Source organism: Tsukamurella sp. TY48, assembly GCF_019656655.1.
Lineage (GTDB): Bacteria > Actinomycetota > Actinomycetes > Mycobacteriales > Mycobacteriaceae > Tsukamurella > Tsukamurella strandjordii.
This window is the reverse complement of the sequence record NZ_BPMV01000001.1, coordinates 2,438,963-2,551,922: the sequence shown is the minus strand read 5'-3', so window position 1 is coordinate 2,551,922 and position 112,960 is coordinate 2,438,963. Positions and strand designations below refer to the sequence as shown.

The following is a 112,960-nucleotide window of genomic DNA, read 5'->3' as shown; positions in this document are numbered from 1 at the left end:
CGGTACCAGCGCACGCCTACTCGTGTACCACTTCGGCTCCAAGGAGCAGTTGATCACCGACGCACTCGACGGCGTGCGCGCACGCCAGGAGGCCTTGGTCGGTGAGTGGTTGGACACAACCGACGACCAATCGTTCGAGCACGTGATGGAGCGATTCTGGAGCGCCAGCTCGAGTCCGGAGGCGCAGGCGTACGGCCGACTCTTCTTCGAGGCCTACGGCATGTCGCTGATCGACGACGCACGACTCCCCGGATTCCTCGACGGCTCGGTGCGGCGTTGGGTCGACCTGATCGCCGAAGCCCTCGTCACCGAAGGCGTGCCCACCGACCAGGCGGAGACGCTCGCCACGTCCGCACTGGCAGTACACCGCGGCCTTCTCCTCGACCTACTCGCCACCGGAGATCGGGAACGCGTCGACACCGCACACCACCACCTGACCCAGTCACTCGCAGCAGCGGCTGCAACGGCGACCGCCCCCAGGGGACCGCGATGACATCGACGGATAGCTACGACGCGATCGTCGTGGGTGCGGGTCTATCCGGCCTCACGGCGGCGGATGATCTGCGCCGCACAGGCGCCGACGTCTGCGTCGTCGAAGCGCGCGACCGTATCGGCGGCAGGATTCTGACCCGCCGCAGCAGGTCCGGCGCACCGGTCGAGATGGGAGCTGCGTTCGTCGGCCCCCGCCAATACGAGATCCAGGTGCTAGCGAGACGCCACGGCCTCGCCTTGAAGCCGACGTGGGACGACGGTGTACACCTGGGCCAGTTCGGTGGTGCGGTACGCACGTGGCGGGGCGGCCTGCCCTTCATCGGACCGCTGAACTCTGCATCAGCTCTGGCCGGCATCGCCTTGATGAACCGCCTGTCGCGGCAGATCACCCCAGAGCGACCGTGGTCGTCGAAGCGGGCCGGAAGTCTCGACGCACTCTCGGTTGAAGAATGGCTCGCCGGACTACCTCTCCCCCATGAATCCCGCGCACTGCTGACGACGAGCCTCCGTTCGATCTTCGCTGCGGATCTCGCCGAGATCTCCCTGCTACACGCCCTGACGTGCATCCGCTCCGCGGACGGATTCCGGAACTACATGCGGGCCAGCGGGAAGCAGCAACTCCGGTTTGCGGACGGCGCCTCCTCGCTGTGCGATGCACTCGCCGAACCGCTGCGATCCTCGATTCGACTGTCGGAACCCGTGCGCGCCATCACATCCGGATCCTCCGTGACAGTGTGGACCGACCGCGGCGAGATCGTCGCGCCTCGCGTGATCGTCGCCATTCCGCCACGGCACGTCGGGCAGATCGATTACACACCAGTTCTTTCCGATACTCGTCAGCGAGTACTCCACGACTTCACCGACGGTCAGGTTCTCAAATACCACCTGCTGTACCGAGAGCCGTTCTGGCGAACGCGAAACCTGAGCGGCAAGTCGATGTCACACGATGGCCTGGTCACCATGACGTTCGACCACTCGACCGAGGATGAAGGCACTCTCGTCGCATTCGTGGTGGGAGCACACGCACGACGGCTCTTACACTTGCCTCAACAGGAACGAGTCAGCGCCGTGACGCACGCTCTGGTCGACCGGTTCGGGGATGAAGTCCGAAGCCCCGTCGAGTCGCTTGTCCACGAGTGGAACGAGGACCCCTGGTCGTCGGGGTGCTTCGCGGGATTCCTACCCCCGGGATCGTGGACCTCGCACCCCACCGAGCCCGCCGCTCCTCACGGCCGGATTCACTTCGCCGGCACCGAGACAGCAACGCGGTATTTCGGCGCCATGGAGGGTGCAGTCACTGCGGGCCAGCGGGCAGCCCGCGAGGTGCTCGCAGCTCAGAGGATGGGGGCGGGGGCGTAGCTCGCGGCGTCGGGGTGCTTGGCCGCGAGGGCTTCGACGTCGGAGACGACCTGGGCCACCTGGGCCTCCGCGGCACCGGTGAAGGCGGCGCGGTCGGCCAGCGCCTCATCGAGCTGTGCGCGGGACAGGCCGAGCCGGGAGTCGCCGGCGAGACGGTCGAGTAGATCGGGCTCGCGGCCCTCCTCGCGCATAGCCAGGGCCACGGCGACGGCGTGCTCCTTGATCGCCTCGTGCGCCACCTCGCGACCGACGCCGGCCCGGACCGCGGCCATCAGTACGCGGGTGGTGGCGAGGAAGGGCAGGTAGCGGTTCAGTTCGTTCTCGATCACGGCCGGGTAGGCGCCGAACTCGGCGAGCACCGTCAGGAAGGTCTCGAAGAGGCCGTCGAGCGCGAAGAAGGCGTCGGGCAGGGCCACGCGGCGGATCACGGAGCAGAAGACATCGCCCTCGTTCCACTGCGCGCCGGCCATCTCGGCGGCCATGGAGCCGTAGCCCCGCAGGATCACCGTGAGCCCGTTCACGCGCTCGCACGATCGGGTGTTCATCTTGTGCGGCATCGCCGAGCTGCCCACCTGGCCGGGCTGGAAGCCCTCGGTGACCAGCTCGTGCCCGGCCATGAGCCGGATGGTGGTGGCCATGGACGACGGTCCCGCCGCCAGCTGCACCAGCGCACTCACCACGTCGTGGTCGAGCGAGCGCGGGTACACCTGGCCCACGGACACGAGCGACTGCGAGAAGCCGAGGTGCGCGGCGACCCGCGCCTCCAGCTCGTCCAGCTTCGCCGCATCGCCGCCGAGCAGGTCGAGCATGTCCTGCGAGGTGCCCATCGGGCCCTTGATGCCGCGCAACGGGTAGCGGGAGATCAGATCATCGACGCGGGCGATCGCGACGAGCAGCTCGTTCGCGGCCGAGGCGAACCGCTTGCCCAGCGTGGTGGCCTGCGCCGCGACGTTGTGCGAGCGTCCGGCCATCACCACCGAGGAGTACTGCGCGGCGCGCTCGGCGAGCCGGACGGCCACCGTCACCGCGTGATCGCGGACGTACTCGAGCGAGCGCAGGATCTGCAGCTGCTCCACGTTCTCGGTGAGGTCGCGGCTGGTCATGCCCTTGTGGATCTGCTCGAACCCGGCGAGCTCGCTGAACTCCTCGATCCGCGCCTTCACATCGTGGCGGGTGATCCGCTCGCGCGCGGCGATGGAATCCAGATCGACCTGATCGACCACGGCCTCGTAGGCCTCGACGGCACCGTCGGGCACGTCGATCCCGAGGTCGCGCTGTGCCTTGAGCACCGCGATCCACAGCTGCCGCTCCAGCACGATCTTGTACTCGGGCGACCACAGCTCACGCATGCGCGGGCTGGCGTACCGGTTGGCGAGGACGTTCGGGATGCGGGGAGTGCTCACCCCGCGATTCTCTCATGCACTGCGGGGACGCCCGTCAGGGAAGCATCGGTGCCAGATCGTCGATCACCGCGGCAACGGCATCGCGGACGGCGCGAGCCACATCGGTGCCGTGATCGGTGAACGCGGCCAGGGCCGCACCGTCCTCGATCGCCATCAACCGGTCGATGCAGGCGCGGTCGGCCCGCCGCCCGGAGCGTTCCAGGACCTCCACGTGCAGCTCGGCGAGGGCGCCGCGGACCTGCGCCTGCATCTGCGCCAGTTGCGGGTCACGCGTGCACACCACGAGCCGCTCGTACCGCGACACCAGGGCGCTGCGCTGCGCCTCGGTCTCGCAGGCGAAGAAGACGCTCGCGATCAGCCTGGCCAACGCGCCCTCGCCGCGGCGCCGCCGGCTCACCTCGCCGACCCGGGCACGGACCGCCGCGATGTCGTGATCGCCCGCGTAGGCGACCGCGTTCGAGAGCAGATCGCCCAGCGACTCGAAGTAGTACGTGGTGGCTGCCAACGGGATGTGCGCCCGGTGCGCCACTGCGCGATGCCGCACGGATTCGAACCCGCCCTCCACGAGGAGCTCTCCGGCGGCGGCCACCAGAGCCGCGCGCCGGCGCTCGCCCTTGGGAGTGGTCGCGGCTGTCACCTTGGACATGGTGCCAGGGCACCCGGCTCGCAAAGCCGGTTTCGCGCAAATAGCCCAGCGGGTTTCGTCCCACTCGGAGAATTGCAGTCGTTACAGCGCCTGGTGGCCGATGTCCGTGCGGAAATGACTGCCCGGCAGCTTGATCCGGTCGAGCTTGGCGTAGGCGTCCGCGCGGGCCGCGCCGAGGTCGTCTCCGACACCGACCACGTTGAGCACACGGCCACCGTTGGACACGAGCCGTCCGTCCGCGTCGCGCGCGGTACCGGCGTGATAGACCCCGGCACCGTCGGCGCCGGTGATCACATCGCCCTTGCGGGGCGTTCCCGGGTAGTTCTCGGCGGCCAGCACCACGGTGATGGCGGCACCGTCGCGCCACTGGAGCGGCGGCAGCTCGGCGAGCGTACCGGTGGCGGTGGCGTTCAGCGCCTGTCCCAGTGGAGATTCCAGGAGGCTCAGCACGGCCTGCGTCTCCGGGTCACCGAAGCGGCAGTTGAACTCCACCACCGCGGGCCCCTCGGCTCCCATCGCGAGGCCGGCGTAGAGGAGCCCCGAGAAGGGCACGCCCCGGCGCACCATCTCGCGGGCGACAGGGCGCACCACGGTCTCCACGATCTCCTCGGTGGCACCGTCGGCGAGCCAGGGCAGGGGCGAGTACGCGCCCATGCCGCCGGTGTTGGGACCGGTGTCGCCGTCGCCGACGCGCTTGTGGTCCTGCGCGGGCAGCAGGGGCACCACGGTCTCGCCGTCGACGAGGCAGAAGAGCGAGACCTCGGGGCCGTCGAGGAAGGATTCGAAGAGGGCGGGGCGGCCGGACTCGAGGAGGTCGGCGGCGTGCGCGCGGGCCTCGGCGCGGTCGGCCGTGACCACCACGCCCTTGCCTGCGGCGAGACCGTCGTCCTTGATCACCCAGGTGGGGCCGAACCGATCCAGCGCGGCGTCGATGAGCGCGGGGCTGTCGACCACCTCACTGCGGGCGGTGCGGACGCCGGCGGCCTCCATGACGTCCTTGGCGAAGGCCTTCGAGCCCTCGATCTTCGCCGCCTCCGCGGAGGGGCCGAACGCGGCGATGCCGCGGGCCCGGACGGCGTCGGCGACGCCGAGCACCAGGGGCACTTCGGGGCCGATCACCACGAGGTCGGCGCCGAGCCGCTCGGCCAGCGCCGCGACCTCGTCGCCGGACGAGGCGTCGACGTCGTGGTTCGTGGCGAGCGCCGCGGTGCCGGGATTACCCGGGGCCGCATGCAACTCGGTGACCTGGGGGTCGCGCGACAGCGCGTCGAGGAGGGCGTGTTCGCGGCCGCCGGTGCCGATGACGAGTACTCGCACGTCGCCGACCTTACCGGCGCAGGGGCTGTACACCCGACACCAGCATGGGTATCGTTATTCCGGAATTCCGATCTATCGTTCTTGGAGGGTTCATGCGCCGCACACTGATCACCGCCGTCGTCGCGGCGATACTGGTCGCCGTCCCCGCCCCGGCGGCACTCGCCGCCCCCTGTACCCCGCCGGCCGCGACGGACACGAGCACGGCAGCGGGCTGGACCGGCTACCTCGCGCAGCACCGCGACGACGTCGCGCTCGTGGTGGACGACGGGCGGGGCGGCACCGTCCGGCACCGTGCCGACGCGGCCATGCCCACCGCCTCGATGGTCAAGCTCATCCATCTCGCCGCCCTCACCGGCCGGGCGGGGGTCGGACGGATCGATCTCGCCGAGCGGATCCCGATCGCCGACTGGCAGCGGTGGTACGTGGACTACCGGGGCACGCCGCTCGACGGCGGAGCCCACGTCGAGGCGCTGAAATACCTGGGGATCCCCGCGACGAAGGGCGTGCCCGACGACGCCTCCGGCACCGTCTCCCTGCATCAGCTCGCCGATGTGATGATCCGGTTCTCCGACAGCGCGGCCCCCGACGCCATCCGCGCGCACATAGGCGACGCCGCGCTGCAGGAAGTCATGACGCGGTACGGCATGCCGGGCCCCGTCCCCTCACTCAAAGGCCTGTACGACGGGCTCATCGCGAGCGTCGAAGCGGGCGAGAGCATCGCATCCGCGATGGACCGCACCTACTCGGCGCCGGCCTCATCGTTCGCCCGGCTGATCGGCGACCTCGCCTCCGGCCGGTTCGGTCCGGGCTCCGAGACCGCGCGCCGATTCCTCGAGTTCCAGGGCGCGCGACCGAGCGGCCTGCTCGCCCTCGGGTTCAAGGGCGGTTCCCTCCCCGGCATCCGGACGGAGGCCTTCGAGGGCCGCCGGCCCGACGGTTCCGTCACCGTCGGCGTGCTGATGGTGCGCCGCGCGTCGGCGGCGGATCTGCGCAAGGACGACGAGGCGGGGATGCCGCACCAACGGATGCTGCTCGCCGCCATGACCGACGGTGCGGCCCGCGAGCGCGTGGCCTGCGCACTCCGCACGTAATCTAGGCCCATGACCGAGGACGATCGTCTCGCCGACCTGGAAGCGCGGGTCGCCGCGCTCGAGGCGGCACTGGGGACGGCGGCCGCGCAATCACCCGCCGCCGGTGCGGGAGCGGTGGGCTACGGCGGCGAGGTCTCCCTGCACGGCGAGGTCACGTGGCGCGTCGACTACTCGGCGGGCGCCGCCGCCGCCCTGCCGGCCGAGCGGATCGCCGCGGTGCTCGGAGCGCTCGGACACCCGGCCCGGATCGAGATCGTGCAGGAACTGCTGCGCGGGCCGCGCACCGCCGCCGAACTGCTCGACCTGGTGGACGCGGGATCGAAGGGCCAGCTGTACCACCACCTCGGTGCGCTGGCCGCGGCGAACGTCATCGAGAAGCAGGCCCGCGGCAATTACGGTGTGGCGGCGCAGAAGGTGGTGCCCGCGCTCATCGCGATGCTCACCGCGGCGGACATCGGCGGGCTGCTCCGATAGCCTGGCGGTATGGCTACTGATGCGAATGGCGCCTCCGGCACCGTCTTCTCGAAGATCATCGCCGGCGAGCTCCCGGGCCGGTTCGTGTACCAGGACGATTCGGTGGTGGCGTTCCTGACCATCGCGCCGCTCACGCAGGGCCACGTGCTCGTGGTCCCGCGCGCCGAGGTCGACCACTGGGAGTCGGTCGACGAGGAGCTGTGGAACCACCTCTCCGACGTGAGCCGCCGAATCGGCCGCGCCGTCAAGGTGGCCTTCGATGCGCCCCGCGCCGGCATGGTGATCGCGGGGCTCGAGGTGCCGCACCTGCACATCCACGTCTTCCCGGCGTACACGCTGAGCGACTTCGACTTCGGCCAGGCCGATCCCAATCCGTCGGCCGAGTCGCTCGACGAGGCGCAGACCAAGATCGTCGAGGCGCTCGCCGCCGTCTGATCCGCTAGCGCGGCAACCGCACCGTGAAGGTCGCGCCCGCACCGGGCGCAGTGTTCACGGTGACGCTGCCGCCGTGCCGGTCGACGATGCCGTGCACGATCGAAAGACCCAGTCCCGCACCGCCACTGCCGCGGCTGCGGGAAGAGTCGGTGCGGTAGAACCGCTCGAAGACGCGTGCGGCCTCACCGGTCTCCATCCCCGGTCCGGTATCGGCGACCTCGACGACGGCCGCGTCCGGCAGTCCCTCGATGCGCACCCGGACCTCGGCGTCCTCGGGGGTGTGCCGCAGCGCGTTCGAGACCAGGTTGGTGATCACCTGGTGCAGCCGGTCACGGTCGCCGGACACCATCACGGCACCGTCGGCATCGGCTCCGGCCACGTCGATCTCGATGTCGCGCTTCGGTTCCCGCGCCTGCGCCGCGCGCACCACATCCTCCCCCACCGCGGCGAGGTCGACCGGCTCTGCGGCCAGGGGGCGGCGCGCATCGAGCCGCGCGAGCAGCAGTAGGTCCTCCACCAGCAGGCCCATCCGCTGCGCCTCGGCCTCGATGTGCGCCATGACGTAGTCGGTGTCATCGGTCGCGCCCTGCCGGTACAGCTCCGCGAAGCCCCGGATCGAGGTGAGCGGGGTGCGCAGCTCGTGCGAGGCGTCGCCCACGAATCGGCGCATCCGCTCCTCGTCGGCCCTGGCCCGTTCCTCGGACGCGGCGACCTGGCCGAACGAGTCCTGCACCTGGTGCAGCATCGTGTTGAGCGACGAGGACAGCCGGCCCACCTCGGTGTTCGGCGGGGCATCGGGAACGCGGCGGGTGAGATCCCCGGCCGCGATGGCCTCCGCCGTGGCCTCGACCTGTTCCAGGGGCCGCAGCGAGCGGCGCACCACGAGGTAGCCCACGCCGCCCGCGATCACCAGCACCGCGCCGCCGATCAGCAGCTCCAGTTCGACCAGCGTGCGGATGGTGGAGTCCACCTCCGTGAGCGTGACCGCCACGAAGGTCACGCCGTACTGCGAGTGCGACTGCACCACCCGCCACTGCGGACCGTCGCCGCCGACGGAGTCCACCGTGGCCGCGTCGCTGCCGAGCGGGTCGAGGCCGCTGAGATCGGGACGGTCGGTGAAGTCCGGGTTGCTGATCTGCAGCTGGCTGCCGTCGGGCAGGAAGGTGGCCTGGTAGAAGCGGGTGGGTGGTCCGCCGCGCGGCGGTGCCGGGAAGTTCGGCGGCTTCGGCCGGGCCCACGTATCGGCGGCCTGCCGCAGCGTCTGGTCCTCCCGGGCGATCAGCTGGTCCTTCATCGCCGCGGTGAGCGCGGTCCCCGAGACGAGCAGGCCGAGGAAGACCACGCCCACCACCACGGCGACGAGCGAGAACCGCAGGGGCACCCGCGCCGCGAGCCCGGTCCGGTTCGTCATCGCCGCTACCGCGGCTCGCGCAGGACGTAGCCCACGCCGCGCAGCGTGTGGATCAGGCGGGTCTCCCCCGTATCCACCTTGCGCCGCAGGTACGAGACGTAGGACTCGACCACGTTCACATCGCCGCCGAAATCGTAGTGCCACACGTGATCGAGGATCCGCGGCTTGGACAGCACCACACCCGCGTTGACCATGAAGTACCGCAGCAGGGTGAACTCGGTGGGCGAGAGTGCCACCAGCTCACCGGCCTTCCACACCTCGTGCGTCTCGTCGTCCAGCTCGAGATCGGCGAACTTCAGGCGGGTGATCTCCTCGTGTTCGCCGAATCCGCTGCGCCGCAACAGCACGTTGATCCGCGCCACCACCTCTTCGAGACTGAAGGGTTTGGTCACGTAATCGTCGCCGCCGAGGGTGAGCCCGGCCACCTTGTCCTCCACCGAATCCCGCGCGGTGAGGAACAGCGCGGGCGCCTCGACACCGTCCTGCCGCAGTCGCTTGAGCAGCCCCAGGCCGTCCATCCCGGGCATCATGATGTCGAGCACCATCACATCGGGGCGGAAGGTGCGCACGCGGTCGAGTGCCGCGGGCCCGTCCTGGGCCACCGTCACGTCGAAGCCCTGGAACTTCAGGCTCACCTGCAGGAGTTCCCGGATGCTCTGCTCATCGTCGACGACGAGCACCTTGGGCTGGATCGTCTCTTGCGCACTGGACACAACGCCATCGTGCCCCGCCGCCCGGCGAGCGGTCTGACAGATCGCTGGCAGTTTCCTGTGAACCGGAGCGCCCCGCGACCTGTCCGAGACCGCCCGCGAGCGTCACCCGCGGCTGCTGAGGAACTGCAGGATCTCCGGGGTCACGGGATCGACGAGGTCGGCCACCTCGTCGTGCTTGCTCACGTACTTGGCAACCAACGGGCACACCGGCACGACCCGCTTGCCCGCCGCGCGGGTGTCGACCAGGGCGTCGTGCACCAGGACCGAGCTGAGCCCACGGCCGGAGAACTTCTCATCGAGCTCGGTGTGCGGGAAGATCCGCTGCTCGCCGCGGTCGATGAACACGGTGAAGCCGGCGAGCTCACCGTTCACGGCGATCTCGTAGCGCCCCGCCTCGTCGTTGCGGGTGACGACGTTCTGATCCTGCTGTTCGGTCACTGGGAGCTCCTCTTGCGTGGCTTGAGTCGGGTGGTGGGCAGCGGCGGGGCGGGCAGGTACTGATCGTCACGCCAACCGTCCACACTGCCGAAACGCACGTCCCGCGCCTGCCATTCCTCGCGGTAGCGGGCGATGTCCTCGTGGCTGCGGCCGACGAAGTTCCACCACATCACGATGTCCTCGTCGAACGGGACTCCGCCGAGCAGAACGGCGCGCGCCGGGACGTCGGTGGGATTGTGCAGGCGGATCCCGCCGAGCCCCGTGCCCACGTAGCCGAGGTCGCCGCGGGCGAGCGCGACACCGTCGAACAGCAGGCGCTCGGTGTCCAGCAGGACCCCGTGCTCGAAATCGGGATTCACCGCGAGCGCGACGCGGGCACCCGGGGCGAGCACGAGCTCGGCGCCGAGCAGCGGCGTCGCGGTGGACACCTCGGCGGCACTGCCCGCCAGCTCACCGATGAACACCTTCACGGTGCCGCCGGGCCCGTCGGCACGGACGTCGGGCAGGTCGACGGTGGGCGGGGCGTAGTGCTGGAAGCCGTTGTCGGCATTGCGCACCCGATCGGGCAGCGCGAGCCACAGTTGCACGCCGTGCAGCCGCTCCGTCTGCGGGGTCGACACCTCCGAGTGGCTGATACCGAAGCCGGCGGACATGAGGTTCAGCTCGCCCGGCAGCACCGGAGCGTGCACGCCGGCGCTGTCGGTGTGCTCGATCTCGCCCTCGAACAGCCAGCTCACCGTTTGCAATCCGGTATGCGGGTGCGGCGGCACGTTCATCCCGCCCGTGCTCGTCACGTCGTCGGGGCCGTAGTGGTCGGCGAAACACCAGGCGCCGATCATCGACCGGTCGTGCGTGGGCAGCGTGCGGCGCACCGTCATCGCCCGGGGCCCGCCGAGCGGCACCTCCCGCGCGGCGATGACCTCGACGGTGCCGGAGCCGCCCCCGGCCGTGCATTCGATCTCCTGCGGATCCGGATCGACATTGCTCATGGAACTAGCCTAGGTGCCATGGCAGCCGAACGCGTTCGCATCGACAAGGCGTCACCCGAGACGTACAAGAAACTGGTGGGGGTCTCGACCGAGGTCGGCACCGTGGCCGCCGCGGCGGGACTGAGCCGGGCCGTGGTGGAGCTGGTGAACCTGCGGTGCTCGCAGATCAACGGCTGCGCGTACTGCCTGTCGCTGCATCACGACCTCGGCATCGCGGCCGGCCTCACCGAACAGCAGATCGCCGTGCTCCCCGCCTGGCGCGATGCGCCCGCCCTGTTCGACGATCAGCAGCGCGCCGCGCTGGAGATCGCCGAGCTGGTGACGAACCTGCCGCCGCACCACGCCGCCGACATCGCCTACGACCGCGCCACCGATGTGCTCGACACCGATCAGACCGCCGCGCTGATCTGGGCCGCCATCGCGATCAACGCCTTCAACCGGCTGTCCATCGTGAGCGGCTACGAGGTGCGCAAGAAGGCCTGAGTCACGACGACGATCCGCCCCAGGTCGGATGCCGAACCGAAGACGGGATGGTTGAGTGGTGAGCATGACTGAGCGGATCAGCGGCTTCCAGCGCGCGGGGCTGACCTTCCCGGTGGTGGACACCGGACCGATCGACGGCGAGATCGTGGTGCTGCTGCACGGATTCCCGCAGACCCCCACCTCGTGGGAGGCGACCGCCGCGGCGTTGCACGAGCGCGGCTACCGCACCGTGATCCCCTGGCAGCGCGGCTACTCCGCGACGGCGAAGCCGCAGCGCCGCTACGACTACCGCAGCGCGGAGCTGGTCGCCGATATCGCCGAGCTGCTCCGCATCACGGGCCCCGCGCACCTCGTCGGGCACGACTGGGGCGCCGCGGTGGCCTGGCAGACTGCGGCAGAGCATCCCGCGTCGGTGCGCACCCTGACCACGGTGTCGGTGCCGCACCCGCTCGCCTTCCTGCGGTCGATGGCCAGCTCGAATCAGGCCCTGCTCTCGTACTACATGCTGCTCTTCCAGATCCCCGTGCTGCCCGAGCTGCTCGCCGCCCGCCGTCCCGACCTGTTCTCGAAGTTCCTGGCCCGCGCAGGTATGCCCGAGGAGGCGCAGGCGGTAGTCCTCGACGAGATCGTCACGCCCGGCCTGCTGGGCGGCGGGCTGAACTGGTACCGCGGCATGCCCTTCGTGGGGACCCGCCCGCCGAGCGCGAAGGTCACCAGCCCCACGACGCACATCTGGAGTTCGGGCGATGTCGCGCTCGCCCGCCGCGGCGCGGAACTGACCGAGGACTACGTGCAGGCGCCGTTCCGGCTGATCGTGCTGGACGGGGTGAGCCACTGGATCCCGGACGAGCGTCCCGACGAGCTGGCCGAGATCATCGTCGAGAACGCGACGGCGCATCCGGCCGACGGTTGATCAGAGGATGCGCTGCATGAGCACGAGATCGAGCCAGCGGCCGAACTTCATACCCACCTGAGGCATCTGGCCGGTCACCCGGAAGCCGAGCTTGCGGTGCAGCGCGACGGAGGCGTGGTTCGACTCCTCGATCGCCGCCACCACCACGTGCACATCCGACTGCTTCGCCCGATCGATCAGCGCATTCATCAGCGCCTCGGCGATACCGCGCCGGTAGAACCCGTCGGCCACGTACACCGAGTTCTCCACCGTGTATCGGTAGCCGGTCTTCGCGCGGAACGGGCCGTAGCTGGCGTAACCGCCGAGCTCGCCGTCGACGATCGCCACCAGCACCGGGAAGCCCCCGGCGCGCCGCTCCTCCAGCCATGCCGTGCGCTCGGCGAGGTCGGAGGTCTCCTCCGACCAGATGGCCGTGGAGTTCTCCACCGCGTCGTTGTGGATGACGAGGATCGCCGGCAGGTCGGAGGGCTGGGCGTCACGGATCTCCATGCCGTGCATCGTATGCCCTCCCGACGGTGCGCGGAGGTCAGGCCTCCAGGCAGTCCACCGGAAGATCGAACCAGCGCAGATGATCGAAATCGGCGGAGAGCTCCGCCGGTGCGGCCTCGACCGGGGAGGCCACGGCGAACACCGCCTGAGCCTCGGCGAGGTAGCCCGCCAGGGCGCTCTCGGGCGCGCGGTCGTCGTGCTGCGGGTACGACATACGGCCCTGCTCGTCGTAACTGACATCGGTGAGCCGGACGAGCGGCTCCACCGCGCCCCGGCGATGCCGCCACAGCCCCGTCTCCGGTTCGAACCGATAGTCGGGCAGCAGCTTCCACCCCTCGCGGGCCACCATCAGCACCGCCTCCACGAGGTAGTCGAAGACGGCCTCCGAGATGAAGTAGTTGAGGTTCACCCGCACCCAGCCGGGCTTGATCCCCTCACAGCCCCGGGTGATCTCGCGCTCGAACTCGCGGGAGTGATCGAGATCGATGCCCAGCAGCCGATGCCCGTACGGGCCGGCGCACGAGCAGCCGCCGCGGGACTGGATGCCGAAGACGTCGTTGAGCAGGGCCACGACGAAGTTGTGGTGCAGGAACTTCCCGGTGGGCGAGCGCACCACGAAGGACAGGATCGAGAGCCGGTCCGCGTCCAGGTTGCCGAGGATCTCGATCGCCGGCTCCGCCTGCCAGCGGGCCACAGCGCGGCGCAGCAGATCCTCCTCGTGCGCCTTGATCACCTCGACCCCCACCTCGCGCTTGAGGTCGAAAACCAGCCCCGCGCGGATGGATTCGACGATCGCCGGGGTCCCGGCCTCCTCACGCTGCGCGGGATCGTCGACGTACTGGTGATCGTCGGGGTTCACGTAGGTCACGGTGCCGCCGCCGGGGACGACGGGCACCCGGTTGCGCAGCAGCTCCCGGCGGATCACCAGCACCCCCGGGGTGCCCGGTCCGCCGACGAACTTGTGCGGACTGAGGAAGATCGCGTCCTTGTAGGCGCCGGTGCCCAGCGCGCGCGCCGGATCGCCCTGGTACATCTCGATGTCCACGTACGGTCCGGCGGCGGCGAAGTCCCAGAACGACAGCGCGCCGTGGGCGTGCAGGAGAGCGCTGATCCGCCCGGTGTCGCTGAGGATGCCGGTCACGTTGCTGGCGGCCGAGAAGGAGCCGATCTTGAGCGGCCGGTCCCGGTACCGGTCGAGCGCGGCGTCCAGCGCGGTCACGTCGATGTGCCCGTCGGCGTCCTGGTCGATCACCACCACGTCGGCGATCGATTCGCGCCACGGCAGCTCGTTGGAGTGGTGCTCGTACGGGCCGATGAAGACCACCGGCCGCTCCTCCGGCGGGATCGCATCGCTCAGGTGATAGCGCCGGTCCAGATCGTCGGGGATCCGCAGGCCCAGCACGCCGACCAGCTTGTCGATCGCGCCGGTGCAGCCCGAGCCGGTGAAGATGACCACCGTCTCGTCGTCGCCGCCGACGGTCTCGCGGATGATCCGGCGCGCGTCCTCCCGCAGTCGAGTGGTCTGCAGGCCGGTCCCGCTCGACTCGGTGTGGGTGTTCGCGTACCGCGGGAGCACCTCGTCGCGGATGAAGTCCTCGATGAAGCTCAGCGAACGTCCCGAGGCGGTGTAATCGGCGTAGGTCACTCGGCGCGGACCGAAGGGACCCGGGAACACCTGATCGTCGCCGATGAGCGATTCGCGGATGCGGCTCAGGATCGGCGGCTCGGGCAGACCTCCGGGGTTCGACATGATGCGCGGCCTCCGATCGGGTGTCAGCATCCCCCCATGGGGATACCGTCAACGATAGATCGGGAAGCGGGCTCCCGAGCCGATCCCGGCCGGACCTTCACCGAACCGTCACCGTCGTCAGTCGGCGACGATGCGCGGCACCGCGGACGCTCGCGAGGTGAACTCGGGCGAGCGCTTCTCCAGGAACGCCGCGACGCCCTCCTTGCCGTCGCCGATCGACGTGTAATACATGCCCAGCGAATCCGCCAGATGCTGCTCCAACGGGGTGGCCGCGCCGAGACCGCGGTAGATCAGCTGCTTGTTGATCGCCACGCCCACGGCGGATCGCCCCTTCACCCAGGACCGGGCCAGCTCCTGGGCAGCGCCCACCAGCTCGTCGGGCTCGTGGATGCTGCGCACCAGCCGGCCTGCGTGCGCCTCCTCGGCGGTGAGGATGTCGGCGGAGTACACCCACTCCAGCGCCTGCGACGGCCCGACGATGCGGGGCAGGAACCAGCTCGAACACGCCTCCATGACGATGCCGAGGCGCCCGAAGACGAAGCCGATCCGCGCCTTCGTGGACGCCAGCCGGGTGTCCATCGCGAGGGTCATCGTGGCGCCGATGCCCACCGCGGGGCCGTTGATCGCGGCGATCACGGGCTTGGGCAGCGAGTAGATCGCCAGCGTGAGCTTGCCGCCGGTGTCGCGCACGCCGTCCTGGAAGGGCGGCTGGTCGTAGTTCGCGACGAACTCCTCCGGCGTGGGCGGGTCGATCGTCTCGTCGAGCCCGAAGACGTTGCCCTCACCGGTGAGGTCCATACCCGCGCAGAAGGCGCGGCCCGAGCCGGTGACCACCACGGCGCGGATCTCGTCACTGTGCGCGTGCACCTCGAAGAACTCGGTGAGCTCGCGCGCCATCGTCACGCTGAACGCGTTGAGCTGATCGGGCCGGTCCAGCAGCAGGGTCGCGACACCGTCGCCGTCCACGGTCCAGCTGATGGTCTCGAAGGAGTCAGTCATGACGCAACGATATGCTGTGCTCCGACGGCCCCACGGCCGCCCGCCTCCGTAGCTCAGTGGTAGAGCACCGCTCTTGTAAAGCGAAGGTCGTCGGTTCAATCCCGACCGGGGGCTCCACACGCCTCAGCCCCGCAGCGCCGAGGCGACGATGCCGGGCAGGCGCAGCCACGACGGCGCCACGGCGAACTCGGTCCGCCGACGCAGTGCTGGCCGCCGACACGCACGGACCCGGGCCGGGGTGACAACGGTGTGCACGGGGTGAGACGCTCACGGTCTGCACCGCAGTGATCGAGGAGGTCCCCCGAAGGTGAAGCTCGCGCTCCGCAACCGGATCGCCCACGGCGTCCAGGCACTGACCGGCCGCCGCGCGGCCACCGCGGACACCGCTGGGCTGCCCGTCGTCACTCCGCTGCAACCCATCGACCTGCGCGACACCGAGACCGTCGGCGAGGTCCTCGAGGTGGCCATGAAGGTGGGCGCGGTGCTGCTCGACTCCGGCACCGGCGCCGTCGACACCGAGGCCCAGGTCCGGTACGTGGCCGCCACCTACGGCATCGACGACTGCACCGTGACGGTGACCTACAACGCGATCACCGTGTCCGTGCAGCGCGGACGGGGCCTGCCACCGTCGACCTACCTGCGCACCGTGAACCACCGCTCGCTGGACTACACCCGGCTCGCACAGGTGGACTCCCTGGTGCGGCGCATCGGCCGCGGCGTGATCCGGCCCGATGTGGCGCAGCGCGAGCTGGACGAGATCATGAGCGCCGGCCACCCGTATCCGCGCGCCGTCGCCATCGCCGGCTGGGCGATCATGGCCGGCGCGCTCACCCTGCTACTCGGTGGCGCGCTGCCGCTGGCCGCGGTCTCGTTCGTCTCGACCGCCCTCATCTACGCGGTGAACGTGCGCCTCGGCCAGATCGGCCTGCCCTACTTCTTCCAGCAGGTGGTGGGCGGTTTCCTCGCCACCCTGCCCGCGGCGCTGATCTACCGGCTGTCCCTGGTCTACGGCTGGGAGGTCGAGCCCTACCGGGTGATCGTCTCGGGAATCATCGTGCTGATGGCCGGACTCTCCCTGGTCGGCTCGGTGCAGGACGCCATCACCGGCGCACCCGTCACGGGCGCCGCCCGGTTCTTCGAGGTGGTGGTGTTCACCGGCGGCGTGGTGGCCGGCGTCGGCATGGCGCTGCGCGTCACCTCCGAGCTGGGCGCCACCCTCCCACCGCTGCAGCAGGCACCGTTCGACTACGCACCGCTGCCGATCCTGGTGGTCACCGGCGGTATCGCCGCCGCGGCCTTCGCCCTCGCGAGCTACGCCCAGATGCGGGCACTCACCACGTCCTTCCTCGCGGGCTGCGCGGGCGCCCTGGTGGCCGGGTCGATCCTCAACCTGGGGCTCGGCCCGATCGTCGCGTCCACCGCGGCGGCCTCCACCGTCGGCCTGGCCGGCGGCCTCCTGGCCCGCCGCGCCGTGGTGCCCCCGCTCATCGTGGCCGTCGCCGGCATCACGCCCCTGGTCCCCGGCCTCGCGGTGTACCGCGGCCTGTCCGAGCTGATGGCCGGACAGACCACCGCCGCCCTGACCAACATGGCCACGGCGCTGGCCGTGGGCTGCGCACTCGCGGCCGGCGTGACCTTCGGCGAGTGGCTGGCACGCACCATCCGCCGGCCGCGGATCGCCAGAATCACGTTCCGGCGGGTCCGCGGGTAAACTAGTTCCGGTTGTCAATGAGAAACGAAGGTGTGCAGATGCCCCCGAAGACCACGGAGATCAGCGACGAGGATCTCGAGCCCGTAGCGGACGAGACCGCACGTCAGGCCCAGCGGGTCGTCGCCGCGTACGCGACCGACGCCGACGAGTGCCGGATGCTGCTGTCGATGCTGGGCATCGGCCCCAAGGAGGCCTAAGCCACCGTGGCCGCCACTGAGATCTCCACAGAAGGTGCCGAGTTCATCGTGGTGGCCAACCGGCTCCCCGTCGACGTGGAGCGCGCCCCCGACGGCACGCTCACGTGGAAGGAAGCCCCCGGCGGCCTGGTGACGGCGCTCAAGCCGATCCTCAGCGCCCGCAACGGCGCGTGGGTCGGCTGGCCCGGCGCTCCCGACGTCGGCGGCGAACCGATCGAGGGCGAGGACATGCTCCTCGTCCCGGTCGAGCTCAGCGCCCAGGAGGTCGAGGAGCACTACGAGGGCTTCTCCAACGGCAGCCTCTGGCCGCTGTACCACGATGTGATCGTCAAGCCCGAGTACCACCGGGAGTGGTGGAACACCTACGTCGAGGTGAACCGGCGGTTCGCGGAGGAGACCGCGAAGGTGGCCGCGAAGGGCGCCACCGTCTGGGTGCAGGACTACCAGCTGCAACTGGTCCCCAAGATGCTGCGGATGCTGCGGCCGGACGTGAAGATCGGCTTCTTCCTGCACATCCCGTTCCCGCCGGTCGAGCTGTTCATGCAGATGCCGTGGCGGCGCGAGATCATCGAGGGCATCCTCGGCGCCGATCTGGTGGGCTTCCACCTGCCCGGTGGCGCCCAGAACTTCCTCTACCTGGCCAAACGGCTGGCCGGCTACCCCACCAGCAAGGGCTCGATCGGCGTGCGCTCGAAGTTCGGCGTGGTCACCGTGGGCTTCCGCTCGGTGCGGGTGGGTGCCTTCCCGATCTCGATCGACTCCGCCGATCTGGCCGCCACATCGAAGCTGCCGGAGACCCGCAAGCGCACCCGCGGCCTGCGCAAGGAACTCGGCAATCCCGAGAAGATCATGCTCGGCGTGGACCGCCTCGACTACACCAAGGGCATCGATGTGCGGCTGCGCGCCATCGGCGAGCTGTACCAGGAGGGACGGCTCGATCCGGAGCGGCACGTCTTCGTGCAGCTGGCCACGCCCTCGCGCGAACGGGTCGAGTCCTACAAGGCGATGCGCAACGACATCGAACGCCAGGTGGGGCGGATCAACGGCGACTTCGGCCGCGTGGGCCATCCCGTGATCCACTACATCCACAAGCCGGTGCCCCGCACCGAGCTGGTGGCCTTCTTCGGCGCCGCCGACGTGATGCTGGTGACCCCGCTGCGCGACGGGATGAACCTGGTCGCGAAGGAGTACCTGGCCTGCCGCACCGATTCGACCGGAGCGCTGGTGCTCAGCGAGTTCACCGGCGCCGCAGCGGAACTCCGCCAGGCGTACCAGTGCAACCCGCACGATCTGGAGGGCGTGAAGAACGCCATCGACGAGGCCGTGCACCAGGACCCGGAGGACGGCAAACGCCGCATCCGCAGCATGCGCCGCCAGGTGCTCCAGTACGACGTGGACCGCTGGGCCCGCTCCTTCCTGCAGACCCTGTCCGGTCGGGTCGACGAGGCACCGAAGCAGTGACCGAGCTGCGCGCGGCGCTCGGCGGATTCGCCGCGCTGCCCACGGTTCTGGTGGCCACCGACTACGACGGTGTGGTGGCGCCCATCGTCTCCGATCCGGCGGCGGCGTTCCCGCTGCCCGGGACGGTGGAGGCGCTCACCGCACTGTCCGGCCGGCCCGGGGTCACGGTCGCCCTGATCTCCGGCCGCGACCGGGCCACGCTCGGACGGCTTTCCGGCGCCCGACCGCCCCTCGTGACGGTGGGCAGCCACGGGGCCGAATGGGAGGACGGGCTCGAGGGCGCACTCGACGCCGCCGCGCGGGATCGCCGGGACACGGTGCTCGCGCAGCTGCACGCCATCGCCGCGGACTTCCCCGGCGCGGCCGTGGAGCCCAAACCGCTCGGCGGCGCATTGCACGTGCGGAACGTGGTGGCCGGGAACGGCTCCGAGGCCATCGAACGGGCCCGGCGGGGCCCCGCCGCCCTGCCCGGCGTGCACGCGACCGACGGTAAGGCGGTGCTCGAGCTCACGGTGCTCGAGGCCTCCAAGGGACGCGCCCTCACGGCGCTGCGCGAGCGCACCGGCGCCGCCGCCGTGCTCTACCTCGGCGACGACGTGACCGACGAGAAGGCCTTCGCCGTACTCACCGAGCCCGGCGACATCTCGATCAAGGTGGGCGACGGTGCCACCGCCGCCCGGTTCCGCATCGACGACCCGCAGGACGTGCGCGCGGTCTTCGAGGAGCTGCTCACGCTCAGGTGAGCGCGACCAATGCTCGCGGATCATCCTTGGGCAGATCGCGATTCGCCGTCGCTCCGACGGTGAGCCGATCCAGGCGGATGGATCCGCCGTGGTTGTCCAGGAAAGCGATATCGGAGGCATCGCGTCCGGTGGCGATGCGCATCATGGTGGCGCGCGGCGCGAGCCCGGTGGCGTCGAGCACGTACCAGCGGCCCTCCACGAGCGCCTCCGTCACCGCGTGGAAGTCCATCGGATCGCACCCCGGCGCGAACACCGCGGTCATCCGCGCGGGCACCTTCAGCGCCCGCAGCAGCGCGACGGTCAGGTGCGCGTAGTCGCGGCAGACGCCGGCCGAGGCCAGCAGGGTCTCCGAGGCACCGTCGAACGGGGTGCTCGCACCCGGCAGGTAGTCCAGGCGTCCAGCGACGAACTCGCGCACGGCGATCGCCTTTTCCGCATCGCTCATCGAGCCGGGGAACTGCGTGCCGGCGAAGCCGAAGAAGCGATCGACCGGTGCGTACCGCGAGGGGCGCAGATACAGCGTCGACAGGTAGTCGTCGCTCGGCTCGGGCATCGCCGTGCCGAGGACTTCCGCGCGGTACTCCAGGTGCGCGACGCCCCCGCCGACCGAGGCCCGGTGGATCCGGGTGCCGTGCGGGCCGATCACCTCGTGCAGCTGGTGCGGCACACCGTCGACGGTGAGCCGCAAGGATTCCCGGACGTCGAGTCCGGGCACCCGGGCGACGGTCACCTGGTACTCGAGCAGCGTGGGCGCGAGCACCGTGCACGCGACATCGGCGGAGACGGTCCGCCCGGGACCTAGGTGCGGTGCAGAGCCGACATCGATTGCCATGTGGGCCAGTCTATGGCCCAGTCGTAGATGTCTCCGTCGGCGGCCGACAGCTCGATCGACGTACCGCTCACCTCGACCGGATCGCCGTAGATGGCACTGCGGAAATACGACTCGGCATCTGCCAACGACAAATTGATGCACCCGTTGGTCACGTTGGACGCACCCTGGTTGCCCACGGTTTGCGGGTTGGCGTGGATGAATTCGCCGTTGTTGGAGATCCGCACCGCCCACCGCTCACGCACGTTGAAGTAGCCGGCGGCGGGATTGGACATGGCGAAGTCCTCGTGCTTCTCGCTCACCACGTGGATGCCGGAGCGAGTCACGTTGCGCGGCAAGTCGGCCTCGCCGTAAGAACACGGCAGATCCAAATGCACCTGATCGCCGCGCATCACCCGGATCCGGTGCGAGGGCGCGGAGGCCTTGACGATCTGCGCTCGGCCGATGGTGAATTCGCTCGTCACATCGGCGGCGCCGTACACGCCACCGCCGTGGTCGAGCCCGTACAGCGCACCGTTCATGGCCACCTTGGTGCCCGGTGCCCAGTACTGCTTGGGACGCCAGTGCGCGCGCGAGCCGTTGTCCTCGGGCAGCCACGCCCACGAGCCCTCCGTGGCCGGAGTGGTGGTGACCTTGAGCGCCTTCTCCACCGTCGCCTTGTCATTGACGGTGCCGGAGAACTTGAGGATGAGCGGTGCCGCGATGCCCACCTCGGCACCGTCGGCCACGTTGACCACCACCGACATGGTGGAGTCCGGATCCACCACGGTCACGCTGTGATCGATCTTGGTCCACGTGCCGCCCGGGCCGTCGGCGATGCCCGACCAGCGGTACGTGGCGCCGTAGCCGAGCGGTTCGGCCGCGGTGTAGGTGGCACCGTCGGGCGCGGCGGTGAGCTTGACCGCCTTGCCCGACGCCGTGTTGGTGAGCGTGACACCCGGCCGGAAGGTGCCACCCTCCGCCTTCACCGAGACGGTCGTGAGCGGCCCGGGCTTGGTCTCGCCCGCCGGGCTGTAGCTGATGGTGGGCGCCTGCGCCGTGGATGCGAGGGGGTCGCCGTCGCGGGTGCACGCCGCGGCGACCGCGGCGATCGAGGCCACGGACGCACCGAGGAATGCGCGCCGCCCGAAGGGCGCGCGAAACATGTCGAACATCTAATGGATTCTACCGGTCGTTCCTGGGAGGTCGCTGCCCACCAGGACCGGCTCCGGGTGCAGCTCCACACCGAATCGGGCGAACACCCCATCTCGGACTTCGGCTGCGAGCGAGAGCAACTCGGCCGTGGTGCCGGAGCCGCGGTTGGTGAGCGCCAGCGTGTGCTTGGTGGACAGCGAGACGCCGGTGCGGCCGCCGGAGAAACCCTTGCCGAATCCGGCCCGCTCGATCAGCCAGCCGGCGGACAGCTTCACCCCGTCGGGGGCGGGGTACTGCGGCGGCGTCTCCCCCGTGGCGGCCTCGATCCGGGCGACGGCGGCACCGTCGTCGGGCACCACCGGGTTGGTGAAGAAGGAGCCCACGCTCCAGGTGTCGTGATCGGCCGGGTCGAGCACCATGCCCTTGCCGCGCCGCAGCGCCAGGACCTGCTCGCGGGCGGCACGCGGGTCGACGGTGCCGCCGGGCTCGACGCCGAGGGCGCGGGCCAGCTCGCCGTACCGGATCGGGGCGCTGGCACCGTCGGTGAGGGCGAACCGCACCGACAGCACGATGTCGGAATCGGAGGCCTTCAGGCGCGAGGTCCGGTAGGCCAGCTGCAGATCGTCGGGGGCGACCCAGGCCGTCTCGCCCGTGGCCCGGTGGTACAGCTCCACCGCCTCGAGCCAGGCCGCGACCTCGACGCCGTACGCGCCCACGTTCTGCACGGGCGTGGCGCCCGCGGAGCCGGGGATGCCGGACAGGCACTCCAGCCCGCCGAGTCCCGCGTCGACGGTGGCCGCGACCACCTCGTCCCAGGTGACACCGGCGAATGCGGTCACGGTGGTGCCGTCGATCGCCACGCCGTGCCCGGCCAGGTGCACCACGGTGCCGGCGAACCCCTCGTCCGAGATCACCAGGTTCGATCCGCCGCCCACCACCAGCACGGGCTCCCCGGCGGCATCGCAGCGCGTCACGGCGGCAGCCACCTCGGCGCCCGATTCGCAGCGCACGTACCCGCGCGCCGGACCACCGAGGCGCAGCGTGGTCAAGTCCGAGAGCAGTATCGACACCCCGCAACGGTAACGTGTACTGCCATGACCACCCGCCTCGAGCGCTCGCTCGACTACGCCACCAGTCCGGCCGCCCTGCACGCCGCGTTCACCGACGCGCAGTACTGGCCCGCCCGGGTGGCCGAGGTGGGCGGCGACGACGCGAAGATCACCGAGCTCACCGTGTCCGGTGACGCCGCGGCACCCGATACCCGCTCGGTCCGCGTGGTGGTCACGTACACGATCGGCGCCGACAAACTGCCCTCCGTGGTGACCGCGATCAAGCCGGGTGGCCTGCAGATCGAGCGGACCGAGGAGTGGGGCCCGTTCGACGGCACCCGCTGCGAGGGCACCTTCTCCGCCACCATCGACGGGGTCCCCGCGCACCTGTCCGGCAGCGCCGTCCTGGAGGCCGGACCCGAGGGCGCCCGGATCACCGCCCGCGGCGAGGCCGCCGTGTCGATCCCCTTCGTGGCCTCGAAGGTCGAGTCGCTGGTGATCGAGAACCTGCAGGAACTGATGGAGAACGAGCGCGAGTTCACGCTGGCTTGGATCGCGCAGCACTGATCACCTTGTAGAGTTCCCCCACATGGCACGACGTCTCAGCTATTCGGCGCGCTTCCCCTTCCCGGCCGAGGTCTTCTACAACGCGTACTCCACGAAGCAGTACTGGGACGACAAGATGACGGACTTCCGGAATCTGACCCCGCTGTCGGAGCTCGCCGAGTTCGACGTCGACGACGAGGGCATCACCGTCGTCCAGAAGCAGAACCTCCCGCACGAGTACCTGCCGCCCATCGCGCAGGGTGTGGTGAAGAAGGACATGATCATCACGCGCCAGGAGTTCTACGGCGCATGGGACGGCGAGCACTCGCTGGGCGATTACAAGGCCTCGATCCCCGCCGGCCCCGGCTCGCTCAAGGGCGAGTGCGACCTGTTCAACACCGAGACCGGCTCCACCATGCGGTACACCACCGTGGTCAAGGTCTTCGTGCCCTTCGTGGGCACCAAGCTCGAGCAGCTGATCCTGATCAACCTGGTGGACCTGTTCCGCGCCGAGGCCGAGTACCTCAAGTACTGGGTCGACAAGAACGACTGACCGGTGCCCGCCCCCGAGGGACGGATCACCCGGGGCACCACGGGCCTGAACCGGTTGCGGCGCAGTGACCGCTGGTCGGCGCACGCGCCCGCCGTGGCGCAGGCGCTCGCCGGGCCGGCGCCGCTCGCCGTCGACCTCGGGTACGGGGCGCGGCCGAACACCACTCTGGAATGGGCGTCCTGGCTGCGCCGCGTGAATCCGACGGTCCGCGTGACCGGCCTGGAGATCGACCCCGAGCGGGTGGTTCCCGGCCGCGACGGTGTCGAGTTCGCGCGCGGCGGCTTCGAACTCGCCGGCCTGCGGCCGAACCTGGTGCGGGCCTTCAACGTGCTGCGCCAGTACGACGAGGCCGAGGTGCACGACGCCTGGCACTCGGTGACATCGCGGCTCGCGCCCGGCGGGGTGTTCATCGAGGGCACCTGCGACGAGCTGGGCCGACGGTGCTGCTGGCTCACCCTCGACGCCGACGGTCCGCGAACGCTGACGCTGGCCTGGCATCCGGGGTTCACCGAGCACCCGTCGGACCTGGCCGAACGGCTACCGAAGGCCCTGATCCACCACAACGTGCCGGGCGAGAAGATCCACGCGCTGCTCGCCCTGGCCGACGAGTGCTGGGATCACGCCGCCGGCTACGCGCCCTACGGCAACCGGATCCGCTGGCGGGCCGCCGGTGCCGCCCTGGCGGAACGGACCGCCGGCGCCGCCCGCCCGCCGCGGCGTCCCACGCGCGACAACCTGCTCACCGTCGCCTGGTCGCTGGTGGCGCCGTAGCGGCCGTACGCAGCGCTCGATCGGTATCGAACCGCAGTCAGTAGTGTGGTGCGCATGACAACGCTCCGCGTGGCACTGGCGCAGATCGGCGCGGGTACCGACCCCGGCGCCAATGCCGCGCTGGTCGAGGAGTCGCTGGAGCGCGCCGCGGCGCAGGGAGCGCGGCTCGCGGTCTTCCCCGAGGCCACCCAGTGCCGGTTCGGGGTGCCGCTCGGTCCGGTCGCGGAACCGCTGGACGGGCCGTGGGCCGACCGGATCGCCGCCGCGGCCGCGCGCACCGGTGTGCACGTGGTGGCCGGCATGTTCACGCCCGGCTCCGACGGCCGGGTGCGCAACACCCTCCTCGCCGCCGCGCCGGACGGCACCCGCACCGGCTACGACAAGATCCACCTCTTCGACGCCTTCGGCTTCCAGGAGTCGCGCACCGTCGAGCCCGGTGGGCGCGCCGTGACGGTCGAGGTGGACGGGGTCACCGTCGGGCTCACCACCTGCTACGACCTGCGCTTCCCCACCCTGTTCACCGCTCTCGCGGACGCGGGCGCGCGGGTGATCGCGGCCCCGGCCTCGTGGGGCGACGGGCCCGGCAAGCTCGACGCCTTCACCACCCTCGCCCGGGCCCGCGCGCTCGACAGCACCAGCTTCGTGCTCGCCGTCGACCAGGCGCGCCCGGCCGCGCCGGACCCGAAGGGCGCACCGCTCGGGGTGGGCGGTTCGCTCGCCGTCGGGCCCGACGGTGCCGTGCTCGCCTCGGCGGGCGACGCCCCCGAACTGCTGATCGTGGACCTGCCACTCGGCCGGATCGACGAGGTCCGCGCGGCGCTCCCCGTGCTCGCCAACCGTCGGGACTTCACCGTTTCCTGACGCGTCCTTCCGCTCCTACCCACCTACCTCCGATGAATAGGGAACAATCGCAGCCGATGGATACGAACCCGAACAACCCGCAGGGCCCGCAGCCGCAGAACCCGGAGAACTCCGGCCCGATCCAGCCGGGGCAGCAGCCCGCGCCGACCGGCTGGGAGCGCCCGCAGCAGCCCCCGCAGGCACCGCAGCAGTCGAATCCGCAGCAGCCGGCCCCGCAGCGGCTCGGCACGCCCCAGGACCCGGCACAGCAGGCCGGCCGGCACTCGCAGCCCGAGCCGGGCACGGACGCGACGGTGCCGCTGCCGACCTCGCCGCAGCAGACCACGCCGATGAACGCCGCAACCCCGCCCCCGGCGCAGCGCGGCCCCGTCGGTCCGGGTCCCGGCCCCGTCGGTCCCGGCCCCGGCGGCCCGGGTGGACCCACCGGCCCCGGTGGACCCGCGGGACCGGTGAACGTGGGACCGTCGCAGCCGCCCGCGCAGCGCTCGCAGAAGTCGAAGTCCAAGATCATCGGGCTCTCGGCGGCCGGCCTCGTGGCCGTGCTGGTGATCCTGCTGGTGGGCTCGGAGCTCTACTTCCGCAACAGCGTGCAGAACTGCCTGGGCGAGAACATCAAGAACGGCACCAAGGCCAACGACGTCAGCGTCTCGCTGTCCAAGAAGCCGATGATCCTGCAGGCCACCGGCAAGCTGCCCTCGATCGACATCCAGGCCACCGGCCTCAACGCCACCGAGGGGCTCAACGCGCACATCCTGCTCAAGGGCGTCGAGCCGAGCGGTGACAACCGCGTGGACGATGCCACCATCCAGGGCACCTTCACCGCCGACGGCATCAAGAACAAGGTCTCGCAGACCGGCGTGCTGAGCAACCCGACGGTGAACCTCAACACCTCGGCCAACCAGATCGAGATCACCGGCACCGCGATCATCGTGCCGATCACGATCAACCTCAAGCCCACCCTGCAGGACAACAAGGTGGTGCTCACCGCGAGCAAGGCCTCGGTCATGGGTGTGGGTGTGCCCGACGATCTGGCCCAGCAGCTGATCACCGCGATCGCCGACATCCCCACCCCGCAGGGCCTCACCGCCTCCGATCTCAAGATGACCGACCAGGGCGTCTCGGTGACCTACACCGGTAAGAACGTGCTGCCGAAGGACATCGAGAGCAGCGGCGACACGGGAGCCGTGAGCTGCTCGGTGATCTGATGCGCACCGGGGTGACCGCGGCACTCGCCACGCGCGTGCGGTGGGCGATCCAGCACGGTCTACCCCGGTACGCGCTGCCCCGGCGCGCCGCGCGCGGCGATGTCATGGCGCAGATGCTGCTGGGCTACACCGAGCCCGGATCGCAGTACCCGCAGTTCGACCGTCTCCGCGAGGCCGGCCCGCTCACCCGCAGCGACGTGGGGATCACCACCGCCGACCATCAGGCGTGCCGGGAGATCCTGCGCGACAAGCGGTTCAGCACCGTCCAACCCACCGATATGGGATTCCCGGACCCGCTGCAGCGCGTGCTGCGGGCCACCGACCTGGACCTGCCGAATCCCGTTGAGCCACCGTCGATGCTGGTGAGCGAGCCGCCCTCGCACACCGCCTACCGGCACCCGATCGCCCGCACCTTCACGCCGAAGGCCATCGACCAGCTCACCGACCGGGCCGTGCAGGTGAGCGCGGAACTGCTCGACGCCATGGCCGCCGCGCCGTCGCCGGATCTGGTGACGGACTACGCCGCCCGGCTGCCCGTGACGATGATCGGCAGGCTCCTCGGACTCCCCGAGGACGACGACGATTACATGCTCGAATGGGGCGAGGCCGCCGCCCCGCTGCTCGACCCCGGTCTGTCCTGGCCGGTGTACCGGCGCGCGGTCCGCGCGCTGCGCGGCCTCGACGACTACCTCACAGCGCATTTCGCCCGGGTGAAGGCCGCCGGCGACGGCGATCATCCGTTCGCGCTGCTCGCGTCCAGCGGCGAACTCACCGACCGCGAGCTCGTGACGAACGCGGCGCTGCTGATCGGTGCCGGCTTCGAGACCACGGTGAACCTGATCGGGAACGGCATCGTCGCGCTGGTGGAGCACCCCGCGCAGCTCGACCGGTTGCGCGCCGAACCGGAGCTGTGGCCCAATGCCGTCGAGGAGATCCTGCGGTTCTCCAGCCCGGTGCAGCGCACCGCCCGGATCGCCCGCGAGGACGCCGAGATCCTGGGCACCGCGGTGCCGGCGGGCACCATGGTCTCGCTGCAACTGGCGGGCGCGAACCGTGATCCGAAGGTCTTCCCCGATCCCGCCGTCTTCGACGTGGCCCGGCCCGAGGCGAAGAAGAACGTCTCCTTCGGGTTCGGCATCCACGCCTGCATCGGCGCCGCCCTCGCCCGGATGGAGGGCGTGGTGGCACTGCGGATGCTGTTCGACCGGTTCCCCGACCTCACGCTGGACGGTCCGGGGACGCCGCGCGGGCTGTCGACGCTGTACGGCTACGCATCGCTGCCGGCGCGGCTCTGAGTCACTCCGGGAAACCGTCGAGCACCGCGCGGGTGCCCGAGAGGCCGAGCCGGTTGGCGCCGGCATCGATCATCGCGCGGGCCGCATCGGCGGTGCGGATGCCGCCCGAGGCCTTCACGCCCACCGTCGGGCCGACGGCGGCGCGCATGATGCCCACGGCCTCCGCGCTGGCACCGCCCGACGGGTGGAACCCGGTGGAGGTCTTGACGAACGTGGCACCGCCCTTGACCGACACCTTGCACACCTCGGTGAGCAGATCGGCATTGCCGAACTCCAGCAGGGCCGCCGATTCGACGATCACCTTGAGCACCGGATCGGCGCCGATCGCCTCGCGCACGGTGAGCACGTCGGCGAAGACGCGGTCCAGTTCCCCGGCGAGCGCGAGGCCCACGTCGATCACCATGTCGACCTCGTGCGCGCCCTCCTCGATCGCCATCCGGGCCTCGGCGGCCTTGATCAGCGAATGATGCTTGCCGGAGGGGAATCCGGCCACCACGCAGGTCTTCGGTGCCCGACGGTCCGCCTCCTGCGCGTCGAGCGCGACGCGCAGCGGCAGCATCGACGGGGAGAGGCAGACGGCGTAGACGCCCAGGTCCAGCCCCTCCTGGTACGCCGCGGCCGCAGCGCTTTCGGTGGCCTCGGGCTTGAGCAGCGTGTGGTCGACGAGGGCGGCGACTTCGGATCGGGTGAGCACGTCTGAGACGATACCGGTCGTGACCCGCGACACCCGCTACGTCCTGACTCTCGGCTGCCCCGACACCACCGGCATCGTCGCGAGGATCTCCACCTTCCTCGCCGACGTGGGCGGCTGGATCGTGGAGGCCGCCTACCACTCGGACCCCGACACCGGCTGGTTCTTCACCCGCCAGGCGGTGCGCGCCGACAGCGTCTCGATCCCGCTCGACGAGTTGCGCGCCCGGTTCGCGGAGGTGGCCGCCGATATCGGCCCCGAGACGGAGTGGCGACTGACCTCCAGCGCGGACCCCAAGGACATCGTCGTGCTGGTCAGCAAGGAGGGCCACTGCCTGCACGATCTCGTCGGGCGGGTCGCGACGGGCGAGCTGGACGCGCGCATCGCCGCGGTCATCGGCAACCATCCCGAGCTGGGCGATTTCGTGTCCCGGCTGGGCATCCCGTTCCACTACGTGCCCTTCCCCGGCGCGGGCGAGGACAAGTCGCAGGCCTTCGCCGAGGTCGCTCGGTTGACCAACGCGCTGGATCCCGACGCCGTGGTGCTGGCCCGCTTCATGCAGGTGCTGCCGCCGGAGCTGTGCGAGGAGTGGGCCGGCCGGGCGATCAACATCCACCACAGCTTCCTGCCGTCGTTCATCGGGGCCCGCCCGTACCATCAGGCCTTCGCCCGCGGCGTGAAGCTGATCGGCGCCACCTGCCACTACGTGACCGCCGACCTCGACGCCGGCCCGATCATCGAGCAGGACGTGACCCGCGTGGACCACTCCGACGAGGCCACCGACATGGTCCTGCGCGGCCGCGATATCGAGAAGGTGGTCCTCGCCCGCGGTCTGCGCTGGCACCTGGAGAACCGCGTCCTGGTCCACGGCCGCAAGACCGTCGTCTTCTCCTGAGTCGCCGAGACTGCGGTTCGGTCCGCGGATAGGCCCTCAGGCGTACATTTTCGCAGTATCGACGGCGGCGGGCCACGTCTTGGGGCAACCGCGTGCGAGGAGCTTACGTTCCAATCGCCGCACCACCTCGTGCGGGCGCTCGGCCAGCAGTTCGGCGCCCACGCGGACGACGGTCCACCCGAGCCGCTCGAGTCGCTCGTAGCGGTCGATGTCGTGCGCGCGTTGCCGCCGGTCCAGCCAATGCTGGTCTCCGTCGTACTCGATGGCGACGCGGTAGTCGGGATACGCCATGTCCAGGCGCGCGACCAGTCCGTATCCGGCCTCGAACACCTGGTGCTGCGTGGTCGGGCGAGGGAAGCCGGCTCGGACGATGAGCAGCCGCGTCGCCGTCTCGCGCGGCGACTGGGCACCCGCGTCCGCTAGATCGATGACGCCCGCTACGCCGCGGGTGCCCCGTCGTCCCGGGTGAGCGGCGGCCACGGCGAGGATGTCGGCCTTCTGGATCTGCGGGTTGGCGTCGAGGAGCGCGTCGATCCGCGCTATCGCCTGGTCGACGGGGTGCCACCGGGCCAGGTCGAAGGCCGTCCGGGCGACGCTGGTGGCGCGAATCCCGCCGAAGAGCATCACTTCTCCGCGATGCAGGTCGTCGGAGTGGACTCCGAGCAGGGGCGGCGACCGGTGATTGCGGTGGAGCAGCTCGGCGGGAAGCCCGGCATCGATCCACTTGCTGCCGTGCGCAGCGGCTGCCGACAGTCCCGCCAGCACTCCCCTGCGCCTCGACCACAGCCATGCGCATTCCGCGCGGTTCTTCGCGGTGATCGCGATGCCGCGATGCAGGTAGACGCCCGGGTACATGGCGACGTAGTGGCACCGCAGCTCACGCCGCGTCAACAGCCCTTCCGCCAGTGCCTCCCCGCCGCGGAAGGGGCGTAACAGCTCCCCCACGACGCCGACGGTAGCGCGGCGGCCGGTGCGAGTCGTCGAAACTGCGGTTTTGTCCGGCCAGAGGCTTCGAACTGAACAATTCCGCAGATTCGACGGTTGAATCCCTACGCGGGCGCGGGGATCTCCTCGTCGACGATGGAGTCGAGGAGGGCGTTGAGCTTCTCCGGCTGCTCGATGGGCAGCATGTGGCCGGCGTCGCGGATCACGGCGAACCGGTCGAGGTGCCCGGTGAGACGCAGCTCGGCGGCGATGACCTCGGCGTCGGCGGGCGGGGTGAGGTGGTCGAACTGGCCCACGACCACGGAGGTGGGGATGGTCAGCTTCTGCAGGCCGTCGGTCACGTCGAGACCGGCGAGCACGCGGCCCCACTCGGCGCGGACATCGGAGGGACAGGTCGCGACCATGTCCTCGGTGTACCGGACGGCGCCGTACGAGGAGTAGCCGCACAGTGCGGTGTAGCGCAGGACGGCGGTGTGGAGCCGGTTGTGGCGCACCTTGATCGGCGATCCGAGCACCGACGAGCCGACGCGGCCCACGAAGCGCGGGGCGAGCCGGTTCACGGGCGCGAGCAGGGTGGCCCCGACGAATCCGGGCACGGCGTCGCGCGCGTAGGTGGACACGAGGACGGCGTGGTGCGCCCGCTCGGCGACCTCGTCGGTGTACTTGCCGGCCCAGGCCATGATGGTGATGGCGCCCATGCTGTGCCCCACGAGCAGCGCCTTGCGGTCGGCGGGGACGGCGGCGCCGAGCACCGCGTGCAGATCGTCGGCGAGCACGCCGGTGGTGTACGCGAAGGCGCCGGGCTCCGATTCGCCGTGGCCGCGCTGGTCGTAGGTGACCACGCGGTAGCCGCGGCCGACCAGGTGCTCGACCTGGCCGGGGAAGTTGGCGACGTTGCAGGTCCAGCCGTGCACGAGCACGGCGACCGGACCGTCGACGGGGCCCCAGCTGCGCACGTGCAGACGGGTGCCGTCACCCGAGACGACGAAGCCGTCCTCCCGGGGACCGGCGTAGTCCTCGATCAGCTTGGCGCCCTGCGGCACCGCGGGGGCCCGGAGCACATAGGTCGCTGCACCCGCAGCGGCGCCGGCCGCACCGACTCCCAGGGCGCCCAGGGCGCCGAGAGCGAGCTTGCTGGAATTCTTCATGGAACCAACCCTACTAACTTCTACTCAATAGCGGGGACGCCGGACCTCGTCGAGCTTGGGCCGGGCGTCGAGCAGGTACACCATCGAACCGATCGCCCCGATGATGACACCGGTGCCGTTCAGGTAGGCCATCGCGAAGAGGGTGCACACGACGAGCGTGATGATCCAGTAGTTCTTCTGCCACTTGTTCGCGGCGGTGAACGCCTGCGCCGGGGTGCGCGCCGCATGGAACAGCGCGAAGAGGCCGCCACCGACGACGAGCAGCTGCACCACGGTCAGCGCGACCGTGGTCATGGTGAAGTAGCCCGTCCAGAATGTGTTCATGCCACCAGGGTAAAGGTCGGGCGCCCGGCGGCAATGCCGCCGGGCGCCCGGGCTCGCACATCAGTGATGCGGATTACTTGCTGTTCGCGACCTCGTCGGCGGCCTCGGCGGCCTCCTCGTCGGCGCGGCCGACCAGCTTGGCGGCGCGCTCGCCGACCTGCTTGGCGGCGTCGGCGACCTGGCCCAGCGAGGACTCGGTCAGCTCGACGGCCTGGTTGTACGCCTTGGTGGCCTGGCCGGTGGCGTCCTCGACGATCGAGCCGGACTTGATCCGCTCGAAGGCCGACTCGCCGCGCTCGGCGAGGGACTCGTAGATGTCGGTGGCGACCTGGATGTAGGCGGCGGCGACCTTGCGCAGCTCGTCCGAGGTGAAGCGGGCGCGCAGCTCGTCGACGTCCTTGGGCAGGCCGTCCTTGGCGTCGGTCAGCTTCGCGGTCGCGGTGCCGGCGGCCTCCTCGACCTTGGCCTTGGCCTCGGCGACGCGGGTGTCGAAGTCCTTCGACGCGTCGGTCGCGGCGGCGCGCAGCTTCTCGATGACCTCGGCGACGGCCTCGTAGGCGTAGTCGCCGGCACCGATGGTCGCGAAGAGCGGGGTCTTCAGGTTCTGCTCGGTCATGGTTGGATCTCCTTCAGTGCAGTCTCGTTCTCGCGGCGGAAGCTCTCGTAGACATCGAGAAGCGCCTGCTTCTGCCGCTCGTTGATGGCCGTGTCCGCTATCAGCGCGTCACGCACGGGAGATTCCGCACGTTCCTCGAGGATCCCGGCCTGCACGTAGAGCACCTCGGCCGACAGCCTCAGCGCCTTGGCGATCTGCCCGAGCACGTCAGCGGACGGTCGACGGAGCCCCCGTTCGATCTGGCTGAGATACGGGTTGGACACCCCCGCCTTCTCGGCCAGCTGCCGGATGGACACCTCTGCCGCGAGACGCTGCGCCCGGATGAACTCGCCGATGTCCGAACCGCTCGGCTTCTCCTGCGGCTGGGCCTCGTCCGTCATTTCCGGTCTCCCGTCTGCGCGGCTGACACCACGCTAACACTGAGTGCTAACTCTTGCAAGCAGTTTGTTAGCACGATGATCGCAAATCAGAACAACAACTGGGTGACGGTGTAGATCAGCAGTCCCGCAATGGAGCCCACGACCGTGCCGTTGATCCGGATGAACTGCAGATCGCGGCCCACCTGGAGCTCGATCTTCTCGGAGGCCTCGTCGACGTCCCACCGAGCGACGGTGTCGGTGATGATCGAGGTGATCTGTCCGGCGTAGTTGGCCACCAGGTGCCGCACGGAGCGGTCCACCCAGTAGTCGGCCTTGCCGCGCAGCGACGGATCGTCGCGCAGTCGCACGCCGAACCGGGCGGCCGACTCGCTGAACTTGGACCGCAGCGTGGAATCGGGGTCCTCGACCGAGGCCTCGATCATCCGCTTGGCTGCGCGCCAGGCGGCCTGCGCCGCGGTGCGCACCTCCTCGCGCCCCATCAGCTCGGCCTTGACGTCCTCCACCTTGGCGATGGTGCGCGGATCGTGCTGCAGATCCGAGGCGAAGTCCCACAGGAAGGTGCTCATCGCGTGCCGCACCTCGTGGTCGGGATCGCTGCGCACCTTCCACGTGAACTCGACGAGCTCGCGGTAGATCCGCTCCCCCAGCAGCGAGTTGACGAACTTGGGCGACCACTGCGGACCGTCGGTGTCGACGATCTTGTCGATCACGCCCTGGCTCCCGAGGGCCCAGTGGTGCGCGCGCTCGGCGAGCAGGTTGATCAGCGGCAGGTGGCGCTGCTCCTGCAGCAGCGTCTCGACCAGCCGCCCGATCGGCGGCCCCCACTCGGGCTCGGCGAGCCGCTTGATGATGGTGCTGTTGAGCACCGCCTCGACGTCCTCGTCGCGCAGCACCTCGCTCATCACCTTGACCAGCTTCGCCGCCTCGGCGCCCAGCTTCTGCGAGTTGTCTGGGTCGGCCATCCAATTGGCCACGCGGTCGGTGAGTTCGAGCGAGCCCACCTTCTCCGCGATCACATCGGGCGTCAGGAAGTTCTGCTCGACGAACCCGCCCAGCGCATCACCGAGCTGGTCCTTCTTCTTCTTGATGATCGCCGTGTGCGGGATCGGGATACCGAGCGGATGCCGGAACAGCGCCGTCACCGCGAACCAGTCCGCGAAACCGCCGACCATGCCGGCCTCGGCGGCCGCCTTCACGTATCCGACCCACGGGCCCGCGATCGGCAGATCGGAGCCGTAGGTGTCGAGGTACTCGCAGAACAGGTAGATCACGGCCGCGCCCAGCAGGAAGCCGAGTGCGACCGCCTTCATCTTGCGCAGGTCCCGTCGCTTCGCCTCGTCCGGAGTACCGAACGGGCTCGACGATCCCGGCCCTGAACGCTCGGGCTTCGTCGCCCCAGTTGCCACCGTCACGAGTCGATCTTGCCCGAAACTCCGACATGAGGGGCGGAAGGGTGCGGCTAGGGTTGTGGAATGGCGAAGAACAGCGGATCGGACGGCTGGACCACCTCGGCCTCGGAGGCACTGCGGTGGCGGGCGGGCTCGCAGGTCACGGACATCGACACGAGCGGCAAGCCCGGTTTCGACGGTGACAAGGCGCTCGGCGAGCAGCTGTTAGCAGAACGCGGTGAGCGGCTCTCCGAATTGCAGGAGTTGCTGTACGCGAACGGCCGGTCGGGCGATCACCGCTCGATCCTGCTGGTGCTCCAGGGGATGGACACCGCGGGCAAGGGCGGCATCGTGCGGCACGTGATCGGGATGGTCGATCCGCAGGGCGTCAAGGCAGCCTCGTTCGGCAAGCCGACCGAGGAGGAGCTGGCGCACGACTTCCTGTGGCGCATCCACAAGCAGACCCCCCAGGGCGGGCAGATCGGCGTCTTCGACCGCTCGCACTACGAGGACGTGCTGGTGGTGCGCGTGCACGATCTGGTTCCGGCATCGGTGTGGGAGCCGCGGTACGACATCATCAACGACTTCGAGGCCGATCTGATCGCCGCGGGCACCACCATCGTCAAGTGCGCGATGTTCGTCTCCCTCGACGAGCAGAAGAAGCGCCTGCAGGAGCGGCTCGACCGGCCCGACAAGTACTGGAAATACAACCCCGCCGATATCGACGAGCGCGGCTACTGGCCGAAGTACCAGGAGGCCTATCAGGCCATGCTGGACCGCACGAACACCGACGGTGCGCCCTGGAACATCATCCCGGCCGACCGGAAGTGGTTCTCGCGCTTGGCGATCACCGAGCTGCTCATCGAGGCGCTGGAGAAGCTGAACCTCGACTGGCCGCCCGCCGATTTCGACGTGGAGACCGAGAAGGCGCGGCTGGCGAAGGCCTGATTCAGGCCGCCAGTCGCTCCGCCCGGCGTGAGCTGGACCAGAACTCTTCGGCGAGCACCTGCACCACGAGGGCGACGGCGCTCCACACCACCACGGCGAGCGGGGTGGCGCCGTAGTGCACCGCTACCAGGCCGGCGCCGAGCAGCAGCAGGGTGATCGCGACGGTGACGGCCCGCTTACCGTCGTATCCGGTGAGATAGCCGTCCATGACGGCGATTCCGAGCACGGCGATCCCCACCGGGATCACTACCGCCGAGGCGACCACGAGGTTGCTGACGTGCGCCTCGCGGGAGACACCGAGGGCCTCGACGTGCAGGCCCGCGCCCACGGCGGCGACGGCCATGAAGATCACGATGTGGCCGTAGCCCCACGGGAAGCACTTGTCCTTGTTCGCCGCGAGTGCGTGCGCCACGGGGATGGAGAAGTAGATCCACCACAGGCAGAGGTTCACCGCCAGCGCGGCGACGCCGAAGACGCCGACGTCGAAGCTCCAGCCCTGCGCCTTGACCAGCGCCTGCATGGCGACCACGGTGCCCACCACGCCCTCGCCGAGGGTGATGATGGTGAGCAGGCCGTAGCGCTCGGCGATGTGGTGCGGGTTCCACGGGGTGCGCTGTTTGCGCTCGGCGATCCACGGGCCGCCGAGTTCGACCACGTAGAGCAGTAGGCCGGCCACGCTGAGCTGCCCCAGGGTGAGCGGCGCGAGAGCGGTGAAGATCCAGCCGATCTGGGCGATCACGATGGCCACGATGTAGGTGATCGCGGCCTGACGGTACTGCGGCGACTGGATCGCCACCCGCGTCCACTGCGCCAGCATCGCCACGCGCATGATCACGTAGCCCAGCACGATCACGCCGTTATCGGGCGTGTGGCCGGCGGTGATCGACTCGAAGAAGGGCGCCACGCCGAGGCCGATGATGCAGACGCCCAGCATCTGCAGCATGGTGACCACGCGGAAGAGCCAGTCGTCGGTGTCGAACGCCGAGGCCATCCAGGTGAAGTTGATCCATGCCCAGATCGCCGCGAAGGCGCAGAACCCGAAGCCCAGGAAGGCCGTGAAGTAATGCGCCTCCGCGACGGCATCGGCCAGTTGCACGCCCGCCAGGGAGAAGACCACCACGAAGGTGAGGTCGAAGAACAGTTCCAGCGTGGTGGCGGTGCGCCCCTCTTCTTCGGGGTCGCGCCCCGTCATCCGAGTCAGGCGGTGGCGCACCGACGGTGCATGGGCCTCAGTCACTTCGTTCTCCTCCGGGGCAGCGACGGGACGCCCAATCCTAAGGCGACCGAAGTCAGCGCGTGGTGTAGCCGCCGTTGGCGAACAGCGTCTGCCCGGTGATCCAGTGGCCGCCCGGGGTGACCAGCAGGTCGATGATCGGCGCGATGTCGTCGATCAGGGTGAGGCGGTTGCCCATGCCCTGCGACTTGTGGAACTCGACGCGCTCCGGGGTCTCCTGGCCGTAGAAGAACGGGGTGTCCATGGGGCCGGGGGCGATGGCGTTGACGTTGATGCCGCGCACGCCGTACTCCTTGGCCGCCGCGCGGTTGAAGTGCTCCACCGGGCTCTTGCCGCCCGCATAGGTGGAGTAGCCGTCGGTGAAAGCGCCGAGCAGCGCGGTGACCACGGTGACCAGCGAACCGTTGTCGTTGAGCGTGCGGCCGGCCTCCTTGATGAAGAAGTAGGCGGCCTTGGCGTTGACGTCGAACATCGAGTCGTACTCGACCTCCGACGTTTCCAGGATCGGCTTGCGCAGCACCTTGCCCGAGGTGTTGACCGCGATGTCGATGCCGCCGAAGGCGTCCTTGGCCGCGTCGAAGAGCTCGGCCACCTTCGCCGGCTTGGTGAGATCGCCCTGGAACAGCAGTGCCTTGCCGCCCTCGGCCTCGACGGCCGCGGCGGTCTCGCGGGCCTCCGCCTCCGACGAGGCGCTGTTGTAGTGCACGGCCACGTTGGCACCGAGTCCGGCGAGGTGGCGGCTCACCAGACCACCGAGGTTCTTGCCGCCACCGGCGACGACTGCGGACTTGCCCGTGAGGATGCTCATACTGCGTTCTCCCTGTTCGTCGAATGCGAATGTGTTGCGATTCCAACGGTAGGCGCGGCATCGACAAACAACAATCGAGACTTCATGGATGATTCACAATCAACTCTTGTGCGAATATGGGGTGGTGCCCACCCACGACACCGTCCCCGACCTGCGCAGGCTGGAGCAGTTCGTCGCCGCGATGGAGGAACCCTCGCTCTCCGCTGCGGCGGCACGCCTGCATCTGAGCCAGCAGGCGCTCTCGGCCGCACTCAAGCAGCTCGAACGCGAGCTGGGCGTGGCGCTGTTCGTCCGGTCGGGGCGCCGCCTGGCGCCCACGCCCGCGGCGGTGAGCCTGTACGACGGTGCTCCCACGCTCCTCGCCGGTGCCCGCCAGCTCGCCCTGCGGGCCCGCAAGGCCAGTTCCACGACGCCCCCGCCTTTCGTGGTCGGGCGGAGTCCCGCGGTGACGGCGCGAGAGACGTACATCCTCCTGGAACCGCTCATCGCGCACCCGGATTCACCGTCGATCACGGTGCGCGAGCTGTTCCCCTCGGCGATGGTCGAGGAATTGCAGCGGGGCACCGTCGATCTGGTTCTGCGGCGTGGCACGGCCACCCCGGAGCGGCTCGCGGGGGCCACCCTCACCTACCACCCGCTCCGGATCGCACTGCACCGTGATCACCCTCTGGCGCAGCGGGAATCACTCACGTTGACCGATCTGGCCGGGTCGCCGATCACCGTGTGGGCGCCACAGCACGCCTCGTCGTACACCGATTTCCTTGCGGCGCAGTGCCGCCGCGCGGGTTTCGATCCAGATCTGGTGGTCAACCGGGTCCAGGGCACTCCCCCGGTCACCGCGGTCCTCACGCAGCCCCGGGCCGCCGCCTTCGTGACCGATCCCGCCGGGCCGCAGTTCGACGGCCAGGTGGTGGTGCGCGATCTCGACGATGCGCCGAAGGTCCCCCTGCAGGCACTGTGGTTGCCGCACACCAGGAACCGGCTTCGCACAGTACTCCTGGAGGCCTACCCCGACTGAGCCGGCTCCGCGGGCGCGATACCAGTCACGAACTGCCCCTGGCCGCTGAGCGTCTGCTGCACATCGGTGAGACCGTCCTCACGGAGCCAACCGGTGATCTCGTCGCGGCCGAACCAGCGGAAGCCGGTGGCCCGTTCGGCGGAGGCGCCGAACACCGAGGTCAGTGGAGTCTGCAGCGAGGTGAACAGGGCCACCCGCCCGCCGGGCGCGGTGACCCGCGCGATCTCGCGAACAGCCAAGCGCGGAGCCGGAATCAGGTAGAGCGCGGCCAGACAGACCACGGTGTCGAAGGTGCCGTCGGCGAAAGGCAGGTCCAGCGCGCTTCCGCGGACATAGGCCACGCGGTCGGCGGAGTTGTCCCGCACCGCCCGTCTCAGCATCGGTTCGGAGACGTCCAGCCCCACGGCGATCCCGTCGCCGGACAGCCTGCGCCCCAGCGGCCGGGTATAGAGGCCGGGGCCGCAGGCCACGTCGAGGATGCGTCGGTCGCCGCCCGAGGCGAGATCGTCGAGCAGCACGTCCTGGCGGCTCAGGGTGCCGGTGCCGCCCAGGCTGAACAGGCGGGTGAAGGCCGGGCGCCAGGCCTTCTCGTAGACCGCGGCCACTGCGGGCGCGTTCATCAGCATGTGGCTCAGGCCCGCGGGCCGCTCGACGCCGGGTCCGAGCACGTCGAGGTATCCGTGCACCCGCTGTGGCTCGTGGTGCAGCCGGCTGCGGTCCAGCATCGATTCCACCCGGTCGAGGGCGCCCGCGTTCATGGCGCCAGGCTAGCCCGCTCCCCGCGCGCCCGGGCCAGCTCGGCGTCGATGTCCCGCTCCAGGAGATGCGCGCTGATCGCGGCGGCGGCCACCGAGCCGGCACCGGCGGCGACGATCACCTGCGCCATCGGGTTCACCACGTTGCCCGCGGCCCACACGCCGGGTAGCGCGCGGCCCATCGGATCGACGGGCACGAAGCCGTTCTCGCCCCGCTCGGCGCCGAGTTCGAGCAGCAGCTCGTCCTGCGGCACGAACCGCGGGCCGACGAAGACGGCCTCCCGCGCGATCTCGGTGCCGTCGGCCAGGCGGACGGCGCGCAGCCGGTCGTCGGCCACATCGAGCCCGTCGACCTTCCCGTCGACGATCCGCACACCGCGGGCCTCGATCTTCTCCCGGTCGGCGGCGTCGATGTCGAGGCCGTTGGTGAAGAAGATCAGGTCGCGCGACCACTGCGGGATCAGCAGCGCCTGGTGCACCGACATCGCCGCGTTGTCGCCGCCGAGCACGGCCAGCGGGCGGTCGCGCACCTCGTAGCCGTGGCAGAAGGGGCAGTGGATCGCGTCGCGGCCGAACCGCTCGGCGACACCGTCGATCGACGGCAGCTCGTCGCGCAGGCCGGTGGCCACCAGCAGGGTGCGGGCGCGCAGCACCTCGTCGCCGGCGGTCACCTCGATGAGGTCGCCGTCGCGGCGCACGCCGGTCGCGGCGCCGGAGAGGATGCGCACGCCGTAGGCCTGCGCCTCGTCGCGCCCGATGCGCAGCAGCTCCGCAGGATTGAGGCCGTCGTGGCCGAGGTAGCCGTGCATGTGCGCGGCGGGGGCGTTGCGGGGCGATCCGGCGTCCAGCACGACGACGCTGCGCCGCGCCCGGCCGAGGACCTGGGCCGCGGTGAGGCCCGCGGCCCCGCCGCCCACGATGACGGTGTCGATGATGTTCTCGCTCATGCATCCCACCGTGCCCACCCGCGCACCGTCTGGCAATATTCCTTGCCAATCCAGCAAACAGCAACCGCCACTTCCCGACTTAACAGCATTAGCCCACACCGCATCCTGGGGAAACAGTGTGGGCTAACGCTGTTAAGTCCGGCGGGGCCGGCCGACGGTGGCCGACGGGGCCGGACGGTGCCGGGCTACTTGGCGGGGTACTCGTAGATACCGCGGCCGGACTTCTTGCCGACGTAGCCGGCCTCCACGAGACGCAGCAGCAGCGGCGGCGCGGCGTAGGTGGGCTCCTTGTACTCGGCGTACATGGCGTCGGCGATGAACTTCACCGTGTCCAGGCCCACGAGATCGGCCAGCTTGAGCGGACCCATCGGGTGCGCGCAGCCGAGCGTCATGCCCTTGTCGATGTCCTCGGCGGTGGCGAAGCCCGACTCGTACATGCGGATCGCGGAGAGCAGGTAGGGCACCAGCAGCGCGTTGACGATGAAGCCGGACCGGTCGGTGGCACGCACGACCTGCTTGCCCAGTACCTCGGAGGCGAACTGCTCGGCGCGGGCCGAGGCGGTCTCCGAGGTCGACAGCGAGCTGATCACCTCGACCAGCGGCAGCACCGGCACCGGGTTGAAGAAGTGCAGGCCCAGCACGCGGCCGGGGTTCTTCGTGGCGGTGGCGATGCGCTGGATCGGCAGCGACGAGGTGTTGGACGCGAGCACGGCATCGGGGTCGGTGATGACCTCGTCGAGCTTGCCGAAGATCTCGGCCTTGACGGCCTCGTTCTCCACGATCGCCTCGACCACCAGCTGGCGGTCGGCGAAGTCGGCGAGATCGGTGGTGAAGGTCAGCCGCTCGGCGGCCTGGTCCCGCTCCCGCTCGGTGATCTTGCCGCTGGACACGGCGCGGTCCAGCGACTTGAGGATGCGGGCGCGACCGCCGGTCGCGAGCTCCTCGGTGGCCTCCCAGACCAGTACATCGGCGCCTGCGCGGGCGGACACCTCGGCGATGCCGCCGCCCATCTGGCCGGCGCCGACGACGCCGACGCGCGAGATCTTCTCAGTCATAGTGTTTCCCAGTCTCGATCAAGAATCTGCGATGGATACGACGACGGGGGCGGGTCCGGTGTGGACCCACCCCCGACAGTCGGTGGTTCATGTCACGGCAGCTCAGTGAACTCCCGCAGCCAATTCCTTAGTGGAACTGGCCCTCCTCGGTCGAGCCCTTGAGCGCGGTGGTCGAGCTCTCCGGGTCGACGGTGGTGGCGATGCGGTCGAAGTAACCGGCGCCGACCTCACGCTGGTGCTTGGTGGCGGTGTAACCGCGCTCCTCCGAAGCGAACTCGCGCTCCTGCAGCTCGACGTAGGCCGACATCTGGTTGCGGGCGTAGCCGTAAGCCAGGTCGAACATCGAGTAGTTGAGGGCGTGGAAGCCGGCCAGGGTGATGAACTGGAACTTGAAGCCCATGGCGCCCAGCTCGTTCTGGAACTTCGCGATGGTCGCGTCGTCCAGGTGCTGCTTCCAGTTGAAGGACGGCGAGCAGTTGTAGGCCAGCAGCTGGTCCGGGAACTCGGCCTTGACCGACTCGGCGAACTTCTTGGCGAGCTCGAGATCGGGGGTACCGGTCTCCATCCAGATCAGGTCGGCGTAGGGCGCGTAGGCCTTGGCGCGAGCGATGCAGGGCTCGATGCCGTTCTTGACGTTGTAGAAGCCCTCGGCGGTGCGCTCACCGGTGACGAAGGGCTTGTCGCGGTCGTCCACGTCCGAGGTGATCAGGGTGGCGGCCTCGGCGTCGGTACGCGCGATGACAACGGTGGGGGTGTTCGCCACGTCAGCGGCCAGACGGGCCGAGGTCAGCGTGCGGATGTGCTGCTGGGTGGGGATGAGCACCTTGCCGCCGAGGTGGCCGCACTTCTTCTCCGAGGCGAGCTGATCCTCCCAGTGGGTACCGGCGGCACCCGCGGCGATCATGGCCTTCTGCAGCTCGTACACGTTGAGGGCGCCACCGAAGCCGGCCTCGCCGTCCGCGACGATCGGGACGAGCCAGTTGTCGATCGAGGTGTCACCCTCGACGCGGGAGATCTCGTCGGCGCGCAGCAGCGCGTTGTTGATGCGACGCACGACGGCCGGAACCGAGTTGGCCGGGTACAGCGACTGGTCGGGGTAGGTGTGGCCCGAGAGGTTCGCGTCGCCGGCGACCTGCCAGCCGGAGAGGTAGATGGCCTTGAGGCCGGCGCGCACCTGCTGCACGGCCATGTTGCCGGTGAGGGCACCCAGGGCGTTGATGTAGCTGTCGTCGCCCTTGGTCACGCCCTCCCAGAGGATCTCGGCGCCACGGCGCGCGAGGGTGTGGTCCTCGACGACGGTGCCCTGAAGCTCCTCGACCTGAGCGGCGGTGTAGTCACGCGTGATGCCCTTCCAGCGCGGGTTGGTGTCCCAATCCTGCTGGATCTCGGCGGCGGTCCTCGGCTGTCCGACGGTGCTCATTGGCTCCCCGTTCTTAAGTTGCGTCAGTGATCAAAAGGCAACCGGCGCCCCTCGACGGGGCGTGGCGATCCGGGGGTGTCGCTAACCCGATCCGCTCGTCCGGCGTAACGCCTTCACACACTGTGCCACACCTAAAGCCGCAGGCCAAGACGGTCGGCGATGCCAAATCAAGCCATGAAATCACGGCGATCTTGCGAATCTTGCGAAGGCGGGAGTCCGCGACTCGTTCAAAAAGTACGCGCGTACTGGGAGTTTGTCGCCCGGTGTCGGCGGGCCGCTCCCGGCGCCCGGCTACCGATCAGTAGCCCGACGATGCCGCCCGCCGCTGCGACCTTGTGATGCACATCACTGCAAAGGTGGTGAAGAACCGGACGAACCCGCCGGTAGCTGCGCGTCCACGGCTAATATTCGCCGCATGTCCAAGACCTTCGTCGGCGCCCGGCTGCGCGGCCTCCGCAAGGAACGCGGCCTCTCGCAGGCGTCGCTGGCCGAGGCCCTGGACATCTCCCCGTCGTACCTGAACCAGATCGAGCACGACGTCCGGCCGCTCAGCGTGCCCGTGCTGCTCAAGATCACCGACGTCTTCGGCGTGGACACCTCCTTCTTCAACTCGCAGGACCAAACCCGGCTCATCGCCGAGCTGCGCGAGGTCACCATGGACGTGGACGCGCCCACCAGCACCGAGGAACTGTCCGATCTCGCGCGCGATCACCCCGGTTTCGCTCGGGCGATGGTCGCGCTGCACCGCCGCTACCTCGGCGTGTCCGATCAGCTGGCCCAGGTCACCGACGGCCGCAACGACCCCGGCGCCCGCGGCAGCATCCCCAATCCGCACGAGGAGGTGCGGGAGTTCTTCTACCAGCAGCAGAACTACTTCCACGAGCTCGACACCGCCGCCGAGGAGCTCACCGCGCGGATGCGGATGCACAGCTCCGACGTGCGCACCGAGATCGTGACCCGCCTCGAGGCCGTGCACAACGTCTCCATCCGGCGCCGCGTGGACCTCGGGGAGACGGTGCTGCACCGGTACGACCCGCGCACCCGGGTGCTGGAGATCAACCTGCACCTGTCCCCCGGCCAGCAGGTCTTCAAAATGGCGGCTGAACTCGCTTTCCTGGAGTGCGGGCGCGACATCGAGGCCCTGATCGACGGTGCCGGATTCGGCTCCGACGAGGCTCGCAGCCTGGCCCGGCTCGGCCTGGCCAACTACTACGCCGCCGCCGTCGTGCTGCCGTACACGCAGTTCCACGGCGCCGCCGAGGAGTTCCAGTACGACATCGAGCGGCTCTCGGCGTTCTTCTCGGTGAGCTACGAGACCATCGCGCATCGTCTTTCCACGCTGCAGCGGCCGAACCTGCGCGGCGTCCCCCTGTCCTTCGTCCGCGTCGACCGGGCCGGGAACATGAGTAAGCGGCAGAGCTCCACCGGCTTCCACTTCTCCGCCTCCGGCGGCACCTGCCCGCTGTGGAACGTGTACGAGACCTTCGCGTGGCCGGGCAAGATCATCACGCAAATCGTCGAAATGCCCGACGGACGGAACTACCTGTGGGTGGCGCGCACCGTGGAGCGGCGGGCCTCGCGGTACGGCCAGCCCGGCAAGACCTTCGCCATCGGCATCGGCTGCGAGCTGCGGCACGCACACCGGCTGGTGTACGCGCGGGGCCTGGACCTGTCCGACGCCAACGCCACCCCGATCGGCGCCGGCTGCCGGGTGTGCGAGCGGGCGGGCTGTTCGCAACGCGCGTTCCCCGCGATCGGCAAGGAGCTCGACATCGACGAGCATCGGTCCACGGTGTCGCCGTATCTCGTCAAGTAGCGTCGAGACATGACGCGCGTGACTCCCGGCGGCCTCCGCCAGCTCGGTCCGATCAACTACGCCATCAGCAGGGTCGGCGCGAAAGTGATTCGCGCCGACGACATGCACCTGTTCTCCACGCTCGGCCGCAGTCGCCGGGTGTTCCTCGGCTGGCTCGGATATTCGGGGATGCTGATGCCCTTCGGCGCCCTCAAGCGGTCGGAGTCGGAGACCGTGATCATGCGGGTCGGCTACCTGCGCGGCAACAAGTACGAGTCGATGCACCACCGCTGGATCGGCGCGCGGGCCGGCCTCACCGAGACCCAGTTCGAGCGGATCTACGACGGCACCGGGTGGGACGACAAGAGCGCGGCGCTCCTCGCCGCCGTCACCGAGCTGGTGCAGACCAAGGCCATCACGGACGACACCTGGGCCCGGCTGTCCGAGTTCTACACCGACCGCAAGCTGGTCGAGATCGTCATGCTGGCCACCAATTACGACGGGCTGGCCACCACCATCGACGTCCTCGGCATCACCCCGGAGCGATGACATGCGCGTGCACAAGGTGATCACGAACATCCCCGTGAGCGATATCGCATCCGCCCGTGGGTTCTACGCCGATTTCCTCGGCCTGTCCGATGAGGAGTTCAACCTCGGCTGGGTGGCCCGCTTCTCCTCCCCCGACCACGCGGCGAGCGTCCAGCTGGTCACGGGGGATCAGACCGCCGAGACCGACTCGGCGATCTCCGTGATGACCGACGATGTGGACGCCGCGTACGCGGAGGCGCAGGCGGCGGGCTACGAGATCGTGCACCCGCTCACCAGCGAGGAGTGGGGACCGCGGCGATTCTTCGTGCGGGCGCCCGACGGCACCGTGGTGAACGTGGTCGGGCACCCGCACTGAGTCAGCGCGCGGCCAGATACTCGGGCCGTCGCGACTGCGCGGCGAAGGGCTCCTCCAGCGCGTTCGAGACCGCGTTGAACACCACGAACAGGTTCGATCGTGGGAACGGTGAGATGTTCCCGGCCGAGGCGTGCAGGCAGTTGCAGTCGAAGTACAGCGCGCTGCCGGCCCCACCCGTCACCTGCGTGATGCCGTATTCCTCTGCCAGCGTAGCGATGTCGTTCTCCTCCGGGGTACCGAAGGGCGGCCGGTAAGATGTGAGCGATTCGCGGTGGTAGTCGCCGGGCGTCTCGCCCACGCAGGGCACGAACCGGCGGTGCGACCCGGGCAGGATCATCAACGGGCCGTTGAACGGCATGTTGTGTCCCTATCCCTGAACGCAAGCCGGACAGGTCGCCGAGAGCCTGGTCAGCGCGAAGAGCGCGCACCCGGCGGGTGCGCGCTCTCGTGGCGATGACGATGTCCCAGAACCGACCCTTTCTGAGACGTTGCGGTGCCAACCAGATCTTCAGCAGACCCGTTCACGGTGCTATCGGATTTGTTGGTGTCGCGGGCCGGTCGTGCGGGTTATAGGTTTGCGTTCTGTTGCTGTTGGGCGAGTTGCAAAGGAGCGCGGAGGGTGGCGCGGTCGCGGTTTGGGTGGTCGGTGTTGGCGTGTTTGACGCCGTGGGAGGCGTCGGAGGTGGGCGAGGGTGATGTGGCGCAGGTGATCGATGACGGTGGTGTGCGGGAGTGGTTGCCGTGGTCGGCTCGGCGATATGTTCCTGGTGCGTGGCCTGTTGTCGCGGGGGCGATCACGTCGGGCGAAGTGCGGGAGTTGGTGGTTGAGGGCGGGGTGTGTGTGCGGGCGGTGCCGATCGACGGCCCGGAGGGTGCGGTGTTCGGGGTCCGGGTGTGGCAGGGCAAGCAGTTTCCGGATGGTCCGCCGCCTGCGGCGGGTGGTTTTGCTTGGCAAGCAGGCGTGCGGGTCTTTCATCAGAGTTTCGCGTGCGCGAACATGTCGGGGACGAGTTTTGAGGAGTTCATCGCCGATCGGCCGACGGTGGATTTCACGCGTAGGGCGTTGCGTTTTGATCATGTCGCGGAGCTGGTGGACATCTTGCACACCCCGACTGTGGGGAAGCGGTTTCTGCGGCCGGTGACGGTGGTGCACGTGCAGACGGGTCAGATCATGGCGTGGCAGATGATCCTGGAAGCCGACAGCGATACCGGCGGTCGTGGCTTCTTCTACGACACCACTCCGCACGGGGTGGAGCCGGATTTGCCGTCGCCGTCGGAGTTCGCGCAGCGTCAGCTTGCCGCGGCTGAGGGGCGGGGTTTGGCGTTGGGGGTTCGTCAGGATCAGGGCGCGGTGCCGATTGACGCGGGCGTTGACAGTGACGGTGAGGATCTGATTATTGGCACGTGGCTAACAGACCCGCCGCCGGGAGTGAGTGTCGATAGGGTCGCCGGACGCGGGCAGTATTTGGTGCCGCCGGCATCGCGGCGTGCGCTTGCGCAAGCACGTCCGGGTGAGAGCGTTGAGGTGCAGATTTTGATGGCCGACGGTAAGTGGGGACCGGCGCAGGCGGTGGTGCTGCCGTACATGCGGGGCGCGCAGCCTGATCCGATGCTGGTGGTCATCGAGTTCCGTCTACCTCAGCGCAGCTAAAAAGCCGACTGCCCCGCGTCGGGCGGTGGCCGGTAGCGTCTGTCGTTATGGCGAACATTGTGCGTGCGGTAAATCATCGACTGCTGCAACGTTCGGTCTTGCCGTCTCTGCCGGGCCTGCTTGGGGGCCGGGAGCACGGCGGTGCGTCGTTGGCGGGCAAGACTGTCGCGATTACGGGCGCTTCCGCGGGGATCGGGCGGGCGGCCGCCTATCGGCTGGCCGGCCGGGGTGCGACGTTGGTGTTGATCGCGCGTAGTGGTGGCGAGCTCGCTGCGACAGTGAAGGGCGTGCAGCAGCGTGGGGGCACCGCGATCGCTATCGAGGCCGACCTGACAGACGAGGATTCGGCCGGCGCTGTGATCACCGATCTCAATCGCCGGAAGGTTGATGTGCTGGTCAACAACGCGGGGCGGTCGATCCGCCGCAAGATCATCGACTCCACCGACCGAATGCACGACTTCGAGCGAACCATGGCGATCAACTATTTCGCTGCGGTCCGCTTGACCCTGGGTGTTCTCGACGGGATGCGTGAGCGCGGTAGCGGCCAGATCGTCAACGTCTGCACCTGGGCCCTGCGTCCCGGCACGATGCCGCTGTTCGGTGCCTATGGCGCGTCGAAGGCGGCGTTGGAGATGTTCTCCCGCAGCCTGGGCGCGGAACTCGAGGGCTCCGGGGTCGCGGTCACCGTCGTGTACTTCCCTCTGGTGAAGACCGAGATGATCGCCCCGACCGCCAAGTACGACAGCAGGGTCACCCTGACCGACACCGAAGCCGGCGAGTGGATCGAGCACGCCATCGACGCCCGTCCACTACGGATCGTCCCGAACCTGATGAAGGCCGCGCCCCTGGCCGACATCACCATCCCCGGTGTGATGGACAAATTCAGCCGCATCATCAGCTGACCGCCCCTTGTCTTCGGATCCCGTGTAGGCGCGCGGGCCAAGGCGGGATAATTTTCGCCGGAGTTTGTTGTGTTGATTACATCGTTTGCGCATGCTAGGTGTGCTCAGTAAAGTCTCAGCCACAGAGCGCGCCGCCCCTCGAAGTCCACGGACTTCTTCGGGTGGCGGAATCCTCCCCGCCGCCGACGGATGTCAGCTAGCGCGGGTCGCAACATACTGCACCCCCAAAGAGGGATCATCTCGTCTGCCTTGATCGGCTGACACGGGTCTCCCGTCGGCGGTGCGCGCGACCCCAAGGAACAGATGACACACCACCATGCAACAGCGGGCGCTGTCCCTGCCTGTGCCGTCGAGCACGCGCCCTCCCCTTTTGGCTCCCCCACCACCCCCATTGCAGTTTTTCGAAGGAAGAAGTAACCCCTGATGTCATCGCATCGCTCCCGCATCCTCTCCGGCGCCGCCGCAGTGGCGTTCGCCGCCGCCACGATCCCCGGCTACGCCGCTTCCGCCGCACCCACGCCCGCACCCAAGCCCGCCGCTGATGCCAAGAAGGCTGATGATCAGTTCGCTACTACGCAGCGGGCGGTGATCACGCGGGATGGGTGGAAGATGGTGGTGAAGAAGTCCACTGAAGATTTGAAATCTGTTCCGCCGCTTAATCGTTCGCCACAGTCTTTCGAGGCTTTCTCGACCGTGGGCGGGGAGGCGCAGGTGATGGTTGCTGATGCGAAGCGTAAGCCGTCGTCGAAAATCAAAGCGGCGGTGTTGACGACGGGTTTGCAGGTCGGCTGCGCTGTTACCGCAGATAGCCTCACGATGGGTGGAAGTCTTTCCAATGCAACGAATGTCGGTGTCACTCCGTCGGTTACGGCGAATCTTACCGGAACCGCGCAAGGCCAGGGCGGCACCAATGGTGGCAGTGGTGGCGGCAGTGTCTCGGCTGGGGTGACGCCGGGGATTTCTGCAACCGTCGGGGACACCCTCACCGAGACCGGCAGCATTTCGGGGGTGATTAAGCCGGGAACGAGTAAGGACATCCCGTACGCGAAGAAGAACCTGGAAGGCCCGGACGCGGCGACGTATACCCGGGAGGTGCGGGTGGCGGTCGATAACTGCATCGGTGGTGTGCAGGTCCGCTCGTATGCGACGTTGGCGTTGCAGACGGATCGGACGGATGACTCGATCACCACGTACGGCAAGCCGATCTTCATCACCCGCCCCTAAGCGGTAGCGAAGACTGAAGACTATGGCTGATTCACGTGGTGAGGGCGAGGATTCTATGAGCGCACACGATCCCGACCCCGTTGGTGGGGATGCGGTGACCGAGCAGATGCCTGTGCAGCGCGGCAGCGAGGGTGAGGTCGCGGCGACGCAGCAGCACGGGGCAGCGGCGGCAGGTAGCAGCTCGTACGGGGAGAGTTCCCTGTCGCCGTCTGCGCCTCCATCCCCGGCTTCGACTATGTCAGCGCCCACCACGGCCGCGGCTGTGTCAGGGGCAGGGGCGGAAGCGGCGGTGGCGCGGGCGGTAGCGGTGTCGTTCGCTTGGTTCGTGGTGTCGGCGGTGGTGATTGTGGGGTGTGCGTTTGCGTTGCCGCGGCTCGATGATTGGTCGGCGCAGGTCGGGAAGGCTGCGGTGATGGTGATCTTTGCGGTGGTGGTGATGGTTGCGGGCTGGTCGTTCTGGTCGAATGTGCAGAAGCTGTACCGACTGCTCACCACCGGCACCGGCTCGTGACCGGTCCCGGATCAGGCCCCAACACCAGCGGGGATGCCGGGGTTGATTCGGTGGTGGTGTTCGCGGAGCAGTTGCGGGGGTTATTTGCCGCGGCGGGGAGTCCGAGTTTGGCGGCGGTGTCCGAGGCGGTGAAGCCGATCTGCGCGGTGAGTCGTCAGCGGCTTTCGGATTGGCGCTCGGGTCGGCATGTGCCGTCTCGGTTCGAGGACATCGAGCCCACGCTGGCGTATCTGATCACGTCCGCCCACGGTCGGGAGCAGGAGACTGTGTCGCCGTTTAGTGGCGGTACCGCTGCCGACTCCACGGCTGTGGGGGAGGTTGCTGACGCCGGTGGGACTGAGCGGGTGCGTTGGCTTGGTGATCTGGACCGATGGCGGGTGCTGTGGCTGGCCGCTCTGACGGACAGTCCTGCGGACACGATCTCGGGCACCACCTCACCGCAGCGGGGTCCGTCTTCGTTGCCGTTGGTGCCGCCGTCGGTGGTGGTGCGGTATCAGGCGTTGCCGAAGCCGGTGGCCCGGATGATCCTGGCTGTCTTGTGTGGGTTGGTGCTGGCGCTGGCTGTCGCAGTCGGTGTCATCAGTGCCCTGACCCGCTGACGAAACCGCCCCGCAGATAGCCGAAACGCCCGATTTTACTACAACTTTGCGTGGTTGCGGTTGGGTAACGGTCACCGTGTGTGAGCTGGGGCGGTGGGTGTCCGGAGGGTCCGGACAGGTGGTGTCCGGTTGATCCGGACAGCCTGCGGGTGCTCTGGTGAATCGCATCGGGTGCGTGTGTAGCACCGCAAACTCTTCGAATTTTCACTTCTTGTCACTGTCGGATGCCGACCCGCCGTGGTTGTTGTGTGCGGGGTGGCGGTAGTGCGACTACAACTATTGGTAGGAGGCAGCCCTTATGGCGTCAGAGCACCGCGCAGCGAAACAGCCGCCGCGCACCGTCGTGATCGACCCGGAACACCGCACCGAGCCCGTAACCCCCGACGGTGGGGTAGGGGTGTCGCGTGGGGGGTGGTGGGCGATCACCATCGCCGCCGCTCTGGCGTTGGTGGCTGGGTATGTGATCGCGTTTGGCCCGGCGAGGACGTGGACACCGGTGCCGGCGGTATTCCTCGGCTACTTCCTGATTTCCGGTCTGATCGGGCTGGTGTTCTGGAAGGGCGTGAGCGAACTCCGCAGCACCAAGCCCGCGGGTGCAGGGGCGGGGCCGACGGTGGCGGACAAGGTGTCCACCGCCGCCGCTGTCACCGCTCTGATCGCCGGTGTGACGTTCGCTCCCACGCTGTTGCATGTGCTGCCGGCGGCGAGTGCCGTGTGCCCGGGTGACCCGACCTGCCCGCCGGGGCCGGGGCCGGGGCCGGGGCCGACGTTGACGTTCACCCCGCCCACCCAGGCGGCTCCGACCGCACCCGCCGGACAGGGCGGCGGCCAGGATGCTGGCGGTGGGGCCAACAGCATCGCGACCCCGCCGGCTAACAGCGGCGGCGGCAATAACGGCGACAACATTCATGCCCAGACCCCGGAGTTCGGCACCCCCGGCCAGCAGCCTCCGAACATCCCCGGCAACCCCACCGACCCGCCCGCCGCACAGCAAGCCCCCAACCAGCAACCCGGCGGCCAGCAAGGACAGCAGCGGGGTCAGCAGAACTCGGGCACCGAACAACAGCGGCAACAGCAAGAGCCCACCGTCACCACCACGCCCACACGGAGTGCCCCGCAACGCACCCCCGAGGTCCGGAGCACAGAAACCAGCACCAGCCGCACCAACGACGACAGCGATCGCAGCCAAAGCGACAACGAAGACGACGAAAACTCCGGCATCCCCTACGCCATCGCCGAAACCGCAGCACTCGCAGGCACCCGCCGCCGCAAAGACGCGTCCATGACGACGGCTGCCGTTGCGGATAGGGCGACCGATACGGTGACGAGGGAAGTCGCAAACAACCTCACCTACTTCGCAACAGAGCCGGGGCAGTCACAGCAGGGGTTGCCAGGCCAGTACATCGGATCTCCCCTGAACAGCAAGACCCCGACCCTTTCCGGATCAGGCTCGACTAATCGAATGTTTGAACAAACAGAAGTTCCGCCAGGGTTCTACGACCCCGACATGTCGAGCAGTATCGCAAAACCCTTCAACAGAACTGTTACCATCGACCCTGATCTTGTTCCGGACGCCAAGGGCGCGTGGTCTAAGAATATCCTCGTCAAGGGGCCAAATCCATTTGGTGCCGGGGATAGTGGAAAGTCTCAAGTTTCTATCCCAGTTCGACCTGACTCCTCAGGCAAGGCAGGGTCCGCTGATGTACAGATCGCCAAGCAGGTTCAAATTCGTATCGCGAGCATCACGCCTGTATCTGCAAGCGCATATAACTACAATGGAAAGAACGTTCTGAGTGTAAGCTACGTCTACAACTATGAGGCCCGCAGCCAGTTTAGCGGTGGGCTTAACGGCACACAGATACTACCGCAACCCTCGGGTTGGGCGCCTATTTCTGCTGCTAATGTAAGTGATCTGCGCGCCCAGGGGGTACCGGTTCCGCAACTCGGTCTCTAACTAGACTGAGTTGATGTCCTCTTCTAGATAAAAGGTGGTAGATGCTCTTGCAGGGAAAGTTGCGACTCTTGAGGCTCGTTTCTGTTGCCGCGCTAGCGCTTGTTGCGTGCGGAGAAAATGGCGTTGGGTCTTCTGCCGGCGTTCCGCCGAGTTACGCGTTACAGTTCGTGCGCGAAGCGGGCCCCAAACTTACCCCTGCAATAACAGGCAATTTCAGTAGTAAAGACCAGATGGTCTCAGATGCACGGGGCTCGCTGACAAAGATCGAGGAGTCATCGGTCACTCCGCAAGAGTGTCGCCAGGCACTTCTCGACTCTGCGAAAGCGATCGCGTCTACATCGGACGGAGCAGAGGCAAGCGTAAGCTCTGAAGCTGCCCAGGCTCAGGTGTCGATCTCGGTCTACAAAAGTGGTGAATCTGACAAAGCTGTTGAGCGGACGCGACAGATGACCGATAGGTGCTCGTCCGTGATAATTTCGTTGCCCAACGTAGAGATCGGGCAGAAGACCACATCGATAGCAGTTCCGGCGACCGCCTGTCAAATTAGTGTAGTGCCCTACATGGTTGCACGATCGGAAACGGTCAAGCCGGGTGCTGGAAATGGTAGTAAGGATTCTCCTGTATCATCTATTCCTGACATTCGAACGTCATATGGGATTCTATTCGCCAGGCACGGGTATGTTTACGAGATGCAGTATGGAAGCCCTGTTGGTACGCCCGATCGCGCAATGTTCGACAGGAATGCTCTGAAGTTTACTGAAATAGCATGCTCCATGGCTGCGTAGGGTCCTACGTCAGGAAGGCATTGTTTCGCTTGTTGGATTTGGATTTTTCAGCAATCTTCGGTCTAGTGGCTCTTGCTGCTGTTGTAATACTGGTTGTACGTGCTGTGCAGTCATCTGAAGATGGCCCCGGCGAGAGTGTGGAACTCCGTGAATCGCTGGCCGACCTGTTTGTTATGGAGCCGGATTTTCACAGGTGGAGTAGTGCAAATAAGTATCAGTTTGCAGCTCTTCATACTGGGATTTCGTGGCGTACGTGGAATGAGATGTTCCCAGAATGGCGCGTATCTGAAGAAACGGCTAAGCGGGTCGGCAAGAGTCTCGGGAGGAATTGGGAACCTTCTCGCTATATGGGGCCGATTTAGTCTCTGCATAGAGGGTGTCGATCTGTGTCGTGATGCTGCCGTCGCGCGTTCGATCGTTCATGAGACATCCCGGCGGCTGACCTGTTCGCCCAGGTCGAAGATGTACCGTGCCCCGTGTCCGCAACAACGTCACGCACTCCCCCGTTCTCGATACCCTCGTGTCCATGCGTGTCGGATACGGACGGGGCTCGACCCGCGATCAACACCCCGAAGCTCAGCACGACGCGCTCACCGCGGCGGGCTGCGATGAGATCTTCATCGACAAGGCCTCTGGCAAGCTCGCCTCACGGCCCCAGCTCGACAAGGCTCTGCTGTCGGCGAACCGCGCCGGCGACCAGCTCATCGTCACTAAGCTCGACCGCCTCGGCCGATCGCTCGAGAACCTGATCGAGCTGTCCAAGACAGCTCGACGATCGCGGCGTCGACCTGGTAGTGCTTGATCAGGGTATCGACACCTCCACCCCGGTCGGGCGGATGTTTTTCCACGTCCTCGGCGCCGTCGCCGAGTTCGAGCATGCCCTCATCTCCGAGCGCACCCTCGACGGCCTCGCGGCCGCGCGTGCCCGCGGCCGGCGCGGCGGTCCCAAGCCCAAGCTCGGTGCCCGTCAGGTGCAGCTCGCGCAGGCCATGTACAACGAAACCGGCCCCGACGGCAAACGCCGGCATACCGTTGCCGAGACCGCCGCCGAATTCGGCGTGACCCGACCTACGCATCGTCGACATTGCCGGTAATGCACTCAACCAGAACTTCCTCCCCATGCTCCCAGAATCAGGTAAGGCGGTGCTCTGAATACCATGAAGATCGTATATTGCCAGAACTGGTACTGGCTTAAGAATAGGCCCACAGAGCCTATGACGGAAGAGCAAGCACAGCGACGGTTTAACACCGACGGCGAAATGAAGTTCACCATCGCATTGATCTCGGACGAGTCCGTCGACGGAGTACCTTTCGCGACGATCGATACGATGCCGCACGGAAACGGAATTACAGTAACCCGCTACAGTGCCAGCGGAACTCCGATCCTCGGGATCGCTTATGAGAAGACTGGCGATCGAATGTTCGCTTTCGGCGCCAACGAGAATCATTACTCAATCTCACAGGATCCCGATAATCGAATTCTGACAGAGATGGATGCGGACGTCATTGAATCATACCGATTCTCGACCGATGGCACCGCTGACGTTAGGCGTCAAATGAGCGAGGCTGTATACGAGTTCATCAGTTTAAAGGTTGCTCAGACGCCAGAGCGGAGCGAGGCGAACTGGAAACCACTCCTCGGGTTCGGGGATTGGGATGTTTATGTTCCCCCGACTCTCGAGGAATTTCATGAGGGTCTTACCATTGAGGAAGATGCGGTTTTGAACCGCAGCGATGCATATCCGGATTAGTAGATCGGCGGCGTCGAGCACGCCCTCCACGCTGCGATACCCGTTGTCTCCGAAGAACTCCACCGCGTCCTCGGCCCAGGGCCCGTCGCGTCCGGGCCAGATCACCGGATCGGGCCGGTCCATGACGATGCCGGCCTCGGGCAGCCGCGTGGGGTAGCGGTCGGTCAATGTCGCAGAACTGTTCATCGATACCTTCCGTCCGGCAGTGCCGTGCACTGCGTGCCTCACGGCGCGGACGGCTATCGACGGACCGAAGCCCCTTCTCGACTCGGCGCCGTGGCCCTGCCACGCCGCACAGCCGACGATGCCAGGGGCACCGTCGGCTGTCCAACCGCGCCGGTCAGTCCCACCAGAAGTGCCAGTGCGTCCACTCCGTGAGGCCCTCGCGGTACTCGTCGGGTTCGAGGCCCTGCTCGATGTTGTCGGGGCAGAAGGCGTAGTGCTCGGACAGCAGCGCCTGCAGCTGCGCCGCGGCCTCGGGCCGCCGGCCCACCTGCACGAGCAGGGTGTCGAAGCCGATGCCCACCAGGACCGCGCCGAACCGCTCCTCCCACGAGCGCAGCACCGCCGCCAGATCGGCGCCCGAATAGTCGATGTTGGTGGCGCCCCACCAGCCGAGCACCTCCGGCGCGTCGGCGGGCCGCACCACGGGCACCAGCAGCAGGCCGCCGTCGCCACCGGTCGCCAGCTCTCCCGCAACGGGATCCGGGCCGGACTGCGCGGTCGCGAGCGCCGTGACCCGGGGCACCGACAGCTGGGTGTCGGGGTACTCGGCGGCGAACTCGGCATCGCCGCGGGTGAGCACCGTGAGGGCGTCCTGCGGGATCGCGGAGCCGGCCGATTTGCCGTCGAGCTCACCGTCGAACCAGGGGCGCGCGAGGTCGCCGTCGTCGAGTCCGTTGGCGCGCAAGGGCCACAGCCCCGTCTTGTCGAAGACCGCGGCCAGGTCGCGGATCAGCTCGTCGATCTCATCGGTCGGCAGGAGGGCGTTGCTGATCCAGGCGACGGGGCCGCCGTCGCCCTCCTCGGCGGTCACGAGCCGGCCGGGCGGGAGTGCGATCCCGGCGAGCTCGCGGGCATCGGCGGCGGGAAGCTTTCCGGGGGTGGCGTGGAACATCGGTCTCCTCCTGGGTGAGACGAGCGGCTGAACGGGAACGGCCCGGCACCGTCGAGCTCGGTACCGGGCCGCCTGGAACGGATGGTCCTAGAGGTTGATCATGTGGCCGGCGAGGCCGTGGATCGACTCCTGCAGCGCCTCCGACAGCGTCGGGTGGGTGTGCACGTTGCGGGCGAGCTCGTTGACCGTGAGGTCCCACTTCTGCGCGAGGGTGAGCTCGGGCAGCAGCTCGGAGACGTCGGGGCCGATGAGGTGACCGCCGAGCAGCTCGCCGTACTTGGCGTCGGAGACCAGCTTGACGAAGCCGACGGGCTCGCCCAGGCCCTGGGCCTTGCCGTTCGCCGAGTACGGGAACGTGGCGGTCTTGACGTCGTAGCCCTCGTCCTTCGCCTGCTGCTCGGTGAGGCCGAACGAGGCGACCTGCGGCTGGCAGAAGGTGGCGCGCGGCATCATGCGGTAGTCGCCCAGCGCCTGGGTCTCGGCGCCCGCGATGGTCTCCGCGGCCACCACGCCCTGCGCCTCGGCGACGTGGGCGAGCTGCAGCTTCGCGGTGACGTCGCCGATGGCGTACACGCCGGGCACGTTGGTGCGCATGTAGTCGTCGATGGCGATGGCGCCGCGCTCGGTGAGGGCCACGCCCGTCTTCTCCAGGCCGAAGCCCTCGACGCGCGGGGCGAAGCCGATGCTCATGAGCACCTTGGAGACGGTGATCTCGCCCGGGCCCTTGGGGCCGGTGTACTTCACGACGACCTGCGAGCCCTGATCGTCGACCGACTCGACCTTGGTGGAGGTCAGGATGTTCACGCCCAGCTTCTTGTACTGCTTGGCGATCTCCTTGGAGACGTCCGCGTCCTCGTTGGGCAGCGCGCGGTCCAGGAACTCGATGATGGTGACGTCCACGCCGTAGTTCTTGAGGACGTACGCGAACTCCATGCCGATGGCGCCGGCGCCGACGATGGCGATCGACTGCGGCAGGTCGCGGGTGAGGATCTGCTCCTCGTAGGTGACCACGTTGTCCGACAGCGTGACGCCCGGCAGCAGGCGCACCGTCGAACCGGTGTCGATGATGATGTTGTCACCGGTGATCGTCTGATCGCCCACCTGGATGGTCTTGGCGTCGACGAACGTGCCGTAGCCGTTGATCTCGGTGATCTTGTTCTTCTTCATCAGGAAGTGGACACCCTTGACGATGCCCTCGCTCACCTTGCGGCTGCGGTCGAACGCCGCACCGAAGTCGAACGAGACATCGCCCGAGATGCCGAACAGCTGCGCCTTGTGCGTGAAGGTGTGCGCGAGCTCGGCGTTCTTCAAGAGAGCCTTCGACGGGATGCAGCCCACGTTCAGGCACACACCGCCCCAGTACTTCTCCTCGATGACCGCGACCTTCTGCCCGAGTTGGGCGGCGCGAATTGCGGCGACGTAGCCTCCTGGGCCGGCGCCGAGTACAACAGTGTCAAAGTGATCAGCCACGGAATTCAGCCTAGTCCTAGTGTGGAGATCATGGACCCGTACCTGTGGCTCGAAGAAGTGGAATCCGACACGTCGCTCGATTGGGCGCGCGAACGCAACGCCGAATCGGCGGCGCGGCTGGCCGGGGAGCGCTTCGAAACGATCGAGTCCGAAGTACTGCAGATCCTGGACTCGGACGAGCGGATCCCGTCGGTGCGGCGCCGCGGCGAGTGGCTGTGGAACTACTGGATCGACGGCGAGCACCCGTACGGCCTGTGGCGGCGCACCACGCTCGCCTCGTACCGCACCGACTCCCCCGAGTGGGATGTGGTGATCGACCTCGATGAGCTGCGAGAGCGGGACGGCGAGAACTGGGTGTGGGGCGGCGCGGCCGTGCTGCGGGGCGCCTCCCCCGACGGTGAGCCCTGGGACCGCGCCCTGATCTCGCTGTCGCGCGGCGGCGCCGACGCCACCGTGGTCCGCGAGTTCTCGATCTCCCGCCGCGCCTTCGTCGACGACGGCTTCGCACTGGAGGAGGCGAAGAGCCGCATCTCCTGGATCGACGCCGACGCGGTGTACGTGGGCACCGACTTCGGACCGGGCGCGCTCACCGATTCGGGATACCCGCGGATCGTGAAGCGCTGGCGGCGCGGCACCCCGCTGGCCGAGGCCGTCACGGTCTACGAGGGCGAGAAGACCGATGTCTCGGTGGGCGCGGTGTACGACGACACCCCCGGGTACGAGCGGCACTTCGTGGGCCGCAGCACCGACTTCTACAACCACGAGGAGTACCTGCTCGATCCCGAGTCCGGGGCGCTGGAGCTGATCGACGTCCCCACCGACGCCGAGGCGGACGTCCACCACGACCTGCTGCTGGTCTCCCCCAAGTCGCCGTGGGAATTGCCCTCGGGAACAGTGGCCCCGGGTGCGCTGGTGGCCTTCGACTTCGCCGCCTACCGCGCGGGCGGGCGGGAGTTCACCACGATCTTCGCCCCGGACGCGCACACCAGCCTGCAGGGCTACGCCTGGACCAAGTCGTACCTGCTGCTGGCCACGCTGCACGATGTGCGCTCGGAACTGCGCACACTCGACCCGAAGGACTGGTCCGAGGTGACCACCGCCGGGCTGCCGCCGCTGGCCGAGATCGGCGTGGCCGGCACCGATGCCCGCGAATCCGACGAGATCTTCCTGTCCGCCAGCTCGTTCACGCTGCCGCCGAGCCTGCTGTACGGCGAGGCGGGCGGCACCGTCGAACCGCTCAAGTCCACGCCTGCGATGTACGACGCCGACGGGGTGGTCGCCGAACAGTTCTTCGCGACCAGCGCGGACGGTACGCAGATCCCGTACTTCGTGGTGCGCAAGCCCGCCACGGGCCCGCAGCCGACCCTGCTCTACGGCTACGGCGGCTTCGAGATCTCGCTCACCCCGGGCTATTTCGCGGGCGCGGGCCGGTCGTGGATCGAGCGCGGTGGAGTGTACGTGCGGGCGAACATCCGCGGCGGCGGCGAGTACGGGCCCACGTGGCACACCTCGGCGCTCAAGGAGAACCGGATGCGCTGCTACGAGGACTTCTCGGCGGTGGCCCGCGATCTGGTCGAGCGCGGCATCACCACCCGCGACCAGCTCGGCGCGATGGGCGGCAGCAACGGCGGCCTGCTGATGGGCGTGATGTACACGATGTACCCGGAATTGTTCGGCGCCATCGTCTGTCAGGTGCCGCTGCTCGATATGAAGCGGTTCCACCTGCTGCTGGCGGGCGCATCGTGGATGGCCGAGTACGGCGATCCCGACGATCCGGAGCAGTGGAAGTTCATCGCCGAGTACTCGCCGTACCAGAACCTTCCCGACGATGCCGCCGGGTACCGGCCGGCCCTGCTGGTCACCACGTCGACCCGGGACGACCGCGTGCACCCCGGGCACGCCCGCAAGTTCATCGCGGCGCTGCGCGAGCGCGGCATCGATGTGAACTACTACGAGAACATCGAGGGCGGCCACGGCGGCGCGGCCGATAACAAGCAGGCCGCGTTCATGGCGGCCCTGGCCTACGAATTCCTGCTGAAGGAGCTCTCATGATCGCCGCCTTCTCGATCAGTCCGATGGGCGGTCCCGCCGGGGACGACGGTGGCGTGGCCGCGGCCGTCGCGGAGGCGGTGGCCATCGTGCGCGCCTCGGGCCTGCCGAACGAGACCAATGCGATGTTCACCAACATCGAGGGCGAGTGGGACGAGGTGATGGCGGTGATCAAGGCCTGCGTCGATCGGCTCGCCGAGACCGCGCCGCGGGTGTCGTTGGTGATCAAGGCCGATGTGCGCCCCGGTTTCACCGGCCAGCTGGCGGAGAAGGTCGAGCGGGTGGAGCGTCACCTGCGCTGAAACCGGGCCTCGATACCGAGCGGCTCGTCGAGGGCGAACCGGCCGGGTCCGGCACCGGCGAGGGCGAGCAGCACGAGCAGGAGCAGCCACTCGGAGCTGTAGAAGAAGGTGCTCAGGAAGCCGGTCGGCGTGGTCGCCGCCGACATCGCGGCGGGCCACACCGAGTAGAAGATCGCGCCCAGCATCGTGACGGCGAGGCCGGCTGCGGCGACGCGGGTCAGCAGCCCCAGCACCAGCAGGGCGCCGAGGATCAGTTCGGCCCACGCGGTCGCGGTGGAGGCCGGCCCCGGCTCGGGGATGCCCCACCCGGCGAAGTCCGCGGCGAACTTGTCGGGGTTCGCGGCCTTGCCCCATCCACTGATGAAGAACATCACGCCGACGCTGACGCGCGCCACGAGCAGCCACAGGTCCCTGGCAGTAGTCACGGCATCGACGGTACGTGTGCCTCCCGCGGGGACGCACTCCATGCCATACTGTGACACATGTTGCTCAGGAGGCGGAAGTTTCTCATGGGACTAGCTGTGGGCCTGCCCGCGTCCGTCGTGGCCTCATCGCTGGTCGTTCCGCAGGCCGCCGCCGCGGAGCCGGACGCGGCCCTGCTCGATGCGGCGGTGGCGGGAGTGCCCGGGACGCAAGAGGTCATCACCGTGGCGGCACCGTCGTTCAGCTCGACGGAGGTGCAGGTTTCGGCCTGGGCGAAGCTCGAGCAGGGCTGGACACGGGTGTACGGACCGGTGCCGGGCAAGGTGGGGCAGCAGGGCATCGGCGAGGGCAAGGACGGGGTGCCGCGCACCCCGTTCGGCGTCTTCCGCCTCGACCTCGCCTTCGGCCGCCAGGACAACCCGGGCACCACCCTGCCGTACACCAAGGTGACGAATCAGCACTGGTGGGACGGCAATGTGAACTCGCCGACCTACGACCGCATGGTCACCCAGGCCGCGAGCCCCGGACCGGAGAGCGAGAACCTCTACGACATGGGCCCGGTGTACGACTACGCCGTGCACTTCGACAACAACCCGACCCACACCCCCGGCAAGGGCGGCGCGATGTTCCTGCACGTGACCGACGGCAATCCCACCCTGGGCTGCGTGGCGATCAGCCGCGAGGGCATGATCGCACTCCTGAAGTGGCTCTCCCCCGCCTACAACCCGGTGCTGGTGACCGGTCTCGCCGGCTAGGCCGCACGCCTAGGTGTTCGCGAGGACCCAGTGGTCCAGCACGGGAACCACCTTGCCGGGCTCCACGATCCACTGATTGTGGCCGAGCCGCTCCGGTATGCGCTCGTGCGTCACCGATTCCGCGGGGAACTTCTCCCCCACGTAGCGGGACTGCCGATCGCTCACCAGATCGTCCCCCGCGATGGCGAGAGTCAATACCGGCGTGCGGGTACCGGCGAGCCGGGCCTCGTAGTCGACATCCGCTCCCTCGACGTTGAAGTCGCCGGTCTGCACCAGGTGATCGAAGTCGCGGACGATGCCCTTCGGTACCTCGCCGAGCCCGTCCGGACCGGACCAGTGGCCCCGTCGGGCTGCGGCCTTGGCGGCGACCGAGGTGCCGATCCGCCGCGCGGTGCCCGACAGTCCGTCGAGCTTGTAGTAGCCCGTGCCGCAGGCGATCAGGATCACCCCGGCCAGGTTCCGCCGGGCCCGCGCCGCGTACATCACACCCATCAGCCCACCGAGGCTGTGCCCCACCAGGATCCGCTTCGCATCCGGGAACTTCTGTTTGACCAGAGCCGAGACGGCCGGATAGTCCTCGACCACCACGTCCTGAAAGCCGTGCGCGCCACTCGCCCCGCGCGGCCGCGAATCGCCCTGTCCCCGCAGCTCGGCGACCACCGCGTTGTACCCGGCGTCGACCAGAGCGCGGCCGAGATCGTCGAAGTAGCCCGCGGGCACGTTCACACCCGGCCAGATCATCAGGCACGGGGCCTTCGGGTCCGGGCCGCGGAAAATGCGGACAGGGTTGGTGGTCCCGTCCTTGTAGGTCAGGGTCGCGACCGTCGGGCGACGGGCCGGTGAGGTCACCAGTCCCGCCGATCCGCCCGCCGGGCGGCGAAGGCCCCCAGTCCGCCGAGCACCAGTCCCACGGCGGCGAGCGCGCCGCCGACCACGGCCTCGGTGAGGATCCAGGGGCGCATGCTGCGGTCCACCTGGGCGATCGCCGCGTCGAAGACGGCGGGGCTCAGGCCGCCCGCGGCGCCCTGCCCGGACAGGTACGACGGTGCCGCAACGCCCAGCAACCACGTGACACCGGCGGCGACGGCGATACCGAGCCCCAGGTAGAAGATCAGGAATCCCCGACGGTGCGCGGCCAGTAGCGCGAGCAGTCCGGCGACCACGGCGGTGAGCGGCGCGATCCACGCCGCCTGCCGGATCGTGTCGGCGACGGACGCGTACCGTCCGGCCCGGAACAGGTCCCGGTTGGCGCCCGTGCCGGACAGGTCGATCGTCACCTTCTCGGGCACGGCCACCTTGACGCCGTTCGCCGCGGCCACATCGCGGATCATCGGCGCGAGGTCGATCTCCGCGGTGGTGGCGCCCCGCATCCGCTGATCGGCGGTGGGCTCCACCAGCAGCCAGGTGTGCACCTGGCCCACGGCCTGGGTGAAGGCGCCGGGGAACTGCGGGCTGCGGGTGTAGTTCGTGACGTACGGGGTGATCGAGTCCAGCGGCGGCCGGGCGTCACCCTGCTCGGTCAGCAGGCGCTGCACCTGCTCGGAGATCTCCTGCGCCATCGCGTCCTGCACGCCACGATCGCGGCCCAGGGGCTCCATGAGCGCGGTGAACCGGTCGCGGTCGAGCACCTCGCGCTTGGCCCAGTTCGCGGGCACCGCCACGAAGGTGGCGAGGATCGCCACCAGCACCAGCAGGAAGGCCGTGAAGGAACGCACGGAAGCCAACGTACTGGACGAACCCATCCGGCCCGCTCAACTACTGCCCGTGCCCCCGATCAGTCGCTGATCAGATCCTTGCCGCGGCCCACGATCAGCGGGTCGGTCGCGCCGACAACCTCGTGGTCCTTGTTGTCGTACTCGAACTTGTTGAGGATGAAGCGCATCGCGTTGAGCCGGGCGCGCTTCTTGTCGTTGCTCTTGACCACGGTCCACGGCGCCTGATCGGTGTCGGTCGCGTTGAAGACCTCCTCCTTGGCCGCGGTGTAGTCGTCCCACTTGTCCAGGCTCGCGAGGTCCATCGGCGAGAGCTTCCACTGCCGCACCGGGTCGATCTGCCGGATGGCGAAGCGGGTGCGCTGTTCCAGCTGAGTCACCGAGAACCAGAACTTGGTGAGGTCGATGCCGTCCTCGATGAGCATCCGCTCAAACAGCGGGACCTGGTGCTCCCAGCGCTCGTGCTGCTCATCGGAGCAGAAGCCCATGACCCGCTCGACGCCGCCGCGGTTGTACCAGGACCGGTCGAACAGCACGATCTCGCCGTTGGTGGGGAAATGGTCGATGTAGCGCTGGAAGTACCACTCACCGGCCTCGCGGTCGGTGGGCTTGACCAGGGCCACCACACGCGCGCCACGGGGGTTCATGTGCTCCATGAAGCGCTTGATGGTGCCGCCCTTACCGGCGGCGTCGCGGCCCTCGAAGACGATCACGAGGCGCTGGCCGGTGTCCTTGACCCAGCGCTGCAGCTTGAGCAGCTCGATCTGCAGCAGCCGCTTCTCCCGCTCGTAGTCGGAGCGGCGCATCCGCTCGGAGTACGGGTAGCCCTCGCGCCAGGTGTCCACCACGTGCCGCTCCGGCGTCAGGAGCACCGGATCGTCGTCATCGTCGTCGTTGACGGTGAAGCCGTCGGTGGCGCGCAGGTCGACGATCTTCTGCAGCGCGTCGCGGCCGCTCACGGCACTGAGGTCGATGCCCACCGGCAGATCCAGATCCATCACGCGCGGAACGCTACGGTCGGTGTCCGTCGGATCGGTGAACGGCGCGTGAACGCGGGGCGACCCGCGCGACGAGTAAAGTGACCCTGATGTCTACCACCACCGGATCCCGCCGCCGCGCCGAGCACCTCGGCCCCGAGCGCCGTCGTCCCCAGGTGTTGGACGCCGCGCTGGAGATCGCCGCGCGCGACGGCCTGGCGGCCGTGACGATCGGCACCGTCGCCGATCGGCTGCAGGTGACCCGCCCGGTGATCTACTCCTGCTTCCCGGATCGTGTCGCGCTCATCACCGAGCTGCTCGACCGCGAGACCGAGAAGATGATGACCTACGTGCTCACCTCGCTGCACAACGCGCACGGCGAAGACCCGGAGCGGGCCTTCATCATCGGCGTCCAGGGCCTGCTGGCCGCGGTCAACGAGCGCGCCGACACCTGGCAGCTGCTGTTCTCCGGCATCACCGACCCCGAGGTAGTGCACCGCGTGCAGGGCGCCCGTACGACGCTCGCGAAGCAGGCCGAGGACTGGATCCGTCCGGCGCTGATCCGCTGGTGGGACATGCAGGACCTGGACCGGAAGCTGCCGATGCTGATGGAGCTGTTCGTCTCCGCGTGCGAGGCGGCGGTGCGCACCATGCTGGCGGACCGTCCGGACGACGCCGGACCCGAATGGCGCGGCGATTCGGACCGGATCGGCGAGTTCTACGGCTCCGCGATCCACCGCGCCTTCCACGGCGCCTGACTCGTCGCGCGGCGGCGCTCAGCCCCGCTCGGCGCACCGTCGCACGGTCATCGGTGCCGGGTCCACGCCGCCCAGAGCTGCGAGTACCGGCCACCGGCCGAGCGGAGCGCATCGTGGGTGCCCGCCTCGACGATCCTGCCGGATTCCATCACGAGGATCCGGTCGGCGCGCGCGGCCTGACTGAGCCGGTGTGCCACGACCAATGCGGTACGGCCCCGTAGCGCCGCCTGCGCCGCGTCCTCCAGGACATCGGCCTCGGAGCTGTCCGCGTCGGCGGTGGCCTCGTCGAGGATCACCGCGGGCGGATCGAGCAGCACGATCCGCGCGAGCGCGAGCTGCTGCTCACGCATCGGCGTGAGTGCGTGCCCTGCGGCACCGACCACCGTATCGAGCCCGGAATCCAAGCGGGACACCCAATCCCAGGCACCCACCCGCTCGAGGGCGGCGCGGACCTGCTCCTCGCCGGCCTCGGGTGCCACGAGGCGGAGGTCGTCGATCAGGGTGCCGGCGAAGACGTGCACGTCCTGTGTGAGCAGTACCGGTGCGGCGCCCTCGGGCAGATCGCCGACCGGGGTCGAACCGACTCGCACCGTCCCCGATTCCGGGGTGTGCACCCCGGCGAGGAGCGCGGCGAGCGTGGACTTGCCGGCGCCGGAGGTACCGACCACGGCCACCGTCTCGCCCGGGCGGATCACCACGGTCACATCGTCGAGCACGCGCCGGTCATGGCCCGCGTAGCGGAAGCCGACCCGCTCGACGCTCAGTTCGGGGGCGCCGGGCGCCGTGTCCGCGGCGGCCGCCGGACGCTGCTCGCCCGTCTCGGCGAGGTCGATGACGCCCACGATCCGGGCCAGGGAGGCCGCGGCCGATTGGATGTCGTCCATCACCAGCAGCAGTGCGCCGATCGGGCCGAACAGGCGCAGGAACAGCAGCATCGCGGTGGTGACCGCGCCCACCGTCACGGCATCGGCCTGCACCAGGTAGAAGCCGACGAGCACGATGGTGGCCATGCCCACGAATTCGGCGAGGTTCACGCGGCCGAACAGCCGGTTCTGCACGATCCGGGCACGCATGGACCAGCGCACCACGCCCCACGATCCGCCAGCGATCCGGTCGGAGGCCTGCTGTTCCAGCGCGTAGGCGTGCACGGTCTGCAGGCCCCGGATCGATCCGAGCACGTGGTGCGCCCGCTCGGCCATCGCGGCCCGCTCGGCCCGGTACACGGGCGGCGCGGTGCGCAGGTACATCCGCACGCCGGCCCAGTACACCGGGAGCACGGCGACGACCACCACGAGGAAGCGCCAGTCCACGGCGGCCAGCCCGAACATGGTGACGGCCACGGTGAATCCCGACCGGGACAGGGCGGGCACCCCGCGTGAGATGGCCTCGCTGACCACCACGACATCGTCGGTGGCGCGCGAGACCAGATCGCCGGAACCGGCCGCCTCCACACGTTCCTGCGGCAGTCGGAGTGCGGCGCCGAGCATCCGCTCACGGAGCCTGGCGAGGGCCGTCTCGAACAGCTGCGCCGAGGCCGCGATCCCCACGCCGGTGAGCGCGGCACCCGCGATCGTGGCCACCGCCATCACGGCGCCGATCCGCACCACATCGGCCACCTCGCCGCGGTTGATCGCGTTGTCCACCATCGCCCCGAAGCCCCAGGGCGCCACGAGGCCGAGGGCCGCGCCGAGCAGCAGGATCACGATCACCCCGGCCAGGGCGCCCCCGCGTCCACGCAGCAGTCCCCGCGCGAAGGAGAAGGTGGTGCGCCCGTCGGCGACGGGAAGCAGTCCGGGGGCGGTGGATTCGCCGGTGGTGGTCATCGGATCACCTCGATCGGGTCCGCCGCGTCGCGCGCGGCCACGGTCACCTCCGCACCGGACACGGTGAGCACCGTATCGGCGGCGGCGATGAGTGCCGGGGAGTGGGTGAAGATCACCGTGGCGCGGTCGGCACGCAGGCCGCCGAGCCGCTCGGCGATGGTGGCCTCGGTGACCGAATCGACTGCGCTGGTGGGATCGACGAGCACCAGGGTGGCGGTGTCGGCGGCGAGGGCGCGGGCCAGGGAGACCCGCTGGCGCTGGCCCCCGGACAGCAGTCGTCCGGCTTCGCCGACGGAGGTCTGCAAGCCCTGGGGCAATACCTCGATGACGTCGTCGCATGCGGCGGCGAGGAGCGCGGCGGCCACCCGGTCGTCCGCCCCGTCCGCGGCCACGGCCACGTTCTCGGCGACGGTGCCCTCGAACAACGTGGAGGTGTGCGGTGCCACGCGCACCGCAGCCAGTGCCGCGTTCTCGGTGAGCGAGTACAGGTCGGTGTCACCGGCGTGCGCCGCGGCGCCGCCGGCCGCACGCGCCCGGGAGAGCAGCGCGGTGGCGTCGGCGACGGTGTCGGCGTCACAGACGACCGCGGTCGTGCCACGGCCGGGGAACTCGAGGTCGACGGTGCCGGTTCCGGAGCGGACCCCGGTGAGCCGCACCGGGGTCGGGTCGCCGTGCGGCGCGGTGCCGGCGCCCTCCTCACGCACGTAGGGAGCCTGCAGCACCATGAGCACGCGCTTCGCGGAGGCGTGTCCGGCCACCCAGAACTTGCCGAAGTTGCTGCCGAGCTGACTGAGCGGTCCCATCGCCACCTGGGTCACGCCGACCACCGTGATCAGTTGCCCCACGGTGAGTGCACCGTTGACGGCCTCGATTCCGGCGAGCACGCCCACCAGCACGATGAACACCGCGGACACCGCTTCCATCGCGCCCACGTAGGCGCCCTGGGAGCGGCGGGCGCGGATCACGGCGGCCAGGGCCCGGCCGCTCGCGGAGCGGTAGCGCCGATCCGCCTCGGGTTCGGCGTGCACGCCCTTGATCACGCGGAATCCCGCGACCAGATCGGCGGCGGCGCCGGCGGCCTCGCCCGCCTCGCGCTGTTCCGCCTCGCTGCGGGCCCGCAGGGTGTTGCCGGCCTTATCGAGGCACCACAGCATCGCGGGCGCCCCGAGCAGCACGAGCAGGCCGAGCGGCCACGAGATCGACAGCAGCACGACGCCGCAGAAGACGATCGCGGCGAGTTCCCCCACCGGGTACAGGGTCAGCGCGATGGTCATGGCGAGCCGTTGCACATCGGCGGTCGCGATGGACAGCAGGACACCGGGGGTGTGCCCGCCGGACAGTCCGCGGGGATCGATGATGCGGTCGGTGACCTGGGTGCGCAGCCGGTGCTGCACCGTCTGCATGCCGAGGAAGCCGATCCGGGAACCGAACCGGAAGCTGAACGACAGGAAGGCGAAGACGGCGGCGAGCACCAGCACCCAGCGCACCGTGGCCGGCCAGTCGCCGGTGGCGATGCCGCGGTCGATCGCCAGCCCCATCACCACCGGAACGAGTGCCTCGCCCACCTGGTGACCGATGATCAGCGCGGACCCCGGCAGCGTGCGCGAGGGGTTGCCGAACATGGTGCGCAGCACCAGCTGTCGCGGCGTGGTGTGCTCGTCGACCTGGATCGGGTCGGGTGCGGGTGGATCGGGCGGCGCCTCCAAGAACACGGGTAGCCGCGAATCGGCCCAGTCCGCCATGTGATCCTTCCTTGCTGTCGCCGGCATCGCGGCGAGGCCGCCGTCAGTGCGCGGCGGCGGTGAGCCGGAACGGCCCGAGTACGGTGCGCAGCTTATTGCGGGTCTCGTCGAGCTCGGCATCGGGATCGGAGGCGGCCACGATGCCTCCCCCGGCGGTGGCCCGCAGGCGGGTCCCGGTGGGGTCGAGTTCCGCGCTGCGGATGGTCACGCGCCAGTGTCCGTCGCCGTCCGCGGTGGTGTATCCCACGGCGCCGGCGTAGAAGCCCCGGTCACCCTCCAGATCGGCGATGGTGCGGGCGGCGGCGAGGCGGGGGAAACCGCACACCGCGGGGGTGGGATGCAGTGCCAGCGCGAGGTCGAGCGCGGTGGTCGACGGGTCCTTCAGCCGCCCCACGATCATCGTGCCGAGGTGCCACACCGGCCCGGCGCGGCTCACCGACGGTGCCGCGGGCACATCGAGCGCCGTGCACAGCGGACCGAGCGCGGCGGCGATCTCGTCGACCACGTACGCGTGCTCCTCGCGGTCCTTCGGCGATTCCAGGAGGCCGTCGGGTTCGGTGGCGGTGCCCGCGAACGGGTGGCAGGAGACGCGGTCGCCGTCGCGGCGCACCAGGATCTCCGGCGTGGAGCCCACCAGCCAGCGGCCCGTGAAGCGGGGCCCGGCCGGGGTGAGGTCGACGGCGAAGCCGTTGCCGTTGGCGTCACGCGAGCGGAGCACCTCGGCCATGGTCAGCGGGTCGATGGGCTCGGCCGCGGCGAAATCGACCGCGCGGGCCAACACCACCTTCTGCAGCTCCCCCCGGCGGATCAGGTCCACTCCGCGACGCACGCGTGCGATGTGCTCGTCGGGTGCGGGGATCTCGGTCAGCTGGGTGAGCGCCGGCAGCTCCGGCAGGTCCCGCGCCGACGGGAGATCGGCGGCGTGCCGGGTGGTGAAGGCCTCGGGGACCGTGAGCGCGGCCGGTGCGGCCAGGTCGAAGGGCAGGGCCCCGACCACGGCACCCGATCCGCGGCCGATCCCACTGCGCAGCGCCTCCGCGGCGACCCGGGGATCGGTGTACTCCGCGGCCACGCCGGTGCCCACCCGCTCCGTGCCGCCGGTGGCGAACACGAAGTGGGGCCGCGCACCGTCTGCGGTCCTATCGGTCATCGAAGTGCCTCTCGCACGCTGTCCGTGGTCTCCACTCTGCCGCATCGACCGGCCACGTACTGCAGTGCCCGCGCATGTTCGTCGGCGGAGAAGTCGGCGACGGCGTCCCGGACCACGTAGGGCTGGATGTCGCGCATGAAGGCGTCCAGCGCGGTGGTCATGATCCCGATGTGGGCGTAGATGCCCGCGATCACCAGCTGATCGCGGCCCCAGGCGCGCATCCGTTCGGCCAGATCGGACTTGGCGAAGGCGCTGTAGCGCCACTTGGTGAGCAGCACATCGCCGTCTGCGGGGGCCAGTTCGTCGATGATCGCCTCGTTCTCCGGCGCCAGGCCCGGGCCCCAGAAATCGGTGAGCAGGGCCCGCTCCTCGGGGTCCTGATCGCCCGGCTGCGCCGTGTACACCACGGGCGCACCGGCGGCGCGGGCCGCACTGAGCAGTGCTGCGATGTTGGGGACGACGGTGGCGAGCGGCTCCTGATCGCGTTCGAAGGGCCGCACGAAGTGCTCCTGCATGTCGTGGACCAGCAGTACCGCGCGGGCGGGGTCGACGGTCCAGTCCACGGTGTCGGCGCAGTCGACCTCGGGCAGGTCGTAGGTCACCGTCTTGGGCAGGCTCATCTCTTCTCCTCGGTATCGGTGCGCGCGGCGACGAGGTCGGCGAGCGCGCGGCGCAGTTCGCGGCGGCTGATCTTGCCGACGCCGGTGGTGGGGAACGCGTCGACGAACTCGATCCGGTCGGGCACCTTGTACTCGGCGACGCCGCGCTCGCGGACGAACTTCTTCAGCTGGGGCGCGGTGGGGCGGTCGTCGCCGGGAGCGGTGAGGATCACCGCGCAGGTGCGCTCGCCCAGGAAGTCGTCGGCCACGGCCACCACGGCGGCGTCGATCACGGCGGGGTGGGCCACGAGATGGTTCTCCACCTCCTCGGCGGCGATCTTCTCGCCGCCGCGGTTGATCTGGTCCTTCGCCCGGCCCTCGACCACCAGGTGCCCGCTCGGCAGGCGGCGGACGATGTCTCCCGTGCGGTAGAAGCCCTCGTCGTCGAACGAGGCGGCGTCCACGCCGCCCAGGTAGCCGCGGATCGTGTACGGGCCGCGGGTCAGTAGGTGGCCGGGCTCGCCGTCGGGCACCGGGGCGCCCTCGTCGTCGACCACGCGGACCTCGTCGTCCGGCGAGATCGGGCGGCCCTGGGTGCCGAGCACCAGGTCCTCCGGGTCGTCGTCGCGGGTGTAGTTGACCAGGCCCTCCGCCATGCCGAAGACCTGTTGCAGGCGGCAGCCCAGTTCGGGTTGCACGCGCCGCGCCGCCTCCACGGGGAACTTCGCGCCGCCCACCTGCAGCACCTCCAGCGTGCTCAGATCGGCGTCAGTGCCGGGCCTGGCCTGCAGCCACAGCATCGCGACGGGCGGCACGAGGGAGGTCATGGTGATCCGCTCGGCCTCGATCAGCGGCAGCGCGCGGTGCGGGGCGGGGTCGGTGCCCAGCACCACGGTGCCGCCGGCCCACAGCACGCCGAGGATGCCGGGCGAGCTCATCGGGAAGTTGTGCGCCACGGGCAGCACCACGAGGAAACGGGTGCCGGGCCCCAGCCCGCAGATCTTCGCGGACTCGCGCACGGAGTAGAGGTAGTCGGCGTGGGTGCGCGGGATCAGCTTCGGGACGCCGGTGGTGCCGCCGGAGAGCTGGAGGAAGGCCAGCGCGGCGGGGTCGACGGTGGCGGGTGTCCCGTCCGCGTCGCCGGTGGCGGGTTCGGCGAAGGGTTCGTCGTCGACGACGAGTACCTCGAAGCTGTCGTCGCCGAGTTCGGCCGCCACCTCGGCGCCGAGCGCGCGGTGATCGAACCGGGCGATGGTCGCCGCCGTGATCAGCGCGCGGGCACCGGAGGTCCGGGCGAAGTGCACGAGCTCGCTGCGGCGGTGCGCGGGCAGCGCGAAGACGGGAACGGCGCCAATGCGGAACAGGCCGAACAGCACGGCCGGGAACTCGACGGTGTTCGGGAGCTGCAGGATCACGCGGTCACCGGAGCCGATGCCCCGGGCGCGCAGTCCCGCGGCGACGACGGCGGCGGCACGGTCGAGTTCGCGGTAGCTCAGGCGCGTCGCCGCACCACGGTGGTCCTCGCCGACCAGCGCCTCGGCATCGCCGAACCGGCGGGCGGCTGCGGGTAGGAAATCGGCGAAGGTCTCGTCGGTCCAGTAGCCGGCGGCCCGGTACCGCGCGGCCACATCGGCGGGGAAGTAGTCCGTCGGAGCGGTGTCTGTGGTCATACGGTGGCGCCTCCGTCCACGGTGAGGACCTGCGCCGTGATGTGCCGGGCGCCGGCCGAGAGCAGGTAGTCGATGGCGCCGGCGATGTCCTCGGCATCGGCGATGCGGCCCAACGGGATTCCCAGGCGGTGCCGTGAGAGATCCCCGGCGACCGCCGCTGTTGCGGCCGCCTCGCCACCGAAGGCGGTCTGCATCGGGGTCGCCGTCGAACCGGGGGCCACCACGTTGATCCGCACACCGCTGGCCGCCAGCTCCAGGGCGAGCGTCAGCGTCACGGAATGCGCTGCAGCCTTGCTGGCGCCGTACACGCCGAGTCCCACCCGCGGGCCGTTGCCCGCATTGGAGCCGACGACCACGGCCGCGCCCGCCCCGCGCTGCGCCATGCGTGCGGTGACCGCGGAGAGCACGGTCACGGTTCCGGTGAGATTCACCGCGAGTGCGGTGCGCCAATCGTCCTCGGTGGCATCGAGAACCGGACCCGCCACCAGCACACCGGCACAGTGGGCCAGTGCGTCGATCGGTCCGTTCGCGCGCTCGGCGGCGTCCACGGCGGCCGTCACGGCCCCGGCGTCGGCCACATCGAGCTGATGGGTGGTCACGGCTGCGCCGGTGGCGGCCACCGCGGCGGCGGTGGCGGCGAGCCCGGCGGCGTCCCGGTCCGCCAGGGCGACGGGGCCGTGCGCGGCGAGCCGGATGGCCGTCGCGGCGCCGATCCCGGAGGCGGCGCCGGTGATGAATGCGTGCATGTCTCGCTTCCCGGGTCAGCCGAGGTAGGCGCCGGAGTCGCCGAGGATCTTGGCGGCGGGGTGCTCGGCACCGTCGGCCGTGCGCACGGTCTCGACGATCAGCGCGGGGTTGCCACCGCGCCAGGCGTCCGGTCCTGTCACGACGGCGATGCCGTCACCGTCGGGCACGCAGACGCGACCGGGCGTGCCCCCGTACCGCTTGGTGGACACCGAGGCGCCGGTGATCGCGAGACGCTCGCCACGGAAGACCGTGTGCGCGTTCGGGTACGGATCCGATTGAGCGCGGATCAGGCGCTCGATCGCGTCGGCGGGCCACGACCAGTCGATGGCACTGTCGGCGTCGGAGCGCTTGTGGAAGTACGTCGCGGCGGCGGGGTCCTGCGGGATCGGCTGCGCCGTCCCGGCTTCCAGCTCACCGAGTGAGCGGGCGACCAGCGGTCCGATCAGGTCGACGGTGCGGTGGAACAGGTCGACGGTGCGGTCGGCCGGGCCGACGGCGACGGACTCCTGGGCGATGATGGGCCCGGTGTCGAGGCCCTCGTCCATGAGGTGCGCGGTGACGCCGACGTGGGTCTCGCCGTTGATGAGCGCCCAGATCAGCGGCGAGAAGCCGGCGTACTTGGGGAGCAGCGAGTCGTGGATGTTGAGGGTCCCGAGGCGCGGCATCGAATAGATCGACTTCGGCAGCCAGGTGCGCCAGTTGTTGGCGACGATGATGTCGGGCTCCGCGGCCGAGACCGCTTCGAAGAGCGCATCGTCGGGCTTCTTGGCGAGGTGCACCGGAACCCCGCGGGAGGCCGCGAGCTCCTCGACGGAGTCGTTCCACATCATCTCGTACGGGTTGTTCGAGACGGGGTGGGTCACGGCGAGAGCGACCTCGTGGCCGGCGTCGAGGACGGCGGACAGCGTGCGATGGCCCCAGGTCTGGAAGCCGAACGTGACGACGCGCATCATGCTCCCTTCGCGGCCGCGAGGCCACTGGTCAGGCTGGTGTCGGCGACGATCGAATCGAGGATCTCGCCGGCGCGGACGGCGACGTTCGACAGCAGCGTTGAGCCGAGGCCGTGGGTGGATTCGGTAGCGCCCTGGACGTAGAGGCCGTCGACCGGCTCGCCGTCGACGGTGAGCACGTAGTCGCGGCCGACCTGCATGCGCTCGGGCGCGACGTCCCATCCGGCGAGCACGTCGGAGACGCCGATCGACCGGAAGCCGGTGGCGCACACGACGGCCGAGTAGTCCTGGCCGGTCGTGACGTCGGCGATGCGGTCACGCAGGGTCACGCGCACGCCGGTATCGGAGGCGACCGCCGAGGTCACGACCGTGGCGGGGCGCATCAGCAGCCGGCGATGCCCGGAGACCTTCTCCTGGTACTCGACGGCGTAGAGCTCGTTGATCAGCTCCAGGTCCACGCAGCCGTAGTTGGTGGTGGCGTGCCGCGTCATGAGTTCGCTGCGCACCTCCGCGGGGGCGTCGTAGAAGTCGTCGACGGCGGCGGGGTCGAAGACCTTGTTGGCGTAGGGGCTGTCGTCGGCGGGCTGGAAGCCGTAGGAGTTGAAGACGCTCTCCACCACGGCGTTCGGGTAGCTCCGATGCAGGAACTGCGCGACCTCGGCGGCGCTCTGCCCACCGCCTACGACGAGGAACCGGTGCGGCGCTTCGACATCCAGATCCGCCGCGGCCAGGTGCTCGAGCAACCGGTGGTTGTGGAACAGGCGCGGCCCGGCGGCGGCCCACTCGGGCAGCCGCTCGCGCAGGCCGGTCGCCACGACGACGGACCGGGCACGCAGGGCACCGTCACCGTCGGGTCCGGTGTACCGGACGAGCCACCGCGCACCGTCGACGGCCCCGTCCACGCGCTCGACGGCGGTCACGGTGGTGCCGTAGTCGATCCGCGCGGAGACGCTCTCGGCGACCCACGAGAGGTAGTCGGTGAACTCGACTCGCGTCGGGAAGAAGGTCTGGTGGTTGACGAAGTCGACGAGCCGGCCGCGCGCCTCGAGGTAGCTCAGGAAGGTGAACGGGCTGCGCGGGTTGCGGAGCGTCACCAGATCCTTGAGGAAGGCGATCTGCATCGTGGCGCCGTCGAGGAGCATGCCCGGATGCCACGCGAAGGAGGGCTTGCGTTCGAGGATCGTCATCGACAGCGGCGGCAGACCCGTCCGGTTCCGCTCATCGAGGGCCGCGGCGAGCCCCAGATTCGACGGCCCGGCCCCGATCCCGACCACATCGGCGATCGCGTGCTGCTGTCCCATGTATCTCCCTCGTCGATAACCTAGATAGGATAGGCATACCTGAAAGTAGAGACTGTTCGCCACCCGTGCGAACGTCTGTGGCCATCGACACAGGCCACCCGTCGAAGAGGAGTCACCGTGTTCGGGCCGTCCCGTATCACTCGCACCGCCCTGGCCTTCGCCACCATCGCCGCCCTGGTCACAGGCACCGCCGCGTGCGGATCCGGCTCGTCGAACGACGAGCACGCGCAGCACGATGCGGGCTTCCCCGTGTCGATCGCCTCCGCGCTCGGCACCGCCGAGATCAAGGCCCGCCCGGAGCGCGTGGTCACCCTCGGATGGGGCAGCACCGAGGCGGCGATCGCGCTCGGAGTGACACCCGTGGGCATGCGCGACATGTCCTCGGAGCTCGGCAAGGACGCCGGCGGGATCATGCCGTGGGTGCAGGAGAAGCTCGGCGACGCGAAGCCGGTGCTGCTGCCCGAGTCGAGCAAGTCGCTCCCGCTGGAGCAGATCGCGGCCCTCAAGCCCGACGTGATCCTCTCGGTCCAGGCGGGGCTGACCGCGGACCAGTACGCGCAGCTGAGCAAGATCGCGCCGACGGTCGCGCAGCCCGGCCGCAACTGGCAGACCTCCTGGCAGGACCAGACCACGATCGTCGGCAAGGCGCTGGGCCGCGAGGCCGAGGCGAAGACGCTGATCGCGGACACCGACAAGCGGATCGCCGACGTCAAGAGCGCGCACCCGGAGTTCGCCGGCAGGACGGTCGCGGCGGCCAGCGGTACCACGTCGGAGAGTCTCAACTTCTACTTCGACACCGACCCGCGGGTGCAGTTGCTGCAGAGCTTCGGCTTCACCGTCCTGCCCGAGCTGGCGGCGCTGCGCGAGGCGACGCCTCCCGGCAAGTTCGCAGCGCCGGTGAGCTGGGAGAACGTGCCCAAGTACAACGCCGACGTGCTGACCTCGTGGTTCCTCGACCCCGCGAAGCGCGAAGCCACCGAGGCCAACCCGTCGTTCGCGAGCCTGAAGGCGGTGCAGCGCAAGGCCTATGTCCCGCTGACCGATCCGCCGCTCGTCTACGCGGTCAGCTCTCCGAACGTGCTCGATCTGCCGTGGCTGCTCGACCGCTACGTGCCCCTGCTCTCCACCGCCGCGAAGAACACCGCCGGCTGATCCCGGACAGTTTCACGCGACTGCGACTGTGAGCGGGAGTCCCCGTCGGTACCCCCTTCGACAGGGACTCCCCCGGGCTCAGATCTTCGGATTCGATGGATCGGGTACAGCCCAGACCTTCCCCGAAGGACCCTCAATGCGACTCCCTGGACCCGCCTCCGGCATCACCCTCGCGCTCGCGGTGCTGCTCACCGGATGCGCCACCGTGGGGACCACTCCTCCATCGGCCTCCGCGCCCGAGGCCACTTCGCCGGACCAGGGTGTCGCGAACACTGTCGTGCACTTCACCGCCGGCGACACCGTCGTCGAGGTCGTGATCGACGCGGACACCCCGACGACGCGGTCGTTCCTGGCGATGCTCCCCATGACCCTGACATTCTCCGACTACGGAGGAAAGGAGAAGGTGGCCACTCCTGTCGGCGAATGGGACTTCACCGGCGCCGCGGGCCTGAATCCCGAGCCGGGCGACCTGTTCTCCTACATGCCGTGGGGCAACCTGGGGTTCTTCTACAACACCGACGGGAACACGTACGACTCCTCGCTGACCAAGATCGGGGAGACCGACGACCTCGATCGGATCGTGCTGCTCGACGGGCGGCAAGTGACCATCGCAGTCGCTCGCTGACCTGGCCGCCATCACCGGACTGCGGGCCATGCTGCACAGTGGTGCTCCGCGCTCACCGACCGGGTTCGGTCGTACGGCGCGAATCAGGAGTCGGCGGCGGTGTTGATACCGGCGGTGTCGAGGATTCTTTCGCGGACTTCGCCGCGGGCGGCGACGAGCATGGCCCGCCCCAGGCGCAGGCTTGTCGTGATGTGACCCGGGATGATCCGACTCAACAGCGGGTACAACGGCGTCACCACCCGGTACAAGACGACGTAGGCTGTCGTCTTGGCCTGAGTTCCGGGCAAGGGCACGATGAATCCGGGCCTGAACATGTGGGCCCGCTCGGAGAGGTCGAGCAGGGCGTTCTCCGTCTCACCCTTCACCCGCGCCCACATCATGCGTGAGGCAGTGTCGGTTCCTGCACCGGAGACGTAGCAAAATGTCAGGTCGGGATCGGCGTCCAGCAGAACTCGGGCCGCTGCCAGCGTGTAGTCGTAAGTAATGGTGCGGTAGTCGGTTTCGCTCATGCCGACCGCCGAGGTGCCCAGGCAGAACAGACACGCATCGTAGCCGGCGATTTCCCCCGACCGGATCGGCGTGAAGTCGCCGAAGTCGTCGTGGTGGATCTCACGCAGCTTGGCGTGGGTTCGGCCAGTGCTGGTGCGTCCGATCACCAGCACGTCGGTAACAGTGTCGTCGAGCAGGCATGCCTCCAGTACACCTTGCCCGACCATGCCGGTGGCGCCGAAGATGATGATGCGCATATGTTTCCCATCCAGTGGTGTGTGGTGAATCAGTCAGTCGAGGTAGGTGACACCGGTCAGGCCCTCGGAGACCTGCCACAATCGTCGTGCTAATTCGGGGTCGTGCGACCGCTTGCTCGACGACACCACCTTCGGAAGGCCACGGAGGCCCCCGGGGCCGTCTGGGCCGTAATACTGCCCGCCGGTGACGCCGGGGTCGGTCGCCGCGCGCAGGGTCGGCAGCGCGCCCCTCGCCGCGGACTGCGAGAACAGTTTCATCGCAGGAACTTCGATCGCCGCCGGCAGGTGCCGGCCCAGCTCGGTGTTCGATCCGCCAGGGTGGGCGGAGACGGCGATCACAGCCTCGCCGGCGGCTGCCAAGCGCCGCTGGAGTTCGTACGTGAACAGTAGGTTGGCGAGCTTGGACTGGCCGTATGCGGCCAGCCGGCTGTAACCGCGATCGAAGTTGAGGTCATCGAAGTGGATCGCCGCCCGAATACGGTGCCCGACGCTGCTGACTGTCACGACCCGTGAGCCGGGCACGGGCAGCAACGCGTCGAGCAGCAGGCCGGTCAGGGCGAAGTGCCCGAGATGGTTGGTGCCGAACTGCAACTCGAATCCGTCGGCAGTGGTCTGCTTGGGCGGATACATCACGCCGGCGTTGTTGATCAGCAGGTCGATCCGAGGATGGTTGGCCTTGACCTCGGCGGCCGCCTCCCGCACGGCCTCCAGCGACCCCAGATCGAGGCGCTGCAACTCCACCCGGGCGCCGGGCGTGGCTGCGGTGATCCGGTCCGCTGCGGCCCTGCCCTTCTCCATGTCGCGCACAGCCATCACGACGTGCGCGCCAGCGGCAGCCAGCGCGGTGGATGTTTCGAATCCGAGCCCCGAGTTCGCGCCGGTCACGACGGCGATGCGTCCGGTCTGGTCGGGAATGTCGACGGTGGTCCACTTCGGCATCAGAGCCTCCTCTGTAACATGAGCTAAACGGAACGAGCACTCCGCTTGCATCGAATATACGGAACGCACGCCCCGTTTGCCAGGTGTGCGGAAGGTGATCCACGTGACCGATAACGACAAACCACTGCGGGCGGACGCGATCCGCAACCGCGAAGCAGTCCTTGAGACCGCGTACCAGAGCTTCGCCGCTGAGGGGTTGTCGATCCCCATCGACGAGATCGCGCGCCGCGCCGGGGTCGGCGCAGGCACCGTCTACCGACATTTTCCCACGAAGAACGCCCTGTTCGCCGCCGTGATCGACCATCGCCTGACCCGCATCGTCGCCGCAGGGCGCGCGCTCCTGGACCAGGACGATCCCGGACAGGCACTACCGGAATTCATCCGGGCGATGGCCTTGTGCTGGGGTGCCGCCGATCAGGGATTGTCGCAGGCGATCGCCGGCGACGGGGTCGACATCGACACCATCGCCCCCGATACCGAAGCCCGATTCATGGGCCTGCTCGGCGAACTCCTCACCGCCGCGAAACAGGCCGGTACCGTGCGCGCCGACCTGACCGTCCGGGAGGCCAAAGCCATCATCGTCGCCTGCCAGGCCACCCAGACCCACACCCCCGACGTCGCCGAACGAGTCACCGCCCTCATCCTCGCCGGGATCCGCCCCCCAGCCTGAGGACGGCGAAGGGACGGGAACCGCCCCTCGCAGTACCCCCATCAACCGAGGCTCCCTCATGCGGGGAGGGCATGGTCGCATTGATCGAGACGGCCCCACCGGGACCCGACCGAATCAGTTCTCGATCGTAAGGAACATCCGCTCCGCCATGCCAGAATCATCGCCTCGATCCGCCGGTACTGAGCGCCTCCCGCTAGTGATCTACGTGCTCACCGCCGGGGTGTTCCTCATGGGCACCACTGAGTTCATCGTCGCCGGAATCCTTCCCGATATCGCTGACGATATCGGCGTCAGCGTTGCCGACGCCGGCCTGATGATCACCGTCTTCGCGGTGGGAATGATCGTGGGCACGCCGCTGATGGCGATCGCGACCCTCAAGCTCCAGCGCCGTCTCGCGCTGTCCCTGTCCCTGGTCGTGTTCGCGATCGGCCACATCGTCGTCGCAATGACCGCCGATTTCCGCGTCGTGCTGGTCATGCGCTTCGTGACGGCACTGGCCACCGGGGCGTTCTGGGCCGTGGCCGCTGTGGTCGCCGCGAAGGTGGTCGGCCCGAAACTGAGCTCCCGTGCACTGGGCATCGTCCTCGGGGGCGGGATGCTCGCGAATGTCGTCGGCGTCCCGCTCGGTGCGTTCGCCGGGCAGGCCATCGGATGGCGCGGTCCGTTCTGGGCGCTGGCGGCACTCGCGTTGATCACCGTCGTACCGATCGTCAAACACGTTCCCGTCGATATTGCCGGCGACGTGCCGGAACCGTCGGTGAGGGCCGAGATCGCGGGTCTTCGCGACGTGCGCATCTGGCTCGTCCTCGCCGGCGCCGCGATCGTGTGCGGCTCATCGCTCGCCGCCTACAGTTTCATCTCCCCGCTGCTCACCGAGAACGCCGGCATGGCGGCGTCGGCGGTGCCGCTCGTGCTGCTGGTCTACGGCCTCGGCGCACTGATCGGCTCCAACCTCGGCGGGAGGCTCGGCACCCATCACCCCTACACCGTGCTGTTCACCTCCGCTTCGGCCACGTTCCTGACGCTCGTCGGACTCGCGCTACTCTCCCATTCCCCGACCGCGGCCGTCGCGCTCGTGTTCCTCCTCGGCCTGTTCGGCATGTCGACCAATCCGATCCTCATCGGCAAAGCCGTCGGCTACGCCGAGCAGGCGCCCACACTGGCGTCGGCTCTGAGTACATCCTCGTTCAACGTCGGCACCGCCGTCGGCTCCTGGATCGCCGGGTTCGCCTTGGAATCCACACTCGGCGCGACCGGCCCCGTCGTCGTAGGTGCCACGATCGCGGCTCTGTACCTCCTGCCGCTGACAGCGCTGCTCCTGAAGGACCGCGGGCAGGGACGGTAGCGCGGCGCGCCCGCGGCCTCTGCGGTGTCGAGACGTCAGCTACGGTGCTGCGCAGACTCGTCGTCCAGGGTGGCGCCGAGTTCGGCCCGTGCCTCGAGCTCCTCGCTCGCCGCCCACGACGCGAGCAGCCGCATCCGCTCCGCGGAGTCCGATCCGGGCTCGGCGCAGTAGACCGTGAGAGTCAGCCCGGGTTCGGCTTCGAGGTCCATGCCCTCGTACGCCAGCGTCATCTCGCCGACGACCGAGTGGCGGAAGGTTTTGAACCCCGAGCCGTGGTGCCGGACGTCGTGCGCTCCCCACAGGCGGCGGAACTCCTCGTTCCGAGTCGAGAGCTCGCCGATCAGGTCGTGCAGCTCCTTGTTGTGCGGGTCCCGACCGGCCTCGGTGCGCAGGATCGCCACCGTGATCCCGGCGAACGAATCCCAGTCCGGGTAGAAGTCGTAGGAGCGCTGATCGAGAAAGGTGAACCGGGCGATGTTGGGCGGCTGCCCCGGCATGTCGTAGCAGTCCTTGTAGAACGCCCGGCCCAGGGAGTTCGTGGCCAACAGGTCCATCCGGCCGTTGCGCACGAACGCCGGGCCGGCGGTCACGGCGTCCAGCACCCATTGCAGGCTCGGATGCGGTGACCACGACTTCGGGTTCCGTCGCCGCGGAGGCCGAGCGACCGGGCTGGCCGCCTGGGCGAGGTCGAACAAGTACGCCCGCTCGGAATCGTCCAACCGCAACGCCTCGGAGACCGCGTGGAGTACCTCCGGCGACGCGCCGCGGATAGCGCCGCGCTCGAGCTTGGTGTAGTACTCCACGCTCACTCCAGCGAGCGTCGCCACTTCACTGCGTCGCAACCCTGCGACACGCCGATTGGTCCCGGCCGGCAAGCCCACGTGCTCCGGGCTCACCTTGGCGCGACGCGATGTCAGGAACTCGCGGACCTCGGCTCGATTGTCCATGCGCCCCAACATAGACGGTCCGACACCGGATAGGGAGTCCCTCCGAGTACCTGCATGCACAGGGGCTCCCGCACACCGGCAGCGTCGGCGACGATCAATCGCAACGGAGACCCGAGATCAGATCACAGGAAGGAGCGCTGCAATGCGCGCAGTGTTCATGGACGCCCCCGGTCAGGTCACGGTCGGGGAGCGTGAGGAGCCGAGGATCATCGATCCCACCGATGCCGTGATCAGAGTGACCGCCACCTGCATCTGCGGTTCGGACCTGTGGCCGTATCGCGGAGTCGAACCGGTGAACCACACCCCGATGGGACACGAATACGTCGGCGTCGTCGAAGAGGTCGGGGACGCAGTCACGACGGTCGAGCCCGGCGATTTCGTGGTCGGGTCCTTCGTCATATCCTGCGGTGAGTGCGCGATCTGCCGTTCGGGATACCCGTCCCGCTGCGTGCACGGCCAGTTCGTCTCACACGCTGTCGGAACCCAAGCCGAGCGGGCCCGGATCCCCTACGCGGACGGCACTCTCGTCGCCACTCCGGGCATGCCCGACGACGCCCTCATTCCTTCCCTGCTCGCCGCGTCCGACGTGCTCGGCACCGGCTGGTTCGCCGCCACTGCCGCCGAAGCGGGCCCCGGAAAGACCGTCGCAGTCGTCGGCGACGGTGCAGTGGGCCTGATGGGCGTTCTCGCCGCGAAGCAATTGGGGGCGGAGCGGATCATCGCGATGTCCCGGCACGCCGACCGGCAGGCCCTCGCCCTGGAGTACGGAGCTACCGACATCGTGACCGAGCGCGGCGAGGCGGGTATCGCCCGCATCAAGGAGCTCACCGGCGGACTCGGCGCCCACTCCGTCATCGAGGCTGTGGGCTCGCAGGAGTCGTTCCTCCAAGCCATCGGCGCCACCCGCCCCGGCGGGCACATCGGGTTCGTCGGTGTCGCCCACGAGGGCGTGACCATCCCGGCCGATCAACTGTTCTTCTCCCAGGTGCACATGCACGGCGGCCCGGCCCCGGTGCGGCGTTTCCTCCCCGACCTGATCCGGCTCATCTGGGATCGGAAGATCAACCCCGGCAAGGTCTTCGACCTCACCCTCCCGATCGAGGACGCCGCCGAAGGCTACCGGGCGATGGATCAGCGCAGAGCGACCAAGGTGCTGCTGACGCTGTAGCCGCCCGCTCCGGAGACCGGCCACCCGACGCCCCTACAGCCCCGCGGCCTCGAGGGCCTGCTCGTAGAGGTCGGTGGCCTCGTCGCGGGACTTGCCCGCGGCGAGGGCGTCGGCGAAGACGGCGCGCAGCCGCTCCTCCCCCGCCGCCTCGAAACGCTTGGTCCACGCCTCGGCGTCGTGGCGCCAGTACCCGACGACGTCGGCGCGGTCTCGCGCCCACCCGAGGCCGCGCACATGCTTCTTCGCGGCGCGGGTGTCCGCCGCCTCCCCGGCCAGCCACAGGTAGCCGTCGGCCGGCAGGTCGACGGTGCGCAGTACCTCCGGCAGGCGACTGGGCGCGGCCCCGTTGCCCGTGCCGATCACCTCGATCACCTCGGTGCCGGGCCGCTCCGGGAGGTAGGCGATCTCACTGCGGTCGAGGACCTCGGCGATCACGGTGACGTCCACACCGGCGGGGGTCTCCTCCAGGATGCGGGCGAGCGCGGGCAGCGCCGCGAGGTCGCCCGCGAGGACGTGCTGGGAGGCGTCCTCGGCGGGGTCGTACCAGGAGCGGGGACCGGCGGCGAGGAGCCGCCAGCCGGGGCGCGCGGCACGGAACCAGTCGATGGCGGGGCCGTGACCGTGCTCGGCCACGTCGACGACCATGCGGCGAGTCGCCGGGTCATAGGCGCGCACCGAGTAGTTGCGGTGGCCGAGACTGCGCTCGGGATCGGCGATCTCCCAGCCGCCGAGGGCTCCCGGATCATCCGACGGACGGGCGCTCAGCTCGGTGCCGTCCGGCGAGAAGTAGAACGCGATCGATTCGTCACCCGGCACGATGGGCACATAACCCCCGGCGGTTCCGCCGCCCACCTCGAACTCCAGACGCAGCAGGTTCTCCGCGACCTGCGAGGTCGCGGTGAGGGTGAGGACGAAATCGTTCCACTTCATGAGGCACTCCGAGCGGGGTCGGGCCGCGGCGCGGATCGGGCACGCTCCGCGGCGAACGGGACGGCGGCATGGTCCGGCAGGCGAGACACCTCACCAGCAAGTGTAGGCTTACCTACCTGACCGCATCGCAGATTACCCCAAGGAGACGGTTTCCGATATGTCCACCTCCCCGCTGACCGCAGACCGCGTACGCGCCGACGTCGCCGAGTTGCTGCAGGTCCCCGCGCAGTCGATCGCGGACGACGACAACCTCTTCGACCTGGGCCTGGACTCCGTGCGAGTGATGACGCTCATCCAGCGGTGGCGTGATGCGGGCGCCGCCGAACTCGAGTTCCCGGACCTCGCCGAGCAGCCCGAACTGGCGCACTGGCAGCGGCTCGTGGCGGGCGAATGAACCCGTTCGACGAACCGGACGCCGGTTTCCTCGTACTGCGCAACGACCTCGCCCAGCGCTCGCTGTGGCCCCGCTTCGCCGAGGTGCCCGCGGGCTGGACCGTCGAGTTCGGCCCCGCCTCCCGCGAGGAGTGCCGCGACCGCATCGAGGGCGTGTGGGCTGACCTCCGTCCGCAGCGCACCGACCTCCCCCGCTAGCCGAACCACCGCCCAGGAGTCCCGACGTGACCCTCGCAGAGGCCACCCCTTCGCCTGCTCCGGCCGGCACCGACGCACCGAACCTGCTGCCGCTCACCGCGGCGCAGCTCGGGATCTGGAACGCGCAACGGCTGGAACCGGACTCGCCCTACTACGTGGTGGGCGACGTGCTGGAGATCGCGGGCGATGCGCCCATCGACGTCGAGGCCCTGCGGTCGGCGATCGCGCGCACCGTCGCCGAGGCGGACAGCCTGCGGCTGCGCGTGGTTCCGACTCCGGACGGGCCGCGGCAGTGGATCGACGATGCCGCCGACCTGCGGCCGGACATCGTCGACCTGCGGGACGAGCCGGACCCGCGGGCCGCGGCCGAGGCGGCCGTCGTCGCCGAACGCGCCCGGCTCGCGGCGGAATGCGCGGAGATGACCGACCGGGACCTGTTCGCCTTCCGTATCCTGCGCCTGTCGGACACCGAGGTCTGGTACACCCAACTCGGGCACCACCTGGTCTTCGACGGCTACTCCGCGGCCATGCTCTCGCGGCGCGTCGCGGCGCACTACACGGCCCTGATGGACGATGCCGAGCCGCCGAAGTCGCCGTTCGGGTCGTTCGCCGAGTTCGTCGCCGCCGATCAGGAGTACCGGGCGAGCGAGCGGCACGAGGCCGACCGCGCCTACTGGCGCGACGAGCTGACCCCGCTGCCCGAGGTACCGGAACGCCCCGCCTTCGACGGGCCCGCCGACGAGGTCCTCATCGCGCGGACCGAACTGTCCGCCGAGGTGTTCGACGCGCTGCGGCGGGCCGCCGACGCGTCCGGGACCACCTGGGGCGAGACGCTCATCGCATGTTACGCCGCCTTCCTGCACCGCACGCTGGGCGAGTCCGACGTGGTCTTCGCGATGCCTCTGATGTGCCGCAGCGGCGGTGTCGCCCTGCGCACCCCGGCGATGGCGGTGAACGTGCTGCCGCTCCGCCTGGCCGTCCGCGCCGACGACACGCTCGCCGATCTCAGCGCCCGCGTTGCCGAGGCCATGCGCCGCATGCGCAAGCACCAGCGGTACCGCGGCGAGGATCTTCCCCGCGACCTGGGCTCGCCGAACGTGGGAGCCCTGCTGCACGGCCGCGGCATCAATCTCAAGGCGTTCGACCTCACCCTCGACTTCGCCGGCTCGGCCGGCACCATGCGCAACGTGGCGGGCGGCCCGCCGGAGGACTACGGGCTCAGCGTGATTCCCACCGCACCGCCCGCGGATGCCCCCGTCGGCACGAGCGGCGGCCTCCTCGTGGGCTTCGAGGTGGACGCGCGGTCCACGACGCAGGAGCAGGTGCAGGGCCGCCTGGACGCGATGACCACCCTCATCACGGAGCTCGCATCCCCCGCCGCGCCCGCGCTGGGCGAGGTGGAGCTGATCCCCGCCGAACTGCGTGATGACCTGATCGAGCGTTCCCGCACAGCCGAATCCACGCACGCCGCACAGGACGTCCCGGCCGCCCTCGACGCGCAGGCCCGTCGCGCCCCCGCTGCGCTCGCCCTCGTCCACGGCGACGAGCGGCTCACCTTCGGCGAGCTCGCCTACCGGGTGCACCGAACCGCGCGACTCCTGCGCGCGGAGGGCGTGGGCGCCGAGGACGTGGTGGCCCTGTCGCTTCCGCGCGGTGTCGATCTCGTGGTCGCACTGCTCGCGGTGCTCGACGCGGGTGCCGCGTACCAGTACCTCGACCCCGCGCATCCCACCGCACGGCACGGTGAACTCGTCGCGGATTCGCGGCCTGCGCTGCTCCTCACGCAGTCCGGTTCTGCTGCACCCGAGGGAGTGCCGGCGCTGCGGCTCGATGATCCCGATATCCGCGCGCGCCTCGACGCATTGTCGGGCGCGCCGCTCACCGCGTCGGAGCTCGCCGCGCCCCGGCATCCGGACCACCTCGCCTACGTCATCCACACCTCCGGCTCCACCGGTCGCCCGAAGGGCGTCGCCGCCCGCACCGGCGGGCTCACCAGCCTGCTCCGGCATCACCGCGCGACGCTGGCCGACCTCGCGACCGCCGGTGAGCAGCACCGTCGGTTGCAGTGCGCGCACACCTACTCCTTCTCCTTCGACGCGTCCCTCGACCAACTCCTGTGGCTGCTCAGCGGGCACACGCTGCACCTGTACGACACCGACACGGCCCGCGACGCGGACGCGCTGCTGGCCGCGTACCGCGCCGACCGCATCGACGTCGTGGACACCACCCCGTCGATGGCGGCTCCGCTCATCGACGGCGGTCTGCTCGACGGCGAGCACCGCCCGTCCCTGCTCATACTGGGCGGCGAGGCCACCGGCCCCGCACTGTGGCGCCGGATCGCCGCCGCCGGGGTGCCCGCGGTGAACGTCTACGGGCCCACCGAGGCCGCCGTGGACGCCACCGCCGCGATCGTGACCGGGGAGACGCCGGTCATCGGGCGGGCCGTGCCCGGCACCGCCGCCTACGCGCTCGACGGTGCGCTGCAGCCGGTCCGGGACGGCGAGATCGGCGAGCTGTATCTCGCCGGACCGCACCTGGCCCGCGGCTATCTGAACCTGCCGGCCGCGACCGCCGAGCGGTTCGTCGCGGATCCCTTCGGCGAGCCCGGCTCCCGGATGTACCGCACCGGCGACCGCGTGCGGTGGATCGGCGACTCGGTGAGCGGCGGCTACGAGTACCTGGGTCGCGGCGACGGCCAGGTGAAGATCCGCGGCTACCGGATCGAGCTGGCCGAGGTCGAGACCGCTCTGGCCGCGGTGGCGGGCGTGACCAGCGCCGCCGCCGTGGTGCGCACCGACGGCGGCCGGGATCGCCTGGTGGGCTACGTGACCGGTGCGGTGACCGCCGACGGCGTCCGCGCCGCGCTGGGCGAGGCCGTGCCCGACCACATGGTGCCGTCGGCGGTGGTCGTCATGGATGAGCTGCCGGTGACGATCAACGGCAAGCTCGACCGCGCAGCCCTGCCCGCGCCCGCGGTGCAGACCGCCGGACGCGCGCCCCGGACCGACCGCGAGCGGCTGCTCTGCGCGGTGGTCGCGGCCGCCTTCGACGTCCCCGAGGTGAGCGTCGACGACGACTTCTTCAGCCTGGGTGGCGACAGCATCAGCGCGATCACCATCTGCAGTGACCTGCGGGCGCAGGGGCTGGAGATCCGCCCCCGGGACTTCCTCTCCGGCAGCAGTTTCGCAACGCTGGCGGCCGGTGCCACGGAAGCGGCGGGGCAGGACGCGGGCCCCGCCGTTCCGGCGGAGGGCGAGTTCCCCGCGCCGCCGATCGTCGCCGCGCTCGTCGAGCTCAACACCGATGCGCGAGCTGTCGCGGGCTACGCGCAGTGGATCGCCCCCGAACTGCCCGCGGGAGCGTCGGTCGCATCGGTGCGCGCGGCGTTGCAGGCCGTTGTCGCTGCGCATCCCGCACTGCGGCTGCGCCTCTCGGGTCCGCGGACGCTCACGATCGACGAGGCGGCCCCACCGGTCGAGGTCGGCGATGGCACCGGCACCGTCGACGCCGCGGCTGCGGAGCTGGCCTCCGAACTCGACCCGGCCACCGGCGCGGTACTGCGCGCACGGATCGTGCGCGGCGCAGGCCACCCGGACCGTCTGGTCCTGGTGATCCACCACCTCGCCGTCGACGGGGTCTCCTGGCGGATCCTGCTCGACGACCTTCCGCGCGCGCACCGCGATGCGGCGGAGGGGGCCGCGCCCGCCGTCCGCGCCGAGGCGACGCCGTGGCGCGCCCACGCGCTCGCACTCGCCGAGCAGGGCGAGAACGGCACGTACCGTAACGAACTCGATCACTGGCGGACCGCGCTCGCGGATGCTGAGCGGCTCGGCGGCCGTCTGTTCGATCCGGCCGCCGACCGGGTCGGCACGGCCGTCAGCACGCACACCCGCACCTCCGCGCCGGTCGCGGCCGCGGTCACCACGGCCCTGGCGAACGCCTACCGCGCGAACGCGGAGGAGACCCTCCTCGCCGCGCTGGCGCTGGCCCTGCGCCTGCGCCGGCGGCGCGCGGGGATCACGGGAGGATCGGCCGCGACGGTCACCGTCGAGGGCCACGGGCGCGAACAGGTGCTCCGGTCCGCGGATCTCGCTCGGACCGTCGGCTGGTTCACCGTGGAACATCCCGTCCGGCTGCCCCTCCCGACGGGCGACGCCGAGCTCGACGACGCCCTGACCGGCGGAGATGCGGCCGGCCGGCTGGTCCGCGCCGTGAAGGAGACCCGGCGGAGCGTACCCGGCCAGGGCATCGGCTACGGCGTCCTGCGGCACCTGGATCCCGAGGCGGGCCCGTTGGGCGCCGCGCCCGACGTGGTGTTCAACTACCTCGGACGCTTCACCGCGCCCGAGAGCGGCTGGCGACTGCCCGGCGAAACGCCCTTCTCCGTCCTCGATCCCGCGGGCAAGGCGCTCGAGCAGGTGCTCGCGATCAACTGCTTCGACGGTGACGACGGGCTGACCGTCGAATGGACCGCAGCGAGCGGCGTGCTCGACGCCGCCGCGGTACTCGAGCTGCAGGAGTGCTGGGCCGAGGCCCTGGCGGCGCTGGCCGCGCACGCCGCACGGATCGGGCCCGGCGGTGGCGGACTCACCCCGTCGGACCTGCCGCTCGTGACGCTGGACCAGGCCGACATCGACCTGCTGGAGCAGGACGGTCCGATCGCAGACGTGCTGCCCGCCACCGCACTCCAGGTCGGTCTCGCGTACCAGTCGCAGCTGCTCGCCGACGGTGAGCCCGATGTCTACACCGTGCAGGCCGCGACCCACCTCGACGGTCCCGTCGACCCCGACCGGATGGCGGAGGCCGCCGTGGAACTGCTGCGCCGCGTGCCGTCGCTGCGCACTCGGCTCGGCTACACGGCCTCCTCCGACGTGGTCCAGGTGGTCCCGGAGACCGTGGCCCCCGACTTCACCTTCGTCGACCTGTCCGACCGTCCCGATCCGGTGGCGGAGTTCGCCGCGATCGCGGCGGCCGAACAGGCGCGCCGGTTCGACCCGTCGACCGCCCCGCTGATCCGGTTCCTGCTGTGCCGCACCGGCCCCGGCCGGCACCGGCTGGCCCTCACCAATCACCATTCGCTGCTCGACGGCTGGTCCATGCCGATCGCCGGCCGGACCCTGCTCGCGATCTACGCCGAGCTGGGCGGCGGCCCAGCCGCACCGGCCTCGGCGCCGCTCGACGGCTACTACCGCTGCCGCGCCGACCGGGACGTCCCCGCCGCGCGGGCGGCGTGGGCGGAGGAGATGGCCGGGCTGGACGCCCCGACGCTGCTGGCGCCCACCGGTTCCGGCACCGCCGACGCCGCACCCGAGCGGATCCTGGTCGAGCTCGACGAGGACCTGACCCGCAGCCTCGGCGAGCTGGCGCGCACCCGCGGCGTGACGCTCACGAGCGTGCTGCACACCGCGTGGGGACTGCTGCTGGGCCGGTTGACGGGTCGCCGCGACGTCGTCTTCGGGTGCCCCGTCTCCGGACGTCCGGTGGAAGTGCCCGACGTGGGCAGCATGGTCGGCCAGCTCGGCGAGACCATCGCGATCCGGGTGCGGGCGACGCCCGAGCAGCCGGTCGGCGACCTCCTCGCCGACGTGCACCGCCGCGCGCTCGCGCTCTCCGATCACCACCACCTCGGACTGGTCGAGATCACTCGCACCGCCGGCGTGGGCGATCTCTTCGACACGATGGTGGTCACGGAGAACTTCCCGCTGTCCGACCGCAGCGTGCACCCGGTGGAACCCGGCCTGGACCTGACCGGTGTCGATATCACCGATGCCACCCACTACCCGCTCACCGTGGTCGTCCTTCCGGGCGAACGACTCACGCTGGGGCTGGCGTACCGGCCGGACGCGCTCGCGGAGGAGACGGTGCGGGCGTACGGCCGATGGCTCACCGAGGTACTGCGGGAGATCGTCGCGGCGCCGGACACCCCGGTGGCCGCGCTGGGCTTCCTTCCAGCCGACGAGCGCGCCGCGATGCTCGCGCTGGGCCAGGTCGCCGCGCGCGGTGAATACCATCCGTTGCTCGAAGAATTCGCCGCCCGCGTGGCCGAACGACCGGACCACCCCGCGGTGATCTGCAATGACCGGCAGCTCAGCTACGGCGAGCTCGACGCCGCGGCGAATCGGCTGGCGCACCGCCTGGTGGAGGCGGGTGTGCGGCAACAGGACACCGTCGCCGTCTTCGCCGAACGCGATGTGCCCTGGTACGTGGCGATCTTCGGCGTGCTCAAGGCCGGGGCGGTGTACCTGCCGCTCGACCCGTCGTATCCCGCGGCCCGCCTGGAGTTCCTCCTCGGCGATGCCGCGCCGTCGGCCGTGCTGACCTGTGGTGACATCCCGGAGTCGGCGACCGCCGCCGCACCCCGCGATGTCCCGGTCTTCGCGGTGGACCCGTGGGACCTCGACGGCGACCAGACGGACCCGGTGCGGGCACGGGCGGGACTCACTGCGGACGCGCTGGCGTACGTGATCTACACGTCCGGCACCACCGGCCGGCCGAAGGGCGTCGCGGTGAGCCACCGCGGCCTGCCCGATCTCATGGCCTTCGTGGTGGAGGTCCTGGGATTCCGCTCGGACGAGCGTGTGCTGCAGGCGGGTTCGCCGAGCTTCGACATCTCGGTACTCCAGGTTCTCGGGCCGCTGATGGTGGGTGCCACCTCCGTGGTGGCGCCCGATGCGGTGCGCCTACCCGGCGACGAGCTGGTGGAGTACATCGAGGAGCACGGGGTCACCGTGGTGAACCTGCTGCCCTCGTTCCTGGCGGCGATGCCCGATCACTGCACCGTGGACCCGTCGGTGATCTTCATGGTGGGCGCCGAGCGCCTCGATCCCGAACTCGCGGACCGCTGGGGCCGCGGACGGCGGGCGCTCTTCAACTGCTACGGGCCCACCGAGGCCACCATCAACTCCGTCACCTGGCGGTACGTGCCCGACGATCCCGGGCCGCTGCCGATCGGTCGGCCGGACCCCGATCTGCCCTGTTACGTGCTCGACGAGGGCCTCAACCCGGTGGGAGTGGGCGTGCTCGGTGAGCTGTACCTCGCGGGCGATTCGCTCGCGCAGGGATACCTTCACCGCCCCGACCTCACCGCCTCGACGTTCATCGCGAACCCGTTCGGGGAGCCGGGATCCCGCATGTACCGGACCGGCGATCTGGTGGCGTGGCGCCCGGACGGGAACCTCTCCTTCCACGGCCGCGCCGATCACCAGGTCAAGATCCGGGGCCTGCGAGTGGAGCTCGGCGAGATCGAGACCGCACTGGCCCGGCAGCACGGCGTCCGCGCTGCCGCCGTTCTGGTGCACGAGGACCGGCTCGTCGGCTACCTCGTCCGCAACGACGGTGCCGAACCCGATCCCGAGGCGATCCGCACGGCCCTGGGCACGGAGCTCCCGGATCACATGGTGCCCACCGCGTACGTGGTACTCGACCGGCTACCGCTGGGCCCGACCGGCAAGCTCGACCGCGCCGCGCTGCCGGCGCCGGCCGTGGGCCGCGCGGACCCGGCCGCCGACCGGCTACCCGCGACCCCCGCCGAGGAGGTGGTCCTCGCAGTGTTCCGAGAGATCCTGGACACCGAGGATGTCACGCTCGCTGACGATTTCGTGGAGTTGGGCGGAGATTCGCTCGTCTCGCTCCAGGCGGTCTCCCGAGTGCGTCGGCGCGGCTTCGAGCTGAGTCCCCGGGACGTCTTCGAGGGACGCACGGTGGCCGGAATCGCGGCTCGGGCGAAGCCCTCCGCCGCATCGTCGGGGCCCGCGGGCACCGATTTCGAGCAGTTCCTGGACGTGCTGGAACTCGGGGCCACCGAGGCGCCTGGAGTCTTCACCGGCCGGCATCCGGCGAAGGTGGGGGTGCACACCTTCGGCGGCCAGATCCTGGCGCAGGCGATCGTGGCATCGGCCCGCACCCTGCCCGACCCCCGTCTCCCGCTCCACGCCGCGCACACCCACTTCATCGAGTTGGGGTCGGTGACCGAGGATCTCACCTACCGGGTGCTGACGCTGCGCGACGGACGGACCGCCGCGAACCGCCAGGTGACGGTCGAGCAGGGCGGCACTGTGATCGCTGTGATGACGCTCGCCTATCAGGAGGGTGCGGCGGGCGCGCTCGCCCATGCCGCGCCCCAGCCCGAGGCGGCGCCGCCCACCTCGCTGCCCCGGATCCAGGAGGGCTTCGCGGGCCGGGAGAAGGAACTGCGCGCGCTCGTGGAGGCCTCGCATCCGATCGACATGCGGTTCGCCTCCGACCCGGTGTGGGTGCGCCGCGAGACCGGCGAGTCCGACGGACCGAGCCTGGTGTGGATGCGCACCGACGGCGCGATGCCCGAGGATCAGGTGCTGCACGACGCGGCACTGGCCTGGGCCTCCGATATCGCCGTGCAGGACTCGATCATCGCGCGCCACGGATTGTCCTGGGGCTACGACCGAGTGGTGGCCGCGACGCTCAACCAGTCGCTGTGGTTCCACGACCGGCCCCGGTTCGACCGGTTCCACCTGTTCGCGACCGAATCCCCGGTGGCCGGCGACGGCCGCGGGCTGTCGACGGGGCACTTCTTCCACGACGGACGCCTGATCGCCACGGTGACCCAGGAGGCGGCGGTGCGAGTTCTCGGCGATGAGTGATCGCCGGCTGGTCGCGACCACCGTCGGGCTCACCGTCGGCGGCGGCCTGATGATCTTGTTCGTGGACGGAATCCTGCTGTCCCAGATCCTCGCCGCCCCGGTGTTCGGACCGGTGTGGACGGTGCTCACCGGGATCGGCGCCGCGATCATCGGAACGGCGCCCGCGCCGGTGGACGTGGCCACGGGCAGCGACCTCGCGTGGGCGTGGCAGATGCACGCCGGCTGGATCGCTTGCGGCACGCTGATCGGAGCGGTCTGGGGCGCGGTCGCGCTCCGCTCATCCGGAACCGCGGACCCCGGTGGGGTGCAGCGGGTCAGCCGCATCCTGTCGGCGATCGCTCTGGTCACCCTGGTGGTGGCCATGCTGCTGTACGGGCTGGCCAAGGTGATTCCGGCCCAGATGGGCTACATGAACCTGCCCGCCTATCAGCTCCAGGCGGTGGGCGATGCCGAGCCCTTCGCGATGCTCTGGGGATACATGGCGGCGTCCACGCCGTACACGGTGATCACCGGCCTGATCGAGACCGCCGCCGCACTACTCCTGGTGCCGCGCCGGACCCGGACCGCAGGCGCCCTGCTCGCCGTGGTCTCGCTCACGCAGATCGTGCTGCTCAACGTCTTCTACGACGTCCCGGTGAAGCTGTTGGCCTTCGAGCTGCTGCTGATCGCCGTCCTGCTCACCCGCCCGTGGGCTCCACTGCTGCGCGCGATCTTCCCTGCGCCGCAGGGCTCGCCGAACCGCAGAGCAGTGGCGGCCCGCGCGGCGGGCACGTGCGCACTGGTCGTGCTGCTCGCCGTCACGGCGTCCAAGAACGCCGACCGCGTCGAGCTGATGAACACGGCGCGGGACGCGCGGGATGGTGTGTGGCGGGCCACCGAGCTGCGCATCGACGGCGCACCCGCCTTCGCCGCGGGCGGCGGACCGGCGTGGACGTCGATCGCGATCACGTTGCGCGGCAGCGCGGACCGTCCGGCCACCGGTTCGGCGCAGGACAGCCTGGTGACCCAGACTCCCGACGGTGCGGTCGAGCCCTGGGGCCTCCGTCTCGACGGCGATGGATTCGTGGTGCGCGCCGGGGCCGGGTCACAGCCGGTGCGGCTGTCCGCGGTGCTCGCCGGGCCCGATGCACTCGTGCTGAGCGGCACCGTCGACGGTCACCGGTTGGAGGGCCGGTACGCGCGCCGCGTGATGGAGCGCTCCGACACCATCCGGTTCGTCCAGGCCCCGTTCGATCGCAGTCGCCCGCGGCTCTGATCGACCCTGCAGACCACGATGCCGCGGCCGGAAGCGTTCTCCGGCCGCGGCATCGATGCCGTCGAGCTACTTCTTCTTGAACAGGTTCTCGACCACGCCGAGGGTGTCGATGGCCTTGTCGAAATCGGGACGCTGCACCCAGTAGGGCAGGTCGAAGGCCCGGTTCGCGGTGAACGCGGGCAGCGAGGCGTACACGGGCTGCGCGCGCAGCGAATCAGCGGTGTAGGTCTGGCCGCTGAAACCGATGATGAACACCGAGGGCTGCGTGACCGTGGTCGGCAGCTGCTCCGGCGTGATCTCGAAGGAGTCGCCGCCGGCGGTGTACGGCTTGAACTTGCCGGTCGCGAAGATCGGCGCGGCCTCAATGCCGACCTTGGCGAATTCCGCAGGGACGCCGCGGTTCTCGATCAGGCCGTAGGCCTTGCCCTGGGCTGTCATCGACAGGTACGCCACGGGTCCGGGGGGCGGGGTGATGTTGCCCTTGACCTCGGCGACGCGGGCGTCGTACTTCTTCACGGCGTCGGTGTACACCTGCGGCTTGTCGAAGGCGTTGGCCAGGTACTCGAACTGCTGCTGCCAGCTCTCGAGCTTGTTGTCCACCAGGATGGTGGGCGCGATGGCGGACAGCTTGTCGTAGGCGTCGCTGCCCTGCTTGAACGGGAAGCCGAGGCCGCCGCCCACGATGAGGTCGGGCTTCTCGGCCGCGACGGCCTCGATGTTGTAGCCGGCGGCCGGCCAGTTCATGAACTTGGTGCCCTGCTTCGCGAAATCATCCGCCCACGCCGGGTACGGCTTGGCGGTGTTGACATCGCGGTCGGTGTACTCGGTGACCACGGAGACCACGGGCAGGCCGAGGTCGTACAGGTAGCCGGCGAGGTTGTAGTTGAGGAGCACGACGCGCTTGGGGGCGGCCGGGATCTTCACGTCCCCCTTGACCGTCGCCACCGTCCGCGTGGAGTTCTCCTTGGCGTCGTTCGACGAGCCGGAGTTGCCACAACCCGCAACCAGCCCCACCGCGCACAGAATCGCGGCGAGATACCGCACATGCCTGGCCATGTTTCACCTTTCTCCATGAATTTAGGACAGCCTTATCAAACCACACGGTAGGGGTGGAGGAACACCCGCCCGCCTGTCCCCTATCGGGCCGTTGCGGCAGAGTAGGGGGCATGGAGCTACGCATCTTCGTCGAACCCCAGCAGGGCGCCACCTACGCCGATCAGCTCGCCGTGGCCCGGACCGCGGAGGCCGCCGGTTTCGGCGCGTTCTTCCGGTCGGACCACTACGTCGCCATGAACGTCGACGGCGCCCCGGGGCCCACCGATTCGTGGATCACCCTCGGAGCCATCGGACGGGAGACGTCCACGATCCGCCTCGGCACGCTCGTCACCTCCGCTACCTTCCGGTTCCCCGGGCCGTTGGCGATCTCGGTGGCCCAGGTCGACGAGATGTCCGGCGGTCGAGTGGAACTCGGCCTCGGCGCGGGCTGGTTCGCCGAGGAGCACGCCGCGTACGCCATCCCCTTCCCCGATGTGAAGGAGCGGTTCGACCGGTTCGAGGAGACCCTGCAGATCGTGACGGGACTGTGGGAGTCGCAGGGGCCGTACACCTTCAGCGGTGAGCACTTCTCGGTGGTCGACTCCCCCGCCCTCCCGAAGCCCGCACAGGCCCACGTCCCGATCGTGCTGGGCGGCGCGGGCAAGAAGCGCAGCGCAGCCCTCGCCGCGCGCTTCGCCGACGAGTACAACACCCCGTTCGTTCCCGTCGAGGAGGCCGCCGCGGTGTGGGCGCGCGTCGACGCCGCGTGTGAGGCTGCAGGGCGCGACCCGAAGTCCGTGATCAAGTCCGCCGCTCAGGTGGTGTGCGGCGGCCCCGACGAGGCCACCGTCGCCCGCCGCGCCGCGACCATCGGCCGCGAGCTGCCCGAACTGCGCGAGAACGGGCTCACCGGCTCCGCCGCGCAGATCGTGGACAAGCTGGGCGTCTTCGCCGAGGCCGGCGCCGAGCGGGTGTACCTACAGGTGCTCGACCAGAGCGACCTGGCGCATGTCGAGTGGATCGGCTCCGAGGTGCTACCGCAGGTCGCCGGGCTGTAGGACGCCCCGCAGGAAGGCGGCGGCGCCGAGGTGCTGGGCGCAGTCGTCGATGATGCTCACCACGCGCACAGCGACGGTGACCGGCGGGTCCCACGCCGCATCGACGACGCGCTCCAGCTCGGCGGGCGTCACGCCCGCGAGGTAGCGCACCGCCATCGCATCGACATCGGCGAAGTAGCCGATGAGCAGGTTCGCACTGGCCCGGACCTTCGCCGCCTCTGCGCGGCTCTGCCCGTAGCCCGTGGCATCGGCCGGCAGGTCCAGTCCGAACCGGCCGTACCAGTCGTTCGCCGTCCACACCTGCGGGACACCGGCGATCGGCGCCAGCTGCGCGTCGATCACCCGCGCACTGTGCCACACCAGCCACGCGATCGTATTGGCGTCCGGCACGATCCGCCGGTTCGCGATGTCGGTGTCGAGCCCGTCTGTCACCGCCTCCGCATGTTCGAGGATCCGGGCGAACGAGTCGAGCAGCAGATCCCGTGCAGCGGTGGCGTCATCCATGCCTCGACCGTACGCCGATTCAGACCTCCACAGTCGGGCGCCACCGGACCGTCACAAACCGGCGACTTTCCGGGGTGGGCGACGAATATCGCGGCATCGCCCAACAGCAGGCCGGTTTCGGAAACGGGAAGGCCCGGCCACCGTCGAAACGGTGACCGGGCCGTGAATCCCTAGCCGAGTGGCAGGACTTAGAAGTCCATGCCGCCCATGCCGCCGGTCGGATCGACCGGGGCACCGGCCTTCTCCGGCTTGTCGGCGACGACGGCCTCGGTGGTGAGGAACAGCGCCGCGATCGACGATGCGTTCTGCAGCGCCGAGCGGGTGACCTTCACCGGGTCGTTGATGCCGGCGGCCAGCAGGTCCTCGTACACACCGGTGGCGGCGTTGAGGCCGGTGCCGGCGGGCGAGTTGCGGACCTTCTCGGCCACGACGCCGGGCTCGAGGCCGGCGTTGATGGCGATCTGCTTGACCGGGGCGTCGAGCGCGACCTTGACGATGTTCGCGCCGGTGGCCTCGTCACCCTCGAGGTTGAGGGTGTCGAAGACCTTGCCCGACTGCGCGAGTGCAGCGCCACCACCGGCGACGATGCCCTCCTCGACAGCGGCCTTGGCGTTGCGCACGGCATCCTCGATGCGGTGCTTGCGCTCCTTGAGCTCGACCTCGGTGGCGGCACCGGCCTTGATGACGGCCACGCCGCCGGCCAGCTTCGCGAGGCGCTCCTGCAGCTTCTCCCGGTCGTAGTCCGAGTCGCTGTTGTCGATCTCGGCACGGATCTGGGCCACGCGACCCTCGATCTGCTCCTTGGAGCCGGCACCGTCGACGATGGTGGTCTCGTCCTTGGTCACGACGACCTGGCGCGCCTGACCCAGCAGCTCGAGGCCGGCGGTCTCCAGCGAGAGGCCCACCTCCTCGGAGATGACCTGACCACCGGTGAGGATGGCCATGTCCTGCAGCATCGCCTTGCGGCGGTCGCCGAAGCCCGGAGCCTTGATGGCGACGGACTTGAAGGTGCCACGGATCTTGTTGACGATGAGCGTCGACAGAGCCTCGCCCTCGACGTCCTCGGCGATGATCGCGAGCGGCTTGCCCGACTGGATGACCTTCTCCAGCAGCGGCAGCAGGTCCTTCACGGTCGAGATCTTGCTCGACACCAGCAGGATGTAGGCGTCCTCGAGCACGGCCTCCTGACGCTCGGCGTCGGTGGCGAAGTAGCCCGAGATGAAGCCCTTGTCGAAGCGCATGCCCTCGGTGAGCTCCAGCTGGAGACCGAAGGTGTTGCTCTCCTCGACGGTGATGACGCCTTCCTTGCCGACCTTGTCCATGGCCTCGGCGATGAGCTCACCGATGGCGGGGTCGCCGGCCGAGATGCCCGCGGTAGCAGCGATCTGCTCCTTGGTCTCGACCTCCTTGGCCTCCTTGAGCAGGTGCTCGGTCACGGCCTCGACGGCCTTCTCGATGCCCCTCTTGAGGCCCAGCGGGTTCGCACCCGCGGCCACGTTGCGCAGGCCCTCGCGCACGAGCGCCTGGGCCAGAACGGTAGCGGTGGTGGTGCCGTCGCCCGCGACGTCGTCGGTCTTCTTGGCGACCTCCTTGACGAGCTCGGCACCGATCTTCTCGTAGGGATCCTCGAGCTCGATCTCCTTGGCGATGGAGACGCCGTCGTTGGTGATCGTGGGGGCGCCCCACTTCTTCTCCAGAACGACGTTGCGGCCCTTGGGGCCGAGCGTCACCTTGACAGCGTCGGCGAGGGCGTTCAGGCCCCGCTCGAGACCGCGGCGGGCCTCTTCGTCGAACGCGATGATCTTGGCCATTGCGAAGTGATTCCTCCAGATAGGGGCCCGTTTCGGCCCGTACTTTGGACACGTCTTCTAGGTCGATTCGATGCCCGCGACGGACGACCCGGCGTGTCACCTCCGCGGGTTGCGCGGAGGGCCCGGTCTCACCTTCCCGACCTAGCACTCACGTTATCCGAGTGCTAAGTCGTTTCTAGCACTCGACGGTGCCGAGTGCAAGGTCCGGACCATCAGCCCGGCAGGCCCGGCTCGGCGGGCCTGCCCGACGGTTCCTACCGCCGGGTAGGATCCGACCATGGCTACCCCCGTACTGGAGTCGAGCGTCGTGATCGACGCCCCCATCGAGAAGGTCTGGTCGGTCGTGTCCGACCTCGAGGACATGGGCAATCGCAGCCCGCAGTGCAAGAAGGTGTTCGTCTTCGGCGGCCCCATCAAGGAGGGCACGCGGATGCTGAACATCAACAAGCAGGGCTGGCGCGTGTGGCCGACCAACACCAAGGTGATCGAGTTCAAGGAGAACGAGCGGATCGCCTTCCGCGTCGCCGAGAACCACACCGTGTGGAGCTTCACCCTGGTTCCCGAGGACGGCAAGGTGACCGTCGTGGAGCGGCGCGAGGCCGCCGGCGGCAAGACCACCCCGGTCAGCAGCTTCCTCGTCGGCGCCCTGCTCGGCGGCAACGAGGACTTCGAGCGCGGCCTTCTCGTCGGGATGAAGCAGACCCTCTCGCACATCAAGACGGAGTCCGAGGCGAAGTAGCGCCCTCACTGCGTGCGAACTCGGCATCCGCAGCCGAGTTCGCACGCGTCATTTCGCCGCTTGCAGAATCATGTAACTGGCGCCGATCCCCTGGATCGCCTTCTGCTTCTGCGGCGATGCGTACTCGACGACGTAGCGGTCGTACGCCGTCACGCACGCGGTCTCGGTATCCGGCCGGTCGGCTCCGCTGGACTTGTAGGTCACGCACTTCCCTCCCGGCACCCCGCTGACGGCCTCGGCCTGCGCGCCGATCAGTTTCTCCTGGTACTCCTGGACGAACTGGGTCGCGACGGCCCGTGCGCCGGCGGCATCGCGCGCCCGGTAGACCGTGTTCCCGCCTCGCCCGATCACATCGACACCGTTGTCTGCCAGGACCTTCCGAGCCGCAATGACATCGTTCTGCGACTGGATCAGCATGCGGACCGGAGCCGAGTAGCCGTTGGTCTTGTCGGGCGGCAGGGTGTAGCGCGCTACGCCGGATTCGTCGATCTTCAGGGTGTTGAGCTTGTCCATCGGAGTCGGCGCGAAGTCCGCGAGACTCTTGGCCTGACTGTCCGCCAACTGACGGATCTGGTCGGGGTTGAAGTCGCCGTACACCGCCAACACGAACTGCTTGACGGGGACGAAGGCCACCGTCGGCTTGCTGGTGCCCCAATCCGACTCGTAGCCCACAGCGTTCGGATAGCCCGGGATCGGTACAGCGGTCTTCTTCGGAGGGCTTCCGCCGAACTCATTCGTGTTCGGTTCGAGCATCGCCGACGATACGGCCGCGGTGGCGGCCTCGGGCGAGGCCATCCGCACCAGCGCGACGCTGAGGCTGCGGCCCCTGTCGCCACCCGACTTCGGATACGCGGATCGGACGCCGAGACCGGCCCACAACTCGGCGCCGACCAATCGTTTCGCGGGCGCGCTGCCGAAGATCGACGCGAACGCCTTCTCGTTGTAGCGCCCGCCGCTGGTGCTGCCGCCGTAGCGGAGTGCAGGGTCGACATCGGAGATGTACGGAATCGCCGCAAGCGTTCTCAGCCACTCCTGGCGCAGGTACTCGGACTCATCCGGAGTCCCCAGAGTGCGGACCGTGGTCGGGAACGAGCCGGTGTCCGGCCGGGGCGCGGACGACGGGTCTGCCACCGGGGTACCGGCGATCGTCGACGAACACCCCGCGAGCACGAGCGCCATCCCGACTGCTCCGACCGTCTTCCTGATCATTCGCAACCTTCCCGATTCTTTTGTGGCGTAAGACATGACAGGCGAAGGGCGTTCACTGATCGCCCTTGATCATGAGGTATGACGCACCGAGAGCCTGAACCGCTTGCTGCTGTTGACCGGCACTCACTTCCACCAGATAGCGATCGACGGCGACAACGCACCACGTGAACCTGCTATCGGAGCCCGGAAATCTCGAGAGGGTCAAGCAGGTAGATCCCGGGACGCCCTGGACTTGGACCGGCGTTCGCTCTTCGTAGGCACCCGTCGTCTCCGTGACGAAAGCCTCTCTCAACCGGGTGGCCGCTGCGGCATCGCGGGTGCGGTACACCTGATTGCCGCCCAGCCCAACGTCATCCACCCCCGCATCGTCGAAGTTCTTCTTCGATCCGATGAGATCCGACTGAAGAAAGAGGGCGGACTTGGCCGACATGCTGCCCCCACCGGACACATCGGATCCCGACGGGGGCACGGTGTACTTCGCCAGCCCGGGCTCATCGGCGGGGAGCTGAGCCAACTTCTCGGTGGGTGTGGGCGCAAATCCGTCGAGCCCCTTCGACTGCATGTCGAAGTAGCTTCGCACCTGTTCAGCCGAAAGTTGGCCGTAGACCACGATCACGTACTGCTTGTAGGCGAGGAAGGCGACGTTGGACGGATCGGAGGTCTTCAATTTGAAGTCCTGCGTGTACCCGATAGCCGCTGGATAGCCGGGTATCTCAACAGGAGTCCGCTCCGGATTGGTCGGAGTGTCCTTGTCGCGCAACGTGGGTGTCACGGCAGCGGTCGCTGCGGCAGCGCTCGGCATGCGAATCACACCGACCGTCGCCGCCCGTTGCCTGGCGTTCAGGTCAGCATTGCCGCCGGCTCTGAACGTGCCCGCCCTCGCGAAGAAGCCGACTTCGCGGTCTTTCAATGCTGCCTCGGCGACAGCACCGAAGGTCGCCCGCACTCCTCGCTGAGCGGAGTCCAGTTTTCCCGCAACCAACTGGGAGCCGTACCGGAGTGTCGGATCGACGTCACTGATCAGCGGAGCCGTCGCAGCCATACGCCACCCCTCCAGAGTCAACGCCGTCTGTGTGTCCGGCGGGCCGACTTGGCGAGGCTTGGTCGCATACGAGCCGGTATCGGGTCTCGGCGCGGCTGAGGGATCCTCGACAGCGGTCCCCGCGACCGTCGTCGAGCAGCCGGCCAAGACGATGCTCGTCGCCACCACGGCGCCTACAAACCCACTCTTCACGCATCCCCCTCGGTCCTCGCCTGCACTGGAACGGGTCGAACGATCAATCGGCCGACGCATCGACGCACTCCCTGCCTGCACTGAGAATATTCGACCGGTGACGTTCGTCAGCCCGGTACGGCATGTCCTCCCACGCTCCGCGGGCCGCGAAGGTTCGCCGTGTCCGTACATCGAAACGGTGCGCGCCTGCGAACGGCTTACGGCGCGCTAGCGTGAGCAGGCTACGAATTCCCGACGATGCGGAGGCGCCCCGAATGACCGACATCGACATCCGACGTTCCCTCAGGCCACTGATGGACCAGGCCAGGGCCGATCTCGCAGCGCTGGTCGCGCAGCCCTCGGTGCACGCCTCGCCGGAGTTCGGCGAGGCTCCGAACCGCGCCGCCGCGCAGTGGGTGGCGGACGCCTTCACCGAGGCCGGTATCGCGAACATCGAGCAGGTCGTCACGTCGGACGGGTCGATCGCGGTGGTCGGGCACACGCCGGCCCCGGCGGGCGCGAAGACAGTGCTGCTCTACAGCCACTTCGATGTGCAGCCTCCCGGCCCCCGCGAGCAGTGGGAGTCCGATCCGTTCACGCTCACCCCGCGTCCCGGGCCCGACGGTGCCGAGCGCTGGTACGGCCGCGGGGCCGCCGACTGCAAGGGCAACCTGGTCGCGCACCTCACCGCCCTGCGCGCGGTCCGCGACGCCACCGGCGGCCTACCGATCGGTGTCCGGCTCATCATCGAGGGCTCCGAGGAGGGCGGCGGCGAGGGCCTCGACGACCTGGTCGCCCAGCGTCCGGACCTGGCGCAGGCCGACCTCATCCTCATCGCCGACACCGGCAACGTCGCCGTGGGCCGCCCCACGCTCACCACCTCCCTGCGCGGTGTCGCGAGCGTGCGGGTGGAGCTGACCACGGGCCGCTCCGACCTGCACTCCGGACAGTTCGGCGGCGCCGCACCCGACGCGCTGGCCGCCATGATCGCCCTCCTCGCGACCCTGCGCGACGCCCAGGGGAACACCACCGTCGACGGACTCGACGCCTCCGCGCGCTGGGCCGGCGAGCCCTACGACGAGGCCGCCTTCCGGTCCGACGCCGCACTCCTCGACGGCACCGCGATCCTCGGTTCCGGCGCGATCGGCGACCAGATCTGGGCACGACCGGCGGTCACCGTCATCGGGCTCGATGCACCCGCCACCGCGACCGCCGCGGCGGCCATCCAGCCGCGCGCCGCGGCTCTACTCAACCTGCGCGTCCCGCCCGGTACCGATCCGCGTGCCGCGGGCGAACTGCTGGTGGCGCACCTGAAGGCGCACGCGCCGTGGGGCGCTCACGTCGAGGCCGAGGTGGAGTCCACGGGCGAGCCCTTCGCGGCCGATACGACGGGGCCCGGTTACGACGCCCTGCGCGCCGCGCTCACCGCGGCCTACGACGGCGCCGAGGTGGTCACCAGCGGCCAGGGCGGCTCCATCCCGCTGTGCACCCAGCTGCGGAAGGCGGCACCGTCGGCCGAGATCGCGCTGCTCGGCGTCGAGGAACCGCTGTGCCGCATCCACGCGCCGAACGAGTCCGTCGACCCGCGCGAGTTGGAGCGCACGGCACTGGCCGAGGCCATCCTGCTGACCACGCTGACATGAGGCCCGTCGAGGAGTACCGGACCGTCGTCGCGGCGTTGGTCCCGGCGGCGCGCACCGTCACCGTCGCCCCGTCGGAGGCCCTGGGCCGGGCCCTCGCCCGGGATGTCGCCGCGCCGCTCTCGTTGCCGCCCTTCACCAATTCGGCGATGGACGGGTACGCGGTGCGCGCCGAGGATGCGGTCGCGGGCGCGACGCTCTCCGTCGCCGAGGACATCCCCGCCGGCCGCACGACCGTGCCCCCACTCGTACCGGGGACGGCTCACCGCATCATGACCGGGGCTCCCGTGCCCGACGGTGCCGACGCCATCGTCCCGGTGGAGAACACCGACGCAGGCACCACGCGCGTGCGGATCGACCTCGCACCCGAGCCCGGACGGTTCTTCCGGCACGCGGGCAGCGACATCGCCGCGGGCGAGACGGCGCTGGCCGCGGGCGAGGTCGCCGGACCCGCGGCCGTCGGCCTCGCCGCCGCACTCGGGATCACCGAACTCGAGGTGCTCGCACCGCTGCGGGTGCTGGTGCTCTCGACCGGCTCCGAGCTCGTGGCACCCGGCGAGCCCTTGGAGCCCGGGCAGATCTACGAATCGAACGCCCCGATGCTGGCGGCCGCCCTGACCGAGGCGGGCGCGCACGCGGAGGTGCTGCGCTTCGTCGAGGATTCGGCGGAGGTCCTGCTCGCCCGCCTGGCCGAACGGGTCGCGGCGGGCGGCATCGACCTGCTGGTGACCACCGGCGGGGTCAGCGCCGGTGCCTACGAGGTGGTCAAGGACGCGTTCACCGGCCGCGGCCTGGAGTTCACGAAGGTCGCGATGCAACCCGGCATGCCGCAGGGCTGCGGCACCGTCGACCTGGGCGGGGCGAGCGTGCCCGTGGTCGCGTTCCCCGGCAACCCCGTCAGCGCCCTCGTCTCGTTCGAGGTCTTCCTGCGTCCGGCGCTGCGCGCGGCGATGGGGCTGCCCGCCGATCGACCGCGGCGACGCGCCCGGCTGACCGCACCTCTCGACTCGGTGCCGGGGAAACGGCAGTTCCAGCGGGGACTGCTGATTCGGGAGCCGAACGGTACCGATTCGGTCTCGGTTCTCGGTGGGCCGGGGTCGCACTACCTACGATGGTTGTCGAAGGCCGATTGTCTGCTGGACATTCCGCCCGAGGTCCAGCATCTGGCCGCGGGCGATCCGGTGGACGTGATCGACCTCAACCACTGACCTCAGGAGGCAGTCATGATCACCCAGTTCACCGCAGACACCGTGATGCTCGCGTCGAAGAACTTCAGCGCGGGGTGGTTCGCGTGGATCGTCATCGGCGGCCTCGCCGGCTGGGTCGCCAGCAAGATCATGGGCACCGACAAGTCGCAGGGTTTCATCCTCAACATCGTGGTCGGCTGCATCGGCGGCTGGCTCGGCGGTTACATCCTGCGCCTGTTCGACGTGCAGACCGGCAACCTCGGCTGGTTCCTCACCTTCGTGACCGCCCTGGTGGGGGCCTGCATCCTTCTTTTCATCGTGAAGCTGGTCACCGGCCGCAAAGGCGACCGCGTCGGGTGAGAGACTATGACCCGACTATGACCGTGAATCGAGAGGAACCGTAGGTGGCTCGCCGCCCCCAGACGCCGGTCGACGGCCAGCTCACCGAGCACTCCACCGGTGTCGGGCACGTCGCTGAGCTGATCCGTCACACCGTTCCGCCGCTGCACCCCGCGGGCACCCCGTTCATCGCGGGGTCGCTCGCGGTGGCGGCCGTGGGCTACCGCAAGGGCTGGATCCGGGTTCCCGCGCTGCTCACCGCCGCGGCCTGCGCCGGCTTCTTCCGGCACCCGCCGCGGGTCCCCCCGACGGCCGAGGGCCTGGCGGTCGCTCCCGCGGACGGCGAGGTCACCCTCGTCGACACGCACGTGCCGCCGGCCGAACTGGACCTGGGCACGGAGCCGCTGCCCCGGGTGTCGATCTTCCTCTCCGTCTTCGACGCACACGTGCAGCGCTCGCCGCTCACCGGCGTCGTCGACTCGGTGGTGCACACCCCCGGCAAGTTCCTCTCCGCCGACCTCCCCGAGGCCAGCGACGCCAACGAGCGCACCACGGTGCGCCTGGCCACCGAACACGGCCCCGTCGGCGTGGTCCAGATCGCGGGCCTGGTGGCCCGGCGCATCCGCACCGACTGCGCCGCCGGCGACACGCTGGAGCGGGGTGAGACCTACGGCATCATCCGGTTCGGCTCCCGCGTGGACACCTACTTCCCCGCGGGCACCGAGCTCACCGCGTACAGCGGGCAGCGCGCCGTGGCCGCGGAGACCGTGATCGCGCGCCTGCCGTGAGCACCCAGTCCGGGCCGGGCGACGACACCCCGCAGCGCCCCATCGGTGTCCTCCTGCTGCCGTCGATCCTGACGGTGGCGGGCCTGTGCGCGGGCCTCACGGGTGTCCGGTTCGCCGCCGAGGGCAAGGTCGACCTGGCGATCGGGCTCGTGGTGATCGCCGCGATCCTGGACGGGCTCGACGGCCGCGTCGCCCGGCTGCTCAGCGCCTCCACCAAGATGGGCGCCGAGCTCGATTCGCTGGCGGACGCCATCAACTTCGGTGTGACCCCGGCGCTGATCCTCTACTTCGTGTCCTTCCCCGGCAATCCCGCCGGATGGTTCGTGGTGCTGGTGTACGTGGTGGCGATGGTGCTGCGGCTGGCCCGGTTCAACACGCTCTCGGCCGATCCGAGCGCACCGGCGTACACCAAGGACTTCTTCGTGGGCGTGCCCGCGCCCGCCGGCGCGATGCTGGTGCTGGCGCCGCTCGCCGCGCAGCAGGAGTGGGGCCAGGGCTGGTGGTCGAGCACTCAGCTGGTGTCGGCGTGGACGCTGTTCGTGGCCGCGCTCACCGTCTCCCGGATCCCCACCTCCAGCTTCAAGACCATGACGGTCCAACCCGCCAAGGCCGCGGGCGTGCTCATCGCCGTGGCCGGCCTGGTGGCGCTGATCCTCACCTACCCGTACATCGCGCTGCTGGTGGTGGTGGCGATCTACCTGCTGCACATCCCGTTCGCGTGGCGCTCCAAGCGCTGGGTCGCCGCACGTCCGTCGGCGTGGGACACCAAGCCCGCCGAGCGCCGCGCCATGCGCCGCGAGCAGCGCCGGCCGGTGCGGCCCCGTCGCCGGGCCGCCCACCAGGGCACTCGACGGTCCGCCGCCCGCCTGGGCCTGCGCCGCCCCACCCGCGAGGACTGACAGCGCTCTAGTGTGGATGGCGTGCCGAACCTCTCGCTCACCGTCCGCCTGCAGACCTCCGCGCTCGAAGCGCGGCGGGGCATCGTCCGCATCCATCCCGAGGCCCTGGCGGCGCTCGGACTGCGCGAGTGGGACGGTGTCGAACTGCTCGGCGCGCGGCGCACGGCCGCGGTGGTCGCCGCGGCACCCGCGGGCACCGCTCCCGGTGTCGCCCTGCTCGACGAGCTGACGATCACCAACTGCGGCCTCCGCGAGGACGCCACCGTGGTGATCTCCCCCGCCACCGTGTACGGCGCGAAGCGGGTGCTGCTGCGCGGTTCCACCCTCACCCGCAGTGCGCTCGACGGTGCCGCACTGCGGCAGGCGCTGCTCGGCAAGGTGATGATGCCCGGCGACAGCGTCTCGCTGCTGCCCCGCGACCTGGGCCCTGGAACCTCGAACGCCGATGCCACACAGCAGCTCTCCCGGTTGGTGGGCATCACGTGGACGAACGAGCTGCTCACCGTGGTCTCGGTCGATCCCGCGCCGGGTCCGGTCTCGGTGCAACCGAATTCGGCGGTGCTGTGGTCCGACGATGCGACCGACGCCCCGGCCGGCGGCGATGTCACGGTGACCCTCGCCGAGGCGGTTCCCGACCAGGAGGCCGAGAAGGTCGAGGTGCGACCGGTCGCCGATCTGGTGGGCGCGGACGCCGCGGTCAAGCGGCTCACCGAATGGCTCACCCTGGCGCTCGACGAGCCCGAGCTGCTGGCCACCCTGGGCGCCCCGGCCCGGCTCGGCGTGCTCATCACCGGCCCGACCGGCGGGGGCAAGGCCACGATGGCGCGGGCCGTCGTCTCGCCGCGGCCGCTGGTCGAGCTCGACGGTGCCTTCACCGGCGCCCTGGAACCGCAGGCGCGGCTCGCGCGGGTGCGCGACGCGGTCTCGCGGGTGCGCGCGGCGGTCGACGGTTCCGGTGCGGCGCTGCTGGTCCGCGATGTGGAGGCACTGCTTCCCGCGCAGCGCGAGCCGGTGTCCACGATGATCCTCGACGAGCTGCGCAAGGCCGTTTCGACGCCGCGGGTCGCCTTCCTCGCCACCACCTCGGCGCCGAGCGAGGTGGATTCGCGGTTGCGCGAACCCGACCTCGCCGACCGCACGGTGGCGGTCGATCTACCCGACGCCAAGGAACGCGAACAGCTGCTGGCCCTGCTGCTGCGGGACGCGCCGACCGACCACGTCGACCTGTACGAGGTAGCGCTGCGGGCCCCAGGTTTCGTGGCGGCCGACCTGGCCGCGCTGTGCCGGGAGGGCGCGTTGCGCGCCGCCGCCCGCGTGGTGGGCACCGACGAGAAGGTCTCGATCACCCAGCCCGACCTGCTGGGCGCGCTCGGCGTGATCCGGCCCGTCTCCCGGTCGGCCACCGAGGAGGTGTCGGTCGGGTCGATCACCCTCGACGATGTCGGCGACATGGTCGAGACGAAGCAGGCGCTCACGGAGACGGTGCTGTGGCCGCTGCGGCACCCGGACACCTTCGCCCGGCTCGGCGTGGAACCGCCGCGCGGCGTGCTGCTCTACGGCCCGCCCGGGTGCGGAAAGACCTTCGTGGTTCGGGCTCTCGCCGCCTCCGGCCAGCTCTCGGTGCACGCCGTGAAGGGCGCCGAACTCATGAACAAGTGGGTCGGCGAGTCGGAGAAGGCCGTGCGCGATCTGTTCGCGCGGGCGCGCGGCAGCGCACCGTCGCTCATCTTCCTCGACGAGGTCGACGCCCTCGCGCCGCGGCGCGGGCAGTCGTCGGATTCCGGTGTGGGAGACAAGGTGGTGGCCGCGCTGCTCACCGAGCTCGACGGTGCCGAGCCGCTCCGCGATGTGGTGGTGCTGGGCGCCACGAACCGTCCGGACCTGGTGGATCCGGCGCTGCTGCGGCCCGGCCGGTTGGAGCGGCTGATCTTCGTGCCGCCACCGGACGCCGAGGCGCGCGCCGAGATCCTCAAGACGGCGTCCCGGTCGATTCCGTTGGCGGACGATGTGGACCTGCCCGCCCTCGCCGAGCAGCTCGACGGCTACTCCGCCGCAGACTGTTCCGCGCTGCTGCGCGAGGCCGCGCTCACCGCGATGCGCCGGGACATGGACACCGCCACCGTGACCGCCGACGATGTCGAGGCGGCCAGGAAGGTGGTACGGCCGTCGCTGGATCCGGCCCAGGTCGCCGATCTGCAGGCCTACGCCGACCGCAGATCGTCGTAGGGCGGTCCTGAAACCGGCGATTTCCTGGGCTTCGGGACGATATCGACCACGACGACTCGGAGAGCGCCGGTTTCAGAAATCCGGGGCGCCGCGGTGACGGCTACGACGGACCAGATCGGCGACCTCTGCGAAGAACTCGTCCCATCCGCCCATGACGTCGTTGTAGTCAACGCGGAGTATCCGATAGTTCCCCACGGTGGCGGTCCGATCACGCCGGATGTCCGCCCTGCGTTGCGCCCCACCATGATAGGACTCGCTGTCGCACTCGATGATGAGCTTGTCACCGACGAGGAGATCGACCCGCCCCACTCCAGGGATCGATACCTGACTCCGCACCTGAATGCGCGCGCTCTGCAGCCGGAATCGCGTGATCGATTCGGTGCCCGACCCGGCCTGCGGATCCAGCCGGTCCAGCAGCCTGGTCACCCGCTCGGGCGCGCCGCCGAAAATATGGCGCAGGTCCTCGATGACGAACGGGACCGGCATCCGCAAGGTCGAGTCCAGGACCGCGACGAAGAGATCCGCGGGTAGACAGTTCGCCGCACAGGTGAGGGCGACGCCCAGCGGATCCACCGCCCGCGTCGGCGTTCGCATCGGATGGAAGGACCGGCACTGCCGCCGGAACCGCGGCCGGGAACGATGCTCGGACCACCGCACGTGCAATCGTCCATCCCGCGGCGGTATCCACACGCCGGTTCGAAACTCGAGCGCGGAGACGCACGTCAGCACGGCGCCAGCGCGCACCACCTCAACCACATCGGACTTCGCCCCGGGCAGGTGGTACCAGCCGCGCCGGATCAGCCGCAGATCTCCGCGCCTGCGCAGGTCATCGACGATGCCGCCGTCGATACCCTCCCGGACCAGTCGTCTGCGCGAGACCACGCCGCCGTCGGCTGCGGCGCAGTGCGCCACCAGGTTCCTCGGATCCATGAGCCGATCGTGACTGGTGACCGATGCGACCTGTCGGCCCTGGACCGCGCGCTGTGGAAAGACGCGGTTCCATACGCTTCGCTGTGCACGGCGCGGTTCTCAAACCGGCGTTATCCGAGGTCACATGGCACAGAGCAGGGTGTCGACGAAGATTCTGCCGGTTTCTGACGCGGGGTCAGCCCTTGCTGACGGAGTAGTACACGGCGTTGGGGACGGCGCCGCCGTCGACGGAACTCACGGTGACCACGTAGCCCTTGCCGGAGAACTGCGCGGAGCGGCTGGCGCCCTCGGGGCCGTCGCCGAGGGCGAGGTATCCGGCGTCGGTGAGCTTCTTCTTCGCTGCGTCGTAGCCGCCGGGCTGAGCCTGGACCGTCACGTTGTACACGGTGACGCCGTCCTGCGACCGTTCGCCGGCGTCGATCAGGGTCCCATCGACCAGCGGCACCTCGTCCTTGGGGAACGACGCGGGCAGCGTCACCGAGGTGGTCTGCTGCGCCGGTTCGTTCCCGCAGCCCGCGCTCATCAGCACCGCGCCCGCCGCGAGGACGGCCGCGACACCGCGCGCGGCACGCCCCGGACGGCGGCGCGCGGAGACCTGCGAAAGAGTGGTCGGACGATCCGTCATCTGGTCCCTTCAGCTCTCGACATGCTGCACCGGTAAGATGCCAAAGCGAACGACACCCCGCTCAAACAGGACGGAGTGCCCTTGCTTGTCATCCTTGTCTGCTTGTCATTGGCGACCTTAGCCGCCCCCGTGGTGGTGGGCCGGTTCGGCGCGCGCGGCTTCCTCGGCCTCGCCGTCGTCCCCGCCGCGGCTCTCGTGTGGATCATCGCGCAGTGGCCGCGATCCGGCGAACCCGAACGCACCGAGACCCTGCGCTGGGTGCAGTCGCTCAACATGAACTTCGACCTGCGGCTCACACCGCTGGCCGCGGTGATGTCCGTGCTGGTCCTCGGCATCGGCGCGGTGATCCTGGTCTACTGCTCCGGCTACTTCACCGACACCCCGAACACCCGCAAGCTGCCCACCTTCGCCGCCGAGCTGGTGGCCTTCATGGCCGTGATGTTCGGCCTGGTCGTGAGCGACAACATGCTCGCGATGTACGTCTTCTGGGAGCTCACCTCGGTGCTCAGCTTCCTGCTCGTCGGCTACTACGCCGAACGCGCCACCAGCCGCCGGGCCGCCACGCAGGCGCTGCTGGTCACCACCCTCGGCGGCCTCGCGATGCTGGTCGGCATCATCGAGCTCGGCGAGCACTACGGCACCTACCTGTTCTCCGAGGTGATCGCGAAGGCCGTGGCCGATCCGTCGACCATCTCGATCGGCGTCGAGGTGGGCGTGGTGCTCATCCTGATCGGCGCGATCAGCAAGTCGGCGATCGCGCCCTTCCACTTCTGGCTCCCCGGCGCGATGGCCGCGCCGACGCCGGTGTCGGGCTACCTGCACGCCGCGGCGATGGTGAAGGCGGGCATCTTCCTCGTCGCGCTCATCGCGCCCGCGTTCTCGCACCTCACCTCGTGGCGGGTGATCGTCTTCGGGCTCGGCATCAGCACGATGATCCTGGCCGGATGGCGGGCCCTGCGCGAGTTCGACCTCAAGCTCATCCTGGCCTTCGGCACCGTCAGCCAGCTCGGCATGCTGCTGGTTCTGGTGGGTACGGGCGAGCGGAACGTCGCGCTGGCGGGCATCACCATGCTCACCGCACACGCGCTGTTCAAGGCCACCCTGTTCATGGTGGTCGGCATCATCGACCACGCGGCCGGCACCCGCGACATCCGGCGCCTGGCCCGCCTCGGCGACAAGCAGCGCCCGCTCGCGGTGATCGCCGCCCTCGCCGCCGCGTCGATGGCCGGCATCCCGCCGCTGTACGGCTTCGTCGGCAAGGAGGCGATGCTCGAATCGATGCTGCACGCCGATCTGCCCACGCCGCTGCCGGTGCTGCTGGTCGCCGGACTGTGCGCCGGTTCGGCTCTGACCGTGGCCTACAGCATCCGGTTCCTGTGGGGCGCCTTCGGCCGCAAGGGACAGGTCGCGCCGACGCGCGCCGTCGCCGAGATGCACACTCCTGCTGCCGTGTTCATCGCCGGCCCCGCCCTGCTCGCCGCGCTCAGCCTGATCGCCGGGTTCGCCTCGCCGTGGCTCGATCACGTGCTCAGCGGCTACCCGGATTCGCAGTTCCCGCCTGCGGAGGATCCGTACCACCTGGCGCTGTGGCACGGCTTCACGCTGCCGCTGCTGCTGACGGTGCTGATCGTGGCGACCGGTGTGCTGATCGTGCAGCCCAACAGCCCGTTCTCGCGGCTGCGCCGCCGCAACAGCCTGTTGCTGGGCAACGCGGACCGGCTGTACGACGCCACGCTGCGCGCGGCCGATGTGGTGTCCCTGCGCATCACGCAGTCCACGCAGCGAGGCTCGCTGCCGCTCACCCAGGGCACCATCCTGCTGACGCTGGTGCTGCTGCCGATGGCCCTGTTCGCGCTCGGTGCGCGGGCCCGGCCGGAGCTGCGGATCCAGATGTCGCCCGTCTTCCTCGCGGTGGCCGTGCTCATGTGCGTGGCCTCGCTGACGGCGGTCGTGCTGCGGAACCGTCTGGCAACGGTGCTCGTGGTCAGCGTCACGGGCTACGGCACGGGCGTGATCTTCGCGATCTACGGCGCCCCCGACCTGGCGCTCACCCAGTTCCTGGTGGAGACGATCACGCTGGTGGTCTTCGTGCTGGTACTGCGCAAGCTGCCCGCCGAGGCGCCGATCACGGGCAGCCGCCCCACCCGCCTGATGCGGGTAATCCTCGGCATCGCCGTGGCCGCCATGGTCGTGGTGGTGGGCGTGGCCGCCCGCGCCGCGCGGGTGGCCGCGCCCGTCGCGGACCGTCTGCCCGACCAGGCCTACAAGTTCGGCTACGGCAGCAACACCGTGAACGTGACCCTCGTGGACATCCGCGCCTGGGACACCTTCGGTGAGATCTCCGTGCTGCTGGTGGCCGCGACGGGCGTCGCCTCGCTGGTCTTCCGTAACCGCCGGTTCGGCTCGGCGCCGCGCATGTCCTCGGAGGCCACGGCCGCCGCGGCGGAGGCACCGGGCACCACCTGGCTGCGCGGGAGCGCGATGCGCGACCCGCGGCATCGGTCGCTAGTCCTGGAGGTCACCTCGCGGATGGTCTTCCCGACGATCATGGTGGTCTCGATCTACTTCTTCTTCGCGGGGCACAACGCCCCCGGCGGCGGTTTCGCCGGTGGCCTGACGGCGGGGCTCGCCCTGGTGCTCAGGTACCTGGCCGGCGGCCGCTACGAGATCGGCGAGACGCTGCCGCTCGACGCGGGCAAGGTGCTCGGCACCGGCCTGCTGCTCGCGGCCAGCGGCACGGTGGTCTCGCTGCTGGTGGGCGCCCCGGCCATGTCCTCGCAGGCCTTCGAGTTCACCCTCCCGGTGTTCGGGGAGGTCAAGTTCGTCACGGTGCTGATCTTCGATGCCGGCGTCTACCTGATCGTGGTGGGCCTTGTGCTCGACGTGCTGCGCAGCCTCGGGGCCCGCCTCGATCTGGAGGGCTCTCCCGCCGACCAGACCTCGCCGCTCCCCGTCCAGACCGGTGGAGGTGCGCGATGATCGTCGACGTCGGACTGTTCGCGGCGATCGCCGTGATGATGGCCACGGGTGTGTACCTCATCCTGGACCGCAGCCTCACCAGGATGCTGATGGGCATCATCCTGGCCGGCAACGCGGTGAACCTGCTCCTGCTGTCCCTGGCCTCGCCGCCCGGGAATCCGCCGATCGTGGGTTACTTCTCGGAGGGCCGCGATTCGCTCGCCGATCCGCTGGCGCAGGCCCTGATCCTCACGGCCATCGTCATCACGATGGGCATGGCGGCGTTCATCCTGGCGCTCGCCTACCGCTCGTTCACCATCAACACCGACGACGAGGTCGACGACGACCCCGAAGACACCAAGGTGCTCGAACGCGATGTGGATCGCGCCTCGGAGGATCCTGACTTCGACGCCTCGGACGATCCGATCACGGGCGCACCGTCGGCCCTGGGCGACGCCTTCGGGCCGGACGGTGAGCCGCTCACACCCGAGGAGCTGCGCAAGGCCCGGGTGGACGCGGTGGACACGGGCGCGATGCCGATACCCAACCGGGCCCCGGACCAAGCAGGCGAGCGGAAGGAGGGAGACCGATGACCGAAGCGTTCATGCAGAACCTCCTGCCGCTCCCCACCGTGCTGCCGCTGGTGGCCGCCGCGATCACCCTGGTGGTGGGCCGGCATCCCCGGCTGCAGCGCCTGGTGGCACTGCTCTCGCTGACGGCGCTCGTGGTGGTCTCGGCGATGATGCTCTACTACACCGACCGGTACGGCACGATCGCGCTGCACATGGGCGGCTGGGGCGACCGGGACGGCGGGGGCAGTCCGCTGGGCATCACCCTGGTCGCGGACCAGTTGTCGGCGATGA

At 69.5% G+C, this 112,960-nt stretch carries 109 protein-coding genes, 1 tRNA gene and 1 pseudogene (2 of these 111 cut by a window edge); 57 read left to right on the top strand and 54 right to left on the bottom strand.

All coding sequences use genetic code 11. The annotated features are described in order from the left end of the window. Both TTY48_RS12410 and TTY48_RS12405 read left to right on the top strand, forming a co-directional pair. On the top strand, nt 1–493 hold the 3' portion of the coding sequence (locus tag TTY48_RS12410; protein WP_220657784.1) for a TetR/AcrR family transcriptional regulator. The gene continues 122 nt to the left of window position 1, outside the view; the window shows 493 of its 615 coding nt (coding positions 123–615); its start codon lies beyond the left edge, outside the window; its stop codon occupies nt 491–493. Next, nucleotides 490–1,851 (top strand): FAD-dependent oxidoreductase, encoded by a 1,362-nt coding sequence (locus tag TTY48_RS12405; RefSeq protein WP_220657783.1) that lies wholly within the window; start codon nt 490–492, stop codon nt 1,849–1,851. The genes TTY48_RS12410 and TTY48_RS12405 overlap by 4 nt, the downstream gene beginning before the upstream one ends. Here TTY48_RS12405 and purB read toward each other — a convergent pair. The 3 genes from purB to purD form a co-directional block, all read right to left on the bottom strand. Then, nucleotides 1,827–3,254: an adenylosuccinate lyase gene (gene purB, locus TTY48_RS12400; RefSeq protein WP_220657782.1), complete on the bottom strand. Its 1,428-nt coding sequence runs from the start codon at nt 3,252–3,254 to the stop codon at nt 1,827–1,829. The two genes, TTY48_RS12405 and purB, sit on opposite strands and share 25 nt — an antisense overlap. A gap of 34 nt (nt 3,255–3,288) precedes the next feature. Continuing rightward, nucleotides 3,289–3,900, bottom strand: a complete 612-nt coding sequence (locus tag TTY48_RS12395) for a TetR/AcrR family transcriptional regulator (RefSeq protein ID WP_220657781.1) — start codon at nt 3,898–3,900, stop codon at nt 3,289–3,291. Nucleotides 3,901–3,981: 81 nt separating this feature from the next. Next, the gene (gene purD / locus TTY48_RS12390; protein WP_220657780.1) at nt 3,982–5,217 is read right to left on the bottom strand and encodes a phosphoribosylamine--glycine ligase; all 1,236 of its coding nucleotides are present in this window, start codon (nt 5,215–5,217) and stop codon (nt 3,982–3,984) included. Between the two features lie 92 nt (nt 5,218–5,309). On the opposite strand from purD, the gene TTY48_RS12385 reads away from it, so the two are divergent. Genes TTY48_RS12385 through TTY48_RS12375 form a run of 3 tightly spaced genes read left to right on the top strand, consistent with a single transcriptional unit; the run spans nt 5,310 to nt 7,217 of the window. Next, complete coding sequence (locus tag TTY48_RS12385; RefSeq protein WP_220657779.1) at nt 5,310–6,308, top strand: serine hydrolase; 999 nt, start codon at nt 5,310–5,312, stop codon at nt 6,306–6,308. Between the two features lie 9 nt (nt 6,309–6,317). Then, nucleotides 6,318–6,782, top strand: coding sequence for a helix-turn-helix transcriptional regulator (locus tag TTY48_RS12380; protein ID WP_220657778.1), 465 nt, complete (start codon nt 6,318–6,320; stop codon nt 6,780–6,782). A gap of 9 nt (nt 6,783–6,791) precedes the next feature. Continuing rightward, the gene (locus TTY48_RS12375; RefSeq protein ID WP_220657777.1) at nt 6,792–7,217 is read left to right on the top strand and encodes an HIT family protein; all 426 of its coding nucleotides are present in this window, start codon (nt 6,792–6,794) and stop codon (nt 7,215–7,217) included. 4 nt (nt 7,218–7,221) lie between these two features. Here the strand turns inward: TTY48_RS12375 and TTY48_RS12370 are convergent, their stop codons facing one another. The 4 genes from TTY48_RS12370 to TTY48_RS12355 form a co-directional block, all read right to left on the bottom strand. Further along, nucleotides 7,222–8,628 (bottom strand): cell wall metabolism sensor histidine kinase WalK, encoded by a 1,407-nt coding sequence (locus tag TTY48_RS12370; RefSeq protein ID WP_220657776.1) that lies wholly within the window; start codon nt 8,626–8,628, stop codon nt 7,222–7,224. Nucleotides 8,629–8,633: 5 nt separating this feature from the next. Then, the gene (locus tag TTY48_RS12365; RefSeq protein WP_220657775.1) at nt 8,634–9,341 is read right to left on the bottom strand and encodes a response regulator transcription factor; all 708 of its coding nucleotides are present in this window, start codon (nt 9,339–9,341) and stop codon (nt 8,634–8,636) included. A gap of 102 nt (nt 9,342–9,443) precedes the next feature. Beyond that, a complete protein-coding gene (locus TTY48_RS12360; protein ID WP_220657774.1) occupies nt 9,444–9,779 on the bottom strand; it encodes a GNAT family N-acetyltransferase in 336 nt (111 codons plus the stop codon). Beyond that, nucleotides 9,776–10,768 (bottom strand): pirin family protein, encoded by a 993-nt coding sequence (locus TTY48_RS12355; RefSeq protein WP_220657773.1) that lies wholly within the window; start codon nt 10,766–10,768, stop codon nt 9,776–9,778. Before TTY48_RS12355 ends, TTY48_RS12360 begins: the two co-directional genes overlap by 4 nt. An 18-nt stretch (nt 10,769–10,786) precedes the next feature. On the opposite strand from TTY48_RS12355, the gene TTY48_RS12350 reads away from it, so the two are divergent. After that, nucleotides 10,787–11,251 carry a carboxymuconolactone decarboxylase family protein gene (locus tag TTY48_RS12350; protein WP_220657772.1) on the top strand — a complete coding sequence of 155 codons (465 nt, stop codon included), beginning with the start codon at nt 10,787–10,789 and terminating at the stop codon, nt 11,249–11,251. 64 nt (nt 11,252–11,315) lie between these two features. Beyond that, nucleotides 11,316–12,164 carry an alpha/beta fold hydrolase gene (locus tag TTY48_RS12345; protein WP_220657771.1) on the top strand — a complete coding sequence of 283 codons (849 nt, stop codon included), beginning with the start codon at nt 11,316–11,318 and terminating at the stop codon, nt 12,162–12,164. On the opposite strand, the gene TTY48_RS12340 is transcribed toward TTY48_RS12345, so the two are convergent. The 3 genes from TTY48_RS12340 to TTY48_RS12330 form a co-directional block, all read right to left on the bottom strand. Next, complete coding sequence (locus TTY48_RS12340; protein WP_220657770.1) at nt 12,165–12,653, bottom strand: GNAT family N-acetyltransferase; 489 nt, start codon at nt 12,651–12,653, stop codon at nt 12,165–12,167. 37 nt (nt 12,654–12,690) lie between these two features. Then, on the bottom strand, nt 12,691–14,403 hold the full coding sequence (locus TTY48_RS12335; RefSeq protein ID WP_220657769.1) for an aminotransferase class V-fold PLP-dependent enzyme: 1,713 nt from the start codon (nt 14,401–14,403) through the stop codon (nt 12,691–12,693). Between the two features lie 117 nt (nt 14,404–14,520). Further along, on the bottom strand, nt 14,521–15,402 hold the full coding sequence (locus tag TTY48_RS12330) for a crotonase/enoyl-CoA hydratase family protein (RefSeq protein ID WP_220657768.1): 882 nt from the start codon (nt 15,400–15,402) through the stop codon (nt 14,521–14,523). Nucleotides 15,403–15,444: 42 nt separating this feature from the next. Between TTY48_RS12330 and TTY48_RS12325 the strand changes: the two genes are divergently transcribed. Then, nucleotides 15,445–15,519, top strand: a tRNA-Thr gene (locus tag TTY48_RS12325). Nucleotides 15,520–15,525: 6 nt separating this feature from the next. Here the strand turns inward: TTY48_RS12325 and TTY48_RS21350 are convergent. Then, nucleotides 15,526–15,657, bottom strand: a complete 132-nt coding sequence (locus TTY48_RS21350; RefSeq protein ID WP_255585655.1) for a hypothetical protein — start codon at nt 15,655–15,657, stop codon at nt 15,526–15,528. A gap of 52 nt (nt 15,658–15,709) precedes the next feature. Between TTY48_RS21350 and TTY48_RS12320 the strand changes: the two genes are divergently transcribed. Genes TTY48_RS12320 through otsB form a run of 4 tightly spaced genes read left to right on the top strand, consistent with a single transcriptional unit; the run spans nt 15,710 to nt 19,514 of the window. After that, nucleotides 15,710–17,113, top strand: a complete 1,404-nt coding sequence (locus TTY48_RS12320) for a threonine/serine exporter ThrE family protein (RefSeq protein WP_220657767.1) — start codon at nt 15,710–15,712, stop codon at nt 17,111–17,113. A 38-nt stretch (nt 17,114–17,151) separates the two neighbouring features. Further along, the gene (locus TTY48_RS12315) at nt 17,152–17,310 is read left to right on the top strand and encodes a hypothetical protein (RefSeq protein ID WP_220657766.1); all 159 of its coding nucleotides are present in this window, start codon (nt 17,152–17,154) and stop codon (nt 17,308–17,310) included. 6 nt (nt 17,311–17,316) lie between these two features. Beyond that, nucleotides 17,317–18,771, top strand: a complete 1,455-nt coding sequence (locus TTY48_RS12310; protein ID WP_220657765.1) for a trehalose-6-phosphate synthase — start codon at nt 17,317–17,319, stop codon at nt 18,769–18,771. After that, nucleotides 18,768–19,514, top strand: a complete 747-nt coding sequence (gene otsB, locus TTY48_RS12305; RefSeq protein ID WP_220657764.1) for a trehalose-phosphatase — start codon at nt 18,768–18,770, stop codon at nt 19,512–19,514. The genes TTY48_RS12310 and otsB overlap by 4 nt, the downstream gene beginning before the upstream one ends. Here otsB and TTY48_RS12300 read toward each other — a convergent pair. From TTY48_RS12300 to TTY48_RS12290, 3 genes are read right to left on the bottom strand one after another with little or no spacing between them, the layout of a single operon-like run. Then, entirely contained in the window at nt 19,507–20,346 is an 840-nt protein-coding gene (locus tag TTY48_RS12300) for a transglutaminase family protein (RefSeq protein WP_220657763.1), read from the bottom strand. The genes otsB and TTY48_RS12300 overlap by 8 nt on opposite strands. Then, nucleotides 20,313–21,497 carry an Ig-like domain-containing protein gene (locus TTY48_RS12295; RefSeq protein ID WP_220657762.1) on the bottom strand — a complete coding sequence of 395 codons (1,185 nt, stop codon included), beginning with the start codon at nt 21,495–21,497 and terminating at the stop codon, nt 20,313–20,315. The genes TTY48_RS12300 and TTY48_RS12295 overlap by 34 nt, the downstream gene beginning before the upstream one ends. Next, entirely contained in the window at nt 21,498–22,547 is a 1,050-nt protein-coding gene (locus TTY48_RS12290; protein ID WP_220657761.1) for a UDP-N-acetylmuramate dehydrogenase, read from the bottom strand. It abuts the gene before it with no gap. Nucleotides 22,548–22,571: 24 nt separating this feature from the next. Here TTY48_RS12290 and TTY48_RS12285 point away from each other — a divergent pair, with 24 nt between their 5' ends. From TTY48_RS12285 to TTY48_RS12260, 6 genes are read left to right on the top strand one after another with little or no spacing between them, the layout of a single operon-like run. After that, entirely contained in the window at nt 22,572–23,093 is a 522-nt protein-coding gene (locus TTY48_RS12285) for a DUF2505 domain-containing protein (RefSeq protein ID WP_220657760.1), read from the top strand. A 22-nt stretch (nt 23,094–23,115) separates the two neighbouring features. Next, nucleotides 23,116–23,625 carry a DUF2505 domain-containing protein gene (locus tag TTY48_RS12280; RefSeq protein WP_220657759.1) on the top strand — a complete coding sequence of 170 codons (510 nt, stop codon included), beginning with the start codon at nt 23,116–23,118 and terminating at the stop codon, nt 23,623–23,625. A gap of 3 nt (nt 23,626–23,628) precedes the next feature. After that, on the top strand, nt 23,629–24,396 hold the full coding sequence (locus TTY48_RS12275) for a class I SAM-dependent methyltransferase (protein WP_220657758.1): 768 nt from the start codon (nt 23,629–23,631) through the stop codon (nt 24,394–24,396). A gap of 54 nt (nt 24,397–24,450) precedes the next feature. Then, entirely contained in the window at nt 24,451–25,257 is an 807-nt protein-coding gene (locus TTY48_RS12270; RefSeq protein WP_220657757.1) for a carbon-nitrogen hydrolase family protein, read from the top strand. A 56-nt stretch (nt 25,258–25,313) separates the two neighbouring features. Continuing rightward, the gene (locus tag TTY48_RS12265) at nt 25,314–26,462 is read left to right on the top strand and encodes an LmeA family phospholipid-binding protein (RefSeq protein WP_220657756.1); all 1,149 of its coding nucleotides are present in this window, start codon (nt 25,314–25,316) and stop codon (nt 26,460–26,462) included. Next, on the top strand, nt 26,462–27,757 hold the full coding sequence (locus tag TTY48_RS12260; protein ID WP_220657755.1) for a cytochrome P450: 1,296 nt from the start codon (nt 26,462–26,464) through the stop codon (nt 27,755–27,757). Before TTY48_RS12265 ends, TTY48_RS12260 begins: the two co-directional genes overlap by 1 nt. Before the next feature lies 1 nt (nt 27,758). On the opposite strand, the gene deoC is transcribed toward TTY48_RS12260, so the two are convergent. Beyond that, the gene (deoC, locus tag TTY48_RS12255; RefSeq protein WP_220658567.1) at nt 27,759–28,463 is read right to left on the bottom strand and encodes a deoxyribose-phosphate aldolase; all 705 of its coding nucleotides are present in this window, start codon (nt 28,461–28,463) and stop codon (nt 27,759–27,761) included. Between the two features lie 7 nt (nt 28,464–28,470). On the opposite strand from deoC, the gene purU reads away from it, so the two are divergent. After that, complete coding sequence (purU, locus tag TTY48_RS12250; protein ID WP_220657754.1) at nt 28,471–29,343, top strand: formyltetrahydrofolate deformylase; 873 nt, start codon at nt 28,471–28,473, stop codon at nt 29,341–29,343. 36 nt (nt 29,344–29,379) lie between these two features. Here purU and TTY48_RS12245 read toward each other — a convergent pair whose 3' ends face one another. From TTY48_RS12245 to TTY48_RS12220, 6 genes are all read right to left on the bottom strand, one after another. Beyond that, a complete protein-coding gene (locus tag TTY48_RS12245) occupies nt 29,380–30,288 on the bottom strand; it encodes an endonuclease domain-containing protein (protein WP_255585654.1) in 909 nt (302 codons plus the stop codon). Nucleotides 30,289–30,392: 104 nt separating this feature from the next. Next, nucleotides 30,393–31,436, bottom strand: a complete 1,044-nt coding sequence (locus TTY48_RS12240; RefSeq protein ID WP_220657753.1) for an alpha/beta fold hydrolase — start codon at nt 31,434–31,436, stop codon at nt 30,393–30,395. 24 nt (nt 31,437–31,460) lie between these two features. Further along, nucleotides 31,461–31,760, bottom strand: a complete 300-nt coding sequence (locus TTY48_RS12235) for a DUF2516 family protein (protein WP_220657752.1) — start codon at nt 31,758–31,760, stop codon at nt 31,461–31,463. A 73-nt stretch (nt 31,761–31,833) separates the two neighbouring features. Next, a complete protein-coding gene (locus TTY48_RS12230; RefSeq protein ID WP_220657751.1) occupies nt 31,834–32,376 on the bottom strand; it encodes a heparin-binding hemagglutinin in 543 nt (180 codons plus the stop codon). Next, nucleotides 32,373–32,756, bottom strand: a complete 384-nt coding sequence (locus tag TTY48_RS12225) for a helix-turn-helix domain-containing protein (RefSeq protein WP_220657750.1) — start codon at nt 32,754–32,756, stop codon at nt 32,373–32,375. The genes TTY48_RS12230 and TTY48_RS12225 overlap by 4 nt, the downstream gene beginning before the upstream one ends. A gap of 86 nt (nt 32,757–32,842) precedes the next feature. Continuing rightward, the gene (locus TTY48_RS12220) at nt 32,843–34,168 is read right to left on the bottom strand and encodes a DUF445 family protein (protein WP_220657749.1); all 1,326 of its coding nucleotides are present in this window, start codon (nt 34,166–34,168) and stop codon (nt 32,843–32,845) included. Between the two features lie 60 nt (nt 34,169–34,228). On the opposite strand from TTY48_RS12220, the gene TTY48_RS12215 reads away from it, so the two are divergent. After that, complete coding sequence (locus TTY48_RS12215; protein ID WP_220657748.1) at nt 34,229–35,092, top strand: polyphosphate kinase 2 family protein; 864 nt, start codon at nt 34,229–34,231, stop codon at nt 35,090–35,092. 1 nt (nt 35,093) lies between these two features. Here the strand turns inward: TTY48_RS12215 and TTY48_RS12210 are convergent, their stop codons facing one another. Both TTY48_RS12210 and TTY48_RS12205 read right to left on the bottom strand, forming a co-directional pair. Continuing rightward, nucleotides 35,094–36,329 (bottom strand): low temperature requirement protein A, encoded by a 1,236-nt coding sequence (locus TTY48_RS12210; protein ID WP_220657747.1) that lies wholly within the window; start codon nt 36,327–36,329, stop codon nt 35,094–35,096. Between the two features lie 52 nt (nt 36,330–36,381). After that, nucleotides 36,382–37,134, bottom strand: a complete 753-nt coding sequence (locus TTY48_RS12205) for an SDR family oxidoreductase (protein ID WP_220657746.1) — start codon at nt 37,132–37,134, stop codon at nt 36,382–36,384. A gap of 124 nt (nt 37,135–37,258) precedes the next feature. Here TTY48_RS12205 and TTY48_RS12200 point away from each other — a divergent pair, with 124 nt between their 5' ends. Next, nucleotides 37,259–38,152 carry a LysR family transcriptional regulator gene (locus TTY48_RS12200; protein WP_255585653.1) on the top strand — a complete coding sequence of 298 codons (894 nt, stop codon included), beginning with the start codon at nt 37,259–37,261 and terminating at the stop codon, nt 38,150–38,152. On the opposite strand, the gene TTY48_RS12195 is transcribed toward TTY48_RS12200, so the two are convergent. From TTY48_RS12195 to aceA, 4 genes are all read right to left on the bottom strand, one after another. Next, nucleotides 38,140–38,910, bottom strand: coding sequence for a class I SAM-dependent methyltransferase (locus tag TTY48_RS12195; RefSeq protein WP_220657744.1), 771 nt, complete (start codon nt 38,908–38,910; stop codon nt 38,140–38,142). The genes TTY48_RS12200 and TTY48_RS12195 overlap by 13 nt on opposite strands. Beyond that, the gene (locus tag TTY48_RS12190; protein WP_220657743.1) at nt 38,907–39,854 is read right to left on the bottom strand and encodes an NAD(P)/FAD-dependent oxidoreductase; all 948 of its coding nucleotides are present in this window, start codon (nt 39,852–39,854) and stop codon (nt 38,907–38,909) included. Before TTY48_RS12190 ends, TTY48_RS12195 begins: the two co-directional genes overlap by 4 nt. A 185-nt stretch (nt 39,855–40,039) precedes the next feature. Then, nucleotides 40,040–40,909, bottom strand: a complete 870-nt coding sequence (locus TTY48_RS12185; RefSeq protein WP_220657742.1) for a 3-hydroxybutyryl-CoA dehydrogenase — start codon at nt 40,907–40,909, stop codon at nt 40,040–40,042. A gap of 127 nt (nt 40,910–41,036) precedes the next feature. Continuing rightward, the gene (aceA, locus tag TTY48_RS12180; protein ID WP_220657741.1) at nt 41,037–42,329 is read right to left on the bottom strand and encodes an isocitrate lyase; all 1,293 of its coding nucleotides are present in this window, start codon (nt 42,327–42,329) and stop codon (nt 41,037–41,039) included. A 415-nt stretch (nt 42,330–42,744) separates the two neighbouring features. Between aceA and ramB the strand changes: the two genes are divergently transcribed. From ramB to TTY48_RS12165, 3 genes are read left to right on the top strand one after another with little or no spacing between them, the layout of a single operon-like run. Further along, nucleotides 42,745–44,145 (top strand): acetate metabolism transcriptional regulator RamB, encoded by a 1,401-nt coding sequence (gene ramB / locus TTY48_RS12175; protein WP_220657740.1) that lies wholly within the window; start codon nt 42,745–42,747, stop codon nt 44,143–44,145. Between the two features lie 9 nt (nt 44,146–44,154). Beyond that, a complete protein-coding gene (locus tag TTY48_RS12170) occupies nt 44,155–44,673 on the top strand; it encodes a carboxymuconolactone decarboxylase family protein (RefSeq protein ID WP_220657739.1) in 519 nt (172 codons plus the stop codon). A 1-nt stretch (nt 44,674) separates the two neighbouring features. Beyond that, nucleotides 44,675–45,028, top strand: coding sequence for a VOC family protein (locus tag TTY48_RS12165; RefSeq protein ID WP_220657738.1), 354 nt, complete (start codon nt 44,675–44,677; stop codon nt 45,026–45,028). 1 nt (nt 45,029) lies between these two features. Here TTY48_RS12165 and TTY48_RS12160 read toward each other — a convergent pair. Then, nucleotides 45,030–45,389 (bottom strand): annotated as a pseudogene (locus tag TTY48_RS12160) (phytanoyl-CoA dioxygenase family protein); the annotation flags it as partial. Between the two features lie 321 nt (nt 45,390–45,710). Between TTY48_RS12160 and TTY48_RS12155 the strand changes: the two are divergent. The 3 genes from TTY48_RS12155 (at nt 45,711) to TTY48_RS12145 (ending at nt 48,805) form a co-directional block, all read left to right on the top strand. After that, entirely contained in the window at nt 45,711–46,679 is a 969-nt protein-coding gene (locus TTY48_RS12155) for a GAF domain-containing protein (RefSeq protein WP_220657737.1), read from the top strand. Nucleotides 46,680–46,726: 47 nt separating this feature from the next. Beyond that, on the top strand, nt 46,727–47,581 hold the full coding sequence (locus TTY48_RS12150; RefSeq protein ID WP_220657736.1) for an SDR family NAD(P)-dependent oxidoreductase: 855 nt from the start codon (nt 46,727–46,729) through the stop codon (nt 47,579–47,581). A 423-nt stretch (nt 47,582–48,004) separates the two neighbouring features. Then, nucleotides 48,005–48,805: an MspA family porin gene (locus tag TTY48_RS12145; protein ID WP_220657735.1), complete on the top strand. Its 801-nt coding sequence runs from the start codon at nt 48,005–48,007 to the stop codon at nt 48,803–48,805. 31 nt (nt 48,806–48,836) lie between these two features. Here the strand turns inward: TTY48_RS12145 and TTY48_RS21345 are convergent, their stop codons facing one another. Beyond that, nucleotides 48,837–48,962, bottom strand: coding sequence for a hypothetical protein (locus TTY48_RS21345; RefSeq protein WP_255585652.1), 126 nt, complete (start codon nt 48,960–48,962; stop codon nt 48,837–48,839). A 78-nt stretch (nt 48,963–49,040) separates the two neighbouring features. Between TTY48_RS21345 and TTY48_RS12140 the strand changes: the two genes are divergently transcribed. The 6 genes from TTY48_RS12140 to TTY48_RS12115 all read left to right on the top strand — a co-directional run bounded on the left by TTY48_RS12140 (nt 49,041) and on the right by TTY48_RS12115 (nt 54,405). Beyond that, nucleotides 49,041–49,316: a hypothetical protein gene (locus TTY48_RS12140; RefSeq protein WP_220657734.1), complete on the top strand. Its 276-nt coding sequence runs from the start codon at nt 49,041–49,043 to the stop codon at nt 49,314–49,316. A gap of 50 nt (nt 49,317–49,366) precedes the next feature. Further along, nucleotides 49,367–49,915, top strand: coding sequence for a hypothetical protein (locus tag TTY48_RS12135; RefSeq protein WP_220657733.1), 549 nt, complete (start codon nt 49,367–49,369; stop codon nt 49,913–49,915). 298 nt (nt 49,916–50,213) lie between these two features. After that, the gene (locus TTY48_RS12130) at nt 50,214–51,869 is read left to right on the top strand and encodes a hypothetical protein (RefSeq protein WP_220657732.1); all 1,656 of its coding nucleotides are present in this window, start codon (nt 50,214–50,216) and stop codon (nt 51,867–51,869) included. Between the two features lie 1,311 nt (nt 51,870–53,180). Then, nucleotides 53,181–53,456, top strand: a complete 276-nt coding sequence (locus TTY48_RS12125) for a recombinase family protein (RefSeq protein ID WP_220657731.1) — start codon at nt 53,181–53,183, stop codon at nt 53,454–53,456. Between the two features lie 34 nt (nt 53,457–53,490). Then, a complete protein-coding gene (locus TTY48_RS12120; RefSeq protein WP_374758689.1) occupies nt 53,491–53,748 on the top strand; it encodes a recombinase family protein in 258 nt (85 codons plus the stop codon). 63 nt (nt 53,749–53,811) lie between these two features. Beyond that, on the top strand, nt 53,812–54,405 hold the full coding sequence (locus tag TTY48_RS12115; RefSeq protein WP_220657729.1) for a hypothetical protein: 594 nt from the start codon (nt 53,812–53,814) through the stop codon (nt 54,403–54,405). A gap of 340 nt (nt 54,406–54,745) precedes the next feature. Here TTY48_RS12115 and TTY48_RS12110 read toward each other — a convergent pair whose 3' ends face one another. Next, complete coding sequence (locus TTY48_RS12110) at nt 54,746–55,522, bottom strand: DUF4253 domain-containing protein (protein ID WP_220657728.1); 777 nt, start codon at nt 55,520–55,522, stop codon at nt 54,746–54,748. Nucleotides 55,523–55,609: 87 nt separating this feature from the next. Next, nucleotides 55,610–56,992: a dihydrolipoyl dehydrogenase gene (gene lpdA, locus TTY48_RS12105; RefSeq protein ID WP_220657727.1), complete on the bottom strand. Its 1,383-nt coding sequence runs from the start codon at nt 56,990–56,992 to the stop codon at nt 55,610–55,612. On the opposite strand from lpdA, the gene TTY48_RS12100 reads away from it, so the two are divergent. Both TTY48_RS12100 and TTY48_RS12095 read left to right on the top strand, forming a co-directional pair. Next, nucleotides 56,981–59,044, top strand: coding sequence for a prolyl oligopeptidase family protein (locus tag TTY48_RS12100; RefSeq protein WP_255585651.1), 2,064 nt, complete (start codon nt 56,981–56,983; stop codon nt 59,042–59,044). The genes lpdA and TTY48_RS12100 overlap by 12 nt on opposite strands. Then, on the top strand, nt 59,041–59,343 hold the full coding sequence (locus TTY48_RS12095) for a thiamine-binding protein (RefSeq protein WP_220657726.1): 303 nt from the start codon (nt 59,041–59,043) through the stop codon (nt 59,341–59,343). The genes TTY48_RS12100 and TTY48_RS12095 overlap by 4 nt, the downstream gene beginning before the upstream one ends. Here TTY48_RS12095 and TTY48_RS12090 read toward each other — a convergent pair. Beyond that, complete coding sequence (locus TTY48_RS12090; RefSeq protein WP_220657725.1) at nt 59,331–59,768, bottom strand: DoxX family protein; 438 nt, start codon at nt 59,766–59,768, stop codon at nt 59,331–59,333. The two genes, TTY48_RS12095 and TTY48_RS12090, sit on opposite strands and share 13 nt — an antisense overlap. Nucleotides 59,769–59,852: 84 nt before the next feature. Here TTY48_RS12090 and TTY48_RS12085 point away from each other — a divergent pair, with 84 nt between their 5' ends. Next, entirely contained in the window at nt 59,853–60,521 is a 669-nt protein-coding gene (locus tag TTY48_RS12085; RefSeq protein WP_220657724.1) for a L,D-transpeptidase, read from the top strand. Nucleotides 60,522–60,530: 9 nt separating this feature from the next. Here the strand turns inward: TTY48_RS12085 and TTY48_RS12080 are convergent, their stop codons facing one another. From TTY48_RS12080 to ppk2, 3 genes are read right to left on the bottom strand one after another with little or no spacing between them, the layout of a single operon-like run. Then, nucleotides 60,531–61,370, bottom strand: a complete 840-nt coding sequence (locus TTY48_RS12080) for an alpha/beta fold hydrolase (protein ID WP_220657723.1) — start codon at nt 61,368–61,370, stop codon at nt 60,531–60,533. After that, nucleotides 61,367–62,236: a hypothetical protein gene (locus TTY48_RS12075; protein ID WP_220657722.1), complete on the bottom strand. Its 870-nt coding sequence runs from the start codon at nt 62,234–62,236 to the stop codon at nt 61,367–61,369. The genes TTY48_RS12080 and TTY48_RS12075 overlap by 4 nt, the downstream gene beginning before the upstream one ends. Nucleotides 62,237–62,295: 59 nt before the next feature. Next, nucleotides 62,296–63,231 carry a polyphosphate kinase 2 gene (ppk2, locus tag TTY48_RS12070; protein WP_220658564.1) on the bottom strand — a complete coding sequence of 312 codons (936 nt, stop codon included), beginning with the start codon at nt 63,229–63,231 and terminating at the stop codon, nt 62,296–62,298. Between the two features lie 89 nt (nt 63,232–63,320). Here ppk2 and TTY48_RS12065 point away from each other — a divergent pair, with 89 nt between their 5' ends. Beyond that, a complete protein-coding gene (locus TTY48_RS12065; RefSeq protein WP_220657721.1) occupies nt 63,321–63,968 on the top strand; it encodes a TetR/AcrR family transcriptional regulator in 648 nt (215 codons plus the stop codon). A 47-nt stretch (nt 63,969–64,015) separates the two neighbouring features. On the opposite strand, the gene TTY48_RS12060 is transcribed toward TTY48_RS12065, so the two are convergent. From TTY48_RS12060 to TTY48_RS12025, 8 genes are read right to left on the bottom strand one after another with little or no spacing between them, the layout of a single operon-like run. Then, the gene (locus tag TTY48_RS12060) at nt 64,016–65,791 is read right to left on the bottom strand and encodes an ABC transporter ATP-binding protein (RefSeq protein ID WP_220657720.1); all 1,776 of its coding nucleotides are present in this window, start codon (nt 65,789–65,791) and stop codon (nt 64,016–64,018) included. Then, a complete protein-coding gene (locus tag TTY48_RS12055) occupies nt 65,788–67,533 on the bottom strand; it encodes an ABC transporter ATP-binding protein (protein WP_220657719.1) in 1,746 nt (581 codons plus the stop codon). Before TTY48_RS12055 ends, TTY48_RS12060 begins: the two co-directional genes overlap by 4 nt. 43 nt (nt 67,534–67,576) lie before the next feature. Beyond that, the gene (locus tag TTY48_RS12050) at nt 67,577–68,683 is read right to left on the bottom strand and encodes an isochorismate synthase MenF (protein ID WP_220657718.1); all 1,107 of its coding nucleotides are present in this window, start codon (nt 68,681–68,683) and stop codon (nt 67,577–67,579) included. After that, nucleotides 68,680–69,303 (bottom strand): isochorismatase family protein, encoded by a 624-nt coding sequence (locus TTY48_RS12045; protein ID WP_220657717.1) that lies wholly within the window; start codon nt 69,301–69,303, stop codon nt 68,680–68,682. The genes TTY48_RS12050 and TTY48_RS12045 overlap by 4 nt, the downstream gene beginning before the upstream one ends. Beyond that, nucleotides 69,300–70,952: a (2,3-dihydroxybenzoyl)adenylate synthase gene (locus TTY48_RS12040; protein WP_220657716.1), complete on the bottom strand. Its 1,653-nt coding sequence runs from the start codon at nt 70,950–70,952 to the stop codon at nt 69,300–69,302. The genes TTY48_RS12045 and TTY48_RS12040 overlap by 4 nt, the downstream gene beginning before the upstream one ends. Next, nucleotides 70,949–71,698 (bottom strand): SDR family oxidoreductase, encoded by a 750-nt coding sequence (locus TTY48_RS12035; protein WP_220657715.1) that lies wholly within the window; start codon nt 71,696–71,698, stop codon nt 70,949–70,951. Before TTY48_RS12035 ends, TTY48_RS12040 begins: the two co-directional genes overlap by 4 nt. A 15-nt stretch (nt 71,699–71,713) precedes the next feature. Continuing rightward, nucleotides 71,714–72,649, bottom strand: a complete 936-nt coding sequence (locus tag TTY48_RS12030) for a methionyl-tRNA formyltransferase (RefSeq protein ID WP_220657714.1) — start codon at nt 72,647–72,649, stop codon at nt 71,714–71,716. Beyond that, nucleotides 72,649–73,950, bottom strand: a complete 1,302-nt coding sequence (locus tag TTY48_RS12025; protein WP_220657713.1) for a lysine N(6)-hydroxylase/L-ornithine N(5)-oxygenase family protein — start codon at nt 73,948–73,950, stop codon at nt 72,649–72,651. Before TTY48_RS12025 ends, TTY48_RS12030 begins: the two co-directional genes overlap by 1 nt. Before the next feature lie 117 nt (nt 73,951–74,067). Between TTY48_RS12025 and TTY48_RS12020 the strand changes: the two genes are divergently transcribed. Together TTY48_RS12020 and TTY48_RS12015 are read left to right on the top strand one after the other, a co-directional pair. Continuing rightward, a complete protein-coding gene (locus TTY48_RS12020) occupies nt 74,068–75,102 on the top strand; it encodes an iron-siderophore ABC transporter substrate-binding protein (protein ID WP_220657712.1) in 1,035 nt (344 codons plus the stop codon). Nucleotides 75,103–75,238: 136 nt separating this feature from the next. Next, nucleotides 75,239–75,727: a cyclophilin-like fold protein gene (locus tag TTY48_RS12015; protein ID WP_220657711.1), complete on the top strand. Its 489-nt coding sequence runs from the start codon at nt 75,239–75,241 to the stop codon at nt 75,725–75,727. 83 nt (nt 75,728–75,810) lie between these two features. Here the strand turns inward: TTY48_RS12015 and TTY48_RS12010 are convergent, their stop codons facing one another. Both TTY48_RS12010 and TTY48_RS12005 read right to left on the bottom strand, forming a co-directional pair. Next, a complete protein-coding gene (locus TTY48_RS12010) occupies nt 75,811–76,473 on the bottom strand; it encodes an epimerase (RefSeq protein ID WP_255585650.1) in 663 nt (220 codons plus the stop codon). 33 nt (nt 76,474–76,506) lie between these two features. Then, nucleotides 76,507–77,412 (bottom strand): SDR family NAD(P)-dependent oxidoreductase, encoded by a 906-nt coding sequence (locus TTY48_RS12005; protein ID WP_220657710.1) that lies wholly within the window; start codon nt 77,410–77,412, stop codon nt 76,507–76,509. Nucleotides 77,413–77,515: 103 nt separating this feature from the next. Here TTY48_RS12005 and TTY48_RS12000 point away from each other — a divergent pair, with 103 nt between their 5' ends. Together TTY48_RS12000 and TTY48_RS11995 are read left to right on the top strand one after the other, a co-directional pair. Beyond that, on the top strand, nt 77,516–78,082 hold the full coding sequence (locus TTY48_RS12000) for a TetR/AcrR family transcriptional regulator (RefSeq protein ID WP_220657709.1): 567 nt from the start codon (nt 77,516–77,518) through the stop codon (nt 78,080–78,082). Nucleotides 78,083–78,230: 148 nt separating this feature from the next. Then, nucleotides 78,231–79,427: an MFS transporter gene (locus TTY48_RS11995; protein ID WP_220657708.1), complete on the top strand. Its 1,197-nt coding sequence runs from the start codon at nt 78,231–78,233 to the stop codon at nt 79,425–79,427. Nucleotides 79,428–79,462: 35 nt separating this feature from the next. On the opposite strand, the gene TTY48_RS11990 is transcribed toward TTY48_RS11995, so the two are convergent. Next, complete coding sequence (locus TTY48_RS11990; RefSeq protein WP_220657707.1) at nt 79,463–80,374, bottom strand: helix-turn-helix domain-containing protein; 912 nt, start codon at nt 80,372–80,374, stop codon at nt 79,463–79,465. A 142-nt stretch (nt 80,375–80,516) separates the two neighbouring features. On the opposite strand from TTY48_RS11990, the gene TTY48_RS11985 reads away from it, so the two are divergent. Then, nucleotides 80,517–81,542, top strand: a complete 1,026-nt coding sequence (locus TTY48_RS11985; RefSeq protein ID WP_220657706.1) for a zinc-dependent alcohol dehydrogenase family protein — start codon at nt 80,517–80,519, stop codon at nt 81,540–81,542. Nucleotides 81,543–81,575: 33 nt separating this feature from the next. On the opposite strand, the gene TTY48_RS11980 is transcribed toward TTY48_RS11985, so the two are convergent. After that, nucleotides 81,576–82,472, bottom strand: a complete 897-nt coding sequence (locus tag TTY48_RS11980) for a siderophore-interacting protein (RefSeq protein ID WP_220657705.1) — start codon at nt 82,470–82,472, stop codon at nt 81,576–81,578. A 157-nt stretch (nt 82,473–82,629) separates the two neighbouring features. On the opposite strand from TTY48_RS11980, the gene TTY48_RS11975 reads away from it, so the two are divergent. From TTY48_RS11975 to TTY48_RS11960, 4 genes are read left to right on the top strand one after another with little or no spacing between them, the layout of a single operon-like run. Next, complete coding sequence (locus tag TTY48_RS11975) at nt 82,630–82,866, top strand: phosphopantetheine-binding protein (RefSeq protein WP_220657704.1); 237 nt, start codon at nt 82,630–82,632, stop codon at nt 82,864–82,866. Beyond that, complete coding sequence (locus TTY48_RS11970) at nt 82,863–83,063, top strand: MbtH family protein (protein WP_220657703.1); 201 nt, start codon at nt 82,863–82,865, stop codon at nt 83,061–83,063. The genes TTY48_RS11975 and TTY48_RS11970 overlap by 4 nt, the downstream gene beginning before the upstream one ends. A gap of 26 nt (nt 83,064–83,089) precedes the next feature. Next, the gene (locus TTY48_RS11965) at nt 83,090–91,681 is read left to right on the top strand and encodes a non-ribosomal peptide synthetase (protein WP_220657702.1); all 8,592 of its coding nucleotides are present in this window, start codon (nt 83,090–83,092) and stop codon (nt 91,679–91,681) included. Beyond that, complete coding sequence (locus TTY48_RS11960) at nt 91,674–92,936, top strand: hypothetical protein (RefSeq protein WP_220657701.1); 1,263 nt, start codon at nt 91,674–91,676, stop codon at nt 92,934–92,936. The genes TTY48_RS11965 and TTY48_RS11960 overlap by 8 nt, the downstream gene beginning before the upstream one ends. Before the next feature lie 66 nt (nt 92,937–93,002). Here TTY48_RS11960 and TTY48_RS11955 read toward each other — a convergent pair whose 3' ends face one another. Beyond that, nucleotides 93,003–93,992, bottom strand: coding sequence for a Fe2+-enterobactin ABC transporter substrate-binding protein (locus tag TTY48_RS11955; protein WP_220657700.1), 990 nt, complete (start codon nt 93,990–93,992; stop codon nt 93,003–93,005). 110 nt (nt 93,993–94,102) lie between these two features. Between TTY48_RS11955 and TTY48_RS11950 the strand changes: the two genes are divergently transcribed. After that, nucleotides 94,103–95,029 (top strand): LLM class F420-dependent oxidoreductase, encoded by a 927-nt coding sequence (locus tag TTY48_RS11950; protein ID WP_220657699.1) that lies wholly within the window; start codon nt 94,103–94,105, stop codon nt 95,027–95,029. Here TTY48_RS11950 and TTY48_RS11945 read toward each other — a convergent pair. Continuing rightward, nucleotides 95,006–95,533 (bottom strand): DUF664 domain-containing protein, encoded by a 528-nt coding sequence (locus TTY48_RS11945; protein WP_220657698.1) that lies wholly within the window; start codon nt 95,531–95,533, stop codon nt 95,006–95,008. The genes TTY48_RS11950 and TTY48_RS11945 overlap by 24 nt on opposite strands. Before the next feature lie 188 nt (nt 95,534–95,721). Beyond that, nucleotides 95,722–97,344 carry a chaperonin GroEL gene (groL, locus tag TTY48_RS11940; protein ID WP_220657697.1) on the bottom strand — a complete coding sequence of 541 codons (1,623 nt, stop codon included), beginning with the start codon at nt 97,342–97,344 and terminating at the stop codon, nt 95,722–95,724. A 277-nt stretch (nt 97,345–97,621) separates the two neighbouring features. On the opposite strand from groL, the gene TTY48_RS11935 reads away from it, so the two are divergent. After that, on the top strand, nt 97,622–98,083 hold the full coding sequence (locus TTY48_RS11935) for an SRPBCC family protein (RefSeq protein ID WP_220657696.1): 462 nt from the start codon (nt 97,622–97,624) through the stop codon (nt 98,081–98,083). Between the two features lie 48 nt (nt 98,084–98,131). Here the strand turns inward: TTY48_RS11935 and TTY48_RS11930 are convergent, their stop codons facing one another. Continuing rightward, nucleotides 98,132–99,292 (bottom strand): DUF3558 domain-containing protein, encoded by a 1,161-nt coding sequence (locus TTY48_RS11930; protein ID WP_220657695.1) that lies wholly within the window; start codon nt 99,290–99,292, stop codon nt 98,132–98,134. A gap of 52 nt (nt 99,293–99,344) precedes the next feature. After that, entirely contained in the window at nt 99,345–100,334 is a 990-nt protein-coding gene (locus TTY48_RS11925; RefSeq protein ID WP_220657694.1) for a hypothetical protein, read from the bottom strand. Nucleotides 100,335–100,780: 446 nt separating this feature from the next. Here TTY48_RS11925 and TTY48_RS11920 point away from each other — a divergent pair, with 446 nt between their 5' ends. The 6 genes from TTY48_RS11920 to TTY48_RS11895 are packed head-to-tail and all read left to right on the top strand — an operon-like array spanning nt 100,781 to nt 107,584. Continuing rightward, complete coding sequence (locus TTY48_RS11920) at nt 100,781–102,148, top strand: M20/M25/M40 family metallo-hydrolase (protein WP_220657693.1); 1,368 nt, start codon at nt 100,781–100,783, stop codon at nt 102,146–102,148. Further along, on the top strand, nt 102,145–103,353 hold the full coding sequence (glp, locus tag TTY48_RS11915; RefSeq protein ID WP_220657692.1) for a gephyrin-like molybdotransferase Glp: 1,209 nt from the start codon (nt 102,145–102,147) through the stop codon (nt 103,351–103,353). Before TTY48_RS11920 ends, glp begins: the two co-directional genes overlap by 4 nt. 15 nt (nt 103,354–103,368) lie before the next feature. Further along, nucleotides 103,369–103,692, top strand: a complete 324-nt coding sequence (locus TTY48_RS11910; RefSeq protein WP_220657691.1) for a GlsB/YeaQ/YmgE family stress response membrane protein — start codon at nt 103,369–103,371, stop codon at nt 103,690–103,692. Between the two features lie 44 nt (nt 103,693–103,736). Further along, nucleotides 103,737–104,459: a phosphatidylserine decarboxylase gene (locus TTY48_RS11905; protein ID WP_220657690.1), complete on the top strand. Its 723-nt coding sequence runs from the start codon at nt 103,737–103,739 to the stop codon at nt 104,457–104,459. Beyond that, entirely contained in the window at nt 104,456–105,358 is a 903-nt protein-coding gene (locus TTY48_RS11900; RefSeq protein ID WP_220657689.1) for a phosphatidylcholine/phosphatidylserine synthase, read from the top strand. Before TTY48_RS11905 ends, TTY48_RS11900 begins: the two co-directional genes overlap by 4 nt. 21 nt (nt 105,359–105,379) lie before the next feature. Beyond that, nucleotides 105,380–107,584, top strand: coding sequence for an AAA family ATPase (locus TTY48_RS11895; protein ID WP_220657688.1), 2,205 nt, complete (start codon nt 105,380–105,382; stop codon nt 107,582–107,584). A gap of 72 nt (nt 107,585–107,656) precedes the next feature. Here TTY48_RS11895 and TTY48_RS11890 read toward each other — a convergent pair whose 3' ends face one another. Together TTY48_RS11890 and TTY48_RS11885 are read right to left on the bottom strand one after the other, a co-directional pair. Then, nucleotides 107,657–108,514 carry an endonuclease domain-containing protein gene (locus tag TTY48_RS11890; RefSeq protein ID WP_220657687.1) on the bottom strand — a complete coding sequence of 286 codons (858 nt, stop codon included), beginning with the start codon at nt 108,512–108,514 and terminating at the stop codon, nt 107,657–107,659. A 175-nt stretch (nt 108,515–108,689) separates the two neighbouring features. Beyond that, nucleotides 108,690–109,139 carry a hypothetical protein gene (locus TTY48_RS11885; protein WP_220657686.1) on the bottom strand — a complete coding sequence of 150 codons (450 nt, stop codon included), beginning with the start codon at nt 109,137–109,139 and terminating at the stop codon, nt 108,690–108,692. An 81-nt stretch (nt 109,140–109,220) separates the two neighbouring features. On the opposite strand from TTY48_RS11885, the gene TTY48_RS11880 reads away from it, so the two are divergent. The 3 genes in view from TTY48_RS11880 to TTY48_RS11870 are tightly spaced (each overlapping or abutting the next) and all read left to right on the top strand, a layout consistent with a single transcriptional unit that may run on beyond the window. Then, nucleotides 109,221–112,118, top strand: coding sequence for a Na+/H+ antiporter subunit A (locus tag TTY48_RS11880; protein WP_220657685.1), 2,898 nt, complete (start codon nt 109,221–109,223; stop codon nt 112,116–112,118). Beyond that, nucleotides 112,115–112,690, top strand: a complete 576-nt coding sequence (locus tag TTY48_RS11875) for a Na(+)/H(+) antiporter subunit C (RefSeq protein WP_220657684.1) — start codon at nt 112,115–112,117, stop codon at nt 112,688–112,690. The genes TTY48_RS11880 and TTY48_RS11875 overlap by 4 nt, the downstream gene beginning before the upstream one ends. Continuing rightward, nucleotides 112,687–112,960: the start of a Na+/H+ antiporter subunit D gene (locus TTY48_RS11870; RefSeq protein ID WP_220657683.1), read on the top strand. The gene runs 1,406 nt beyond the window's last position; only the first 274 of its 1,680 coding nucleotides appear in the window; its start codon is at nt 112,687–112,689; its stop codon lies beyond the right edge, outside the window. Before TTY48_RS11875 ends, TTY48_RS11870 begins: the two co-directional genes overlap by 4 nt.

Bases quoted from the DNA above. Each gene is read 5' to 3' on its own strand.
- TTY48_RS12375 (WP_220657777.1), top strand. From the start codon at position 6,792: ATGGCTACTGATGCGAATGGCGCCTCCGGCACCGTCTTCTCGAAGATC.
- TTY48_RS12395 (WP_220657781.1), bottom strand. From the start codon at position 3,900: ATGTCCAAGGTGACAGCCGCGACCACTCCCAAGGGCGAGCGCCGGCGC.
- TTY48_RS11910 (WP_220657691.1), top strand. From the start codon at position 103,369: ATGATCACCCAGTTCACCGCAGACACCGTGATGCTCGCGTCGAAGAAC.
- TTY48_RS12055 (WP_220657719.1), bottom strand. From the start codon at position 67,533: ATGGCGGACTGGGCCGATTCGCGGCTACCCGTGTTCTTGGAGGCGCCG.
- TTY48_RS12040 (WP_220657716.1), bottom strand. From the start codon at position 70,952: ATGACCACAGACACCGCTCCGACGGACTACTTCCCCGCCGATGTGGCC.
- TTY48_RS11995 (WP_220657708.1), top strand. From the start codon at position 78,231: ATGCCAGAATCATCGCCTCGATCCGCCGGTACTGAGCGCCTCCCGCTA.
- TTY48_RS12045 (WP_220657717.1), bottom strand. From the start codon at position 69,303: ATGAGCCTGCCCAAGACGGTGACCTACGACCTGCCCGAGGTCGACTGC.
- TTY48_RS12140 (WP_220657734.1), top strand. From the start codon at position 49,041: ATGTCAGCGCCCACCACGGCCGCGGCTGTGTCAGGGGCAGGGGCGGAA.
- TTY48_RS12350 (WP_220657772.1), top strand. From the start codon at position 10,787: ATGGCAGCCGAACGCGTTCGCATCGACAAGGCGTCACCCGAGACGTAC.
- TTY48_RS12025 (WP_220657713.1), bottom strand. From the start codon at position 73,950: ATGGGACAGCAGCACGCGATCGCCGATGTGGTCGGGATCGGGGCCGGG.
- TTY48_RS12085 (WP_220657724.1), top strand. From the start codon at position 59,853: ATGGGACTAGCTGTGGGCCTGCCCGCGTCCGTCGTGGCCTCATCGCTG.
- TTY48_RS12065 (WP_220657721.1), top strand. From the start codon at position 63,321: ATGTCTACCACCACCGGATCCCGCCGCCGCGCCGAGCACCTCGGCCCC.
- TTY48_RS12215 (WP_220657748.1), top strand. From the start codon at position 34,229: ATGGCGAAGAACAGCGGATCGGACGGCTGGACCACCTCGGCCTCGGAG.
- TTY48_RS12115 (WP_220657729.1), top strand. From the start codon at position 53,812: ATGAAGATCGTATATTGCCAGAACTGGTACTGGCTTAAGAATAGGCCC.
- TTY48_RS11975 (WP_220657704.1), top strand. From the start codon at position 82,630: ATGTCCACCTCCCCGCTGACCGCAGACCGCGTACGCGCCGACGTCGCC.
- TTY48_RS12165 (WP_220657738.1), top strand. From the start codon at position 44,675: ATGCGCGTGCACAAGGTGATCACGAACATCCCCGTGAGCGATATCGCA.
- aceA (WP_220657741.1), bottom strand. From the start codon at position 42,329: ATGAGCACCGTCGGACAGCCGAGGACCGCCGCCGAGATCCAGCAGGAT.
- TTY48_RS12120 (WP_374758689.1), top strand. From the start codon at position 53,491: ATGTTTTTCCACGTCCTCGGCGCCGTCGCCGAGTTCGAGCATGCCCTC.
- TTY48_RS12240 (WP_220657753.1), bottom strand. From the start codon at position 31,436: ATGAAGAATTCCAGCAAGCTCGCTCTCGGCGCCCTGGGCGCCCTGGGA.
- TTY48_RS12285 (WP_220657760.1), top strand. From the start codon at position 22,572: ATGACCACCCGCCTCGAGCGCTCGCTCGACTACGCCACCAGTCCGGCC.
- TTY48_RS12145 (WP_220657735.1), top strand. From the start codon at position 48,005: ATGTCATCGCATCGCTCCCGCATCCTCTCCGGCGCCGCCGCAGTGGCG.
- TTY48_RS12345 (WP_220657771.1), top strand. From the start codon at position 11,316: ATGACTGAGCGGATCAGCGGCTTCCAGCGCGCGGGGCTGACCTTCCCG.
- TTY48_RS12270 (WP_220657757.1), top strand. From the start codon at position 24,451: ATGACAACGCTCCGCGTGGCACTGGCGCAGATCGGCGCGGGTACCGAC.
- TTY48_RS11985 (WP_220657706.1), top strand. From the start codon at position 80,517: ATGCGCGCAGTGTTCATGGACGCCCCCGGTCAGGTCACGGTCGGGGAG.
- TTY48_RS12315 (WP_220657766.1), top strand. From the start codon at position 17,152: ATGCCCCCGAAGACCACGGAGATCAGCGACGAGGATCTCGAGCCCGTA.
- TTY48_RS12265 (WP_220657756.1), top strand. From the start codon at position 25,314: ATGGATACGAACCCGAACAACCCGCAGGGCCCGCAGCCGCAGAACCCG.
- glp (WP_220657692.1), top strand. From the start codon at position 102,145: ATGAGGCCCGTCGAGGAGTACCGGACCGTCGTCGCGGCGTTGGTCCCG.
- ppk2 (WP_220658564.1), bottom strand. From the start codon at position 63,231: ATGGATCTGGATCTGCCGGTGGGCATCGACCTCAGTGCCGTGAGCGGC.
- TTY48_RS12035 (WP_220657715.1), bottom strand. From the start codon at position 71,698: ATGCACGCATTCATCACCGGCGCCGCCTCCGGGATCGGCGCCGCGACG.
- TTY48_RS11935 (WP_220657696.1), top strand. From the start codon at position 97,622: ATGGCTACCCCCGTACTGGAGTCGAGCGTCGTGATCGACGCCCCCATC.
- TTY48_RS12330 (WP_220657768.1), bottom strand. From the start codon at position 15,402: ATGACTGACTCCTTCGAGACCATCAGCTGGACCGTGGACGGCGACGGT.
- TTY48_RS12130 (WP_220657732.1), top strand. From the start codon at position 50,214: ATGGCGTCAGAGCACCGCGCAGCGAAACAGCCGCCGCGCACCGTCGTG.
- TTY48_RS12385 (WP_220657779.1), top strand. From the start codon at position 5,310: ATGCGCCGCACACTGATCACCGCCGTCGTCGCGGCGATACTGGTCGCC.
- TTY48_RS11920 (WP_220657693.1), top strand. From the start codon at position 100,781: ATGACCGACATCGACATCCGACGTTCCCTCAGGCCACTGATGGACCAG.
- TTY48_RS12010 (WP_255585650.1), bottom strand. From the start codon at position 76,473: ATGCGCATCATCATCTTCGGCGCCACCGGCATGGTCGGGCAAGGTGTA.
- TTY48_RS12340 (WP_220657770.1), bottom strand. From the start codon at position 12,653: ATGGAGATCCGTGACGCCCAGCCCTCCGACCTGCCGGCGATCCTCGTC.
- TTY48_RS12205 (WP_220657746.1), bottom strand. From the start codon at position 37,134: ATGAGCATCCTCACGGGCAAGTCCGCAGTCGTCGCCGGTGGCGGCAAG.
- TTY48_RS11875 (WP_220657684.1), top strand. From the start codon at position 112,115: ATGATCGTCGACGTCGGACTGTTCGCGGCGATCGCCGTGATGATGGCC.
- TTY48_RS12060 (WP_220657720.1), bottom strand. From the start codon at position 65,791: ATGACCACCACCGGCGAATCCACCGCCCCCGGACTGCTTCCCGTCGCC.
- groL (WP_220657697.1), bottom strand. From the start codon at position 97,344: ATGGCCAAGATCATCGCGTTCGACGAAGAGGCCCGCCGCGGTCTCGAG.
- TTY48_RS12015 (WP_220657711.1), top strand. From the start codon at position 75,239: ATGCGACTCCCTGGACCCGCCTCCGGCATCACCCTCGCGCTCGCGGTG.
- TTY48_RS11930 (WP_220657695.1), bottom strand. From the start codon at position 99,292: ATGATCAGGAAGACGGTCGGAGCAGTCGGGATGGCGCTCGTGCTCGCG.
- TTY48_RS11945 (WP_220657698.1), bottom strand. From the start codon at position 95,533: ATGGATGACGCCACCGCTGCACGGGATCTGCTGCTCGACTCGTTCGCC.
- TTY48_RS12095 (WP_220657726.1), top strand. From the start codon at position 59,041: ATGATCGCCGCCTTCTCGATCAGTCCGATGGGCGGTCCCGCCGGGGAC.
- TTY48_RS11925 (WP_220657694.1), bottom strand. From the start codon at position 100,334: ATGGCTGCGACGGCTCCGCTGATCAGTGACGTCGATCCGACACTCCGG.
- TTY48_RS12260 (WP_220657755.1), top strand. From the start codon at position 26,462: ATGCGCACCGGGGTGACCGCGGCACTCGCCACGCGCGTGCGGTGGGCG.
- TTY48_RS12170 (WP_220657739.1), top strand. From the start codon at position 44,155: ATGACGCGCGTGACTCCCGGCGGCCTCCGCCAGCTCGGTCCGATCAAC.
- TTY48_RS11890 (WP_220657687.1), bottom strand. From the start codon at position 108,514: ATGGATCCGAGGAACCTGGTGGCGCACTGCGCCGCAGCCGACGGCGGC.
- TTY48_RS12355 (WP_220657773.1), bottom strand. From the start codon at position 10,768: ATGAGCAATGTCGATCCGGATCCGCAGGAGATCGAATGCACGGCCGGG.
- TTY48_RS11885 (WP_220657686.1), bottom strand. From the start codon at position 109,139: ATGACGGATCGTCCGACCACTCTTTCGCAGGTCTCCGCGCGCCGCCGT.
- TTY48_RS11970 (WP_220657703.1), top strand. From the start codon at position 82,863: ATGAACCCGTTCGACGAACCGGACGCCGGTTTCCTCGTACTGCGCAAC.
- TTY48_RS12185 (WP_220657742.1), bottom strand. From the start codon at position 40,909: ATGACTGAGAAGATCTCGCGCGTCGGCGTCGTCGGCGCCGGCCAGATG.
- TTY48_RS12195 (WP_220657744.1), bottom strand. From the start codon at position 38,910: ATGAACGCGGGCGCCCTCGACCGGGTGGAATCGATGCTGGACCGCAGC.
- TTY48_RS12150 (WP_220657736.1), top strand. From the start codon at position 46,727: ATGGCGAACATTGTGCGTGCGGTAAATCATCGACTGCTGCAACGTTCG.
- TTY48_RS11990 (WP_220657707.1), bottom strand. From the start codon at position 80,374: ATGGACAATCGAGCCGAGGTCCGCGAGTTCCTGACATCGCGTCGCGCC.
- TTY48_RS12050 (WP_220657718.1), bottom strand. From the start codon at position 68,683: ATGACCGATAGGACCGCAGACGGTGCGCGGCCCCACTTCGTGTTCGCC.
- TTY48_RS11960 (WP_220657701.1), top strand. From the start codon at position 91,674: ATGAGTGATCGCCGGCTGGTCGCGACCACCGTCGGGCTCACCGTCGGC.
- TTY48_RS12295 (WP_220657762.1), bottom strand. From the start codon at position 21,497: ATGTTCGACATGTTTCGCGCGCCCTTCGGGCGGCGCGCATTCCTCGGT.
- TTY48_RS12125 (WP_220657731.1), top strand. From the start codon at position 53,181: ATGCGTGTCGGATACGGACGGGGCTCGACCCGCGATCAACACCCCGAA.
- TTY48_RS12225 (WP_220657750.1), bottom strand. From the start codon at position 32,756: ATGACGGACGAGGCCCAGCCGCAGGAGAAGCCGAGCGGTTCGGACATC.
- TTY48_RS12005 (WP_220657710.1), bottom strand. From the start codon at position 77,412: ATGCCGAAGTGGACCACCGTCGACATTCCCGACCAGACCGGACGCATC.
- TTY48_RS12280 (WP_220657759.1), top strand. From the start codon at position 23,116: ATGGCACGACGTCTCAGCTATTCGGCGCGCTTCCCCTTCCCGGCCGAG.
- TTY48_RS11980 (WP_220657705.1), bottom strand. From the start codon at position 82,472: ATGAAGTGGAACGATTTCGTCCTCACCCTCACCGCGACCTCGCAGGTC.
- TTY48_RS11955 (WP_220657700.1), bottom strand. From the start codon at position 93,992: ATGGCCAGGCATGTGCGGTATCTCGCCGCGATTCTGTGCGCGGTGGGG.
- TTY48_RS12235 (WP_220657752.1), bottom strand. From the start codon at position 31,760: ATGAACACATTCTGGACGGGCTACTTCACCATGACCACGGTCGCGCTG.
- TTY48_RS12380 (WP_220657778.1), top strand. From the start codon at position 6,318: ATGACCGAGGACGATCGTCTCGCCGACCTGGAAGCGCGGGTCGCCGCG.
- TTY48_RS12300 (WP_220657763.1), bottom strand. From the start codon at position 20,346: ATGGCAATCGATGTCGGCTCTGCACCGCACCTAGGTCCCGGGCGGACC.
- TTY48_RS12335 (WP_220657769.1), bottom strand. From the start codon at position 14,403: ATGTCGAACCCCGGAGGTCTGCCCGAGCCGCCGATCCTGAGCCGCATC.
- TTY48_RS12030 (WP_220657714.1), bottom strand. From the start codon at position 72,649: ATGCGCGTCGTCACGTTCGGCTTCCAGACCTGGGGCCATCGCACGCTG.
- TTY48_RS12405 (WP_220657783.1), top strand. From the start codon at position 490: ATGACATCGACGGATAGCTACGACGCGATCGTCGTGGGTGCGGGTCTA.
- TTY48_RS11950 (WP_220657699.1), top strand. From the start codon at position 94,103: ATGGAGCTACGCATCTTCGTCGAACCCCAGCAGGGCGCCACCTACGCC.
- ramB (WP_220657740.1), top strand. From the start codon at position 42,745: ATGTCCAAGACCTTCGTCGGCGCCCGGCTGCGCGGCCTCCGCAAGGAA.
- TTY48_RS12110 (WP_220657728.1), bottom strand. From the start codon at position 55,522: ATGTTCCACGCCACCCCCGGAAAGCTTCCCGCCGCCGATGCCCGCGAG.
- TTY48_RS12230 (WP_220657751.1), bottom strand. From the start codon at position 32,376: ATGACCGAGCAGAACCTGAAGACCCCGCTCTTCGCGACCATCGGTGCC.
- TTY48_RS12370 (WP_220657776.1), bottom strand. From the start codon at position 8,628: ATGACGAACCGGACCGGGCTCGCGGCGCGGGTGCCCCTGCGGTTCTCG.
- TTY48_RS12190 (WP_220657743.1), bottom strand. From the start codon at position 39,854: ATGAGCGAGAACATCATCGACACCGTCATCGTGGGCGGCGGGGCCGCG.